We start from the raw sequence: 115,343 nt of genomic DNA, 5'->3' as shown, positions 1-115,343 counted from the left end.
GGCGGAACGTGCCACCCTCGGCGAGTCGCACCTCGCCCGGTACGCCGGTACCGCACGCGGACAAGACGAGAAGGGTCAGGAAATACGCCACGATTCTCAGCTGCGCACGTTTCACCGCGAACCTTTCTCCACCGGGGTTCGGAGATCCGGCTGGCCATTCAGAGATTGCTCGGTTCACCTAGGCGGGTCAAGGGAATTGGCCCGATTGGCCTTCGATGACCTCGCAGTGGGCGGAAGCTGGAGTATCACCCCATGGGCATTCCGAAGATCGGCTCCTAAAGTTGTTCCCCATGGATCGAACCGAGCAGCTGGACACTCTCCGCCGCCTGTTCGATCAATGCCGCGCCGGAAAAGGACGGGTCGCACTGGCGAAAGGCGCGGTGGGACACGGGAAGACTTCGTTACTGCGAGCGTTCGCCCGCCAAGCCGATCACGACGGCGCCCTGGTCCTCCGAGCCGGCTGTTCGGAGTTCGAAACCGATTTCCCTCTCGGTGTCATGAACCAGCTTTTCCCGGAGATCGACCATCGCGAAGCACCTCTCCCGAATCTCTTTCGAGAACTGCTGAGCACGCTGCACACTCTCGCGCGAGAAAGACCGGTGGTGCTCGGGATCGACGACGTCCACTTCGCGGACGCCGTTTCCTTGCGTTGCCTCCTCTATTTGGCGCGGCGAACACGGTCGGCGCGGATATTCATGGTTCTCACCGAGGCGGACCGGACATGCCGAGCACATCCGGAGCTGTTCGCCGAGCTCGGCGAACTCGCCCACCGGCTGAGCCTTCCCTCGCTCGCCGCAGCGGAAGCGTCCGAGTGCTCCGGCGGGAACCCCGCGCTCGTCAAAGCCGTCCGCGCCGACAACGGCGTGCCTGGTGAACACTACCGCGAGACCGTGGCGTTCTGCCTGCGCCGCTGCGAAAACGCCGTGCTGGGCGTCGCTCGCGCGCTCGCCGTACTCGGCCCGGAAGCGTCCGAAACCCGGTTGTCCGCGATGACCGGCGGCGCCGTCCGCCCGGCCCTCGATGTGCTGACGAGGGCGGGTCTGCTCAGCGGCGGGTCCTTCCGGCACCCGGCGATGACACTTGCCGTACTCGAAGACCTGACCCCGGCCGAACGCGAGCGAGCGCATCGGCAAGCCGCCGCGTTGCTCCACGAACAAGGCGTGTCCGCGCTCCCCATCGCGAAACACCTCCTGCGCGCGGGAAGCCCAGTGCCGCCCTGGGCACTCGAGGTCCTCGTCGAAGCCGCCGAACTAGCGCTGTGCGACGACGAAGTGGGCTTGGCCGTCGCCTTCCTGACCTTGGCTCATCAGACGCACCCGGACAGGGTCGACATCCTGGCGAAACTGGCCAGGGCCGAGTGGCAGCTCAACCCTTCCTCCGTGCTACGCCACTTCGAGCCGCTACTCGCCGGTCAGCTCTCCCGCTCCGACGCCCTCGACACCGCGCGGCAACTGCTCTGGCACGGCCGGACGGAGCAGGCGGCCGCGGTGTTCGACCGCGTGCGGGAATCCGGCGGCGAGCTCCACGAAGCCGAACTATGGATGATGACCGGCTACCCGAGACGCAGGAGGGCGCGGCACGATCACCCGCCCATCGCGTTGACCGAAATGCTGACGCTCGGCAACCGCCGGGACGCGGTCGCCGAGGCGGACCGTTTCCTGCGCGAGACCCGGCTCAGCCACGCGACACCGTGGTCAGCCGAACCCGCGCTGTCAGCGCTGCTGACCTTCGTCTACGCCGACGAGGTCGACGCCGCCGAAGCCGAATGCGAACGACTGCAGGCGGAAGCGGCCGAACGCGGCGGCCCCACCTGGCAGGCGGGGTTCAGCGCCGTCCGCGCCGAGATCGCCCTCCGGCGAGGTGACTTCCGTTGCGCCGCCGTACAGGCAGACGCCGCCTTGACGCACTTGTCCTCGAAAGCGTGGGGTGTCGCGGTCGGCTTCCCCCTCGGCAGCCTGATCCTCGCGACCACGAAAAGCGGCGAGTCCGGCAAGGCCGCGGCCCAGCTCGCGCGCCCGATACCCGACGCGCTGCTCCAGACCCGACATGGGCTGCACTACCTCCACGCGCGCGCTCACCACCACCTCGACGGCGAGCGTCATCACGCCGCGCTGGCCGACTTCCTCATGTGCGGGAAACTCATGCGCGACTGGGGCATCGACACGCCCGGCTTCGTGGCGTGGCGGTCCGGCGCGGCGGAGGCCTGGCTCGCCCTCGGCAACCGTGACGACGCCAAGCGGCTGTTGTTCGAACAGATGTCCCGGCCCGGCGTCGACGGGACCAGGGCACGTGCGCAGGCGCTGCGAGTGCTGGCGATGACCGGTAAGGAGAGCAAGCGGCCGCAGCTGCTCAGCGAAGCGGTCGACATCCTGGAGAACTGCGGGGATCGCTACGAGCTCGCCCGGGTGCTCGCCGACCTCGGCCGGGTCCGGCACCACCTCGGGGAGCACAAACGCGCACGGATGACGCTGCGTCGCGCGTGGCATCTGGCGAAGTCGTGCGCGGCGGCCCCGTTGTGCCAGGCGCTCATGCCGGAGCCCACCGCGGTCGACGTCGGCGGACAGACCGACGCGGCCAAGCTCGGTTCACTCAGCGAATCCGAACGGCGGGTCGCCGGGCTGGCGGTGGCCGGCTACACGAACCGCGAAATCGCCAGGAAGCTGTTCGTCACCGACAGCACGGTGGAACAGCACCTCACCCGCGTCTACCGGAAGCTCGACGTCAAGTACCGCCGAGAGCTCCCGGCCGACCTGCACGCCGACATGGCCACATCGGCATAAGGAGGTGTCCGCGGCCGTGCCCGAGGACGAAAAGCTGGTCGACTACCTCAAGTGGGTGACCGCGGACCTGCATCAGGCTCGCCGTCGGCTCGCCGAGGTCGAATCCGCGGCGCGGGAACCGATCGCGATCGTGGCGATGGCCTGCCGTTTCCCCGGCGGGGTGCGCTCTCCGGAAGATCTTTGGGACCAGGTCGCGGGCGGCGTCGACGCGATCTCGGGCTTTCCCACCGACCGAGGCTGGGATCTCGCCGGGCTGTACGACCCGAACCCGGACACTGTCGGCAAGTGCTACACCCGCGAAGGCGGCTTCCTCCATGACGCCTCCGACTTCGACGCGGGGTTCTTCGGGATGAGCCCGCGCGAGGCGACCGCTACCGATCCGCAGCAGCGGCTACTGCTCGAAACCTCTTGGGAGGTGTTCGAACGCGCGGGCATCGCCCCGGATTCGCTGCGGGGCAGCGATACCGGCGTCTTCACCGGAGTCGTGTACCAGAACTACGGGAACCGCAACCGGGTCGCCGACGAGTTCGAGGGCTATCTCGCGGTCGGGAGTTCGGGCAGCGTCGCCTCGGGCCGGATCGCCTACACGTTCGGGCTCGAAGGACCGGCGGTCTCGCTCGACACCGCGTGTTCGTCCTCGCTGGTGGCGATGCATCTCGCGATGCGCGCACTGCGTCAGGGCGAGTGCTCGCTCGCGCTGGCAGGTGGAGTAACCGTGATGCCGCTGCCCGGTGTCTTCGCGGAGTTCTCCCGGCAGCGCGGGTTGGCCCCGGACGGCCGGTGCAAGGCGTTCGACGCCGCCGCCGACGGGACGGCGTGGTCCGAAGGCGTCGGTGTGGTGCTGCTCGAAAAGCTGTCCGTCGCCAAGGAGCTCGGGCATCCGGTGCTGGCGGTGGTGCGGGGCTCGGCGATCAATTCCGACGGTGCCTCGAACGGTCTGACGGCGCCGAACGGTCCGTCACAGCAACGGGTCATCGCCGCCGCGCTCGCCGACGCCGGTCTGTCCACTTCGGACATCGACGCGGTCGAGGCGCACGGCACGGGGACCAGGCTCGGTGACCCGATCGAAGCGCAGGCCCTGCTGGCGACCTACGGGCGGCATCGGCCGTCCGGTTCGCCGCTCTTGCTCGGCTCGTACAAATCCAACATCGGGCATGCCCAGGGCGCCGCCGGGATCGCCGGGGTGATCAAGATGGTGATGGCGATGCGCCACGGCGTCCTGCCGAAGACCCTGCACCTGGAAACGCCGACACCCCAGGTCGACTGGTCGTCAGGTGCGGTGGAGCTGCTGACCGATTCCCTTGCCTGGCCGGATCACCACCGTCCTCGCCGGTGTGCGGTTTCCGCGTTCGGCATGAGCGGCACCAACGCCCACGTTGTTCTCGAATCCGTCGCTGAAGCGGACTTTCGCGACGGAGACGCCACTACGGGCCCGTGGCCGGTGGTGTTGTCGGGGGCGGGCACGGACGGAGTGCGGGCACAGGCCGGGCAGATCGCCCGGTTCGCCGACGCAAATCTGGGCGTGGGGATCGGGGATATCGCGCGATTCTTGGCGAATTCCCGCGCTTCACTGGGAGTTCGGGCCGTGGTGGTGGCCGGGTCGGCCGCGGAACTGCGAGAGCGGCTGGACTCGTGCGAGATCGGAATTGCCGACGTAACCGGCCGGACGGTGTTCGTGTTCCCCGGACAAGGAGCGCAGTGGACGGGAATGGGCCTGGCACTCTGGGAGTCCTCACAGGCTTTCCGGGACTCGATGCTGGCCTGTTCCGAGGAGCTCGAAGGGCTTGTCGAGTGGTCCTTGCGTGACGTCCTCGCGGACGAGGCGGCGCTGACACGGGTCGACGTGGTGCAGCCGGTGTCGTTCGCGGTCATGGTGTCCCTCGCCACCGTATGGCGATCGCTGGGTGTCGAACCGGACGCGGTGGTCGGGCACAGCCAAGGGGAGATCACCGCGGCCCACGTCGCCGGGATCCTGACGTTGCGCGACGCTCTCCGGATCGTCGTACGCCGCTCCGCGATCATCGCCCGCGATCTGGCCGGAAAAGGTGGGATGCTGTCGGTGTCCGCGTCCGAAACGCGGGTTCGTGACCTGCTCACCGACACCGTGTCCGTGGCAGCGGTGAACGGACCGGAATCCGTAGTGGTGTCCGGAGATCCCCGGCACCTCGCCGCGCTGACGGGAACCTGCGAAGAACTCGGAATACGCACCCGCACCATCCCGGTCGACTACGCCTCCCACAGCCCCCGCGTCGACACCATCCGCGACGAACTCCTCGACGCGCTCACCGATATCCGTCCCGGTAAAGGAACCGTACCTTTGTACTCCACAGTGGACGATCGCTGGGCTGACGGATCCACAATGGACAATGAGTACTGGTACCGCAATCTCCGCCATCCAGTTGGCTTTCACGCGTCAATCCACGCGCTCGCCGCCGCCGGGCACCACGCGTTCGTGGAGGTCAGCCCGCATCCGGTTCTCACCACGAGTATCGAAGGCACCGTCGAGGACCTCGGTCCCACCGTCGTCACCGGCACCCTCCGCCGCGACGACGGCGGCTGGGACAGATTCCTGACCTCAGCGGGGCAACTCCACACGAGGGGCATCCCCATCGACTGGAAGCTGGGTCGCGGCCCGCACCTGAACCTCCCCACTTATCCCTTCCAACGCGAACGCTACTGGCTGGAGGAACTCGATCCCCCGAAACGCTTGGGCGACCAGGGCACCATCGATTCCTGGCGTTACCGGATCGACTGGAAACCGGTCACGGAGAACCCACCGCCGCCGTCCGGAACCTGGCTGCTGATCACAGCCGACGGGCGGGGCGATGCGGCTGTCAGCGCCGTGCTCGACGGCATGACCGCCTCCGGCGTCCGGGTCGAACGGCTCACCGTGTCCGAACTGGACCGGCCGCACGACATCGGCCCGGTCGACGGTGTGCTCTCCCTACTCGCAGTGGACGAGGCGACCGGTCTGCTCACCCTGGTCCAGGCGCTCGGCGACGTGAAGGCACCACTGTGGACGGTCACTCGCGGTGCCGTCCAGGTGGACGAACACGACGGGACGATCGATCCCCGGCAAGCGGCGATCTGGGGGCTCGGACGTGTCATCGGGCTCGAACTCCCCAGCCGGTGGGGTGGGCTGATCGACCTCCCCGAGGTCGTCGACGCCGAGGCGGTGAAACGACTTCTTGCCGCACTGAACGGAACCGAAGACCAGCTCGCGGTGCGCGCCGACGGCGTCCGCGCGCGGCGGCTCGTCCGCGCCGAGCCGGATGGCGGCGAGGCCGTCTGGGCGCCCCGCGGCACCGTGCTGGTGACCGGTGGCACCGGTGGCGTCGCGGCACACGTCGTGCGCTGGCTCGCGGCCAACGGGGCCGAGCATCTGGTGCTGACCAGCAGACGCGGGCTGCCCGCCGAGGACACCGCTCGGCTCGCCGACGAACTCGGGGTCGCGGTCACCGTGGTCTCCTGTGACATGGGCGATCGTGCGGCCGTCGCACGCCTGCTGGCCGCGCATCCCCCGGATTCCGTGGTGCACGCGGCGGGTGTCACCACCCTGGCCGCGCTGGAGGAAACCGATACCGCCGGATTCGGCGAGGTCATGGCGGGCAAGGCGATCGGCGCCGCGCATCTGGACGAACTGCTCGGCGACCGGCCGCTGGACGCTTTCATCCTGTTCTCGTCGAACGCGGGTGTCTGGGGCAGCGGGACACAGGGCGCTTATGCCTCGGCGAACGCGTACCTCGACGCGCTCGCCCAGCGTCGCCGCGCCCGGGGCCTCACCGCTACTGCGATCGCCTGGGGTGCGTGGGACGGCGGCGGCATGTCCACGTTCTCCCCGAAGATCCAGGCGGGACTCGCCCAGTCCGGGCTCGTCCACATGCCGCCGGAACTCGCCGTTTCCGCACTGGCGCAGGCCGTCGGCCGTGGCGAGACCTGCGCGATCGTCACCGACTTGCGCTGGGACACCTTCACTCCGCGGTTCACCGCGTTGCGGCCGAGCCCGTTGCTCGACGACCTGCCCGAGGCGCGCCGCGCACTGAGCGAGGGTGAACCGGCGGGCGGCGAACAGGCGACACCGGAGTTCGTCCTCCGGCTGCGGGCCACTCCCGCCGCCGAACGGCCCCGGCTGCTGCTGGATCTGGTCCGCACCCACGTCTCCGCGGTGCTCGGGCACGACACGGCCGGGGCTGTGGCGGCGGACCAGGCCTTCACCACGATCGGATTCGACTCGCTGACCGCCGTGGACCTGCGCAACCGCCTGGTCGCCGCGGTCGGTGCGCGCTTGTCGCGCACGGTGGTCTTCGACCATCCCAATCCGCGGGCACTGGCCGAACACCTGCTCGGCGAACTGGACACCGAGCCGACGGTGCTGACGGATCTGGACACGGTGGCGGCAGCGCTTCCGGCCGCGGCCGAGGAAGGATCGCTGCGCTCCCGCGTCTCCGCCCGGCTACGCGAGGTCCTCGCGCAGTGGCACGCGCTGACCGAAGCCGACCTGGACGGTGACGGCGAAGTCGACCTGGACCTGGCGAGTGACGAGGAGATCTTCCGGCTCGTCGACAGCCGCCTCGGCCCTGTGGAGCACTGACCTACTCGAGGAGCAGACCTGCCATGGCGAACGACGAGAAGCTTCGCGAGTACCTGAAGCGCGTACTCGCCGACAATGAGCGCTACCGCAAGCGGCTGCGTGCGCTCGAGGAAAGCGACCGCGAACCGATCGCGATCGTGGCTCTCGCCTGCCGGTACCCCGGCGACGTCCGGTCGCCCGAGGACCTCTGGGAACTGGTGGCACGCGGCGGCGACGCGATCTCAGGCTTTCCCACGGACCGAGGCTGGGACCTGGACAATCTGTTCGACCCCGATCCGGAGAGCGTCGGAAAGTCTTACGTCAGCGAGGGCGGTTTCCTCCACGACATGACGCTGTTCGACGCGGGGCTCTTCGGGATCAGCCCTCGCGAGGCGCTGGTCATGGATCCTCAGCAGCGGCTGCTGCTGGAGACCTCGTGGGAGGTGTTCGAACGGGCCGGGATCGACCCGACGTCCTTGCGGGGCAGCGATACCGGCGTGTTCACCGGCCTGGTCTACTACGATTTCGCGACCCGGCTCCACCCGGTGCCGGACGAGTTCGAGGGCTACCTCGGCACGGGCATCGCCGCCAGTGTCGCGTCGGGACGAGTGGCGTACACCCTGGGGCTGGAGGGGCCCGCCGTCACCCTCGACACCGGCTGCTCGTCTTCGCTGGTGACGATCCATCTCGCCGCACAGTCCTTGCGCCGTGGCGAGTGTTCGCTGGCGGTGGCGGGCGGGGTGACCGTGATGTCGCTTCCGGGTGCCTTCCCGGAATTCTCCCGCCAGCGCGGGCTGGCCCCCGACGGCCGATGCAAATCCTTCGCGGCGGCTGCCGACGGAACGGCCTGGTCCGAGGGTGTCGGTGTCGTACTGCTCGAGCGGCTGTCGGTCGCGCGGGAGCGGGGGCATCCGGTCCTGGCGGTGGTGCGCGGTTCGGCGGTCAATCAGGACGGCGCGTCCAACGGGCTGACCGCGCCCAACGGTCCTTCCCAGCAGCGAGTGATCAAACAGGCGCTCGCCAACGCCGGACTGTCCACTTCGGACGTGGATGTCGTGGAAGCGCACGGAACCGGCACCACCTTGGGTGATCCGATCGAAGCGCAGGCGGTGCTGGCGACCTACGGCCAGGGACGCGACCGTCCACTGTGGCTCGGCTCGCTGAAGTCCAACCTCGGGCACACCCAGGGTGCGGCAGGCGTCGCGGGCGTCATCAAGACGGTGATGGCGATGCGCCACGGTGTCCTGCCGAAGACCCTGCACGTCGATGCCCCGACCTCGGCGGTCGACTGGTCCTCCGGCGCGGTGGAATTGCTCACCGAGGCCCGTGACTGGCCGGAACCACGGCGTGCGGGTGTCTCCGCTTTCGGCGTTTCCGGCACCAATGCCCATGTGATTCTCGAATCCGCCGAAGAATGCGACAACGAACCCGGGGAAAGCAGCCCGCACGAGCACTGGCCGGTGGTGGTGTCAGGAGCGTGTGCGGATGCGGTGCGGGAGCAGGCCCGGCGGCTGGCGGAGTTCCTGCGGGCGAGGCCCGACGTCAAACTGGCCGATGTCGCCCGGGCCTTGGTGAACACGCGTGCGCTGTTGGACCACCGGGCGGTCGTCGCGGGCGATCGGGAAACGGTGCTGGAACGCTTGGCTTCGTGCGATGTCGGGCAGGCCGACGTGACCGGCCGGACGGTGTTCGTGTTCCCCGGGCAAGGGGCCCAATGGACGGGAATGGGGCTGGCACTTTGGGAGTCGTCAGCGGTCTTCCGGGACTCGATGCTCGCCTGTGCCGCCGTGATCGAAGAACTGGCCGGCTGGTCCTTGCGCGACGCGCTCGCCGACGAGGCGATGCTTGCCCGGGTGGACGTGGTGCAGCCGGCGTCGTTCGCGGTCATGGTGTCGCTCGCCGCCGTCTGGCGATCGCTGGGCGTCAAGCCCGACGCGGTCGTCGGGCACAGTCAGGGTGAGATCGCCGCCGCCCACGTCTCCGGCGCGCTTTCCCTCGAAGACGCGCTCCGTGTCGTCGTGCTGCGGTCCGCGATCATCGCGCGTGATCTCGCCGGACAAGGCGGCATGCTCTCGGTGTCCGCGGCCGAATCCCGGGTTCACACCCTTCTCACGGACGCGACGACGGTCGCGGCGGTGAATGGGCCGGAGTCCGTCGTGGTGTCCGGAGATCCCGACCAACTCGCCGCACTCGCCGAAACCTGCGAAGGACTCGGGATACGCACCCGCACCATCCCGGTCGACTACGCCTCACACAGCCCCTACGTCGACACCATCCGCGACGAACTGCTGTCGGCGTTGGCCGGGCTGACCCCGCGGCCGGGCACCGTGCCGATGTATTCCACAGTGGACGGATGCTGGATCAACGGCGCCACTTTGGACGCTGGCTACTGGTACCGCAACCTGCGCCACCCGGTCGGCTTTCACGCGGCGATCCAAGCCCTGGCTGGCGAGGGCCACCACGCGTTCGTCGAGGTCAGCTCCCATCCGGTCCTGACCACGAGCGTCGACGACACCATCGCGGGCGACACACCCACGGTCGTCGTCGGAACCCTGCGGCGCGACGACGGCGACCGGGACAGGTTCCTCACGTCGGCGGGCGAGCTCCACGTCCGTGGCGTCGCGGTCGACTGGCACCTCGGCCGCGGTCCGCACCTGGATCTCCCCACCTATCCTTTCCAGGGCAAGCGCTACTGGCCTGCCGCCGCCCGTCCGGCCGCCGAGGTGGCGTCCGCGGGGCTGACCGCGACGGGACATCCGCTGGTCACCGCTTCTGTGGGGCTGGCCGACGACGGCGACGTCCTCCTGACCGGATTCGTCTCGACGTCCACTCATCCGTGGCTCGCCGACCACGTCGTCTCGGGGACCGTGCTGTTCCCCGGTACCGGATGGGTCGAGCTGGCCGTCCGCGCGGGGGACGAGATCGGGCTGCCGGTGGTTGAAGAACTGCTGGTCGAGACGCCGCTCGTGATTCCGGACGGAGGAGTCCGGCTGCAAGTGCGGGTCGGCGCCGAGGGTTCGTTCAGCGCCTACTCCCGTGCGGCGGACGGTGCCCCGTGGACTCGACACGTCTCCGGTGTCCTGTCAGATCGAGAACCCCAGATCGTCAAAGAGATCTTCGCCCAATGGCCACCCCCTGGCGCGGAACCAGTGTCGCTGGAGGGTTTCTACGAACGTCAGGCCGAGGCCGGTTACGAACATGGACCGGCTTTCCGCGGCCTGCGGGCTGCTTGGAGGCTCGGCGACGAGATCTTCGCCGAGGTAGCGCTGCCGACGGAGACGCATTCCGACACGTCGGGCTTCGGTATCCATCCCGCGCTTCTCGACGCCGCCCTGCACACGTCGGCCGTCGGCACCCCCGCAGACGGGAACCGGATGCTGCTCCCGTTCTCCTGGAACGGATTCACGCTGCGCGCCTCAGGCGCCACGGCCTTGCGCGTCCGAGCGGTCCGCGATGGGTCCGGCGCCGTGTCCCTGACCATGGCGGACGGCTCCGGGCAGCCCGTCGCCTCGTTGGCCTCGCTCGTGTTCCGCCCCTTCGACAAGCCGGCCGCCGCTTCCGGTTCGTTGTTCGGGCTGGAGTGGGTTCCGGTCGAGCTCGAGGCACCGTCCGATGTGGATCTCGTGGTGTACGAAGCGGGCAGTGGTGATGTGCGGGAAGTCGTGTCGGGTGTTCTCTCACGGATCCAGGAGTTCGTGCGGGAGGAGAGCTCGTCGCGTCTGGTGGTGGTGACGCGGGGTGTGTCGACGCCGGTGGGCTCGGCGGTGTGGGGTCTCGTGCGGTCGGCGCAGGCCGAGGAGCCGGGCCGGATCGTGCTGGTCGACCTGGACGACGACCCGAGGTCTCGCGCGCTTTTGTCACAGGTCGCGAGGGGCGGGGAGCCGCAGATCGCGATCCACGACGGACAGGTCCGCGTGCCCCGCCTGGCACGCGTCGAACCCGCCGGCGAGCTGCCGGTGCCGGATGGGACGGTCCTGATCACCGGAGGCACCGGCACCCTCGGCCGGATCATCGCCCGGCATATGGTCGACACGTACGGGATCCGGCATCTGCTGCTGCTCAGCCGCACAGGCGGCACGACCGATATCCCCGGCGCACGCGTGGTCGCCTGTGACGTCGCGGACCGGGACGCGCTCGCCGCCATCCTGGCCGACATCCCGCCCGAATACCCACTGACCGGAGTCATCCACACCGCCGGTGTCCTCGACGACGGCGTCATCAACGCACTGAACCCGGAACGCCTCGACACCGTGTTCGACCCCAAGATCGACGGCGCCCTCAACCTCCACCACCTCACCCGCCACCTCGACCTCACGATGTTCGTCCTCTTCTCCTCCGGGGCCGGGGTGTTCGGAACTCCCGGCCAGGCGAATTACGCGGCGGCAAATGGGTTCCTCGACGGTCTTGCCCGCCAGCGCCGCGACGATGGGCTCCCCGCGATCTCACTCGCTTGGGGACTCTGGGAACCGGCGACCGGTCTGACCCGGCAACTGTCCGAAACCGACCGCGACCGGATGACAGAGGCAGGCGTCCGACCACTGTCCACAGCGGACGGTCTGGCCCTGTTCGACGCCGCCCTGCGGTCCGGCCACGCGATGGTCATCCCCGCCCACCTATGCATGGCGCCCCAGGAATCGGTCCATCCGCTGATGCGTGGTCTGGTCCGGACGAGCCGCCCCACCGCGAGCGGTGCACACCACGACGGCTCTCTCGCGCGGCGTCTCGCCGAACTTCCCGCGCCGGAAGGACGGCAACTGCTGATAGACCTCGTCCTCGCCGAAGCCTCCGCTGTCCTGGGTTACTCCCCCGGTGAAACCATCGACGCCGGACGGGCGTTCAAGGAGGTCGGGTTCGATTCCTTGACCGCGGTCGAGCTGCGAAACCGCCTGGCCTCCGCCACGGGTGTCCGCCTGCCCGCCACGCTGGTGTTCGATCATCCGAGTCCAGTCGCGCTGGCCGAGTTCCTCGCCGAGCAGATACTGGGCGAACGCCGCGAGTCTCGCACTCCGGTGACCACACGGAATTCCGAGGAGCCGGTGGCGATCGTGGCGATGGGGTGTCGTTTTCCGGGTGGGGTGAGTGGCCCGGAGGATCTCTGGGAGCTGATTTATCGGTGCGGTGACGCGGTCGGAGGGTTCCCATCGGATCGTGGCTGGGACCCTGACGAGGTGGGCCGGTGTTCGGCGCGTGAGGGTGCGTTCTTGGAGGATGTGGCGGGGGTTGATGCCGCGTTCTTCGGGATCAGTCCGCGTGAGGCGGTCGCGATGGATCCCCAGCAGCGGCTGCTGCTGGAAACCTCGTGGGAGGTGTTCGAGCGGGCGGGGATCGATCCGGATTCGTTACGTGGCAGCGATACCGGCGTCTTCACCGGCGTGATGTACACCGACTATCTCAGCAGGGCATCCGACGCTTCCTCTGATGTGGAGGGTTTCCTGAGCACGGGAAACTCCGGCAGCGTGATCTCCGGCCGGGTGGCTTATACGTTCGGTTTCGAGGGGCCGGCGTTGACGGTGGATACGGCGTGTTCGTCGTCGTTGGTGGCGATGCATCTCGCGGCTCAGTCGTTGCGGCGGGGTGAATGCTCGCTGGCACTCGCCGGTGGGGTGACGGTGATGGCGACACCCAGGCTGCTGGTGGACTTCAGCCGCCAGGGCGGGCTCGCATCCGATGGCCGGTGTAAGGCGTTCGCGGGTGCGGCGGACGGGACCGGGTTCAGCGAGGGGGTGGGCCTGGTCCTGCTGGAACGTCTCTCCGACGCCCAACGACTGGGGCATCCGATCCTGGCGGTGGTGCGCGGCTCCGCGGTGAACTCCGACGGCGCCTCCAACGGCCTGACCGCACCCAACGGGCCCGCCCAGCAACGCGTCATCCACGCCGCCCTCGCCGACGCCGGACTGGCTCCCGCCGATATCGACCTGGTCGAAGCACACGGCACCGGCACCCGCCTCGGCGACCCGATCGAAGCCCAAGCCGTCCTCGCGACCTATGGCCAGGACCGGAAGACACCGGTGTGGCTCGGTTCGGTGAAATCCAACATCGGCCACACCCAGGGCGCCGCCGGGATCGCCGGAGTCATCAAAACCGTCCTCGCCATGCGCCACGGTGTCCTCCCGAAAACCCTGCACATCGACACCCCCACCCCCGAGGTCGACTGGACCGCTGGCAAGACTGCCTTGCTCACCGAACACCAGGACTGGCCCGAACCCCGACGTGCGGGTGTGTCCTCGTTCGGGATCTCCGGCACCAACGCCCACCTCATCCTCGAACACCACCCCCAAACATCCACAGTGGACACCAGCACCGGATCCTGGCCGATACTTCTCGGCGCCCGCACCGAAACCGCACTCCATCAGCAGGCAACTCGCCTGGCCAGACACCTGCGGACGCACCCCGAAACACACGTCGCAGACATCGCACACGCCCTGCTGAACCGTGCTCGGCTCACCCACCGCACCGCGATCGTCGCCGCCGACCGCGACGAACTCCTCACCGCACTGGACAACCCCACCACCAGCCCCCACACCAGCGGCAAGACCGCGTTCGTGTTCTCCGGTCAAGGCAGCCAACGCATCGGCATGGGCCGCGAACTTTACGACACCTATCCCGTCTTCCGAGACACCTTCGACACCATCTGCGAGCACTTCGAATACCCCCTGCGGGACATCGTGTTCGGCGACACCGAACTCGCCCTGCTCGAGGAAACCCGCTACACCCAGACAGCGCTGTTCGCCGTGGAGACCGCGCTCTTCCGACTACTGGAATCCTTCGGCCTCCGCCCCGACTACGTTGCCGGGCACTCCGTCGGCGAGATCACCGCCGCACACGTCGCCGGCGCACTGTCCTTGGCGGACGCCTGCACCCTCGTCGCCGCACGAGGCACCCTCATGCAGGACCTTCCACAAGGCGGCGCGATGATCGCCATCGCCACCTCCGAACAGGAAGCACTCGCCGAGCTGGCCCATCACGAGACGGCGGGTCTCGCCGCGGTCAACGGCCCGGCCTCGGTCGTGATCTCCGGAGAGGCCCACGCGGTCCAAGCCATCGCGGACCAGTTCGCCGAACGCGGCTGCCGCACCCGGCGACTACGGGTGAGCCACGCCTTCCACTCACCCCTGATGGAACCCATGCTCGACGAGTTCGCCACCGTGTTGAAAAGCATCTCCTTCAACCGACCGGAAATCCCGCTGGTGTCCACGGTGACCGGTGAGCTCCTGACCGACCACACGGCAGGACACTGGATCCAGCAGATCCCGCGGCCCGTCCGGTTCCATGACGCCATCGAAGCCCTGCGTGCCCTAGGAACGTCCACGTTGATCGAGGTCGGGCCCGATGGTGTCCTGGCCGCCGCGGTCGACGAAACCCTGTGCGTGCCTGTCCTGCGACGCGATCGAGGTGAGGTCCGCGCACTACTGGAAGCACTTGCGGCGGTCTGGAGCCGAGGAACCGACGTGGACTGGACGCCGGCGTTCACGGGCGAGTACCGGCATGTCGACTTGCCGACGTACGCGTTCCAGCACGAACGTTTCTGGCTGGAAACAGCACCAGGCAAACGGAAAGTGGAAGCGGCGGGGCTGACGGGCCTCGACCATCCGTTCCTCGACGTCCTGCTCCCCTTGCCCGACGGCGGAGTGGTGTGCACCGGCCGCGTCTCTCAGCGGGACTCCGGACGGCTGTCCGGTGCGGTGGTACTGGACATGGTGATCCACGCCGGCGACCAGGTCGGCTGCCCGGTGGTGGCCGAACTCGTGCTCGACACCGCACCGGTCGTCGGTGACGGCGTCGCCGTCCAGGTCACCGTCGGCGGGCCGGGCGAAGACGGCCACCGGGAAGTCCGGGTGCATTCCCGCCACGACGACCACGCCCGCTGGCAAGAGCACGCCCGGGCGACACTCACCCCGCCGCGTCCGGAACCCGCCCTAGTCCTTTCCGGCGACCACATCGAGGTCGCTCTCGACGACGATCCCGGCGCCTTCGGCATCCACCCCCGACTGGTCGACGCCGCCCTCGATCACCGGCAACCCATACGCTGGCAGGACGTCACCCTGCACGCCGAGGGCGCTCGTCACCTTCGCGTCCGGCGTACCCCAGCCGGAGGGGTCCTCGCCACCGATCGCGGCGACCGGCCGGTCCTGACCATCGGCTCAGTGCGGTTCGGCGAACTGCCCGCAAGCCAGGCCATGGAAGGTTCCTTGTTCGAAGTGGCCTGGGTGCCCACCGATCTCGACCGGTCCACTTCGGACTTCATCGTCTTCGAGGCGGGCGAAGGCGACGCCTGCACGGTCGTGGCACGCGTGTTGGGCGCTCTCCAGGAGTTCGGGCGTGGCGGCGGAACCGATCGGCTGGTGGTCGTGACCCGTGGTCTGGTCGGCCCCGACGGCGGCGATCCGGTCGGCAACGCTGTTTGGGGGCTGGTGCGCTCGGCGCAGTCCGAGGAACCCGGCCGGATCTTCCTGGCGGACGTTGACGACCAGGCCTATCCGCCCCCGCTCGGCGACGGGCCTCAAGTGGCCGTCCGCGACGGAGTCGCCTATGTACCGAGACTGCGGCGCGTAGGCGCGACGCCAAGCCCACGATGGCCGTCCGACGGTACCGTGGTGATCACCGGTGGTACCGGCGCGCTGGGCACGGCGGTCGCCCGCCATCTGGCGACCGAGCACGGGATCAGGCATCTCCTGCTGCTCAGCAGAAGCGGTGGCACCGTGGACGTGCCCGGCGCTCAGGTGGTCCCCTGCGACGTCGCCGACCGCGCCGCGCTCTCGGCCGTCCTCGACGCGATCCCGGAAGAGCATCCGCTGACCGGAGTCGTGCACGCCGCCGGAGTCCTCGACGACGGCGTCATCGGGGCACTGGACCGGAAGCGCCTCGACACCGTGTTCGCCGCCAAGGTCGACGGCGCGGTCAACCTGCATGAACTCACCCGAGACCGTGATCTCGCGATGTTCGTGCTGTTCTCCTCCGCCGCGGGCGTCATCGGCAGTCCGGGGCAGGCGAACTACGCGGCCGCCAATGGCTTCCTCGACGGGCTGGCGTGGCAACGCCGGGCCGACGGATTGCCCGCGACGTCGCTCGCCTGGGGCCCATGGGACACGGGCATGGCGACGGGCGTGGACCAGCGAGGCCCGCTGCGACCGTTGCGTTCGGCCGACGGCATGGCGTTGTTGGACCTCGCCATGGGCACCGATCTGCCGGCACTCGTGCCGATGCGTTTGCACCTGACCGCCGCCGAAGATACGCCGCCACTGCTGCACGAACTGATTCCCCCGAAGCGGCGGCGCGCGGGTGCCTCCGCCGAGGAAACCTTCGCAGTACGACTGCGACGGCTCCGGGGTGACCAGTGCGCCGAGGCTCTGCTGAACGTGGTGCTCGACGCCACCGCAGCAGTACTCGGACATCGTTCCGCCACCACGATCGACCCGGATATTCCGTTTTGGGACAACGGCTTCACCTCGCTGACCGCGGTCGAGTTCCGCAACCGGATCACCGGCACCACCGGGTTACGGCTCAACGCGGCCGCCGTCTACGAGCAGCCGACACCTCGCATGCTCACGACCCACCTGCTCGACGCACTGAGCACCGAATTCGCCGGCGTGTGAAGGAAACCGCATGTTCGAGGTCGATACCTACCTGCGACGACTCGGCTACAGTGGCCCTCGCGAGGCGACTCTTGCCACCCTGCGCAAGTTGCACCGTGCCCACCTGCTCGCCATCCCTTACGACAACACCCGGTTTCCCGAAGACGGTGGTGCGTTGCCGGACAACCTGGCCGACCTCGACCATGACCTCACCTTCGACAAGATCGTGGTCCGCGGCGCCGGTGGCATCTGTTTCGAGCTGAACCTGCTGTTCCAACGTTTACTGGACGAAATAGGGTTCGAAACCATTCAAGTTTCAGCCGGGGTGCACCAAGGCAGGGGAACGTTCAGCCCAGCCCTGTCCCACAGGTTCACCGTCGTGTCACTCGACGACGTTCGGTGGCTCGCGGACGTGGGTTTTGCAGGCCCTGCCTACCTGCTTCCTCTGGAACTCTCGCCCGCTGTGCAGACCCAATACGGCTGCCAGTTCCGGGTGACCGAGAACGATGGGCTGCACACCGTGCTCCGCCGCAGCAGATCCACGGACTGGCACCCGCTTTACTGCTTCGAACTCGATGCTCGCAAGACTTCCGATTGGGACGGCTTCACGAAGCAATTCGAGCGATACCTGGACGATGCTGTGATCGCGAATACCACAATGCTCTGCCGGGCGGACGAACGCGGTCACCGGGCGCTGGTCGGGAGGCGATATCTGACCGTCGAAGACGGCCAGGAGACGGTCATCACACTGACCGATCCACGCGAGTACCAGCGCGTCGTGTGCGATTTGAGTCATTCCATCGACGGTACGTTTTATGACGCGGCACCGAATACGTGCTGCCCTTGAACGTCGTCGTGTTTCCCAAACCGCTCCCCTAACCCGGTACAGGCATTCAGCATGCACCCGATCCGGAAGAACTGCCAGCCGCCGCGATAGCCGCTATACTGCGCGCAGAGGGCTTTGTCGTTCCTCGGCCTGTCCAGGCTTCCGGCCTGGGCAGGCATATTAAATTTTGAGTCGAAATAAGGCCTGCGGACAATCCGCTTGCGCAGCCCTGTCCGCCACTCCGTCAGGCAGCGGGCGAGTTCCGGCAGGACGTGGGTGTAGGTGTCGGCGGTGATGGCGATACTGGAGTGGCCGAGGAGTTTCCTGGACCTGTTTGAGGTCGGCTCCGGCGGCGAGCATGAGCCGTTCTCGATCGACGCGTCGCCCGCCGCCGCACGCAGGTTCGCCTGGTGTTCCTTCTGCTTGATGAGCACGTCGGTCGTAGCGGCGTCGAGGGCGATCACGCGGCCGCTGGCTTCGCTTTTGGGTTCGCCCATCTCGGCCCGCCAGCCGATCTGGACCAGGGCCGCGGAGATCGCGGCGGCACCGTAGGGTTCGGCAACCGGCGGGCAAGGCGTGGGTAAAGCTGCCCTACAAACCGGCGTTGCCCGGCAATATCCCCCGCCGACGAGCCACCACCGGCGCCATCGAGGACCAGCCCCGGTTCACCGTGTGCACGACTCGGACAATGACGTCGAGAGCGGGCTGCGGGACTCGCCGCCGAACAACCACCTCAGTGCGGCACGACGCAGGGCCGGTGGCCGATGCTGCGGCCGCCGGTGAATTCCGGTCGTTTGAGCCATTGATCTCTGCCCGAACATCCCTTGTTGCCCCAGCCGAAAATAGTCATCGTTCACCATGTCGTTAGCCCGAATGGTGACGCTGTCTCGAAAATGATTACTCAATGGCAGCGAAATCACCGTCCCTTCAGAGCTCGACTATGACGATCAGGTCGGCGACTGCGCCGTGCGGGTGATTCTTTTCCGAACTTGTCGCCGGAACGCTGCGATTGCCGTCCGGTGCAGGGAAGGCATAGCGTTCCTGCCGCATTGGCTTGCCCCAGATGAGGAGTGAAGTGATGAGTTCCGGCGACATCGTCCGCGCGACGGCATTGTCTGGCCGACTCGTGCTGTGGGAAGAGTCCGCCCGGGACGGTGCTCAGGGCAAGACGTTGATGAGCGCAGACTTCCGGGTCGAGCTGGCGCGCGCTCAGGGTGCGGTGTTCGGCGCGGACGGGCCGCGGCATGTGGTATTCGCGGCCGGCTTCCCGGCGGTGTGCCGAGAGGAATTCGAAGCCACACGGCGGGTCGCGTTGGAGACTGCGGGTTCGGTAAGCGCCGCGGCCGTGTGCCGGGCGACGCCGGACGACGTCCTGCAGGCATGCCGGGCGGTGGCGGGCGCACCACATGCCCGCGTCATGGTGGTGGTGCCGTCCTCGGACGTGATGGCGGACGCGATGGTGCACGGCACGGCCGCCGAGACGTTGCGACACGCGGCCGGTTTGGTCCGGCTCGTACGGAATTCAGGTACGGGCGTCATCCCCGACGTGTGTTTCGCCGACGCTCCGCGCGGCGATATCGCTCTGCTCGCGAAGTCGGCGAACGAGCTGACAGCGGCGGGGGCAGGCTTGATCGTGGTCGCCGACACCACCGGTGACCTGCTGTACACCCGTGCCGGTGAGCTGTTCGGACAGCTGCAGGCCAGTGTGGACTCCGAGGTCGTGCTCGTCACTCACCTGCACAACGATCTCGGACTCGGCCTGGCGAATACCATCGAGGCGGTTCGCGCCGGTGTCCGCGGTGTCTCCTCGTCGTGGCTGGGCGTGGCGGAGCGCAGCGGGATGGTCGCGACGGAGCAACTGTTGTTCCTGCTGGCTCAGCGTACGGCAGAGTTGCTGGGCGCGGACGCCGATCTGTGGTATACAACGCCCGATCTTACCCGGATCCCGCGGATCGCTCGACGGGTAGCGGAGGAAACCGGGGTGCCGATCAGCGTGACCACGCCGATCGTCGGCACCGGCGTCGGCACCATTTCGACGGGAACGCCGTTCGTGCGGCCGGAAACGTTCCAGCCGTTCGACCCATCGGTGCTCGGCATCGAGCCGACCGTGCTGCTCACCCACCTCGCCAGCAAGCGGGTACTGCGGGCGGTCGCCACCCGGCTCGGATTCGAGCTGACCCGACAGGAAACGGCTGTCGCGCTCGAGTGGGTGAAGTCGGAGGCGTTCCGGCGCAACCATCCGGTCATCCCCGACGAGGAGTTGGCCGAGTTCATCGGGCTCCGCCGGGCGGCGGTACCCACGTGAGCGACGCGCTGGCTCGAGCCAGGGCAGCCTTGCGCGCGGGTGCCGCGGTCGTCCTACCAAACCCGTACCCACTGACCAGCGTGGTCACGGCGAGGGTTCCCGCAGTGGTCAACGAGGCGAAAGGACGACCAGCGACGCAGTCTGTCGCTCTCTGGCTGACGGACGACGAGCGGTGGACCGAGTTTACCGAGTTGACCGATGTGGACGAGCGAACCCGCTCGCTGATGCATCGGTTGCTGGTGGCGGAGCGGGTGACACTATTGGTCCCGCTGCGCGAGTGTCCAAAGTGGGCGGAATCGGCCACGCGCGACGGCAAGGCGCTGGTGTTCGCTGCCCGCTGGTCCCGGCTTGCACCGGTCCTCACGGGAGTCGGCCGCCTGCACGTGAGCAGCGCGAACCGCACGGGCCACGCCCCGTGCGGTTCGCCCGAGCAGGCGCGCAAGACTTTTCCGGAGAAAGTGCACGTGCTCGACATGGACGACGGCCGCCCGGCCGACGGCCGCAGCGCGACGACGACGCTGGAACTGCGCCATGACGGCTCGGTGAGCCACGTCCGAACAGGAGCACAGGACCGGGCCCATGGTGGGCCGGCCGCCTACCTCACGTACCTGGCTCGCACCTACGGCGTCAGAGGATGTCGATGACCTGCACGGCGAAAAGGGCGGGCGGGTCGCCGGTCTTGAGCAGGAAACCGCGGGCACCACCGTCGAGCGCGGCGGCGATCTGCTCGTCGGCGGAGAAAGTGGTGAGCATGAGCACGCCGGTGCCCGGGACGGCGCGGGTGATTTCGGCGACCGCGGCGAGGCCGTCGAGGACCGGCATGACGATGTCGAGCAACGCGACGTCGGGGCGGTGCGCGACAGCCAGTTCGACGGCCTCACGCCCGTTGGCCGCCTGAGCGACGACCTCGATCTCCGGATCGGCGGCGATTCCGGCGCGGGTCAACGGTTCGTCGTCGGCGAGGTCGTTCAGCGTTGACTCAGACGGGCTGAAAAGGTTGGAATATCAGCTGAGTGCTTGAGTCTCGGTCGCCGGCTTTTCCTGGCTAGCCGCCCACGACGCCAAGAGGGTCAGACCGTCCGCGGTCGCCGTCCCGGCGGGTGCGGTGTAGACGGTCAGGAGCAGGCCGGGTTCGGCGGGCAGCTCCATCGACTCGACGTCCAGGTCGAGCTGGCCCACTACCGGATGGTGCACACGTTTGCGTCCGGACCGATGGAGCCGAACGTCCTGAGATGCCCACCGCTGCCGAAATAGTTCACTGCTTGTTGCCAATTCACCGACCAGGGCGATCAGCTTCTCGTCGTGCGGATCGCGGCCGGCTTCCATGCGTAGCTTCGCGGCCACATCGCGGACGATCCGGTCATAGTCGACAAAGAACGCTTTCGCCGCTTCGGGATCCAGATACACGAACCGCGCGGTGTTCGCCGGTCGTCGCGGGTCGGCCAGCATCGGTGAATACAGCGCGCGGGCAAGGTGATTCATGGCCAGCACGTCATAACGGCCGTTGCAGATCCACGCCGGCGCATCGGTGATGGCGTCGAGCACCTGCTGAAGCGCCGGACGCACGGTCACGGCGGGTCGCCGGCGGCGTGGACCGTCGGGCGCCCTGGACTGCCGCGCAAGGTGGAACAGGTGACCGCGCTCGGCCTCGTCAAGCTGCAAGGCGGAGGCCAACGCGTCGAGCACCCCGTCGGAGGCGCCGGCGAGGCTGCCGCGCTCCATCCGCACGTAGTAGTCGACCGATACCCCTGCCAGCAGAGCTACCTCTTCGCGACGCAGACCTTTGACCCGGCGGTTGCCGCCGTAAGCGGACAGTCCGGCCCGCTCCGGCGTGATCCGGGCGCGACGCGAACTCAGGAACTCCTTGATCTCAGTGCGCAGTTCGATCATGACCACCCCTTCACCGTAGGCGCTGTCCGCAGGCGAAGGGAGGTACTGCTGGTACCCCCTTAAGACTCGACTTGGAGGTACTCACGAGGCTTTGCCGTCTCCCGTCGGCAAAGCCTCGTGCCGATGCCTAGGAGGTACCCGATGCGGTCGTGGCGCTGCCGCCGTCGACCGGGACGATGGCGCCCGTCAGGTAAGACCCGGCCCGGCTAGCAAGGAACACGGCGACACCTGCCATGTCGTCGTCGCGGCCGAGCCGACGCAGAGGGGCCATCCCCGCGAGCGTGTCGCCGATTGCATCGATCGTGGCCGCCATCATCTGCGACGGGAACACTCCTGGGGCTACCGCGTTCACCGTGACGTGCTGTGGGCCCAGTTCCCTGGCAAGCACCCTGGTGAGTTGATGGAGTGCCGCTTTGCTGCTGGCGTACGAGTAGTTGGGCGCCCCAGCGACGTGGATGGCGGCGATACTGCCGATGTTGATGATCCGCGCGGGATCATCGGCGGTGCCCGCCCTGCGCAGTGCCGGCAGCAGCGCCTGCACCAGCCAGAACGGCGACTTGAGGTTGAGGTCGATCACTGAGTCCCAGGCCTCGACGGGGAACGTCTCCAGTGGCTCGCGCCACATCGCTCCGGCGTTGTTGACGAGGATGTCCAGGCGTTCCGAGTCGGCCTTGACCAGATCAGCGAGGCGCTGACACTCGTCGTACCTGGACAGGTCGGCGGGGATTGCTTGAACGTCGCCGAATTCGGAGAGCAGACGCTGTACCTCCGCGCACGCGTCTGCCTTGCGCGAGCTGATAACCACGCGGGCGCCCGCCTGCAGAAGGCCGCGCGCGATCATCATCCCGATGCCCCTGGTTCCGCCAGTGACAAGTGCGTACTTCCCACTCAGATCGAAAAGATCTGAGTGAGTGGTGAACTGGTTGTCCGCCATGGGTCTTCGTCCGTTCTATCGTGGAAGCATGTGCTGACACGGTCGCGCGTCGGGTGCAGTGCGTGTACATGGAATGTTGTCGGCGCTTTCGTTCAGAGCGCCTGGGACGGGTTCTCAGGCAGCCGCCGTGCGCGCTCCCGTGGACCTATTACTTCCTCTGTGTGGCTGAGAGCCGACTCAAACAGGTTGACAGGCGTCCTGGACGTCTGGGAGACCCTGGCGATACAGGTACTGTGAGAGCCCCCCTTGTCTTGTGCGCTGGCTCACGCCGCCACAATCCCCTCCTGAACAAGATGGACGGCTCCGGCCAATCGAGATCGGCCGGACGAAACTCGTCGGATCCCTTCGCAGCACGAAGCCGTCGTCCTGGGCAACACCACGGCCAGATCGTCGAGGAGTTCGCGAACGCCGAGCCGACACCGACCGAGCTATCGACGCCACGGTGGGGCGGATGATTCTGACCAGCGCGGCACCGTTCAGCATGACGATGGCCGTTTGTTCCCTCCCCCTGTCCGCGCCGATCCGTGCCTGCCCATCCAGCCCTCGTGCCCGCCCGCCGTCCGACCGGCGGGGCGAGGCGCGTTATACGTTCCATCCGGGCGCGGGTAAGCAGTACGCGGTAGGTGCGGCGAACCATCGGTCGACGTCGGCGGCTGCCGCGCCGTCGAGGGCGTCGTCGCGGGTCGGCGCAGCGCGGCGAACGCCTGCTCGGCATTCCAGTTCCGTAGCAGCATGATCATGCCCTTGGCCTGCTCGATCACCGGCCGTGTTGCCAGCGCGGTGTTGAGCTTGCCGAGCCGTCGCCTGTTGCCAAAGCCAACAATTCGAACTTGTTGCGTCTTCCGATCTACCCGGAGCTTTCCGAGCGCGAGAAGCAAGCAGTCATCGACGACGTGACCTCCATTTCGAGGTCGCGTACGAAAGGACACAACACACGAGGCCGCACACTCCCGTTCACCTAGGAGTGTGCGGCCTTCGTGGCAACCCGTCATCGCATCCGCCGCAACCGCGTTCGCGATGTCGGGTCGACAGGTACTTCTCAGCGACCGGAGTGGTCGATCACGTTCCCGTTCGAACAATTGTTGACGTTGTTGCCGACCCAATCCCCCAATACCGGCACGACCGCGACCTCTTGCAGGCATACGACCGCCGCGGTGAAGTTCCAGTTGTCGGCGGCATCGACCCCACCATCAAAGACGGTGCCAATGGCTTCGATCGGGCCCGCTACGGGACCGTCGGCCATCGCAGGCGCCGCAGCACACAAGGAGAAACCGAGAGCAATGAACAGAGGCGTGACGAACTTGGCGATCTTACGCATGGATTCCCTTCGAAACTGGCCGATCGTCCTCAAGATATCGGCGGAGCACGCATGAGATGAAGCGCCCTATGCCTTTACCCCTGATCGTGTATCGATGAACTGTCCTACCGCGCCGATTCGGTGGGGCGTCGGCGGCAGCCCGGTTGTCAGCCGGCTTCGATCCGGAACGTGTAGTCGACTACGTCGGCATTGTCGGACCAGACGACGAGGAACATCGGCTTGCCCGGATCCGGGTTGGCGATCGGCAGGCCGTAGCACGCGCCGTGCGGTGTGAACACCCGCGGTCGCTCGCCGTCGGCGGACACTCCGAGAGCCACACCCTCGCAGGGGCTTCCGTCCGTGGGGACGATCTTGCCGTCGCCGACCGAGTCGATCCGGTAGGTGTCCACTCTGCCCGGGACGTCGAGCCTTCCGGCGATCCGGTCGCCGATCTTCGCGGGCAACGCACGATGTTTCAGCGTGACCAGCCGGAAACCGTATGGTCCGTTTGCGCTGGTCACGCTGAGCCGGCAGTTCGCCGGTGCGGGTAGCCGGAACTGGTACACGCCGATGAGCACGTGCGTGACGTTCTCGTCGGGACACAGCACCTGCGCGGAGATCTCCCCAGTCACGTCGACCAGTTCGAAGTCCGTCGCCCCGCCGAGGTCGAGCTGATAACTACCCGGCCGGTTCGTCGCCACCTTGCTCCCGTCGCGCAGCGTGCCGAGCGGCTCGGTCTCCTTGTCGGGCGGGGCGGGCGGTGGCGGTGCAGGGGTGGTGGCGCGCTGAGTGTCGCCGCTGGTGACCGCGAAGACCGGCTGGCCGGTCAAGGCCACGTCAAGGATGCATCCGTCCATCAGCGCCGGATTCCGGACTCCTGCCATCAAGCACGCGCCCCGGGCTTGCTCACGCTGCTCGACGGGCAGGTCGCCGGCTTTTACTTCCTTCTCAGGGAACGCGCGGTCGGTGAACTTCTCGGTGTTCTCCCCTGGCGCGTAGTCGAACAGCGACTCTGCCTGGCTGATCCGCCAGCTGTCGCCGAAGGTCCGGTAGAGTTGGTCGAACGACGGCCGCACGGGCACCGGTTTGCCGTCCCTGGTAGCAAGATCGTTGTCGGCGTTACCGTCGAAGTTCCCGAGCAGCCCCATGACCTGACCCTTGCGACCGTCCACAAGAGACACATACAGCCGCAGGCCCCAACGTCCGAGCGGGTCCAGCCATGCCGACGACCCGTCCGGCCATCGGACGACGTAGCCGTCCTCGGCGAGCATGATCGAGCTGCCCCGCCGGACAAGGGCTCCACCGCCAGGCAATGTGCGTTGACCGCGCGCCGGCGTTGTCGCTTCCCCGTTCACCCGGACGACGACGTCGCCGCCGTTCATGGTGAAGGTGACCTTGTCCGGTCCGACCTTGGTGGCCACGGCCGAGTTGACGCTGACCGTGCGGTCGTTCTCCATCGCCGTCTGGCGGCTCTGGATCTCCAGGTCACCGCCGGCGGAGCGGACAGTGGTGAACTCACCGACCGCCTGGAAGTCATAGTGGTAGTGATCGAGCGTGGCCAGATGCGGGTCTCCGTCCGAGCCACCCCCGCCCGAGGGCGGAGCGACGGCGCCCCCGCCACGATCGGTTCCATCCCATCCTCCTTGCGGGATGCCACCGGGGCCTTGCTCGATCGGGAACGGCCTCGCGACCGAACCAGGTGGCTGGGATCGTCCGGGGAAGCCTTTCTTCGTCTTCTGCCCGGTGCCGGGCGGCTTGGCCGGATAGTTCGGGAGGTTGGGCAGCGTCTGCTCCGGCCTGGGGCCGGGCTTCCCCGGCGGCACGGGGTGATGTGTCCGGTCCGGCGGCGGGACCTTGGCCGGGTCGCTGTCGCAATCACCCAGCGACGGCGGAGCCGGTTTCTTTCCGTAGCCGTTTCGTTCCTTGAGGCCGTGCAACCGGCGATACGAGTTTTCCGCGAGCGTCGCGCGTATCTCGGTCGCCTGGTCACCTTCGGGATGTAACTCGTCCTTCGTGTACGGGCACATCGCCTCACGAGCCTCAAGCCAGTCGTAGTCGAGGCCGTGCCCCATGGACCACGCGTGCACCAGCTCGTGGAACAGCGTCGAGCACGAATCGAAAGGCGCCCCATTGTCGTATTCGCCCACCCACGACCTGTCCCAGCCCACCTCCACCTCGTACGGCACCGGAGGGACGGGCTTGCCCGTCTTGGGATCGACTCCCCAAACGTAGTCGCCGGTGGCAAGGTCGCCCACCCAATACGGCCTGGCGAAACTGTTGCCGTCGTGCGGCACGATGCGTACCGCGGTCGTGGACGGATCGTTCAGCCAGTCCATCACGATCTTGATATCGGGTGCGCTCGACGCGTCGGCGTTGAACACCGACATACACCCCGACACCGCCGCAGCGAAGTCTTGCGCGTCCTGTTTCGACTTCGCGGTAGCCCCCTCGGGCGGCATGGGCACCGGATCCAGCTTCGCCTCGGCCGGCTCGATACCGGCTCCGGTCATACCCGCCACGAGCAGGAGCAGCACAAGCCCCGCCGCCGGACCCCGGCCGCGACCCCTGCGCAGGACCAGAACCAACGCCGCCACCGCCACCAGCACGCCGATCCCGATCGCCACCCACAGCCACGGAAACCCCGGGCCGGGAGAGCCGACCGTGAAGGACGCGGTCGCCACCTTCGTCGTCCCCGCGCACTGAGCCGGATCGAGATCCCCGAACGGCGGGACCCCGTAACGAGCGGAAACGACATACGCGCCGGCTTCGGTCACCGGCCAGCTCGCGACCAGGCCACGACCGGTCGGCAACGCATCGGTGGTGCTGACCGCCACAGCCTCGCCGGGTCCGGCGGACGCGCTGCCCAGCCGGAACGACACGGCCTCGCCCGGCTGGACCGTCTTCATACTGCCCCGGACGTAGTCGACCAGCGGCCGATCGGGATACGCCGCCCCCAGCTGGGGCGCCACCGGCTTGCCGTCGCGCGTCACCGCAGTCAGTTGCACCGAACCCGAAGCGATGGTGGCCACCTGGCAAGGGACGGTGCCCCTGTTGGTCACCGTGGCCGTCAGCACGACCCGTTCCCCCGGCACGTACTCGGCTTGCGCCGTCGCGACGGCCAAGTCGAGACCCGCGTCCTGGGCCTGGACCGGCTGAGCCACCGCGGGCGCGAACACGAACCCGATCGCCGCCAGCAGAACAACACGGACAAGGCGTGCCATCGACGTCCCCCGAGAACCAAAGTGATGTGGATCTTGTCCGACGACCCTGCCGCACTCACATGGCAAGCGGAACGTACGCGATGACGGACGACAGTGCGGAGAAGCCCGCCTCAAAGGGCATAAAGCCGGACTGCGCTTCCGTCAGCCGACCGACGCGGTGGTGCGGTGGCCGAGCGCCCGTAGGGTGTCCGGGTGATCGGCCGGGACCACGCCCGAGTACACCGCCGTCCAGCACGATGGACAGCAGTACTGGCGGAACACCACCGGTGCGTCCACGTAGTCGGCGGCGGTCGCGATGATCTGCGGTCCGGCATCCGTGGCCGGTCCTTCGTGGACCGCGACCGCGGGTTCGCCGTCGGCGGTCCGCAGCCGCTCGCCGCAGTGGCCGCACGCCAGGCCTCCGTCCGCGGGCTCGACCAGGTTGTCGTCGAGGCGCCGGGCGCCGGTCAGGTCCGTTTTGCCAAGCGGGACCGTCGGCAGGCCGGAGCGGATACGGCGGTCCTCGCGCCGCCTCACGCGTTCGGCCGATGTCGCGGCCGGGTCGACGACGCCCTCACTCAGCACGACGCCGTACACCTCGGCGGCCGCTGCCTCGGTGATCTTGTATTCACGGAGGTCGCGGGCGACCGCGTCCGGGGCGCGAGTGAGCGGGTCGCCGTAGCCGCCACCACCCTGCCACGTCATCGCGAACACCTCGCCCTGCGCCAGGTAGCTCGACGCGTAGTTCTGGCAAGGCTCCAAGGTGTCGCTCACCTCGTCCAATGTGGACGGCATCCGGCCCTCGGCGAAGAGCGACGCCACGCGGCTCCGCCGCGCCACGACGTCCAGTCCGCTGTTGCCCGGGTGCCCGCCGGCGAGTCCGGTGTTCTGCGCGACGGCCTTACCTGCCGACGCCAGGACCAGGCCCATCGGGATGCTCGTGCCGTGCGGGGTCATCGCGATCGACGCGCCCAGCCCGCCGCGGTGGCGTCCGGGGCCGCCGGAGTCGGGGACTTCGCGCCGCCACAACGTCAGCACCGGGTAGAGGAACTCTGTCATCTCGACGTCGGGGACGCGACCCATCGGGATGCAGAACAGCCCGCCGGTGTCGATGCCGTCGGCGTCCGGGCGCGCGCCGTAGCCGCCCGCCATCGGCTCCATGATGATGCTGAGGAACGGCGCCGGCACCTCGCCACGCTCGTCGAGCCCGGCGATCACGGCCGTGTCCCAAGTGCCGCAACAGGTCGCCTGGACGTTCTTGCCCAGTTCCAGGTCGCGGTCGAGCATCCGGGACAGGCATTCGGCGACGAGGCTGCCGGTCAGCCACGCCGGGCCGATCGGGCCCCGGCCGACGGCGGCGGGGAACGTCGCGTTGTTGATCGTGCCTTCCTCGGTGACGAGGTCGAAGCAGCGCATCAGGCCGCCGGCCGACCACGGGATATCCCCGGCGAGGATCGGCAGCACAGCCAGCATCACGCCGCCGCGCATGCCCGCGTAGGTGCAGTTGATGACGCCCGCCTGCGGGTCGGTGCCGGTGAAGTCGAACGTCAGATGATCGCCGGTCTTGGTGGTGGTGACCGTGATCTTGTGCAGGTTCCGGTCGCCCTCGTGGGACTGGTCCTGGTAGCCGGTCGCCGACCAGCTGCCGTCCGGCAGCGCGGAAAGCTTGTCCCGCAACCGGTTTTCGGCGTCGGACATCATGCGCTTCATGACGGCCTTGACGGTGTCCGCGCCGTACTGCTCGATCAGCGCGTGCAGGCGTTCGGCGCCGACGTTGTTCGCGCCGATCTTCGCGCGCAGGTCGAGCCCGACGAGCATCGGGACGCGCGAGCGGCGCACCCAGAGGTCGGCGACGTCGCGCTGCAGCTGCCCGCCGCGGACCACCTTCACCGGCGGTGTCGGCAGCGATTCGGAGAAGACGTCTTCGGCCGCGGGAGAGAACGAGCCGAGGCCGACGCCGCCGAGGTCGGGCTGGTGGGCGATGGCGCTGGTCCAGGCGAACAGTTTCCCGTCGTGGAACACCGGCTGGTAGACGATGACGTCGTTCTGGTGCAGCCCGCCGCCGACCCAGGGGTCGTTGCACAGGAACATGTCCCCGGCTTCGATGCCCGGGTTGACGGCGCGGTTGTTCAGCGTCCAGTAGATGGCGAGGTCGACTGCGCCGACGAGCATCGTGTTGTAGAGGCCAACCTGGACCTCCTGGCCGAGTTCGTCGGATATGGCGAAGTCGAAGTCGTTGGCGTCGGTGACGATGGGCGAGCCGGACATGCGCTTGAGCGCCTCGCCCATCTCGTCGGTGACCGACCACAGCCGGTGCCGGACGACCTCGTAGGTCAGCGGGTCGAGGGTGTCGATCTGGTCCCGGGTGACACTGTGGACGTCCAAAGAGGACGGCAGCGAGCGCCGCAGCTCGTCGACGTCGACGGGACGGCTGGAGAACTGCTCCGAGCCCGGAATGGGCATGCTCATGAGGCGCTCCCGGCGGTGACGAGGGTGGCTTCTTCGTTGGCGGACGCGCCCGCGCGGATCAGGAGGTTGCCGAGGTGGTCGACGGCGCCGGTGGTGCCTGCGGGCACCACGACGGTCGTCGTCGGCACTTCGACGATCGCCGGGCCGGTCAGCACATGTCCCCTGCGCAGCTCGCGGTAGTCGTAGACGGCGGTGTCGACGTACCCGAGGGACGCGTTCAGGCACACGGGCCGAGTGCCGGTCCGCGCGGCGGACGGGTCGGGTGAGTCCGCGACAGGGACTTCGGGCAGCGCCGGGCTGAACGGCAGGATGCCGACGCCGCGCACCCGGAACGTGATGGCCTGGATTCCGGCCTCGCGGAAGCCGGCCTCCTTGCCGTAAAGCGAGGCATAACGCTCTTCGAAGCCCGCTGCGGCTTCCTCGATCGCCGCCGTGTCCAAGGGTCCCTGGACGACGGCCGTGGTGACTTCGGCGAGCTGCATCGAGTAGCGCATGTCGATTTCGCGGTACAGCTCGACGTTCTCGAACTTCAGGCCCTGGCGGTCGAGTCCTTCGCGGACTTGCTGTTCCAGCTGGGCGAAGTTGCGTTCGGCGCGCTGCGGGTCGAAGGGCACGTTCATCGGGTCGGACAGTTCAGCCGCCAGGATGATGTCCGACGACGCCAGGCCGAACGCGGAGAACGCCGAAGCGACCGACCCGAGCGGGACGACGACCTCCGTGCACCCGACTTCGGCGGCGTACCCGGCGCAGTGGGCCGGTCCGGCGCCGCCGAAGGCGTAGAGCACGAAGCCGCGTGGGTCGTGTCCGGCTTCAACGACGGTCTTGCGCAGCAGGTCGCCCGTCTGCGCGTTCTGCACGGTGTAGATCGCGGCCGCGGCTTCTTCGACGGTGAGGCCCAGCGGCTTCGCGATGCGCGTGTCGATCGCCTCGCGCGCCAGTTCCAGCGACAACGGCTTGCGGCCGCCGAGCAGGCCGCGCTCGGGCAGGATCCCGAGCACCAGGTTGGCGTCGGTGTTGGTCGGCTCGGCGCCGCCGTTGCCGTAGCAGGCGGGCCCGGGGACGGCCTGGGCGCTGTGCGGCCCGATGCGCAGGTTGCCGCCGGCGTCGAGCCACGCGATCGCGCCGCCGCCGGAGCCGATCGCGTCGACCCGCAGCGTCGGCACGTTGATCGGGTGGTGGTTGATGACGGTCGTGGTGTCGCGCACTGGTTCGCCGTCGACCACCAGCCCGGCGAGGAAGGTCGTGCCGCCGACGTCGGTGGAGATGATGTTGCGGTGGCCGAGCTGGTGGCCCAGGGCGACCGAGCCGACGACGCCGCCGGTGAGGACCGAGCCGACCGTGCTGATGGCCGCGGCCGGCGCTTCACGGGCGGCGACCGCGCCGCCGTTGCTCTGCATCACCAGAAGCGGCCCGGTGAGCCGGTTTTCGCGCAGGGTGTCTTCGAGTGTGGTGAGGTAGTCGCGCAGGCCGGGGCCGATCTGCGTGCTCATGATCGTGGTGGCGTTGCGGGCGAACTCGCGGATGCGCGGGCTCACGTCCGACGACAGCGCGACGAAGACGTCCGGGTCTTCTTCGGCGATCAGTTCCCGGATCCGCTGTTCGTGCACCGGGTTGCGGAACGACCACAGCAGCGAGACGGCGATCGCGCGGACGCCGTCGGCGAGCAGTTCGCGGATCGCGGCGCGGGTTTCGTCCTCGTCGAGCCGGACGACGACGGCGCCGTCGCGGTCGACGCGCTCGGTGACTTCCAGGGCGTGCCGCTTCGGCAGCAGCCCGTGGTCCTTCTTCTGCCCCAGCACGTTCTGCAGCTCCTGTGGCGACCGGCCTAGATAGCGGCCCTCGACGTTCATGATGAAGATCGAGTCGCGGTGCCCCTTGGTGGTGAGGAACCCGACCGCCGGCACGTTGCCGGTCACCAGCGCGTTGAGCGACGACGTCGTCCCGTGGGCGATGTGGTGGGTCTCGGCCAGCATCTCCGGCAGCGCCTTGCCGAGCTGCTCGGCCAACTGCTCGAGCACGTCGAGCACGCCCTGCGAGTAGTCGGGCGGAGTAGACGGGGACTTCGCGGCGAGCACGGTCCCGGCGTCGTCGTCGAGAACGGCGTCGGTGAACGTGCCGCCCACGTCCACGCCGATGACATAGGCCATGACTCACGCTCCTCTACGCGATCTACTAACTTTGGCGTAGACTATTCAACACTTGTGACAAAAGTCAACCTCTTGACGACACTCATTCGATGACGTCAAATAGTCGACGTCTACGTCAAACATGGAGGTCGGGATGCAGCCACGCCGGGTCGCGGTGCTGGGCGGAGGGCCCGGCGGGCTCTACGCCGCGCGACTGCTCAAGCTCGCGTTTCCGTCCTGTGAAGTCGCCGTGCACGAGCAGGGCGAGCCGGATACCACCTTCGGGTTCGGCGTCGGCCTGGCCGCCGGCACTCAGCGCAAGCTGGCCGCGGCCGATCCCGACACCCTGCGCGATCTGGTCGCCGCGGGCTGCCGTCACGACATGACCCTGCGGGTCGGCGGCCGGGTCGCGCGGGTCCGCAACGACCGGCTGATCGGCGTCGCCCGCACCGAACTGCTGGCCATCCTGCAGCGGCACGCGGAAAAGGCCGGGGTGAGCCTGCACTTCGGGGCGCGCGAGTCGGCCGCCGACCTTGACGCCGACCTCGTCGTCGCCGCGGACGGGGTCGGCAGTGCGACGCGCGAACAGGGCTCTTTCGGCGCCAGGATCGGCACCGGGCGGGGCCTGTACCTGTGGTGCGGCGCGGACTTCGCACTGGACGACGCCCTGTTCGAACCGGTGCGCACCGAGCACGGCGTGTTCGTCACGCACGCCTACCCGTACGGCACCGGACGCAGCACGTTCCTCATCGAGACCGACGAGGCCACTTGGCGCCGGGCGGGCTTCGACCGTACTCCCGAAGACACGTCGTCGGACGAAGTTTCCTTACGCTACCTGCAAGACGCCTTCGCCGAGACGCTGCGCGGGCACCGGCTGATCGGGAACCGCACGCGCTGGCTGCGGTTCCGGACCGTCCACTGTGAACAGTGGTCGGCCGGGAACACCGTGTTACTGGGCGATGCGGCGCACACCGCGCACTTCTCCATCGGCTCCGGCACGAAGCTCGCGATGGAGGACGCGATCGGCCTGGTCGAAGCACTTCGAGACACCGGCGACCTCCCGAACGCGTTCGCGCGGTACGAAGCGGACCGCCGCCCTGCCGTCGAACGCCTGCAGGAACTGGCCCGCCGCAGCCGGCTGTGGTGGGAGTCGTTCCCGGCGCGCCTGCACCTGCCGGTCGAGCAGCTGATGGTCGCGTATATGACCCGCGCCGGGAATGTACCCCTGGAGCGCTTCGCCGCCACCAGCCCGGACCTCGTCGCCACCGCGCTGACCCAGTACGCCGGGACGCCGCCACCGCCGGACGGGCTCGTCGACTGGGTACTCGCGCGGCGGCCGGTGCCGCCCGCCGGCCTCGTCACACTCGACGAGGTCGTCGACGACCCGTGGGATGACGTCGGCGACGCGGTCGTGGCCAGGGCCCGGGAAGCCCGTGAGCGCGGGGCGCCGGGGTTCAGGTTCACCGGACCGGGTGACCGTGACGCCCTGCTCACCCGGCTGGACCTCGCCGAGCGCGTCCGGCTCGAAGCCGGAGGGCTCATCCTGGTGGAGGGACCCGCCGCGTTGCGGGACGACCTGGCCGCCGGCTTGGTCAGTGCCCGCACGGACCTGATCGAGGAGACCGCATGAGCTGGGGTGACAAGGTCGTCGCCTACCCGGCCGACGTCGTGCGCGCCTACCGGGACGGCGGCCTGTGGGGCACCCGCACGATCGCCGACCAGCTGCACCTGATCGCTCTGGCCCACCCGGACCGCGACGCCGTCGTCGCGCTCGACGGCCGGGTCACCTTCCGCGAACTGGACGAGCGCACCGACCTGCTGGCCGCCGGCCTGGCCGGCCTCGGTCTCGCGCCCGGCGACCCGGTGCTGTTCCAAGCGACCAACCGGCTCGGCACGGTGCTCGCCTGGTACGGCGCACTCAAGGCGGGCTTGGTACCGGTGTGCACGCTCGCCGCGCACCGCGGGCACGAGATCGGCGAGGTCAGCCGCCGGGTCGGCGCCGTCGCGCACCTGATGGAGACGGGCGGGTTCGACCTCGTCGGCTTCGCGGTCGAGCAGGCCGGAGGACACCCGACCCTGCGGCACGTGCTGGTGCTTGGCGACGATCCGCGCGGCACGTCCGTCGAAACCCTCGGCGCGGACCTCGACCCCTGCGCCGCGCGCAAGACCGTCGAAGAGATCCAGGCCGGGATCGGCCCGGACGACGTCGCCGTGTTCCAGCTGTCCGGCGGCACCACCGGGGTGCCGAAGGTGATCCCGCGGCTGCACGCCGAGTACTGGTACAACGCTTTGGCCTACGCGCGATCCTGGGGCTGGTCGCCGGAAACCCGGGTCGCGCACCTGATCCCGATCGTGCACAACGCGGGGATCGTCTGCGCGCTGCACGGCCCGCACAGCGTCGGCGCCTGCCTGATCCTCGGCACCGCCGACCTGGACGCGGCCCTGCCCCTGCTCGCGCGCGAAGCTCCCACGCACGTCCTGCTGGGACACGGGCACTTCCGGGCCGTCAGCCATCCCGGGTTCGCCGCCGCGGCCGCCGCGCTGACGCAGATCGTGCTGTCGGGCGCCAAGGTTCCGCCCGCGTTGTTCGACGATCTCGAGCGGCGCGGCCTGTGGCCGGCCCAGCTGTTCGGCATGGGGGAAGGCCTGTTCCTCACCACCCGCCCCGGCGCGCCGCGGCTCGCGCGGGCCACCACGGTCGGCACGCCACTATCCGATTGGGACGAAGTCCGCGTCCTGGAACCCGGGACCGAATACGAGGTTCCGGACGGCGAAGCCGGCGAGCTGTGCTGCCGCGGCCCGTACACGCTGCGTGGCTATTTCGACGCCGCGGACCACAACGCGCACGCGTTCACCACCGACCGGTTCTACCGCACCGGCGACCTCGCCTCGGTGCAGGTGATCGACGGCAAGCGGTACGTCGCGATCGAAGGCCGGCTCAAGGACGTCATCAACCGCGGCGGCGAGAAGATCAACGCCGAAGAGGTCGAACTGCTCCTGCTGCGCCACCCGCGCGTCACCGGGGCCGCGGTCGTGGCCATGCCCGATCCGCGGCTCGGTGAACGCTCGTGCGCGTTCGTCACCGGCGGCCCGCTCGACCTGCCCGAAGTCCAGCGCCACTTCGCCGAGCACGGCGTCGCGAAGTTCAAGTGGCCCGAACGCGTCGAAGTCGTCCCCGAGATCCCGCGCACGCTCGTCGGGAAGCTCGACAAGAAGCGCCTGCGGACGGAAATCACCGCCAAGCTCGCCGCCGAACAAGGAGGTACCCCGTGACCCCGCACCGGATCGGGCTCGTCGTCCCCAGCTCGAACGTCACCGTCGAGACGGAGATCCCGGCGCTGCTCGCACGGCACACCGAAGCGTTTTCCTTCCACAGCAGCAGGATGCGCATGCACAAGGTGTCCCCCGAAGAGCTGCGCGCGATGAACGCCCAACGCGAACGCTGCGTCGACGAGCTGGCCGACGCGGGCGTCGACGCGCTGCTCTACGCGTGTCTCGTCGCGGTCATGGCGCAGGGCCCGGGCGAGCACGAGCGCACCGAGAAGGCCGTCATCGGGCAGCTAGCGGCGCGGAACGCGCACCCGGCGGTGCTGTCCAGCGCCGGCGCGCTCGTCGAAGGGCTGCACGCGCTCGGCGCTCGGCGCATCGCGCTGGTCACACCGTACCTGCGGCCGCTGGCCGAGGAGGTCGTCGGCTACCTGCGCGCGGAAGGCTTTGACGTCGTCGACTGGGTCGCCCTGGAAGTCGGGGACAACGCCGAGGTGGGCTGTATCCCCGGCGACCGCGTGCTCGCCGCCGCACGGGGGCTGAACCTGGAAAACGCGGACGCCTTGGTCATTTCCGCGTGTGTGCAGATGCCGTCGCTGGACCTGGTCGAGCCCGCGGAGACGGAGTTCGGGCTACCGGTGCTGTCGGCGGCGACGGCGGGGGCGTACGCGCTGCTGCGGCAGCTGAACCTGGCGCCGTGCCTGCCGGGAGCCGGGCGGCTGCTCGCGGGACCTCTACCATCACCAGGATGAGCGGCAGCACACCGCGGAGCGGGCCCCGCGAGAAGACCACCACAGCGCGGCGGGAGCTGGTGGAGAACGAGCTCTACGAGCACGCCACGCGGCTGTTCGCCGAGCGCGGGTTCGCCGGCACCAGCCTGCAGGACATCGCCGACGCCATGGGCATCACCCGGCCCGCGCTCTACTACTACGTCAAGAGCAAGGAAGAAGTCCTCGCGAGGCTCGTCACCGAGGTCACCAACGGGCCTTTGGAAGAGCTCAGTGAACTGGTCGCGCGCGATCTCGACCCGGTGGCGAAGCTGCGCGGGATCGTGGAGATCATCGTCGGCAGGCGGGCCCGGCAGCCGGAGCGGTTCCGGCTGCTCATCCGCTCGGAGGCCGAGCTGCCCGCCGAGCTGACCGAGGCCTACGACGAAGGCCGACGCGCCGTGCTCAAGACCATCGCCGGCGTCATCGACGACGGCGTCCGTGCGGGGCGGTTCCGACCGGTCGACGGCCGGGTCGCCGCGCTCGGCGTGCTCGGCATGTGCAACTGGGTCGCGTGGTGGTTCCACCCCGGCGGCCGCGACACGGCGGACTCGGTCGTGGAGCAGCTCGCCGACATGGCCCTCGGCGCCCTGCAACGCCCTGACCAGCATGTTCTCGACGGCGAAAGCCCGGCCGCTGCCCTGAAGATGCTGCGTCAGGACCTCGACCACCTCGAGCGAATCCTCGACATCTGAGACGTTCAGCACGCGCGTCAGAATATTGACGCAAGCGTTGACTCCCGCGTACCGTGAACCTCACGAGCCAACGCGGGAGGTATGTCATGACCGAACTGGACCACCGGGTGCGGGGTGTCGACCACGTCGCGTTCCCGACCTTCGACCCCGCCGCCACGGTGCGCTTCTACCGGGACGTCCTCGGGTTCCCGGTCGTGCACTCGATCTGCGCGGCGGGCTGGGGCCCGGAGAACCACCCCGACTTCATCCATTTCTTCTTCGACATCGGCAACGACGACCGGATCGCCTTCTTCTACTACTTCGGCACCACACCGGAGGTCGGCGGCGCGGACGGCGCGAAGGGCGACGTCTACGCACGCTTCGGCGCCGAAGTGCCCGAGTACTTCGTACGGTCCCGGCACCTGGCGATCCATGTCGAGAACGAGGAAGACCTGCTGGAGTACCGCCGCCGGCTCGACGCGAGCGACTGGCCGGTCGAGATGCAGATCCAGCACGAGACCATCGAGTCGATCTACACCCACGACCCGAACGGCTACATGTTCGAGATCACCCGCGCGATGCGCCCGGTGACCCCGCAGGAGGACCTGGACGCGAACCTCACCATCGAAGCGCTGCTCGACGTCGTCGGTGAGCCGGAGCCCACGTTCGGGAAGCTGTTCGCGCGCAAGGCGGAGCTGATCGTGCAGCATGCGGCGGGCTGGGAGCCCGCGCGATGACGACGTGGTACGTCCTCGACGTCCCGGAGAACACCGCCGTGGCGGTGATCGCCGCCGAGGCCCCTTCGGTGACCGTGGGGCGGGTCGGGCCGTACTTCGAGATCAGCGCGACCGGCCCGATCGTGGTCGACCGCCGCGCCACCGGGTGCCGTCACGCAGTCTGGTACTCGTGCGTCGCCGGCGTCGCCCGCGACAGCCGGATCACCCAGCACGACAAGAATGCCCTACGCGTGGAGCCGGTGTGAGCGAACGCCTGGGAGCCGGCCGCTACCTCGCCGCCGTCGATCGGCCCGCCTCGACGGTGACGTCGGTACACGAGCTGACCACCGCGGACGGCGCGACCGTGCGCGGCGTCCTGTCCACCGTGCCGGACGCGCGGACGGTGGTGTCCCTGATGCACCCGCGCCAGGACCTCACACACCACCCGCTGGTTCCCTTGCTGCTGCGGGCGGGGGTCGCGGTGTGGACCCAGCACACGCGCTCGGTCAACAACGACCTGAACCTGGTCCACGAGCAAGCACTGCACGACGTCGCCGCCGGCCAGCTCTTCCTGCGGGACCGGGGATTCGCGTCGATCATCCTCTTGGGACACTCCGGCGGCGGGACGCTGTTCGCCTTCTACCTCGAGCAGGCGGCGCTCCCACCCGGCGACCGGATCGCCGAGACACCCGGCGGCCGGCCCACGAAACTAGCCGACGCGCAGATGCCCCTCGCCGACGGCGTCGTGTTCCTCGCCCCGCACCCGGGCCAGGGCAAGCTCCTGCTGAACTGCATCGACCCGTCGGTCGCCGACGAATCGAACCCGCTCTCCGCGGTACCGGAGCTCGACCTCTACGATCCGGCCAACGGTTTCGCCGAACCACCGCGAAGTTCTTCCTACAGCGATGACTTCCTCGCCAGGTACCGGGCGGCCCAACGGGATCGCGTCGCGCGGATCGACGCGGTCGCGCGGGAACACCTGGCCCGCGCGGCCGAAGCCCGGGCGGCGTTCAAGGCGACTGGCCGGGCCGCGGACCGGCGCCGGTCACTGGCCACGAAGATCATCACAGCGTTCCGCACCGACGCCGACCCCCGCACGGTCGACCTGTCGCTGGACCCGAGCGAGCGGCCGTACGGGTCGTTGTTCGGCAAACGCCCCGACCTGATCAATTACGGCCAGGTCGGCTTCGGTCGGCTGACCACCCCGGAGGCGTGGCTGTCGACGTGGTCAGGACTGAGCTCGAACGCCGACTTCGTGCGGTGCGCACCCGGCGTGACCGCGCCGACCTTGTTCGTGGAGCTGACCGGCGACCAGGCCGCCTTCCCCGCCGACTCGCGGCGCATGATCGACGCCCTCGGCGCGGCCGACCTCACGACCACGAGGGTGCGGGGCCTGCACTTCGGCGGTGCGATCGCCGAGGGGGAACCGACCGGCAACGAACTCGCGGCGGCGGACATCGCGGAGTGGCTGGTTGAACGTTTCGATCTGACACCCGTCGACTGACTCGCTCGCGGGGGCAGCACATCGGCCCGGTGATCAGCGAGATCCTGGACCGGTACCAAAAGTATTCCCCATGGCAGCTCCATGCGACGCTCGATGAAATATTCGTTGGCCGGTCAATTCGCTAATGGCCAATGCTTCGGCACACGGCCCTTACGTCGCGTGCCCGGCGTACGTACCAACACAGGTCGGACCGCAATCAGGGCGATCTGGTCTCGAGTGGTCTGCGGCAGGCACGCCGCGACTGTGGGCCGTTGGCGTCCGGGCGCAGCCGGCACTCGCCTCTCCAGTCCACCACGCTGACGCGTGCGCCGGGCACCTGGCTCGGACAACCAGCCTGAGCACCACATTAACGTTCGTTTCAGATTCGCTAGGTACGAAGTCGGTGTCAGACAAGCGAGGTAACCCGTCGGCAGGAGGCTGTTCATGGCCGTGGATGCAGCGCCGTCAGGGAAAGCGCCGCCCGGGCGATCAAGACTTGGGGGCGTCCACCATGGCTCTGGCGACGGCGTACCCGGTCGCCGCCCGTGGGTCGCGCCCCCACAACGATGCGGGGCCCGCCGCGGTCGGCCCGCGCAGCACGCACGCGGGCGACGAAGGCTCGAGCCAAGCATCTCGCAGACGGATACCACACCACACGAACACCAGGAGAGACTGATATGAAGCCCTTGGGACGCCGCAGCTTCCTGACCGCCGCCACGGCACTCGGCATCGGCGCCGGCATCTCCACGCATGCCGTTGCCTCGGCGGCGAGCGACGACAAAACTCCGGACCAGAACGTGGACAAGACCGCGGAAATTTACCGGCGAGACCGGGACCTGCCCTTCGTCGGCGCCGAGGAGACATTTTCGACTCCCGCGTTGTTGAAGCTGAACTCCATCAACAAGGATCACATAGCATTTCTTGAGGAAATCGGCCTTTCGGATCTAGGCCGACGTCGCATCGGCGATATGGACGCGGGAGGACTCAACGTTCAGATCCTCTCTGCGCATACACCGTCCGTACAAAACGTCCCCGGGCGAAAGGGCATCGAATTTGCCTATCGCCTTAACCGGCAACTTGCAGAAGGGCCAATCGTCAATTATCCGGGTCGCTTCAAGGCTTTCGCCACCCTGCCCCTGCAGAGCCCCAAGGCGGCAGCGGACGAACTGGAACGCTCGGTGCGAAAAGACGGCTTCGTGGGCGCACTGACCAACGGACACATCACGAAGAAGTATCTCGATCATCCCGAGTTCGAGCCCGTGCTGGAACGTGCCGTTGCGCTCGATGTGCCGATCTACCTGCATCCCGGCTATCCAGCTGACGACGTCTTCAAGATCTACTACAGCACCACACGGTCCGAATACACGGAAGAGTTCCAAGACTACATCTTCAGCGGGTCCGGATACGGCTGGCACCAAGAGGTGCTGATCCAATGCGTTCGCATGATCACATACGGGGTCTTCGACAGATTCCCCAAACTGAAAATCATCATCGGCCACATGGGCGAAGGTCTCCCCTTCTACTACAAGCGGATCATCGAAGACATGGGCGAGCCGACAAAGAACTCGCTCAAGAAGCCTATCGAGCAATACTTCCAGGACAACTTCTGGATCACAACCAGCGCATTCCCCCAGACCGAACTGCTCGATCTACTGCTGAAGTTCGTAAGCGTGGATCGAGTGATGTTCGCAACCGACTACCCGTTCGCGGACATAAAGGCGCAGACCGACTGGTTCCGCGGACTCGATTTGCCACGCGAAGACAAGGAAAAGATTGCTTTCCGAAATGCGGAGAAACTATTCAAAATGAAAGTGCCCGTGAAGTGACGCGCGGCGCCGGCGCCAATGCCGATACTCCTGAGATCCCCAGCGCGCCGGCCCGCCGATCATCGACAGTGCGGTCCGAGAGGCTGCCGCAAGCCCTGGGCGACAAGCCATGCGTCGGGGTCGGAGCCGAGGCGTGAGATGTCAGGTCGCCTAGGCGGCTGTCCCGGCCCGTCATGCCGATGTGATGACGGGCCGCAGTGATCGATGTCGCCGACATCCCGACTCCGGCACCCATGCCATGCACGCACCACGAGGCCACGCCGTCCTTCCCGGGTGCCGCCGAGGCACCTGCGGGCGGCAGCGGCTATGCGTCCATGTCAACGGTCAGATGGATCTCCCCGCAGGCGACGTAGTGAGAGGTGGCACGTCGGTCGCCGAGTTCGAGGAGAACGGGATCTTCGGCTTGCTGGCCGAAGGTCTGAAACGGTTGATCATCATCGGCGCGTCGGCCCGTTCGTCGTGTGCGCCGATGTGCCCGGAGGGAGCAGTCACTTGGAAGACGTCGTTGTCACTGGGCGGGCGCCCTGCGGGGAGGACGACGTGGGCGCACACTATGTGGTCCAGTGCTGAGCGGCCGCCGAACACCTTGCGCGCCGCCACGAGCTGCCCGATCCGGGTCAGCCGGTTCCGTGCGGCCCACCGCCGGCCGAGGCGACGACCTGGTCCACTTCCTCGGTCCGACTCAGCTGCCCGGCGATCCCCTTCGCCTTGGCCTGGCGGATATGTCCCGGACGTCTTCTGCCCACCGAGGTGCCTGCCTATCCAGCCTTCGCCGTTCTGCTCCCACCGGATCTGCGGACAACCTTCGCCAAGCGCAATCTGCCCGACCCACACCACCAGCTTGCCCCCGGCAACCTCGATAAGCACCTGGTAACGCGGATAGGACACCCGAACGCTGTATTCCTCATCCAACGCCCGGCCAGCTTCGCCAGCTCCTCCTGGCGATCCTGACCGCAGACGAACAACCGCACCGCGTCAATCTCGTTCCACTCCTTAACCGGACCGCCTTCTTCACCACCTCCAAGTCAGGCACACTGTGATCGGTCGCCACGACGGCGAACACACCCGGCTAATGCTCCAGCCACCGCGCGCCCCCAGCCACATCAGAATCCTCATCGCCCAGCACAACACCGACCCGGGACCCCCACACACCTTCACCGCGCTCCACCGACGCACCAGCCGCAACAGCGTCATCACCGCCCATCAGGTCATCGAGGGCGGCCATCAAAGGCTCGTAACTCACCACGGGCTCCACATCAGACTCAAGCCCCAGCCCTGTGCTCGTTTCCCCGGCCGGAACTCCGGTCCCGGAGTCCACAGTGGACGAGATATGAGTGTTCGGGCCCAACTGGCCGGCCATCAGATCACCAGCACTCACGTCATAGTCCGATACACCCTCCTCCCCCTGCGGAACAGCCGGCTGCTTGACCTGCTCACCGCCGGGCTGAACGCCGGCCGATCCGGAGGCCGGATTCCCACTCGCCGTGAGAGCAGCAGGCAGAAGAGCCCGCAAATTCGTCGCCCTCCGCACCTCGACTGAATTCGGCGCGTGCAGAATGGACGCGCCGACGGACGGTTCCTCGATAATCATTTCGACGAGGTCCAGGTCTACACTCCTGACAAGTACATCGGAAGTTTCAACCTTCACCTCATCAAGGCAAATGGTCATATCGAGTATGTCACCCGCGACCCGCTCCCACGCGGCCAAAACCGACTCACAGCAGCCGTGAGCGAATCCTTCAAACGACTCTCACGCTTCCGCAACAACTCCGGCGAACCTTTGCAGGCCGGAGCCGGAAAAGATACGACAGGGATCATTGAAATTTTCGGCGAGAAGGGCCCGCACAGCCTCACTCTGAAAGCTCCTGGGGCGCACCGTCGCGAGAAGATTCACCCGTCTTGGGAGCGTCGAGGGAGCGATGTCCGTCAGGCTCGTCGGTCGCCACATCCGGCAACGACCCCGTGCCGGCCGGCGGATCCCATGACATGTCCTCACTTCCGCCCACGTAAGAGGGGAAGCCCGCATTGAAACCCATCGCCGCGAAAACCTTGGGATCGACCCTTTCCCCGCCCCGTACCCCGTCCAAGGCGACGCCCCTGAACCACTCCTGGTCCTGCCCCGGGAAAGACGACTCCGCTGACGAGTCGAACGCCTGCGACATGAACAAAGAAGACGGATCCCAGGGAATGCCACTCATCTCCCACGACAGTGGGCCTTGCTCCTGCTGCCCGGCATCCGGCATCTCCACATCCAGCGAGACCGGCTGGACACGGCGTCCGGCAACCTCACTCGCGAGCTCCGCGCCCCCGGCTTGCGCGGGCGCGCCCGGCTCACCCGTCGGCTCCTGCACCGACGCACCGCCACCCGCGACACCATCGAGCTGCGCCAAGGCGCCTTCCGGAACCTCCGACCCTCCCTGCTCAAGATCCCACCGCATCCACTTCGGAAGGGTGCCCATCATCTCCTGGAAGGAGAAATCCTCCATGTGGAACGTCTCCACATCCTCGACATCACCGGTGCTGAAGAAGCTGTCGTCGACGACCCCGCCATGCGGCACGTCATCACTGACAGCGGGATCCGCGAGAACCGCCCGGGAAGAACCGGGAACACCGTCACCACCAGAGAACCGCACCATATCGTCAATCGTCGCGACCGTAGCGAACTCGCTGACCGGCTGCCCCGTGCCCGACGAAGCCTTAGGCTGACCCGTGCCCGACGGAGCCTTACGCGCCTCGGTAACCCAACGTGAGACTGTTGAAGGGGCGAGGAGTCGCTCATCGCCAAGCGTGACAATGGCCTCCGCCGTATAACGCCACCGGCCTCGCTCGTCCTTCTGTGTGGCCATGCTCTCCACCCAAGCCCCCACCCACAAGCCGGCGAGACGCGTCAACTGCCCGTTCTCCCTGACGAAAGAGAGGCCGTCAGGCAGCGTGAGCGTGTTCAGAAACTCAAGCAGTGTTTGAGGTCCGGCCAAATAGGCTGGGTTCGGCCTCCACGGCGCGACGTCCTTCATCGTCGCGACAGTCCGGAGCTCACCACTCGCCTGTATCGGAGGCGCCGAAGTCTCACGGACCTCATCCACCCAAGTCCAGACCATGTAGGGATCGAGCAGTCCCTCACCGCCAAGCGCGACAATTTCGTCCGCGTCGTAACGAAATCCACCTTGCTCATTCTTCTCCACTGCCAGTCCGTTCACCCACGCCCGCAACCATTCATTGGAGGCGCTGCCCAATCTCCTCCCCTCAGACCTGTCGAAGGAAATGCCATCAGGCAGAGTGAGCGTGTCCATGTCCAGATATTCCCGTAGCGTCTTCGGCCCCGAAACGTCGGCCGGGTCCGGGCGCCATCGCGCCACATCCCCCAACCTCGCGACAGTCCGGAGCTCACCACCCGTCGATGCGGACGGTAGCGCAACTCGACGGGCCTCAGTAACCCAACTGGCGACTGTACTAGGAACGAGGAGGCCCTTACCGCCGTGCGCGACAATGTCCTTCCCCTGGTAACGCCACACACCTTGCTCATCCCTCTCACTGGCCATGTTTTTCACCCATGCCCGCAACCACAGGTCGGACGCTCGGCTCAACTTCATATCCCCCCTGATGAAAGAAATACCTTCTGGCAACGGGAGCGTGTTCAAATAGTCACGAAAGGTTTTCGGGGCATTCGGGGCGTCTGGATTCGGCCGCCACCTCATCACACGCAGCGGAACACCGGCCAGCAAAAAGTCAGATTCCTTCTCTAGCTTTCGCGACCGTTCAGCACGCGCAGAACCAGCACCAGCCCGAACCACGCCACCCCCCACACCAGAACCAGCTTCAACCCGCAAACCATCAGGCACCGCGACGCCGAGGTCCGCCGGCCGGAACTCCACGAAATCGAGCGGCGCACGCCAGACCTTTATCGCGATCTCATTGGCAAGTTCCTGGGCACGATCTTCGGACAGGCCTCCGGTGAGGTAGCCCGAGACAACTTCAATCACCGCGCGGGTAAACCCGGCACCTCCCACGCCGTCCAAAACCGGGTTCTCCTCGATCTGCGGTATAGCGATGGCCTGAGACACCAAGTGACGAGCGATCCGATAGTTCTTGGTCCCTTGCTTATGCGCCGCCTCGTAGAGACTCTCCAAGCGCACGGCTTCCTGGCGAACCCAGACCAGCGCTCCCTCACGCGCAGACGGGATCGGCGGCCACCCCAGCGCAGGATCCCACTCGCTTTCCCGCACCACACCGCCGACATCCGACGAACCGTCTGCCTGTGGTACCTCGTCGGGTCGTGGGCCGCCGGGAAGAACAGAAGAACCTTCGGCGATCAGGTTGCGGTCTGACAAACCGTCGGTGTTTCGTTCAACAATCGTCGCTGGGCCACGGTGAGACATCGGTCCGTTGCCTCTCTCGTGAGCAAGCAGTTCCTGCAAGACCTTCTCGAAGTCGGCCTGCATATCGGGCGTAGGCTCGCGCAATCTTTTGGCCACCGCGTGAGCGTGCGTCGCCGCGGCCGCGATCTGATCCTGTGCCTGAGCCATCTCTGTGAAGTTCAGGTACTTGCTCGCCCCATAGGCCCGCACTTCCACCACGGCCAGCGGTATGCCGTCGACCACGTCGAAATCGTCCAGCACGGTCATCCGCTGGAAGCAGCGCCTCATCACGTCCCGGTGGTCCTGCTGGTCCGTGAGTGCCGCTTGCATGTACAGGCGCGTGTCGTCGTTACTGTCTTGGAGCCGCTCCTCCACGTCGATGATGGACTGCGATCTCGCACGAGCGACACGGTCCGGGACCCGGAAATTGACCATGGCCACCACCAGTCGGTAGATCTTTCCCGCGAATAGCCGCAGGAACTCCTGGGACTGGGCGGGCAGAGCTCGACGGAGGTCCTTGGGCTCGTGTCGGATCAGGTCGGCTGCGTGATACTTCACCTCATCCGTGCTGGCCGGCTCTACGAAGATCGCTGCGGCATGAATGTAGGCCGACAACACGTGGGAGCGCACGGCCTGCGCCGACAGGTCCATTACCCCGACAAAGCTCCTCGCAAGGTCCATTCGGTCGGAGATATGGCCGAGAGCACGCCAGCTCAGATACCAGGCCGTGACCTCATCGGCGAATCGCACCGCGTCATCGCGGTGGGCCAGTGTGTGCAAGCCCCAGGCACTGGATGTTCGCGCCTGCAGATACTGCCGGAACAGGTAGCCCGTCTCCGCGGGGACACCCACATTGAAATGGATCGCAGCCGAAGCCCCACCAGCCCCCAATGCCGAGGGGCCGATCGTGGCCGCACGACCCAACTCGGTCACCTCCCAGCCCTTCTCCTGAAGGAGCACGTCCGCCAGCGCGGTGGCCGGCAGGTCACCCAGCGCGCCGGATATCCCGGCCAATGCCTCGCCCACCATCCGGTAAACGGCCCTGCCGTCCTCCAACGAAATGTCGCGCGCCTCGCCGGGCAGGTGTGGCATGACCCATAGGACCAGTTCGGGGAGGCCGAACACTTCCCGAACTACGTCTCCTGCGGACGCTGACAGCGCGCTTTGCTCAGTAGCGTGGAGTCGGCCCTGGTCGTCTCGGTAGAAGTCCTGCGTCTCCAGGATCACCTCAGCGCCCCAGCGCCGTGCCAGTACCTCCGTGGCGTGGAGCTCCACCTCCTCGATGTCCATCGGCTTGTCATATTGCAGGTAACGGGCGACGTGGATCGGGTGCGCCCACTCGGCCTCCACGCTTTGGCCTGCCCCCGGCAAGAGGACACCGCTCTGCTGCCCGGTCAGCCACTGCTGTGCGATCTTCGCCCCTTGCACGGACAACAGATCCCGCCACAACGAGGGACCCAACTGGCCGTGAGCCGCACGCACGTCTTCACGCGTCACGACGATCCGCGGCATCCCCAGCCTGCGAAGCTCACCCTCGACCTCGACCACGAGGTTTGACAGTTCCTCCTCGGTCAACTCAGGTACTGCAGGCGCCAGTCGCCCCGGTCCGCCGATCTCCAGGCCTCCACTGGGGGCAGCTTGTCGAACCCGCCCATAGAACGGGATCTGCCACACCATCCCGCCCCCCAGCGGCTTCGCGAAAACGCCTTCCAACGACGCCGACAACTCGAACCCCTGCACACCCTGCGCCGCGCCCGGCAGGTCCGCGGCTGCTAGCCGCCCAACCCAGCCCGAGTGCCCTCGCAGCACCACCCCCGACGACGCATGCACAAGATCATGACCCCACTTCACCCACCCCACTCCCGGTACCGCGTTCGCCTCTCCCGGCTCTCCCGGTATATCGATCCGGCCCCAGCTGGACACCCGGTAAAGCACCACCCCCGCCCCTTCTCTGTCCAGGACCTCGAACCACTCCTGCGGCCCCGACCGGCCGAGCGGCCCCTCTTCCACCAGCGCCGCCTTGCCACCCGCCGAACGCACCGTCCCTGGAACCGACGACCCCACAGGAACCGGCATCGGCACCCGCAGCGATTCACCCGCACCGGGAGTGTCGACTGAGCGATGTCCGTCAGGCTCGTGGGTCGCCACATCCGGCAACGCCACCATGTCCGCCGTCGAATCCCATGACATGGTCTGACTCTCGCCCACGTAATCGGGGAAGTTCGCATTGAAATCCATCGCCGCGAAACCTTCGGGATCAACCCTTTCCCCGTCCCATGCCCTGTCCGCTCCCTCAGCCGTTTCCGTCTCCTCCTGAACCGCACGCGAACGCTTCCGCGCCCGCTCGGTGTGCTTCCGCCATTCGGCCCGCAGGTCCGGCGGCACGCCACCGGCGACATCATCGAGTTGCTCCGAGGCGCCTTCCTGAACCTCCGCCCCTCCCTGCTCAAGATCCCCCCACTGGATCAACGAAGCCCACTCAGGGTCCAGCACCTCGATGCCGAAATCCTCCATGTTGTACGTCTCCCCGAGCCACTCCTCACCCACAACCTCAGCGCGATGCGGCACGTCACCACTGACATCGGGACCCGCGAGAACCACGGGAGAACCGGGGTCGCCCTTACCACCAGGGGACTGCGCGGGCACAACACGATCACGCACCCCGCGGATCCAAGTCTCGACCGTCGGGCGTTTGAGTAGTCCCTCACCGCCAAGCGCGACAATGTCGTCGAGGTCGTAACGCCAATCCGGTCCGTCCTTCTCCGCAGCCAGTTTCTTCACCCACGCCCGCAGCCATGCCGTGGAGGCGTTGTTCAGGCGCTGCTTACCAGACCTGTCGAAGGAGATGCCGCGGGGCAAGGTGAGCGTATCCACGTGATCCTGCAATGTTTCCGAGCCGAACGGGTCGTCTGGATCCGGCTGCCACCGCATCATATCGTCAATCGTCGCGACCGTACCGAACTCGCTGACTGTCTGCCCCGTGCCCGACGAAGCCTTACGCGCCTCGGTAACCCAATGTGGGACTGTTGAAGGGGAGAGGAGTCGCTCATCGCCAAGGGTGGCAATGGCCTCCACCGTATAACGCCACTGGCCTCGCTTGTCCTTCTGTGTGGCCATGCTCTTCACCCACGCCTTCACCCACTCGAGGGCGAGACGCGTCAAGTGCACGTTCTGCCTGCCGAAGGAAAGGCCGTCAGGCAGCGTGAGCGTGTTCAGAAACTCAAGCAGTGTTTGAGGTCCGGCCAAATAGGCTGGGTTCGGCCTCCACGGCGCGACGTCCTTCATCGTCGCGACAGTCCGGAGCCCACCACTCGCCTGTATCGGAGGTACCGAAGTCTCACGGGCCTCATCCACCCAGCGGTCGACGGCCTTGCGGACGAGGAGGCCCTTACCGCCAAGCGCGACAATGTCGTCCTCGTCGTAACGCCACTCACCTTGCTCATTCTTCTCCATTGCCAGTCCGTTCACCCACGCCCGCAACCATTCATTGGAGGCGCCGCCCAACTTCCTCCCCTTAGACCTCTCGAAGGAAATGCCGTCAGGCAGAGTAAGCGTGTCCATGTCCAGATAGGCCCGTAGCGTCTTCGGCGCCGAACCGGCCGGGTCCGGGCGCCATCGCACCACATCCCCCAACCTCACGACAGTCCGGAGCTCACCCCCCGTCGATGCGGACGGTTGCGCAACTCGGCGAGCCTCAGTAACCCAACAGCTGACTGTACTAGGAACGAGGAGGCCCTCACCGCCAAGCTCGACAATGTCCGGCGCCTGGTAACGCCACCAACCTTGCTCATCCCTCTCACTGGCCATGTTTTTCACCCATGCCCGCAACCACAGGTCGGACGCTCGCCCCAACTGCTTATCAGCCCTGGCAAAAGAAACATCTTCAGGCAGCGGGAGCGTGTTCAAATAATCACTAAAGAATTTCAGGGCATTCGGGTCGTCTGGATTCGGCCGCCACCTCATCACATGCAGCGGAACACCGGCCAACACAAAGTCAGATTCCACCTCCAGCTCTCGCGGCCGTTCATCAAGCCCCTCAGGCAGCCGCGCCGTCGGATGGCGTGCATAACCACGCCCGATCAGCACATCCACATCCGCCACCGACACCCTGGACGTGTCCGGTTCACCCGCCGGCTCCGGCATCGACACAGCGCCACCGGCGGCATCCACGAGTTGGCCCCAGGCGCCTTCCTGAACCTCCGCCCCTCCCTGCTCAAGATCCCCCCACTGGATCAACGAAGCCCACTCAGGGTCCAGCACCTCGAGGTCGTAATCCTCCATGTTGTACATCTCGCCGAGCCACTCCTCACCCACAATCTCAGCGCTTCCCGAATCCACCAACTCGGTGCTGAAGAAGCCGTCGTCGACGTCCCCGCCATGCGGGACGTCATTACTGACAGCGGGATCCGCGAGAACCGCCCGGGAAGAACCGGGAACACCGTCACCACCAGAGAACCGCACCATATCGTCAATCGTCGCGACCGTACCGAACTCGCTGACCGGCTGCCCCGTGCCCGACGAAGCCTTAGGCTGACCCGTGCCCGACGGAGCCTTACGCGCCTCGGTAACCCAACGTGAGACTGTTGAAGGGGCGAGGAGTCGCTCATCGCCAAGCGTGACAATGGCCTCCGCCGTATAACGCCACCGGCCTCGCTCGTCCTTCTGTGTGGCCATGCTCTCCACCCAAGCCCCCACCCACAAGCCGGCGAGACGCGTCAACTGCCCGTTCTCCCTGACGAAAGAGAGGCCGTCAGGCAGCGTGAGCGTGTTCAGAAACTCAAGCAGTGTTTGAGGTCCGGCCAAATAGGCTGGGTTCGGCCTCCACGGCGCGACGTCCTTCATCGTCGCGACAGTCCGGAGCCCACCACTCGCCTGTATCGGAGGTACCGAAGTCTCACGGACCTCATCCACCCAGCGGTCGACGGCCTTGCGGACGAGGAGGCCCTTACCGCCAAGCGCGACAATGTCGTCCTCGTCGTAACGCCACTCACCTTGCTCATTCTTCTCCATTGCCAGTCCGTTCACCCACGCCCGCAACCATTCATTGGAGGCGCTGCCCAATCTCCTCCCCTCAGACCTGTCGAAGGAAATGCCATCAGGCAGATGCAGCTCAAGCGTGTCCAGATAGGCCCGTAGCGTCTTCGGCCCCGAACCGGCCGGGTCCGGGCGCCATCGCACCACATCCCCCAACCTCACGACAGTCCGGAGCTCACCCCCCGTCGATGCGGACGGTTGCGCAACTCGGCGAGCCTCAGTAACCCAACGGCTGACTGTACTAGGAACGAGGAGGCCCTTACCGCCGTGCGCGACAATGTCCTTCGCCTGGTAACGCCACACACCTTGCTCATCCCTCTCACTGGCCATGTTTTTCACCCATGCCCGCAACCACAGGTCGGACGCTCGGCCCAACTGCTTATCGGCTCTGATAAAAGAAACATCTTCAGGCAACGGGAGCGTGTTCAAATAGTCACGAAAGGTTTTCGGGGCATTCGGGGCGTCTGGATTCGGCCGCCACCTCATCACACGCAGCGGAACACCGGCCAGCAAAAAGTCAGATTCCTCCCGCGTCAACGGTTTTTCACTCGATGAAGGCGCTCCGCCCAACGCCCCCGACTCCCGAGGCCACATCAACTCCCCCACCAACCCACGCGCCAAACGCTCAGCAGCCAACACTCCCTGCCGAGCGTTCTCATGCCGGTACAGCTCCCACGCGACCAAGGCAACAGCCGCCCGATACCGCGATAGATGAGCACGATCAACCCACGACGACGACTCCACAAACGACCGAGGCGGCTGATTCCGCCGATTCACGATCTTCCGAGCACGCTCGAAAACCCGGTCCGAATCAGTCAGCCCTGCCAGCCAAAGCCCATGCCGCGCCCGCGCCAACGCCTTCCGCCGCGCCGGCAACGGATCCGCTGGATCAGAGAACGCCTCCGGACCGAACAACCCCGCCACCGGCCGCTGCCCGTCCACCCGCAACTGCGCCACACCCAGCGATGCATCCCCCGCCGGCCGCTCGATCGCCCACACCCGCACCCGGCGCAGGATCTCATCCACCGAAATCCCGACCGCACCCGGCGGATACTCGCCCAACCGCGCTCGAACCACCGACTCCACGAGCGCCGACAACGAACCCGTCGGATCCGGCATCCCCGACGACACGAAAACACCACCCTGCAGCAACGGCTCCTTGCCCCGCTGCGCGACCAGAGCGTCGACAAAGCCCTGGACCATCAGCGCAACCACCCGGCGATCGCCGGCGCCCAACCCGCCCGAACCGTCCAGATGCCCCTCCCACGTCACCCGGGCCCGCCCGAGCGCGTTCAAGTCGGCTCCTTCCAGCGCGAGGCCTTCACTCGTCGGCAAATCCGGATACACTGCCCCGCCACCCGATCCCGACGCCTGCGGGCCGACGCCACCACGACGGAGTCTCGCGCCGCTTGGCATAGCGGGCTTTTCCTGCCTCCGCGTTCTCAACGTGCTCAGGTTCAGGCGTTCGACGATCGCTTCCGCCAGTGGCCGTACCGCCTGTGCCGGGTTGTCGAGGCTGCCGGTGAGGGTGTGCAAGGCCGAGGCGACCAGATCGACCGCGTAGTCGTGGTAGTCGAGGCGAACGTGGGCCCCGGGCGCTGTCGCCCGTTCAGGCAAGGGGTCCTCGAGGAACCCGCCCACCAGGTCACGGGCCTGCTGGAAAACGCTGTCGTCGCGGTCCACCCTCGTCAGGACGGCGCGCGCCACCCGAAGCTCGGCACCCAACCGCGCCCCATCCACGCCCGCGTCCTTGACACTCGCCACGATGTTCTCCACCCAGGCCCGGCCCCACCCGTCAGGAACCGAATCCGCCCCCACCTCCGCCAGCACCCTGTCCCGCAACGTCCGCGACCCCGTCCCATCCACCGCCGGCCGCCACCCGGTCACCTCCGCCGGAACAACACCAGCAACGACCTGCTCACCACGCTCACCGGCAGACTCAGCCGGCACCGCACCGGAAACGTCCCGGTCCTGCCGGGGCAAGGTCCGCGACGTCCCGAGATTCACCGAAAGGTCCTCAGCCAGCTTGTGCGCGCGCTCCTTGGGCAACCCTTCGGCCAGATAACGAGCGACGATCACCTTGACCGCATTGTTCAGCCGGACAGCGTCTTCTTGCTCAGGCTTCGGCTTCTCGATCCACACCGGCACCCGATGATAAAGCGACACGATCCCCACGGCCTCCTTCATGAAATCCTCAGCCGGCCGCCCCTTACCCCGGTCAGACAACCCACCCCCATCCTCCACCCACTTCACCGCACCCACACGATCCTTCGGAATCGGCGGCCACCCCAACACCACCCCCCCGACACGAACCACCCCACCACCCACACCAGAACCAGCTTCACGCCGCAAACCACCAGGCAGTACGGCACCGACGTCCGCCGGCCGGAACCCCACGACATCGAGCGGCGCAAGCCGGACCTTCCTCGTGATTTCATCGGTAAGTTCCTGGGCACGTTCTTCGGACATGCCTCCGGTGAGGTAGCCCGAGACAACGTCGATCACCGCTCGGGTAAACCCGACACCTCCCACGCTGTCCAAAACCGGGTTTTCCTCGATCTCCGGGATATCGACGGCATCGGACACCAAGCGACTGGCGATCTGGTAGTTTTCGGTCCCTTGCTTATGCTCCGCCCCATAAATCCTTTCCAAGCGCTCGGCTTCCTGGCGAACCCAGTCCAGCGCCCCCTCACGCGTAGACGGGATCAGCGGCCAGCCCAGCGACGTACCCAGCGCTTTCGCAAGCCCCTTCGACAGCTCCCGAGCCCCATCGACAGAAAGACCCCTGTCCAGATAACCCTCAACGACTGTTTTCGCCTCCGCGATCAGGTCGCGGCCCAGCGAACCGGTGAATGAATCCGGAATCGTCGCCTGGCTACGGTGATACCGCGAAACCAGCTCCTCGGCTTTCTCGGCAAACGGGTTGAGGTGACGATCAGGACTTGCGTCTCGTTCGTATTGGGCCAGCTGACTTTCGAGATACAACCACCTGGGTGCAGATGCCCAGCTCTGCGGAAGTGGTTGCCAATCCGGTTCTGTCAGCGGCTCGGAAGTCCGTGGTTCACCACCCAGCACACCCAATTGACGAGGCAAGCCTACCTTGATACTGAAATCCCTCGCGCGATAGAAAGCCCTTCTTAAGATATGGGCAAAAAAGACACCCCTGCGCGACTCGGAGGCTATTGACCAGGCAACCCAGGCAATCAGGGCGACATATCGCTTCCGGTGCAGATTATGCAGCGGCGGGACCTCGCCGTCGAACGTTCGCGGCTCCTGATTGAAGATATTCACCAGACGGTGAGCCCACCTGAATATCGTTGGCCACCCGAATTCCGTCCCCCCACGCATCCATTGCGCCAAATCCGCACGCACGGTTTTCAGAAGATCATCCGATCTGCGGTCGAATAGTGGCATATTGGGTCCCACTGGCCCGTACAATCCGCCTGGGCGCCGCTGCCCGTCCACGTGCACCTGCACCATGCCGGCCTTGGTGTCGTCCGCGGACACTTCAACGGGCTCGATATGTATCCGGTTCCACAATTCCTCGGCCGACAGCCAGGTACCTCCCAGCTGGTATTCCGCGAGCTTGGTCAGCGCTTCCCGAATTATCAGTTCGCGCATGAGCTCCGGGCTCAGCCTGTGTTCCCCTTGTGCGATGAACAGTCTTGCTCGAACTCTCGGCAAAGACTCGTTCGCGGACGACACGGCAGCGGCATTGACGAATCCGTCCACCATTCGCTCGACTTGGAGCTGGTCGAACAATAGCAGTGTGCCGTACGCGGTCAGTTTCCCGACCCACTTCTCCCGGGCGACCGTCCGGAGTTGATCCACAAGCCAGGCGTCGACCGCGCCGCCGGAAAATTCCTCCACCTTGAGGGAGTCGTACATCCATTCGTCGTGTGTGCGTCTGAGGTCGCTGATGTTGTCAAGCCACGCCCGTACCCACCGCGGGATGGGCACGGGGTCGAGCTCCAGCTGTCTCGCGATCATCTCGAACAAGGCCAGTGGCATCTGCCCAAGACGGGGGACTTTTTCAAGAAGCGACTCGATCTCCGCGTTGGTTCCCCCGCCCCAGCCTGCCGCGAGCCGCCTCGATATCCCGCGCAGGATCAAGAACTCACGCAAATTCCGCGGACCCGTCCCATCCTCCGCCGGCCGGAACTTCACCACGTCGAGCGGCGCACGCCAGAACTTCATCGCGATCTCATCGGAAAGTTCCTGGGCACGATCTTCGGACAAGCCTCCCGTGAGGTAGCCCGAAACAACTTCAATCACCGCGCTGGTCAAACCCACGCCCCCCACATGATCCAAAGCCGGGTTTTCCCTCATCTCCGGGACACCGAGACTCTCGAACACCAAGCGACGGGCGATCCGATAGTTCTCTGCCCCCTTGTTCACCGCCCCGTAGAGCCCCCGGAAGCGCGCGACTTCCTCACGGACCCAATCCAGCACCTCCCCACGCGCAGACGGGATCGGCGTCAAGCCCAGCGTCGGAAGCCCGGTCCAATCCTCATAATCCTCGGCCGTCACCGCGAACACGTTCGGCATCACCACACCACCGGGCGCGTCCGTTTCCGCCGATGGCCCTTGAAGGGACCCAGGCGCGACACGCCGCATAGAGTTTTCCCACGCCACCTGCCAAGCCGGCGTCACACCACCCAGCGCGGTAAAGGTCTCCTGAAAACCCGACAAGTCGAGAAACTCAGACAAACCATCGCGATCTGCATTCACCGACGCAGCACCAGCACGGGAGGATTCACCTACCTTCCGGGGCTCGTCGGGTCGTGCGCCGCCGGGAAGAACAGGCGATACCTGCCGGGCGGCCCACTGGATTCCGGATGTTCCCCTGAGTTCCTCGGACGGCGTGCCGGCGTTCTGCCCGGATCGGCCATTCGCCTGTTCCGTCAGGTATACGCCGACCTGGCCGGTGATGAACGCTTGACCGAAGGCTTCACGCAGGTCGCCAACGAGCTGGCCGAGCCAGGTGTGCCGGCTGTCTAGCGCTTGTGTGCCAAGGTCGGTGTACACGGCACGGAAGTCGGCGAGGAGATCTTCTCTCAACCGATTCGCCACTGGCTCCGGCACCACTACGCCGGAGTGGTCGGCACGCCACGCATCGGCCGGTTCCGCTGTGGCGTCGTCGCCAGGACGGCCGACGGAAGTGCCCGGGCTGCCGGTTCGTGGGCCCAGGTGGAGTGGCCGGGACAATCCCAGCAGCGGCGGGGCCTTGGCGGATGCCTTCAGCACATACGTGCCCGGTTTCGGGTTCCCGCTCCGATCTACCTCGATCCATCCCCCGCCGTTGTCTGCCAGCTTCAGCTGCGGTTTACCGTCGACGTACTCGATTCCCCCCACCCCGGTCGCCGGACCGCCAGCCACCCCCAGCCACACCTGTTCCTCCGGATAGAAAACCGTGCCCCTGAAGGAGCTCGCCAGCCCTGCGGCGAGCTCCGCCAGACCTTCCTGATAGCAGAGGAAGAACCGCACCGCGTCCCGTTTGTTCCAACCGGCGGCATCGAGAGCCTTCGTCACGGTCTCCAGGTCCGGCACGGTATGACTCGTGACCACCACACCGAACACACCCGGCTCATGCCGCAACCACCGCGCCGCCTGCCCCACCTGCGAACCCAGATCACCCAACACCATCCCGGCCTTGATCACACCCACGCCAGCACTCACACCAGCACTCACCGGAACCAACCAACCCGACCCCGGCCCAGCCCTCTCGCCGAGCACGTCACTAAGAGGACCCTCCGGACGACGCATACCCACCCAATCGGACAGCTGGCGCGCAAGCTCGTCGGCTGATGTCGGCATGAAACCACGGTTGTGGAGCTTCGCGGCGACTATCGTGACCGCGGACTTGTACCGGGCACGGTGCCGGGCACGCAGGTCTCGCATCAACGGATTCTGACCGGTGTACTTCACAGGCTCGCAGTTGTACCGAGCCACCAGCCCGCCAGCCTCGACGTAGACCGCGTCATCAGAACGTACCCCGGTCAGCTGCCTCGACGCCTCCTGTAACGTGATGTACTTATAAGAGGAGTCTTTGTTGGCGTCGTCGTAAACGCCAAGGCCATCAAGGTCGCCCGGAAGCTGCTGACCATCCACGTGCAAGTGCACGAGATCGATCCGCGGGTCACCAGTCGGCACCGCACGGGTCCGGATGTCCGTCCGGGCCAGCAGATCCTTCACCGACACCGACACCGGGACCGACGACGCCCGCTTGCGATGCTCTCTCAGCAGAAGTTGTACGTCCGTCTTTATCAGCTGGCGCAGTGGGTCCCGCGAAAAGACCCCCTCCATGGCCGACCAGGCGGTGAGTTGGGACTGCGCCATCGACTTCACCAGCGATCGCTGCGTGCCGCCGACCCTGCCGGGAGTTCGCTCCGCGACATAGCGCACCGCCAACAGGCGCGGCAACGCCCCAGGCTCAGCCTGTACCGCGGCATCGACGAACCCCCGCAGCATCGACCAGACAGTTTCACGGGCGGAAATCCCCACTTCACGGGAACCGTTCAGTCGGAATGTCCAGTCCGTCCGGGCATTCGACCTCAAGCGCATTACCACCCATGGGTCGACCCACCTACCAGACATCGCCGCCACTCCAAACGCCGAATAGCGGTATCTACCGGTCGGAGCAAGTTCGTCCACAATGGACTTGAGCCATTCCTTGATCCATGGATGGAAATGTTCGATGGACAGGGGATCCAGCTCCTGCTGGATCACTTCCAGCCGGACCATCTCCAGCAATTCCGGCGGAAGCTTCTGCCCCAAAGGTGTTTCTGCCAGAAGGCGCTCGACGTCCTCATCCAGCAGGCCTGCCTCGCGATCGCTGAGACTAATCCGCTCCGCGATCCCGCGCCGCGATATGAACTCCCGCATGAACTCCGGCAAAGTCTGCGGCCCAATGGGCTGCCCGTTAGCGTTCGTCGCGGGCCGCCACCCCACCAGCTCGGCGCGGCCCGGCGGAGCGGGAGGCAGCGGCTTGGCGGAACCCTTGTCGGCGTGCGCCGCGCCGGTGGTCGAGGACTCGCCTACTTCAGGAACGGTGTCGATACGGGCTCCGCCGGGCAGGGGGACCGGGTTCCCGGGCATTCCCCGGCTGGTACCGAGTTTCACCGCGAGTTCCGCGGACAGCTTCTGCGCGTCGGGTTCGGACCAGCCGTTGGCCAGGTACCGCGCGATGAGGTCTTTCACCGCGCTGTTCAACCGGACGGCTTCCACGTCCTCCAGATCCGGTTGTTCGACCCATACCGGTACTCGATGAGACAGGGACACGATCTTCGTGGCCTGCACGATGAAGGGCTCGAAGTCCTTGGCCGGGCTCTTGCCGAACCGCCCTTGAGAAAGTCCCCCGTCGTCGTACACCCAGGCACGGGCTTCCTCACGATCCGACGGAATCAACGGCCACTCCCGCACAGCCCCACCCGGGGCGGCGTCCGCGGGCCTGGCAGGCATCTCGTCGTCGAAGATGTCGCGCAAACCGGAGGCGGCCTGGTCGAGCCAGGACCGCCAGTCCTGCTTCCCGGCACTGGCCGGAGCCGTGTACGCGGCCTGGAAACCAGCCATGAACGCGTCATTCAACCCGATGACCTTCTCCGCCGGCACCACCGTGTCGGGGTGGCCGTCACGCCACGTGTCGAGTTGATCGGTGAAGGCGCGCCGCGCGGTGTAGAGCGCGTCGGCCAGTTCCCGTGTGGCGTCGGTGTCCAGGGAGGCAGGGCGTTCCGGTGCGGCGGAAGGCTCTTCCGGGGGACGGGTTCCCGGTTCGCCGCCCAGGGTGGCTGCGGGCCTGGCGGGGATCTCGTGATCGAAGATGTCGTGCAAACCGGAGGCGGCCTGGTCGAGCCAGGACCGCCAGCCCTGTTGCCCGGCACTGGCCGGATCCAGGTACTCGGCCCGGAAAGCGGCCATGAACGCGTCATTCAGCCGGATGCCCACGGCCGCCGGCACGATGACACCGCGGTGGGCGGCACGCCAGTCGTCGAGTTCCTTGATGAAGGCCGCTTGCGCTGTGTCGAGCACATCGGCCGGGACCTCGGCAGCGTCCTGCTCCTCGTCGAACAGGGAGTCACGACGTTCCAGCGCGGCCGGGGGGCGGGTTTCGGGTTCGTCGCCGAGGTTGCGCACGTGTGCGCCGGGGTCGGTGGGCGGGGCGTTGGGCCAGGCGCCGGTGACGTCGATGGTGGGATGCTCGGTCTCAAGGTGGGGATCGGTACGTGTCCCGGGGGTCTCCGGGGTCTGTGGGGTGACGGACTCGTCCTCGACGTCACTACGAGGGGCAGCCGGCGGGGCGTCGGTGTTGTCGCGGGGGGTGTCCTGGTATTGGATGACGTCCGCGGTGATCTCGGGGTCCAATGAGTGCTCAAGGTCGTCGCCGGGGTAGCGGTAGGTGTGCACCTCGCCGTCGTAGCCGCTGCGGCCGCTGCGGGTGAAGGTCTGTGTCCGGACGTCCGGATCCTTGTCCCACCCCGTCCGGAGGATCAGTTTGTGTTCCAGGGCGGGGGTGGGGTCCATCCCCCGCCCGCCCTGCTTGTTCATGAGCAGCACGTCGCCGCCCGCCTTGAGCTCATCGATGATCCGGTCGCGTTCCGCCTCGAATTTGTTGCCCTGCGCGACCTGCCATTCCGAGTTGAGGGCATGGTGCTTGACGCCCAGTTTAGTGAGCATCTCCGACAGCATCGCCACCTGCTTGTTCTTCAGGAGCACGATCAGCTGCGGCTCATCCTTTCGTGCCGCTATGTCCTCGGCGTACATCTGCAACATGCCCTCCTCGGTGAGGGCCCACTTGGTCTTGAAGTACTCCACACGATCTTTGTAATAGCGCGGTATTTCCTTGACCACCGCCGACAGACCCGCCATGGCGAACTCGAGACCGTGACCTTTCGCCGTGCCTGAGGCCCCCACTTTGTGCACGATCTCCTTCCTCGCCAGCAACTCCTGGAAGGTCACGCTCGAGCTGCTCTTGGTGTCAGCCCGCACCCGCAGGCCGAGCGAGTGCTCGATCGCCTGCGCCAGCCCGTTGTTCCACCGGCTTTCGGAGTTGGTCTCCGGATCGAACATCACCTCGTGGTTTTTCGGATCGACGATCAGGATCCCATCCTCTGTCTTGTTGAGCACGTAATGCTCACCCTTGAGGTAAGTCCACTCGGCGAGCGCGGCGTTGTTCAGCCGATGGACCTCGACCTCGGTCAGCGGCCGGTCCAGCAACAGCTCCAGCTTGTCCCGGCCCTGCTCGGTGAGCCGCGCACTCCCGCCCTGCTGCCCCTCCACCCGCCCGAAATCAGCGGCCCCCAGCCAGCCGCTGCCGAGAGTGTTCTTCAGCAGATCGTGCGCGTCCTTGACCAGCTCGGCCACCTCCGGCGACGCCGCATCCCGCGCACCCTTACTCATGATGTATTGCTTGTTCCTATCGCGAGCGCCTTCGTCGACCTCGTCGGCAGCCACTCCCATCCGGAATTCCTTATCAAGGCTTTCCTGCCCCGGGAACTTTCCTTCGTGCTTCAGGTTGTAAAAGGCGGCCTGTCCTTCCGAGCCGTAGAAGATCGTGTGCTTCCCTTTCCGCAGTTCCGTGACCGGCTTGTCCGAGTTCACCCGGTGCACATCCACCCCCAGGTACTCCAGCACCTTTTTATAGAGAGGCATTTCCTTCTGCACCAGCGCTTCGCGCGACGTGGTCACCATGAACGCGTCCAGGGCCGCCATCGCGTTGGCCACCGCCGAGTGAATGAGGAACAACCAGGATTTACCCTCCCCCGCCGCCATCTGGTTGTTGTGTCCCTCGTTGAACGCGTGCGCCGCCGAGACCTGCGTCCAGCGCGCTGTGACCCCCTCCTCCCGAAACATGGACTCGAGCACCGCCGCGAACGAATCCGCCTCGTCCCGGCGCTGATACAACTCCGCCAGCGCCGCGGCATCCAGCTCGGTCAGCCGCCGATGCTCAGGAATCAGCGGGGAAGATCGCTCCACATAGTCATTGAGATACCAGGCCGCGTCATCCGCCTTGTTCGCACTCGCCAGCCACTGCTCGAGCACCGCGGCACCGACCGGTTGCTCGACCCAGCCGGATTTCCCGTCCGGCACGAACGTCACAGGCTGCGGCAGCCGCTTGCCCTTCGCGTCCGTCAGCTGCCTGTAGGCCACCACCGTCTCCACCCCGCCATGGCTGTCGACGACCCTCTCGCTCTTCGTCGGCAACATCACCTGTGTCCCGTCCGCGCGAGTCACCGGACCGACCGCGACCGCCTCGGCCTTGGTCATCTTCGTCGCCTGCACCTCACCCGCCGCAGTACGCGGCGCCGACCACGCCCCATCCCACGCACGACGCTCGACACTCAACCCCTCCTCCACCACCTGCCACCGCAGATCAGGCCCGACCAGGTCGTAAACCTCGTTCTTCAGCACCACATACCGCACCTCACCACCGAGATCGAACAACGCCCGCGCACCCTCCGGCACCACCACCGGCCCCCCGGCGGCCGGCACCGTCCCCTCACCGTCCGCCCGGTACCACCCGTTCCTGTCCCGCGACCACGACGTCCCCAGAGCGGTGAACCGCTTCGGCCACAACACCGTCCCCGGCGGACCCGCGACCACCCCCGGCCGTCCCGGATCCGCGGGCGGCGGCATCTCCCGGGCGTCACCCGCGGTGTCCCGGATCGTGTCCTCGATCGCCGCGAGATCCTCCGCGTCCAGACGGATACTCCGCCCCTCCGCCGCACCACCCAGACTCACCGGCTCCGCCGATTTCCCCTCGACCCCGATGAACCGCAACAGTTTCCCCACCGCCGCGTCGACGTCCCCGGCCCGCCACGACAGCTGCCCACCCCCCGCCTTCGTGCCCACCTCCACCGGAACCCGCCGCATCCCGTCCCGCTCCCAGCCCGGACGAGGCGGCGCCTCCGACACCCACGCGTCGAGCACCACATGCAACTGATCCCCGCCCGGAAGCCGGTACCGGCCATTGATCTCAGCCAGCTTCTTCTCGATGGCGCGCACGAAGGCACTGCGCGCGTTCCCGTCCACCCCACCCTTCTTCGACACCAGCTCCACCGGCACCGACAACTCCCGCACCCACTGCCCCGCTACCTCACTGCGCCTCACGTCGAACCGCAGCGGCGAGATCCCGTCCTTGCCCCCGGTCGAGACTTCCCGCCGCTCACCCCAGTGCCGCGTCGCCGGAACCGAGTCCCGCACGGCATCCCAGGCCGCGGTGGTGACGAACTCAGCCACCGGACCGGCCGTGTGTCCGTCCTCAAAGGACCGCGCCGCGTGGTCGGGGCGGGTCGTTCCGAGCTGCGCCGCCAGCACAGCCGCGGGATCGACACCCGAATCCGCCCGCGACTTGTCCTCCCCGGTCCTGCCAACCGGCTGCCTCTCCGGCGTTCCCACCACGGCAGGCGGCTCACCGGAAGGCCTCAGGCCACGTTGTGCCGCAACCGATTCCGTTGCGGGGCGGGCGTTCTCCCCCGGCGGCCGGGCAGGCTGCGGTACGTCACCCTTCGACGGCTGGGCGGCGGGCGCCGCTTCCGTCCGCGCGGGCCGCTCTCCGCCCTGCTGGGCCTCGCGCACCGGCTGCTGTGCGGGCGAACCGTCCTGACGAGCGCCCGGCGCCGGTCGGGCGGCGTCCTGCGAACCCGGCGCGTTCGCGGCGGAATCCGCGCGACCAGCCTGATTCGCCGCAGGCGGACCGGACACGGGCACCGGCCGCTTGTCCTCGACCACGACGGGCTGCCGCGCACCGTCCTCACCGTTCTCCGGAACCGGACGCTCCGCCTCGGGCTGGTCCTTGACCCGTCCGGCTTCCTCAGGCTTCGGCGCAGGTGCGGCACTGTCGGCCTTCGGTGTGCCCGGCGCTGCCGGGGAATCGGCCTTCGGCGCGGATACGGTGCCGTCGGTTTTCGAAGTAGCGGGCTGAGTCGTGCCTTCGGCAGGGCCGGTGTCGCCGGTCTTCGGCGCTCCTGGCTGCGCCGGACCACCGGCGGTGGCCGCGGCCGGCTGATTCGCCGCGGGCTGCCCCGTCGCCGGAGGACGCCCGTTCTCGCTCGCACCCGGCTGGGCAGGCGTGCCGGTACCCGGATGCCCCGGACCACCAGTCGTACCCGCGACCGGCTGACCCGCAGCGGGCTGCGCGGCAACCGGCCCCCGGCCGTTCTCCCCCGCACCCGGCGAAGCCACCGTCCCGGTACCCGGATGTGCCGGACCCGCAGCCGGCTGGCCCGGCGTGCCAGAACCAGTGTGCGCCGAACCCGCAGCGGCGGGCGGCTGCCCACCAGAACTCGCGGCCGCACGCGCCTCACCGCCGGTGTGAACCTGACCATTGCCCGTACCCGCGGATCCCGTGACCGGACCACCGGTCGTACCCGCGGCCGGCTGGGCCGGCGAACCCGAACCCGCATGCGCCGAACCCGGCTCACCACGGGTACTCGCAGCCGCACGCGGCTCACCACCGGTGTGCACCTGGCCATTACCCGTGACCGGACCACCTGTGCTCGTCGGCACCGAACCAGCGGAGGACGACTGTCCCGAGGGCACCTCGCCGGAGGTGTGGCCGGTCGCGGGAGCGGTGACGGTGGAGGGCTGGCTGGTGAACAGGTGCCCCACCGGTTTACCGCTGCTACCGCTGATCGGCTGCGCGACAACGGGCTGCCCCTCGGGCGCTGCCTGTGTCTCTGAACCCCGCGCCGCTGGGGCCTGGCTCTGCGGGCTGCGCGCGTCGGCCCCGGCTTCTGTCTCAGCCAACGGCTTGATACTCAGCGCCGGTCGCTTGGAATCGCCCTCCGCCTTTTCACCGGAATCGCCGCTCTTCTTGTCGGTATACGACGGCGCCTTTTCCTCCTCCACATAGGACACATAGGACGGTGGCCGCTCCGACGACACCGAACCCCCGTCACCGGACCCGCCCGGCTTCTCCACACCACCCGTCGACGGCATGTGAAGATCGGCCACATCGATCTTCATGTCCTCCCCGCCACCGGACCCGCCCGGCCGATGAGGACGACCGAAACTCGACAACGCCCCTAGGAACCCACCCCAGAACGCTTCCGGATTGTCCAACACCTCGTTGACGACCTTGTTAGACCAAAACATCGTCAGCACCAGCGAGCCCGCGAACGACAGCTCCGCCCCGATCACCATTCCCCGCGGGATCTTCTTCCCCAGGTCCCGCGCCGCCGTCTGCGCCGAATGCACGATGACACGGGCCCCGCCCATCACCCCCCCCGCCGCGGCGCCCCCGATCGCACCCCCGACCGTGGCCTTCCACACCGATTCCTTGTCCAGCTCATCTCGCTGCCCCTTACGCATCTGCACCCGCTGCGTGGTGTAATCCACCACCGTCAGCAGGGCCGCACCGATCCCCGCGGACACCCCGACATCGATCGCCCCCCGCTGGACGAACGGCGCGATCCGCACCATCGCCTGCTTCACACCCTCGAACGTCATCTTCTGCAGCCCCAACGTCGACAGCTTCAGCAGCAACTGCTGAATCACCATCCGCAACGTCAACGCCGTCGTGGCCATCACGATCGGAGCCATCCACGAATAAATCAGAGTAGCCAGCAGGTAAATAATCTGGATGAGCGCCAACGCAGCCGCCACCCACAACAGAACCTGCGCTTTCTCCACATCCGCCGCGGCAGTCCTCAAAGTCTTCGACAGACTCTTCGCATACCCGATAAGCTCATGCAAAGCCTTCACCGCAGACCCGGTCAAATACTCGGCCATCGCCTGCGCGTACTCGCCGTCCATCGACCGGTCCAGGTCAGCCGCCCGCGCCCGCACATCCCGCGCGAAATCCTCCGCCACCGGAACGAAATCCCACCACGCCTGCGACATCGCCCGCATACTCCGGACGTTGCCCTCAGGCCACTCCATCCCCGCCAAGGCCTTCAAAAAACCCTGCAGCTCCTTGGGCGGCTTCACCGGCCCATCACCAGACTCGAGCACCGCCCACCTCCCTCGCTACAGAGTCAGATCACCCTACGAAACAAAACCATCGATCGAGAATCTACTTACCGGACTCGTTCTTCTTCTCCCGAATCGCCTCTCCGAGCCGATGGTCGAACGATTTCGCGTTGTCCTCGTCCAGATCACGGAAATCATTCACCGTGTCCTTGACCCCGTCGGACATCTCGCCCACACCTGTCGACAAATCATTCACCCCCTTCTGCACATCTTCCACACTGGGAACATAACCTTTGGCGATCATCTGGCCCGCCTTGTCATGACCCCAGCAGCCGTCGAACCGTTCCAGAACACGATTCAAGTTGTCCATCGCAGCCGAGAACTCGGCGTTGTCGGACTTCAACCTGCCCAGCATGTCCTGCATGCCCGCAGGATCCAGGCGAAACTCGTCAGCCATTGTCCTACCTTTCCTTGAACGATGTCCCGGGTCGAACAGCTTCCGGCGAACCGGTCACGAAGCCAGCGTGAACGTCCGGCCCGCCGGGGCCGACACCTCCTCGTGCCACTCCTGAAGAGAACTTCGTCATGCGGTTCATCAGGTCGCGTTCCTCGATCACCCGCAGCGCACCACGGCGCCTCCGTTCGAGCGCCCGGTCGAGTTTCGCCAGCACCGCCAGGTCCTGGTCATCCAGCTCACCCGGGGCCGAAACCTCTTCGCCGGGCGCAAGTTCCCGGAACAACGCGGCCAGCCGAGGCGCGGTCAGCTCGACCTCCGGCTCGTCACCGATGACTTCGGCCTCCCGCAGGGCCAAGGCCTTGAAACGCGCACCGGCGAAGAACACGACCTCGTTCACCGGCTGCCCGATCAGCAGCTCCGACGTCCGCCGGGCCGACGCGGGCCAGATCAGGACATCGAGATCCGCCTCCGCCAGGGTCACATCGAGATCCATGCTCCCGACAAGAAACCCGGGCTCGGTCAGGATCGAGCCCGGCTCGATCGCCCGCTCGAGCCCCAACGCGTCCTTGCCCTGCCGGAGCACCGGCCGCCGGTGCGTCGGCAACCGCCGCAGCCCCGAGGCGAGACAGTGGACCTGCCCGTCGATCTCCCCGGCGGCTCCGCCCCGCACAGCGGTGTTCAGATCGTCGAAACCGCCACGGCCACGACCCAGATACAAACAAATCGCGACATAGTCGGCCTTCACCGCCGCCTCGGCCTGACCGCGCATCGACGGCCACGTCGCCAAAGCGGTGTTCACCGAGGCAAGCGCCTCGCCATACTCATCACCGGCAGCCGCGGCGAACCGAGCCTGCTCGGCCGCCGTACTCGCCCGATCGACGACGACGAGCGCGCCCGTGCCGCTGATGGTGGTGTCTTCGAGGGACAACGAGCCACGGCCGTTGAGGCAGATGCCGTTGCCCTGCGCCTTGTCGACCGCGCAGGCACGCATCAGGATCTTGCCTTCGCCGGAGGCGAAGACCGCGGGGTTGTCCTTGTCGGTCGACACGACCGAAATGCCGGAGAGAACGCGGCCGAACCGGTGGCCACCGAAACCGCCACACCGGAACCACTCAGGACGGTCACCGTGCCGGTGCCCTATTCGGCCGTGATGGTCACCGGTCTGGACAACACGAGATTTTCGCTGTATCGACCGGGCGCGACCACGATCAAGGCACCCTCGGGCGCACCGGCCACCGCGTCACCGATGTGCCGGTAACCATGCCCAGGCGTCTGGGTGACCATGATGACGTTCTGGCCCACGTTCCGGCTTCCTTTCACGTCCATCGTTCGTCCCGGGCTTGAGCACACCCGCACAGACTCGACGAAATCTTCATCGGCTCCTGGGCCGATGATCGTGCACGCGGGCGACAAGGTGGGCACACTGGAGACCTTCGGGCAACAAGTCGGACCGAATCGCCGCCGCCTGCCCCGGCGGCGGGCACCATACGTGCACAACACTACGACTTCTGCTCACCCGTCGCGCGCGAACCGGGGAATTACGTCCACGTAAATTGCCCTCGATGGACAACAAAGAGTATGAGTGACCGAACACATACTTCGCCTGCTCAACGAACACAGTCACTACCGGTAATTCTTTGGTCGCCACGCTGGACCTGTGCGGAGTTCCACAGGATCACCACCGAAGGAGTCCGGTCATGCAATCCTTTCGTAAAGCATGTGCCCCACGAACTCGGACCCCGGCCCGCGCCTCCACACGAACCGCGATCGACTACTCAAGATCTCATGACCCGCCGGTGCTCGAATCATCCAGAACAGACATCGGACCCGCTGATAGGAGCGAAGCCAGTACTCACGAATTCTCGGAGCCTACAGCCGTGGGTGCCCGGAATGCGCTACCAGCCGCGCCCGCGATGGCCGGGACCGGGGACTGCGACAACACCCACCGCCACCGCGATGACCGCGATCAACTACGCATGCGGGCAACGCGGACTGCCGTACGTCTGGGGTGGCGACGGCCCACGGAACGACGACAGCGGATCGACTGCTCGGGCCTGACCAAGGCCGCCTACGACTCGGCCGGAATCTCGCTTACCCTACCTCGGGCTCTGCCTCGGCGGCGGGAAATGCACCCCCAAACGCCGCGGATGAACGAAGTCCGGCGGTGTCAGCGAGTGTCCGTGGCCGCGGTACTCGCCCGCGTGGTCTGCTCCGCTTCTGCGGAGGCACCGGCCATCTCGGCCTGAAGCCAGCGGGCCAGCGCCCCGGGAGTCGCGTGATCGAAGACGAGCGAAAGTGGCAACGGCAGACCTGTCGCAGCGCGCAAGCGTTCGCACAGTTCGATCCCGAGCAGGGAATCGACGCCAAGGTCGCGGAAGTTCCGGCTCGGGTGGACGGTACGCGAGTCCTCGTACCCGAGCACCGCCCGCACGTGTTCGCGAACCAGGTCGAGAGCGTTGTGATCCCGTCTCTTCCGCGCCCTGCGAGTCTGGCGCGCTCGGGCTTTGTCGGTGCTCGCCGGCAGCCAGTACCGCTCACCCTGGAACGGGTACGTGGGCAGATCGTAGTAGCGCCGAGGCGCGTCGCCGAGCACCGGGCCCCAAGTGACGGGGCATCCGCGCACATATGCCTCGGCGACACCGGCCAGCACGTCCGGCATGCCGCCGTCGCCGCGACGGAGGGTGCCACGAACCCACACCGCGTCATCTTCCACTGATTCCAGGATTCCCTCGATGATCTCTGTGAGGACGGGGTGCGCACTGACCTCGATGAATCCCCGGTGCCCGGCGGCGTGGGCCGCCCGCACCGCCTCGTCGAACCTGACCGGCTCGCCCAGGTTGCGGTGCCAGTACGTCGCGCCGAGCCGATCGGTATCGACCGCCCGTCCGTCCAAAGCCGAGTAGAAGACCGTGCCGGTCCGAAAGGGCCGGACGTGGGCGAGCCCGGCCAGCGCCTTTCCGCGCAGCGCCACGACGGCGATCGCGTCCTCGAGAGTCAGCGCCCCCGAGACGTGCGCGGCAGCGATCTCGCCTTCGGCCTGACCGATCACCGCTTTCGGCGTCACACCGAAGGACCGCCACAGCTCGGCGAGCGAGACCATGACCGCGAACAGCACGGGTTGGACGACGTCGGCCTGCTCCGGCAAGGGGCCGTCCCGCAGCACCGCGGTCAGCGACCAGTCGACGTGAGAGGCCAAAACGCGTTCACACGCCTCGATCTTGTCCCGGAAGACCGGCGAGGTCCGCAACAACTCGGCGGCCATGCCCTCCCACGATGTCCCCTGCCCAGGAAAGAGGAACACGGGGTCATCCCGGCCGTCGAGAGCGGTCCCCCGGATGACGTTCTTCGCCGGTCGCCCCTGCGCGAGCGCCCCAAGCCCGTCGCGAAAGCCGGCGTGGTCGTTCGCGACGATCACCGCGCGCTCTCGCAGAACGGCACGATCGTGCGCGAGCGAGCACGCCACCGCGTCGGGAGCGGCCTCGGGGCGGTTGTCGGCGAAAGTCGCCATCCTGCCCGCCAGTGCCCGTAAGCCCTTGTCGTCGTTCGCCGACAGAAGCCACGGCAGGGTGCGGGCCGATGCGGGATCAGCCACGGGATGTTCTTCGACCGTGCCCTGTTCCAGGATCACGTGCGCGTTGGTGCCGCTCATCCCGAACGAAGAGACCGCGGCCAGCCGGGGCCGGTCCGGGGACGGCCAACGCTGCCCTTCGGTGAGCAGCCGCATCGTACGGTCCGACCAGTCCACACCGTCACAGGGTTCGTCGACGTGGAGTGTGGCGGGCATCGTGGCGTGCCGCATCGCCATGATCACCTTGATCACTCCCGCGACCCCCGACGCCGCCTGAGCGTGGCCGATGTTGGACTTCACCGACCCGACCCGCACCGGCCTGCCCACGCGCCGGTTCCGCCCGTAGGTGGCGGCGAGCGCGCGTGCCTCGGCAAGGTCACCGACGCGGGTACCGGTGCCATGCGCCTCGACCAGGTCGACGTCGGCCGCGTCCAGCCTCGCCGCCGAGAGCACGCGATCGATCAGCCGCGTCTGTGCCTCGGTGCTCGGGGACAGCAAGCCGTTGCTAGCGCCGTCCTGGTTGACCGCGGAGGCGCGGACCACCGCCAGAATCCGCTGCCCGTCCCGCACCGCGTCCGGCCAACGCCGCAGAACGAGGACTCCCGCGCCCTCGGCCCACGCCGTCCCGTCGGCCGCGGAGGAGAAGGCCTTGCAGCGCCCGTCCGCTGCGAGCGCCCGCTTCTTGGCGAACTCGACGAACATCCCCGGGGTGCTCAGCACCGCGACGCCACCGGCCAACGCGGTCGAGCACTCCCCCGCTCGTAATGCCTGGCAGGCCAGGTGGAGGGCCACCAACGACGAGGATTGGGCGGTGTCGACGGTGATCGCGGGCCCGGATGTGCCGTAGAAGTAGGCGAGCCTGCCCGAGGCGACGGCCACCGAGGAGCCGGTCAGCAGATGCCCGTCGCCTTCCCCCGCGGCCTCGTGCATCCGAGGTCCGTAGTCCTGTGCCGTCGCACCGATGAACATCCCGCAGTCGGCGCCGCGCAGGCTCGACGCGGCGACGCCGGCGTGTTCCAACGCCTCCCAGCTCGTTTCCAGCAACAGCCGCTGCTGCGGGTCCATGGCGCGGGCTTCCCGCGGACTGATCCCGAAGAAGGCGGCGTCGAACCGGTCGGCGTCATCGACGAAACCGCCTCTACCTGGACGATCGAGACGCCAGCCCCGGTCCGCCGGGAATCCGGTGAGGACGTCGGCGCCACTCCGTACGACATTCCAGAGGTCCTCGGCCGATCTGACTCCGCCGGGATAACGGCATCCAATGCCGATGATGGCGATCAGGTCACGGTCCTGCGTCTGGTTCACACCTACACGATGAAGTCGTGAGTGCCGATCTTGACTGTATTGTTGCCCATTTTCCTTTGTGTCTTGTCCAAGAGGTCAGGATGCCGGCACTTCGGAATCGGACTTGGTCACCTGGCTCCTCGAAGTCGCGCTGCGAACACTTGAACGTAAGCAAGACGCGCTGCCGCCGCAAGCGCAGGCTCACGAGGTCCACATCGGACGTCCACGCCGACGTCCGATGTGGACAAACCAGAACACCTGGTGAACGAGAAGGATCGCCCTTCCGAGGGACTGGTCTTGCCGCCTCGGCGGCGCCGTCATCACGATGTGACGTGCGACAGCCCCGCCGGGGCGCGTGACAGGAGGTCCGCCGATGCGCTCCACGGCAGGTGAACTGTGGTTTTTCCTGGATATCAGCACCGGCGACGCCGACCACGCGGGCACCGCCGGTGAGGTCCGTCTACGGCTGTGCGACGCGGAAGGTGTGTGCTCAGTAGAGCAGGTGCTCGGCCAGGCCAATCACGATCATTTCGAGCGAGGCCGCACTGAACGGCACTTCGTTCGCGTCCCACCCGAGTTCGCCGCACCGGACCACATCCGGCTGCGACTGACCTCCGGTGGACGCTGGCTGCTGCACAGCGTGCGGGTGATCACCCCGGACGACCGCAGCAGCTACACCAGCGGCCCCCGTGACGTGTGGCTGACCAGCGACACCGGCGATGACGGAAACGAGGCCACCGTCCGCCTCATGCTCGACACCCAGCACGCCGGCGCCCCCACACCGCCACGGCACGCGCGTGCCTGACAACCCCGAACCGAGAGCCGTCGTCCCGCCGGCCCCGGAGCGACCTGGCCTGGCTGGTACCGGTGGTCCGGGCCCACGCGATGGCGCACTCAGTGGTGAGTGTGCTGCCCTCGTCGAGCTGAACGAACCCGAGAGTGTCCAGTAGTTCCACAGGCTGACCGCGATCTCCAGTCCCGCCCTGGCCTGGCCGGGCTCGCTCAGGCTGAACTCCAGCGCGGTCCGCGGGTTGGCGGACTCACGACGGAATTGGGCGAACCGCCCCGGTGGGAAGGCGGCCATTGGTGTTCTCCTTCGTCGCGCGCCGAAATGTCGCCCACCTCGTCCCACGCAGCGTGACAAGATGGCTACTTGGTCCACGATCCGAGGAGGGTGCCGGTGTCTCGACGGGCGGTTTTGGGGCGGGTGGCCCTGTGGGCGGTGCTGGCGATGGGTCTCGCGGTCATGTGGGGCCGCTACGGAGCCGCGACGGCGACGACCTTGCTGACCATAATCTCGGGCGGCGCGGCTTTGGCGCAGCTCGTGACCGCTCTGCGCTGGCGATCCGCGCAGGACGAGTCGAGCACGTCGGAGCAACTGGACCGGGCCGCCGAAGCGCTGGCGTGGGAGGTGCGCACCCAGTGGGAAGCCGAAGCAGGCCGCAGGCTCCTCGACGAGGCGGATGGCCTGTCGCTGCGCTGGGAAACGAAAAGCGGCTCAGCGACCGGTGATCTGGCGGAGCTCGTCAGCTCGTACGCCGATGCCCCTCGACGGCTCGTGGTGATCGGAGAACCCGGTTCGGGCAAGACCGGCCTGAACGTGCTGTTGACGCTGGAGTTGCTGCGTCGCCCCTCACCGCCGCGGACTCCGGTGTTGTTGCAGATCTCGTCCTGGAATCCGTCGGAGGACTTCCACGCCTGGCTCATCCGCAGCGTTCTCGAGTTCTATCCGTTCCTCGGCAACGAGGCGCGATTCGGTGCCACCGCTGTCCGGGATCTCCTCGCGCAGCACCGGATCCTGCCGGTGCTGGACGGGCTCGACGAGATGGCCGAGGATCGCCGGGCGGTGGCGTTGCGGGCCATCGGGCTCGATCGCCGCAGCGGCGAACCACTGGTTTTGACGAGCCGCACCGCCGAGTTCGAAGAAACCGGGATCGTCCGCGACGCCTTGGTGGTGAAGCTGTTGCCGCTGACGGCGGACACCGCGGCGGAGTACTTCTCGACGTCGCTCCGAGTGCGAGACTCGATCGTTGGGATCCGGTCCTGGCCCGGCTCACCGAGGAGGACGGCGGACCGGTCGCCGAGGCACTGCGCACCCCGCTGATGCTCTATCTCGCGCGCTCGGCCTACGCGGATCCCGGCACCACTCCGGCGGAATTGCTGGACCTTCCCGACGCCCGGCGAGTCGAAGAACATCTGCTTGACGCCTTCGCCGTGCAGGTGTTCGCCTACCGGCCTCCGTCCCCTCTCGCCAGTACGACCCGTCCGTCCCGGCGGTGGGATCCGGCGAAGGCCGAGCGTTGGCTCGCCGCTCTCGCCCGGATGACCGAAGGCGACATCGCTTGGTGGCGGTTGTACCGCACGGTCCCGAAGGCGGTGTTCATCGGCACCGGCATGCTCATCGGCGGATCGGCGTGCACCTTGCTGGGCTGGCTGATGTTCGGTTTGTTCGGCCGCCCCGTCTTCGGTGCTCTGCTCGGTCTCGCGGTCGGCCTCACCGGCGGTCTCGCGCTCGGCTTCGTCCCGACCGAGGCACCGCGCCGGTTCGTACCGCGTGTGCTGCGCCGCAGCGAGCTCACCAGAGACCTGGGATTCGGCCTGATCGGCGCCGTGGTCGGCGGACTGGTGGTGGGCATCCTCTACGGCGGAGGCTTCGGCATCGCGATCGGCCTGGTCTTCGGCGTCGCGTTCGGTGTGGTCCGCAGATTCACCGAACCGACCGAGCCACGCGAGGCGGTCACCCCCGCCAGCGTGATGCGAAGCGACCGATTCGCCGTCCTGTACGCCGCCGGTCTCGGCGGGCTGGTCGGTGCTCTGGTCGGCGCGTTCATGGGCGGGGTGGTCGGCGCGGCCACCCGCGGACTGGGGATCAGGATCGACAATCCGGTCCTGGTCGGTCTGCTGGGTGCGGCGGTCGGCGCGCTACTCGGCGCGTTCGGCCTGGCGTTGATCGTTCAGTCCACCAGCGCGTCGGGACGCTCCACCACCACGCGGGCCTGGCTGGCGTTGCGGGGCGTCACACCGCTGCGGCTCATGACGTTCCTGGACGACGCGCGCCGTCTGGGTGTGCTGCGCCAGGTCGGTCCGTACTACCAGTTCCGGCACGCGCTGCTCCGTGACCGGCTGGCGCGGCGACACTGATCACCACAGGAGTGCCCAGCAGCCAATACGTCCGGCGCCCGGGTGGTTGCAGGCCGTACCGCGCCTGGGGGAACCGCACCCGGGCAGGCGCCCCCGGCCTCAACGTATGCTGGAACTCCAGGTCGCCGAGCCGCCGGTACACGCGTTCCCAACAGGCCACCGGATAGACGAAGTCCAGCCGGACCCGGGCGTCATCGTCGAAGCGCCGCAGCAATTCCCGCACGTCTTCGGGCTTCGTGAGGTCGCAGACCTGTCTGTCCACGGCGAGGCGCATCACCTCGAACAGGCCCTCCCGCAACGACTCCGACCGCTCGGCCAGCCATACCGGCTCGAACGCGTACTGGCGTCGTTCGCCCGCGACCAGCACCATCGCCCGTAATGTCGTGTACACCGCGAGCACGACGCCCCCCACCGTGAACGACTCGCGAAAGGCACCGACGACCACGAATTGGCCCAATGCCACCAGCGCGACCGCCACGGTCGCGAGCCAGAGGGTCACTCGATGCGCCCGCGCGAACGCCGGCTCCCGAAGCATCGTCAGCCCCCGCGAAAGAGCGACACTCCCCCAGCTGGGCGGTGGCAGCGGAATCGGAAGATCGGGGCGGAGCAGGTCCGGTTCGAACGGCGCGCCAGTCGTCACCATTCCCACCGTCCTCGACCGTCAACCGCTGATCAATCCCTGCGACGCCGCTGCCCTGCCTTTTGTATCAGGTTATCGCCCGGCCGCATCAGCACGCCGAAGGGCGTGGACGCGGGCGGTCGCCCGACCCCAAATCCTGGCCAGTGCAATCGAAGAAAGGCTATCCACAGAATGGCGTACAGCACTGCGGAAAAGGGTCGAATCCGCCCATAATGCTCGACGAGCGGCCGTTTCATCACCCGAAATCGCCGACAGATATCACTCAATGTCACCTCGCCGCGGACAGCGGCGGTCTCGATCCCCGCCTGCCGGTCGAGCACCACGTCCTGGTAGTCGTCGAGCAGTTGCAGAACTCCACCGATCTCGCGGATCAGCGTCACTTCACCGTCGCTCATCGCCGGCCGCATCAACGCGAACAGCACGACGACCGCAGCCCCTCCCTTGGCCTTGGTGAGCTCCATCAAGGTCACCGCCGAGATCTCCGGATCGCGCTGAATACGAGATCGCGTCTGATACTCATGCACGGCTGTCAACGCGGTGAAGATCGGATCGTCCCGGCCACGATCGAGACGCCGTTCCACCTCACGATAGAGTTCGCCCAAGAGCCGCTCCACGTCGTTCCGCGGCGCAAACGAACCGCCTTCGAAGAGTGCGGACAATCTTCCGGCGAGATCCTCGGATCCGTACTCGTCGAACAGGTCGTCGTACAAGCGCGCGACCGCGCCTCCGAGCACCGCCAGATCCGCCCTGAACGGCACCCCGGCCACCGCCGCATAGCCCTCGATCAGAAAACTGATCTTGGTGCCCGCCGCGCAAAGCGACCGGTCGACGTGCTCACGCAGGCCAGGGTCGTTCAGCGCCGAATCGACGATCGGGGCAACCACGTCCCCGTACACCGCGACATACTCGGCCGCACGACGACAGACCCTTTTCACCGGCCCCGCCAGCCCCACCGACCTGCCCAGCGCGCCGAGATCCCGCCAGAATCCTCCACCCATCCACTGATATTCAGGTGATCAGCGGAACAAAGTCGAGACCCATGGCGGTACATGTCCCCATCCCCATGCACGATGGGCCGGCCGAGCGGACATCCCTTCGCCAGGCACCGGACCACGAACGCCGTCACCTTCTTCTGCGTTACCAGTGAAGATCGAAGAACCACCTCACGAGCTGTTCGGACTCCTCGCCACTGGCGCCGATTCTCCTCAGCGGCGACATCACCGACCGGCGGCCTGGACCTACTCCCAGGTGTGGAAGCCGCGACCGGTCTTGCGGCCCAGCTCCCCCGCCGTCACCTTGTCGCGCAGGAGCTTCGGCGGCGCGAACCGCTCGCCCAGCGTCTTGTGCAGGTACTCGGCGATCGCCAGCCGCACGTCCAAGCCGACCAGGTCCGTCGAGCGCAGCGGGCCCATCGGGTGCCGGTAGCCCAGCTCCATCGCGCTGTCGATGGCCTCCGCGTCCGCGACGCCCTCTTCGAGCATCCGGATCGCCTCCAGGCCCAGCAGCACGCCGAGCCGGCTGGTGGCGAAGCCGGGCGAGTCGCGCACGACGACATCGGTCTTGCCCAGGCCCCGTACCCACTCACTCACCCGGTGCACCACCCCGTCCGCGGTGGCGGGCGCGTGGACCACCTCGACCAGCTTCGCCGCCGGGACCGGGTTGAAGAAATGCATTCCCACGAACCGGGCAGGGAGGCGCAACGCCGCACCGAGTTCGGCGATCGACAGCGAGCTGGTGTTGCTCGCCAGTACCGCGCGGTCATCGACTACGGCTTCGACCTTCGTCAGGACGTCGATCTTGAGGTCGGCGCGCTCGGGTACAGCCTCGACGACGAGGTCCGCATTCGCGGGGAGTTGCTCGATGTCGTCGACGACGACCAACCGGTCGAGCACGACGGCGGGGTCGATGGTGAGCTTCCCGAGCCTGGCGGCCTTGGCCAGCCCGTCGGCCAGTCGCGCACGTGCCGCGTCGGCGGCATCGGCGCCGCTCTCGACGACCGCCACGCGAGCGCCGCGAGCGGCGAAGACCTGGGCGATACCGGCGCCCATCCGGCCACCGCCGATCACCCCGACCGTGCTGGGGACCTGCCGTGGCGTGTTCACGGTTTGTTCCGTTCCAGGAACCGGGTCATCCGGCCCCGTTCGTCGTCGGATTCGAACAGCACGGCCTGGGCCAAGTCGTCTTCCGGGTTGCCGAGCGCGTAGCCGTCGACCGCGGCGTTGATCGCATTACGCGCGGTCGGGCGATTCAAGGTGACGACGACCCCGTCGTCGCGTTTCTCGACCAGCAGCGTGTTCATACGCGCTCCACCAGCAGGGCGACGCCTTGGCCGACTCCGACGCATAGGGTCGCGAGGCCGCGGCGGCCCGCTTCGCGCTCGAGGCGCCCCAGCAGCGTGACCATCAACCGAGCGCCAGAACAGCCCAGCGGGTGACCGAGGGCGATCGCACCGCCGTCGGAATTGACCTTGGCCTCGTCCAGCTTCAGTCGGCGCATCACGGCGAGGCTCTGTGCGGCGAATGCCTCGTTCAGCTCGACCGCGTCGATGTCGTCGACCGTCAACCCAGTGCGGCCGAGCAGCTTCTCCGTCGCCGGGACCGGTCCCAGCCCCATCACGTGCGGGGCGACGCCCGCATTCGCACCGGCGATGACCCGGGCCCGCGGCGTGAGGCCGTGCCTGCGAACCGCGCCTTCACTCGCGAGGACCAGCGCGGCGGCGCCGTCGGACAGCGGCGACGAGGAGCCGGCGGTGACGATCCCGTCCTTGCGGAACACCGTCCGCAGCTTGCCGAGTTTCTCCAGGGTCGTGCCGCGGCGCGGGCCTTCGTCCACTGTGAACTCGCCGTCCTTCACCGGGACGGGCACGATCTCAGGCTCGAACCGGCCTGCGTCGATCGCGGCGAGCGCCCGCTGATGGCTGCGCAGCGCGAACTCGTCACACTCCTGACGAGTCAGACCATCCAGAAGCGCGACCTCTTCGGCGGTCTCCCCCATCGACAACGCCACCTTGCGCACGTCGGGACCAGCATCCGGCGCTACGGCGTCGTCGTGTGCAGCGAATTCCGGGTTGGTGAAGCGCCAGCCCAGCGACGTGTCGGACACCTCGCCCGGCCGCGCCCACGGCGTCCCCGGCTTGGCCATCACCCAGGGCGAGCGGGTCATCGACTCGACCCCGCCGGCGACCACGACGTCGGCTTCCCCGGCCCGGATCGCCTGCGCCGCGGACGCGACCGCGGTCAATCCGCTGGCACACAAACGGTTCACGGTGTAACCGGGCACCTCGTCGGGCAGTCCCGCCAGCAACACAGCCATGCGCGCGACGTTGCGGTTGTCCTCGCCTGCCTGGTTCGCCGCGCCGAGGATCACCTCGTCGACCGACTCCCCGGCGACGCCCGCCCGCGCGAGGGCGTGCCGCACGACCAGACCGGCGAGATCGTCGGGCCGGACTCCGGCCAATGCTCCCCCGTACCGGCCCTGCGCCGTTCGGACTCCGTCGACCACGAACACCTCGGACATGGCTCTCCTCTTGACATCCGAACAGGTCCCGCTTTTACTGAGGCCATCATTATTTACCGTCCATTCGGTCAGTAAGCAAGGCGGTGGAGCTTCGCGTCACACCTCGAAATCGCAGACTCGGCCCGGACCTTGATCGAAGCCGACGTCGTGTCGTCGACGTCGGGTATTCGCATCGACCGGGCACGCGGCGGGGATGTTTTGGCGCGCATGACGGCGCATTGGCGGGTTCGGCGAGCGGCCTGGGGAACGGTCCTGGAACAATCCCGGACCACGCCCCCCAGGCCGACTCGGCCGAGGACCGCTCGGGCCTCAGTCGCAGACCGTCAGAGGGTTACACATTTCTGTGGTTGAGGGTTGCTGTTCGACGGCGCGTACCAATTCTCATTCGGCGGCGTCACCCCATCCGGTCCGTCGGAGGCGAGAGCCCAGTAGAGCAGCGGGTACGCGGGAGAATAGACCCGTCCCCCGATCCGCATCATCAGCCGGACACGCATCCCGGCGACGCGGTTGACTTTGGCCGTCCAGACGTTGGTGAAGTACGTCTTACCGGAGGACTGCGTGCCGCGGTCGATGTGATTGTGGCCGTCCCAGTTGGTCCGCCCGGTAGTGAGCCGCGCGCCGTCGGAGCACCGCTGGAGCGATACTTGCACATACCCGTACATCGCCATGTTCGCACGGCCGATCAGGCTGGACTTCGCCCACATCTTGACCCCGTCGCTGTAAAGGCAGGAGTGCAGCAATACCGCGTTGGTGGGATCGAAAGGCCACTTCGGCGGCCCGATCGGCTGGGGATCCGCATTCCGCCCGACGTTGCTGACCCAGCACTGCGTGGACTGAATCCCTATCGCGCTGTCCGCTTCCGCCGATGCGACGGACGGCCCGGCGACGACCAGTGCCGCCAACGCCGTTGCCATGCTCAAAACCTTGAATAGCCTCATGTCCGCCCCTTCAGTGTGTACTCGAGTTCCCGTCATGCGTGATCGACCTTGCCGCCGATCGGGTGCCGGTGTCGGCAACCCTGAACAAATCCGAACACCGGCGCTAAGATCGGCCGGGGAGGAACAAATGGGGGAACGGCCGCGTCCGGATGGCCTACGGGCCGCCGACGATCTCAGTGCGAGTCTGCGCGCGTTACGCGAGTGGGCGGGCAGCCCGCCCTATCGGGATATCCGATCGGCGATCGTACGTGCGCGGGCCGCCCGAGGAATTCCCGAAAGTCCCGGGCTCGGGACGGTGCACGGGTACTTCAAACCGGGGCATCGCAGACTGGATGCCGAGCTTGTCGTCGATATCGTCCGGGCACTCGGCGTCGACCAGACGGGGGCGGTCGAATGGCGGCATGCGTGCGCGGTGATCGCCGGGCGGATGAGCGCGGCATCCATTGTCGAAGTCGCTACCCGGCTTCCCCTTGATTCGCCCGATTTCGTCGGCCGGGACATCGAACTCAGCCGGCTGACGACTGCGGCGGCAGGCGGATACCGGGTGATCACCGGCATGCCCGGCGCGGGTAAGACCCAGCTCGCCCTCAGAGCAGGCCACGTGCTGCTGCGGCAAGGGCGATACACGGCGTTACAACTGGTCGTCGACCTCCGCGGTTACACCACCGGGGCACAGCCTGCGGATCCGGCGGCTGTGCTCGACGCGTTCCTGCGGGTGCTCGGCGTGCCGGGCGCACAGGTCCAGCGGCTGGACCTCGCAGGCCGGGCCAAGGCGTTCCGCCGGCTCATCGCGGGCAAAGACGCGTTGCTGCTGCTGGACAATGCCCTCGACGAAGAGCAGATAGCGCCGTTGTTACCGGAGAACGAGTCCTGTCTCACGCTGATCACCAGCCGACGCCGATTCCGTGGCCTGCCCACAGTACCGCTGCATGTCTTCACCAGGACCGAGGCGATGCAGCACCTTGAGCGAGTGCTCGGGAGAAGCCGCGTCCATGCCGAGCCCGCGGCAGCCACCGACATCGCCGAGCTGTGCGGGCGTCTCCCCCTGGACCTCGCCCTCACCGCCGCCCATCTCCGGCGCAAGGCGAACTGGTCGCTCGCCGACCACGTCGCCCGGCTGCGCTCCTTCGAGCGGGACGAAGGCGTCCGGCCCGCGTTCACCGCGTCGAAGGACAACCTGCCCGCCGCGCTGCAACGGATCTTCCGGCTGCTCTCCCTGCATCCAGGCGCGGACTTCACCTCGGCCGACGCGGCGGCGCTCGCGGACATCGACGCCGACGTCGCGGCCGACGCGCTCAACGAACTGAGCCTCGAGCACCTGCTCGAATGCAGGACGCCAGGGCGATACCACTTTCACGACCTGTTCCGGATCTACGCGGCCAGGCTCACCCGGGACGAGGACTCCGAGACCGAACGCCGAGAAAGTCTCACCAGGCTGGCCGGCCACTACCTCCGGGTTGCCCGCTCCGCGACAGCTTTGAGCTACCCGCACGATGACACCGACCGGCCGCGGCTTCCCGTACCGCCGGCATTCGACGACCCCACCAAAGCCAGAACCTGGCTGAACACCGAACTGCCGAACCTCCTGGCCCTGCTCCCCCATGACCTACCCGGCTATGCCCAGGCCCTGAGCACCACGCTCAACCACCACTTGCACACCCAGTCTCGCAACACCGAAGCGGCGAACCTGCACTCCCGCGCGCTCGAACTCGCCGTCGAAGCAGGCGATCCCCAAGGCGAAATTCACGCACTGAACGCCTACGCGACCGCGGTAGGGCAGCTCGGTCACTACGACGAAGCCTTCTCCCTCTTCGCCCGCGCGATCGACGGCGCCCGAACAGGAAAACACCACTCCGCCGAAGCAAGCGGCTGGTACGGCGTGGGTGAAATTCACCGTGCCCAAAGCGCATACGCGAAAGCGGAAGCCGGCTATGAGAAAGCACTCACCCTTGCCCGCGACACGGGCCGTCGCCCCCTCGAGGTGAGCATCTTGATCGGGCTCGCGGACAGCCACCTCATGCAGGGCCATCACGACAAAGCGGAGACCGGCTTCACCGACGCGCTCAAGCACGCCGCCGACCGTGGCCACTCCGCGGCCACGGTCGAAGCGTGGTACGGACTCGGCCTGCTCAGCCAACTCCGTGGCGAGTTCGAAACCGCTCGTGAGCGATACCGGCAAGTCGTCGACATCGCAGGCAAAGCCGGCCACACAGCCGGGCAGCTCAAAGGCCTGCGCGGACTCGGCCACAGCCATCTGATGCTCGGCCACCACGAGCACGCGGCCGAACACTACGAGCACGCGTTGTCGCTCGCGCGAGCCACCGACAACCAGGCGGCCGAAGCCAGCCTGTTGAGCCACCTCGGCGGCCTTCAACGACGCCAAGCGCAATACCGGAAAGCGGAGGTCTCGTACCAGCAGGCAATGGCCATCGCCCAGGCCGTCGGCGACCGCAACATCCACTTCGAGGCACTCTATGGCCTCGGCCGCACCGCCCACTCCACCGGTGACCCCCACCAAGCGGCCCTTCACCACCGAACAGCGCTGAACATCGCCCGCGAACTGCACCAGCCCACCGACGAAGTCCGCGCCCTCGACGGCCTGGCACACGCCCACCACGCACTCGACCACCCCGAGTTGGCGCGCCAACATTGGACGCAAGCCCTGCAACACCTCGACCACCTCGACTGCACGGCCGCCGAAGAAGTGACCGCATCCACCATCCGCGACAACCTTCGACGCATCTCGGCCAACAGCTGAGCGGCCATTCACCTACATCGTCGCGTTTGGGTGGGGTCGTCCGCGGTCAATCTCGTAAACCACCAGCACTCCTGCCACTCCGGGTTGCGGTCAAGCCGGAGTGGCAGCGGGCCGGCTCCCGACGCCGTCATTCGACGCTGGGTACGCCGAAGCGAACCGCCACGGCCTCGGAGGAGACTCACGTGCCAAGAGTGTTCTGGTCAGAACTGATGGCGATCGGGCGGGATGCCATGTCAGGTGAACACCGGACACACGAGGGTGACCGGGCCGTTTAACGCCGTTTCGTAAACGGACTGGAGGTCTCGGTCAACCTACCCGAAGTCATATCCGCCGGGGCCGACTCATTCCGGATAAGGCAAGCTATTTCGAACCTGTTGTCCCGCACCGTCAAATGCAGCAAAGATCTCCACTACCCGCGACGACGTGTGGACAGGCGTCCACGACAAGGGGTTCCGGGATCGGCGCCGGTCCAGTCTGGGCCGTGCGGGAGCGACCTCACGACGCGACGGCCTGCGGCGCCCGTGCGCGATCGCGCCGAGCATCGAAACGCTGATCACCGTCCGGCTGGTCCAGGGCGTGGCGGGGGCGATGATGCTGCCGCAGGGCCTCGGCATCCTGCGCGACAACCTGGCTCCCCGCGATCTCACCAAGGCCCTGGCGATCTTCGGGCCAGTGCTGGGACTCGGCGGTGTCCTGGGCCCGGTACTGGGTGGCGCGCTGGTCGACTGGAACCTGTTCGGTCTCGGCTGGCGCCTGGTGTTCCTGGTCAACGTCCCGGTCGGTCTCGCGGCATTGGTGTTCGCCTGGCGGCTGGTGCCCCGCGGCGTCGGCGTCCGGAAACTGCGCGTGGACGTCGTCGGAGCCGTGTTCGTCGCCGCCGCGTCAGCGCTGCTGGTCCTTCCACTCAACGAGGGACAGGCCGCCGGATGGCCGTTGTGGACGTGGCTTTCGCTGTCCGCCGCCGCGCTCGGCTACGTCGGATTCGCGCTGTGGCAGCGCCGGGTCGTGCGCCTGGACCCGAGGACGAGTACGCGCGGCTGGCCTCCCAGGTCGGTGGCACCTACGTCCACCTCGGCGCGGGCGAGGTCCGGCTGAACCCGTTCGACCTGCCCGTGCACACCGACGCACACGGACGGCGCACCGCACCGCAGGACGCCCTGAAGCGGCGCGCTCTGTTCCTTCACACCGTCCTGGCCGTGCTCTTCGGCACGGAGATCACCGCCGCTGAACGTGCCGTCCTCGACACCGCGATCACCGCCACCTACGCCGGCGCGGGCATCACCGGCGACGTCCGCACCTGGACCCGCCCTGCTCCGCTGCTTCGCGACCTGCGCGACATCCTCGCCACCACCGGCGACCACGGCGACACGGTGGCCGCCGATCTGGCGGCTGGTCGTGGTCGACGAGGCATGGCTGCTCATGCAGCTACCCGACGGCGCACGCTTCCTGTTCCGCATGGCCAAAGCCGCCCGCAAACACTGGTGCGGACTCACCGTGGCCACCCAGGACACCGCCGACGTGCTCGGCAGCGACCTGGGCAAAGCCATCGTGGCCAACGCGGCCACCCAAGTGCTGCTGCGCCAAGCGCCACAGGCCATCGACGAGATCGCCGAGACCTTCGACCTCTCCGCCGGAGAACCGTCACGCACGTCGGCATCGCCATCTCGCCCACCGCCATGATCAACGCTCCAGACTTCGGCCTGCCCGTCCGGATCGATCCTCCGGGCCGCAACCTCGTAGGTGTCACACGCCCAACACCGGCACCAATCCCATAGAGCCGCGGGCGGGAATCGGCCGAACCCTATGAATCCGAGCGGCCGACGACACCCTCCCAGTTTGGTGGCGTAGAGCCCGTAATGGCCAGAGGAATCAGGCCGGCGGCGAGGAATCCGAGAGTGGTGAGGAGAAAAGCGGCCTGGTAGGCGCCCAAGGTCGGAATGACGTGCAGGGTGTGGCTGCTGACGAGGATGGCTCCCATGACGGCGCTGGCTGTCGCTGAGCCTATGGTGCGGAAGACGACGTTCATACTGTTGGCGATTCCGGTCTGGTCGGCTGGTACTGCCATGTTGATGCAGGTGGGCATGGCGCTGAAGGCCAGGCCTGTGCCGAGACCGATGAAGGCGCTGGCCAGATAGATGGCGATGCTGTAGTCGTGACCCGTGATCACGAGCAGCATGGCGACGGCGCTCACCACACCGCCCATGATCAGGCACCGGCGCGGTCCGATCTTCAGGCCGAGTGGGGCGGCGGCCAGGTTGCCCAAGGAGCTGGGCAACAGCATCAGACCGGCACCCAGCACACTGGCGGAGAAGCCGAATCCGGCCTCTCGGGGTGTCTGGACGAACTCGCTTACCATGATCAAAGAGCCATACATGCCAAATCCGGTCAGGGTTGCGGCGATACCGGTAAGGGCGACCGTGCGCCGGGTGAGCATGGTCAGGTCGACCAAGGGGTGGCGCACGCGGCGCTCGACGGTAATCCACGCTCCCAGGCCAATGGCGGTGAGGAGCATCAGCCCGAGGATGCGGGTATCGCTCCAGCCCCAGGTGTTGCCCTTGCTGATCGCGGTCAGCAGTGCACACAGCCAGCTGACCAGCGTGAGGGCACCAAGGAGGTCGACGCCGCGGACGTGGCCGGCCACGCGGTCCGTCGGAACGACCCTTGCCACTGCGAGGAGTGCCGCCAGGCTGAGGGCGAACAGCAGCCAGAAGATCGCCTGATACCCCCACCCGGTCATGAGCACACTGCCGGCCAGAACGCCAAGCCCGCTACCGACGCCCATGCTCGTGCTGATCAAGGCCATGCCCCGGGCGGGCTGAGGGAGGTGAGTGCGGATGATGCCCACCGCCAGCGGGAATACCCCGGCGGTCGCCCCCTGCAGGACGCGGGCAAGCACGAGCAGGGCGAAGGAATGTGTCAGCGCCGCCAATAGGGATCCGGCCACAGGCCCCAGCAGCGCCAGCAGCAGGAGACGCTTGTGCCCGTAGAGGTCACCGAGGCGCCCGAGCAGGGGTGTGAGTACTGCCGATGCCACAAGGTTGGCGATCATCAGCCAGTTGATGTCGGCCGCTGAAACCCCGAAGTCCCGGGCCAGAGACGGCAGCAGTGGCAGGAGTGAGGTCTGCGAGATCGGTAGGACGATCATCGCGGTCAGCAGCGCCACGAGCATGAGCCACGTCTGGCGCTGCTGTCGGGGTGCGGTCATGTCATCGCGTACAACCGCACCGTCGCCGGTAGCTGGACTACCATGCTGGGGCGCGCTGGGGGAAGTGGAACTCATCGCCGGATCAGGTGATCGAGGCATCGCGGGTGGCGGCCTCGCTGAGCGGGATGAGCGCGGACCGGGTGAAGATCATCACCAGGGTGCCGTCAGGCTTGAGTCCCCTGGACTCGAAGGTCACGATCCCGGCTTCGGGGCGCGATTTCGACCGCCGCTTGGCCACCACGGTCGTCTCGGCATACAAGGTGTCGCCGACGAAGACCGGGTTGGGCAAGCGAATGCTTTCCCAGCCGAGGTTGGCGATCGCCTTGGCGCTGGTGCCGTTGGTGCACATCCCCCCGACGATGGACAGCGTCACCAGACTCGAAACCAAGGGTTTACCGAACTCGGTGTGGCGGGCGTATTCGTGGTCGATGTGCAGGGGATGATTGTTGAGCGAGATCAGGGACTGCCACACGTTGTCGGTCTCGGTGATCGTCCGGCCCGGCCGGTGTTCGATGATGTCCCCGACGTCGAACTGCTCGTAGAACAAGCCCTTGTTTTCGCGGTAGCGCCCGCCACCCAGATCTTCAAAGAACGGTACGGATTTCACATCATCCCCTGGAGTTCGAGAATCGCCTGGGCCCTCTTGAGGAACGGCGGCCCCACCATCAACCCATCCACGGTATGGATGCCCTTCGAGGAGGCGTCGAATTTCTTCACCACCTGCTGAGCCCACGTGACCGCTTCTGCCGTGGGGCTGTAGATCTCATTGATGATCGGCACTTGCCGTGGGTGAACGGCGACTTTGCCGGTGTAGCCCATGTCCACCGACCGGCGTGCCTCGGTGCGCAACAGTCCGACGTCGTCGAGATCGAACGTGGGAGCGTCCATGACCTGGATCCCGGCGGCACGGGCGGCCATGACCACCTGTGACCTTGCAAAGAGCACGCTCTCCCACGCCAGGGATGCGCCGATCTCAGCGGCGTAATCGGCCAGGCCGAACACCAGCCCACTCAGTCGCGGACTCGAGGAGACGATTGCCCTCGCGTTGGCCACCCCGTTGGACGTCTCGATCACCGCCCACACCGTCGAGGCGCGGCCTGCGGCAGTGAGGATCCGATCGGCCAACTCGATTTGCTCAGCAGTCTCGGCTTTGGGAATGTGGATGACCACCGGCTCGATCTCTGCGTCACAGACCGCCAGCAGATCTTCCAGTCCGTCCCGGGTCATGAGGCTGTTGATCCTTACCCCCAAGACCTCAGGCAGATCCTCGCTGGTCAGCTGAAGGTATGCCCGCCGAGCCCGTGCCTTTTCGTTGGTCGGGACCGCGTCTTCGAGGTCGATGAGGTTGACGTCGGCTCCACTGGCCCGGCCCTTGCGGAATCGGTCCACACGCAGCGCGGAGGTGACCAACAGACTCCGGCACAACGGAGCATCGAGTAACGAAGTGTCAGACATGGGGCACCACGTCCTTGTCGAGAAGGTCGCACAACCGCTCCAGGTCCGGCCGGCCCACGTCAGCCCGGATCATGACTCGCAGTCCTTCCTTGCCCCGGGCGGTGGTCGGGAAATACACCGGCGCGACGTAGAAACCTTCGTCCAGCAGTGTGTTGGACAGGCCGACGGAAAGAGCCGGGTCTCCCACCACCAGCATGCGAACCGGCATCTGACTGCCGGCCTGGGCGGTGGGAACGCGTTGGTCGAAGTAGGCGAGGTTCTCCCGCAGCTTCCCTTGGAGCACGGCCAGCTCAGGGCCTTCATGGATGCCGATACAGGCCCGGATACTGCCGAGGTTGGCTGTGCTCATCGTCTGCGACCAGCACATGGGGCCGGCCATCGTGTTGACGATGCGCCCGATGTCCTGGCGACCGGTCATAACGATCCCGCCGGTGCACCCGAAGCCTTTGACCAGCGAGCCGGTAATGAGGGTCAGCGGATTGAGTTCACCCACGCGTGAGCGCACGAAGCCCTCGCCCTTGGTGCCCATGACCGACATGGCGTGAGAGTCATCCAGCCACAGGAACAGCCCATAGCGGTCCTGCAACTCGAGAAGGGCATCCATGTCGGCCATGCCGCCGGTGGAATACGCTCCATCGGCGATGTACGCCACCCGCGGATGCTTCTTGCACAGGTCTTCGAGGTAGTTCATGTCGTTGTGCGGGCTGATGAGCACTGGCGCCTCATCGGCACAGACCGGCTTCATCAGGTCCATGCAGAAGTGGGCCCGCTTGTCGAAGACGGTGACTCTCGGTTTGCCGTCGATCAGCGCCCCCGAGGTGACCAGTGGTAGCAGCGCCGCCGTGGCCACAGAACAGGAGATCGCCACGAAGCACTGAGCGTCGAACAACGTCGAGAACCGCTCCTGGACGTCATACATCAGCGACGACTGAATGCGCGTCGGTGCGATGCCAAGCTCAATGATCTGTTCCTCGCGCAGAGCATCGATCGCACCCTGAATCACCGCCGGATGGCGATTGAGACCCAGGTAGGAATACGAGCTCATATTAATGAACTGGCGACCACTTGACCGCTCTACGAGCGACCCATCGGGGCTGCTTGTGGCGTGCAGAGCGATCAGACCGGCGTCTTCAGCCGCCGTCCAGTTCGGCAGGCTGTAGGCCATCATCTTCTCGGTGTTGCGGTACAAGCGGGGGCCGTAGGTTTTCGCCTCACTCATCGCACTTTGTCCTTTCTGACAAGAATCTCCGGCAGCCATCCGTCTGAAATGACTTCCTTCGCCGGCCTCGGCCGCGCACCGGGCTCATGTGCCACACGCCAGCCTGCGGTATCGAGTCTCGTGACATGGTCAAGCCCGTGAGAACGTTCGGTTGATCGTCCGCAAGAGGCAAGGTCGTCGTGAGGCTGCCGGTCTCGATGAACCGAGCCCAAAGCCAGGTCGTACACCTGTCAATGGCCATTCGTTCCTTCCTTTAGAGACTCTTCGCCGCGAATCTGGAATGGCGGGGAGATCTCCGGGCCGACAGCGCACACAGCTGGATAGCTTTCACGCGAACGCTCGGTAAGCGTGGCATGGATCATCCGAAAGACCCGCGCCAGCAGGGATGTGACGCTAGTCATGTTGACCTGTTTCAAATGGTGGATCTGCGCGCTGTCTTAATCTTGCGCGCTGCTCACTTGCGAGATAATCCCTGGCAAGGTGCATGCGTTCGACAAAGACGTGGTCGCGAAGATAAAATTCGTCGCATGTTCCCGGGCGGGTGGCTCGGTGCGTAGATCATACGAATGTCGCAACGTCACAGTTCCTGAACAGGCAGACAACTATGCACCTTCGAGAGGATGGATGGCCGGCGACCCCGTTGCCGAGGTGACCTTCCCGCCCCTGGCACGACTCCAGTCGCACCTCGAGGGCGGCAGGTGCTGATCGTTCTGGGGCTTGCTGCAGCGGTGGGGCGCCGGCCTGACCGCGGGGGCGACCGAGCGGCGCATGGCGGTGCGACTCTCCCAGCAACGGCTGCGGCTGCTGAACACGTCCACCGACACCGCAACGCGGGCCGGGCAGGGCAACGCCGACCCTGAGACCGACTCGAGGGCGTCGGAACTGCCGTCGGTGCGGCGGCTTGCCGCGGCCGGTGTCCTTGCCCTGCCCGGACAGTCCGCGCCCACACCACCGGAGATGGACGGCCCCGCTGGGAAGTTGGGGGGCGCAGAGGAAGGGGTGTCGACGTACCGGTGCTGCGACAAGCACCTCCCCTGCCCCTTCTTCTCTAGCCGGTCCCCGGAGAGGAAGACGGAAAGGAAGCCGGAGAGGTAGTAGGACAAGCTTGTAGGGTCTCACGCCTGATGTCGTAATCTCCCGAGCAATGTCGTGCGGATGCCGTAAACGACATGGCGACGAGATTCGTTCTTACTCACGTCGATGTTCGGCCGTTTGTGTGGTGTCGGCGGCATGTCGGCGCGGCGTGACGCATGCACCGCTGCCGGCGGTGGACTGTGGCTACCTGTAGCCCATCGGCCCCAAGTACGAGCAAGCCTCCACGTCCGGTCCGTTAAATCGTAGCGGGCAATGCGGTACTGCGATGAGACGATGAGCTTGCTCACCTCCGCAGGGCGCACAGCGAAACGTCATCGTCTTCGGTGGTCCAGAGGCATTGGCATGAAGTGTGAGCACGCGCAGTTCTTGCCAGGCTTCCACAACGACAGGCCCGTCGGTGGACGCGCGAAAATCACGACGTCGACATATAGGTCGGTTGCCAGCCGATTTGTAGGCGCAACACGCCGGTTCTGGCTGATCGCCTGGTACCGCTTACCCGGATGGCCGGCGCAGACGGGGAGCACAAAGGTGCAGATGTCCTGACTCGTTGGACCGACCTGGGCCCGGGGACTTGAAGACGTCAACTGGGAATTGTCATGCTGCACCGCGATTTGCTGTCCGATCATGGAGGCCAGGCGAGTGACAACAGGCCGCGAAAGAACCTGGGCAAATGTTGCCATTGATCGTTCGCTGACAACATACCGAGACGTTGCTACGAGGCATCTTAAGCTTGCGAGCAGGACCATTTCAGGGACAGGCGAGCCCGCTGGGCATCAGATCGATCTCGTGGGTTCGCTGTTGGGAGCGTGGGCGGATGAGCCGGTGGAGCGGTTCGACGGGTATCACTCGTTTGCCGCGAACGATGGCTCGCCGGTGGAGTTGTCGTGCGCGATGGCCCGGTCAGGAGCGGAAGTGCGGCTGCTGTTCGAGCCCCTGGACACCCGGCAGGCCCATGAGGCAGGGCATCGCTTCGTGGAGCGATTGAACAAGATCCTGGGCATCGACGTAAGCCGGTTCCACCTCGTCGCGGATCTCTTCCCTGGGTCGCCGTCAGCCGGTTCGTTCTCGATGCTGTGCTCTGCGGCGTTGAGGGTTGGCGGAACTCCGCTGTTCAAGGTGTATGTGAACCCTGCCGTCGGCGAGCCGCGGCCACACCAGGTCATCGGGGAGGCGATGAGCCGTCTGGGACTGTCCGCGCAATGGGCGTTCGTCGCAGAGCATCTGAGGGATGGACTTGGCTCGCTGGAGCAGGAGATCGCGTTGTTCGCGCTGGATCTCGGTGACTCGCCCGAGGCCAGGGTGAAGATCTATCTTCGGCACAGCGGCTGCGGGGCGGAGCAGGTCGAGCGGGTCGCGCGGCTGGCGCAGGACCATCAGCCGGATCTGTTCGCCAAAATCCTCGATCGTCTCTACGGCGCGCCCGTCGACCGCTTGGTGAAGGCTCCGATGACGTGCCTGTCGTTCCTCGGAAACCATCGGGAGCCTGCTTCGGTCACGTTGTACTGTCCGCTAGACCCGAACATCAGCGACGACGCCGAAGCCAGCACGCGAGTCGTGGATCTGCTGGAAATGTCGGGCATCGCACCAGAGCCGTTCGGCGCGCTCGCGACCGCGATCTCCGGCGCCGACCTGGCCGGCGGACGCAGGCTCAGCTGGGTGAGTTACAAACAACCCGCGGATCCCGTGGTGACCGTCTATGCCGGCCTGGACGGCTCGGCGCGGGCCTCGTGATGGGCAGCATTTCCGCCGATGACCACCCGAACGCGGAGATGGTCGTCCTGCTCGACGAACAGCTGTCCGAGAAAGGCGTGGCGCCCAAGGCGAGCGTGCACACCGCGGACACGCCGCTGCATCTGGCGTTCTCCTGCTATGTCTTCGCGTCTGATGGCCGGGTGCTGCTGACCCGCAGGGCACTCGGCAAGAAGACCTGGCCGGGTGTGTGGACCAACTCGTTCTGCGGTCACCCGGGCCCCGGCGAGCCGATGGCGGATGCCGTCACACGACGGGGACGACAGGAGCTCGGCCTCACCGTCACCGAGCCGCGCGCGGTGATCCCGGACTTCCGGTACCGGGCCGTCGACGCGAGCGGGATCGTGGAAAACGAGTTCTGCCCGGTGTGGACCGCCGTCGTGGATTCAGACCCGCGTCCAGAGCCCGGCGAGGTTTGCGAATGGCGCTGGGCGGAATGGGCGGACCTGGTAGCCGCAGTCGGCCGCCTGCCGTATCTGTTCAGCCCATGGGCCCAGCTGCAAGTCCCCCGGCTGCACGCTGCCAGATCGGGGCCGGAACCCCGATGACGCCATCGACGGTTCCCGCCTACCCGATGGCCCGGGCGTGTCCGTTCGATCCTCCGGCCGAGTTGGGGCACCTTCAACGGGCTGCGCCGGTGTCGCGGGTGCGGCTGTGGGACGGCAGTACGCCCTGGCTGATCACCCGGTACGAGGACGTGCGGACGGTACTCGCGGATCGGCGGGCCAGCGCGAACCCGGACCTGCCCGGCTACCCGCACGTGAGTGCCGGCGGTGCCGCGCAGCAGCGGCGGGTGCGAACCTTCCTGGACATGGACGATCCGGAGCACTTGGTCTACCGGCGGCTTCTGGCGGCGGACTTCACGGTCCGCCGCAGCGAAGGCAGGCGAGCCCATATCCAGCAGGTCGTGGACGACCTGATCACGACAATGCTGGCCGGTCCGGACCCGGCCGATCTCGTCACCGCGGTGGCGCTTCCCTTGTCGGTCCGGGTGATCTGCTCGCTGCTGGGAGTCCCCTATGCCGACCGCGAGTTCTTCCAGCGGGCCAGCAACACGGTCGTTTCCAGTCGTGCGTCCGAACAGCGCGTGCTGTCGGCGACCGAGGAGTTGCTCGACTACCTCGCCACCCTGATCGACCGCAAGGCCGAAGAGCCGCGCGACGACCTGCTGAGCAGGCTGGCCGTGGACGAGCTGGGCGCCGGACGGATGACCCGGGAGCAGCTCGCCTCGATCGCCCACGTGCTGCTCGTCGCCGGACACGAGACCAGCGCGAACATGATCGCCGTGGGGATGGCGCTGCTGCTGGCGAACCCCGGTCACGCCGACGCCGTCCGCACCGCCGACGGCCCCGCCACGCTGGCGAACGCGGTCGAGGAGTTGCTGCGTTTCCTCAGCATTGTCCAGTCCGGGCGTCGCCGCGTCGCCCTTGCCGACATGGAGATCGGCGGGACGCTCATCCGCGCGGGTGAGGGCATGGTCGTGGCGACCGACGTCGCCAACCGGGACGAAACCGCGTTCCCAGACCCGGCCACCTTCGACATCGGCCGCCGCGCGCGGCACCATCTCGCGTTCGGTCACGGCACCCACCTGTGCATCGGGCAGGCGCTGGCCCGTGTGGAGTTGCAAGTCGCCTTCGGCACACTCGTCCGCCGCATCCCCACACTGGCGCTCGACTGCCCGGTGGATGAACTGACCTTCAAGCACGCGTCTGTGGTCTATGGCGTCGGAGAGCTTCCCGTCACCTGGCATCGTCCGCGAAACGGTGCCGCACCCGCATCGACCGCAACCAAGGAGATCATCCATGCCCGGACCGGCGACTGACGCGAGCACAGGGCCGGCCACGCTGTCAGACATCCTGATGGCAGCCGTGGACGACCACCCGCACAACGTGATTCGCTACGCGGACCGTGCGGGCCACACCGACCAGACCTACGCGGACCTCCTCGACACAGCACGCCGATTCCTCACCGGACTACGAGGACACGGCCTCGAACCAGGTGACAAAGTCATCCTGCTACTGGACCGGCCGCAGGAAGTCGTCCCGCTGTTCTGGGCCTGCGTACTCGGCGGGTTCGTCCCGTGCGTACTCACGCTCCCTGCGGACCGAGGGCGTTGGCCAGAACACCTCGCCCACGCGCACGGGCTGTTGGAGCCGCCGCTGCTGGTGACGAACGGTACCAAGGCCGCTGATCTTCCCCCCGTCCCCGGCCTCGTGACCGCCTACCTCGACGACCTCGCCGCAGACGAGCCCGCTCGGGACGTCCACCACGCAACGGGCGACGATCTCGCGCTGCTGGTGCTGACCTCCGGCTCGACCGGCGCCGCCAAAGCAGTAATGCTGACACACGCGAACCTCAACGCGTCCATGGCAGCCAAGAACGGCCACCACAACCTGACCTCCGCGGATGTCAGCCTCAACTGGATCACCTTCGACCACGTAGCCGCGCTCCTGGAATGCCACCTCCTGCCGCTGTTCGCCGGGGCGTCCCAGGTCCACGCCGAACCCGCGACGATCCTCGATGACCCGGTCGAGTTTCTCCGGCTGATCTCCCGGCACCGGGTCACCATGACCTTCACGCCCAACTTCCTGCTCGCACTGATCACCAAGGCCATCACGGACGCCCCGATCACTGACGACCTCGACCTGTCCCAGCTGCGGCACATAGTCAGCGGCGGCGAGGCGATCGTCCGCGCCACCGCCGCAGCGTTCCTCGACCTTCTCGAACCCCACGGCCTCCACCGCGGCGCGCTGTGGCCCGCCTTCGGGATGACCGAGACCTGTGCGGGCTGCACCTACTCCCACGACTTCCCCCGGCATGACCACGGTCAGGAGTTCGCCAACCTCGGAACCGCCGTCGACGGCCTGCGCATCCGTGTCGTCGACGACACGGAGCGGCCCGTGGCGGCGGGACAGGTCGGGCACGTGCAGTTCGCCGGTCCGATGATCACCCCCGGCTACTACCGCAACCAGGACGCCACCGCGGCAGCGTTCACCGCCGACGGCTGGTTACGCAGCGGCGACCTCGGCACACTCGACGACGGCCGCGTCACCCTGGCAGGCCGGAGCAAAGACAGCATCATCGTCAACGGCGTGAACTACTACAGCCACGAGCTGGAAACCGCGCTAGGGCGGCTCGACGGCGTGCTGAGCGGATCGGTGGCCGCCGTGCCCATCCGGCCCGCCGGGGCGGACACCGAGCAACTCGCGGTGTTCTTCGCGACCGACGTCGAGGACGCCGATGAGGACGCCCTGCACCGGCTGATCATCACCGTGCGCAACGGCGCAATCCTGCACTGGGGATTCCGCCCCGCCCTTGTCCTTCCCATCGCCGAGGCCGATATTCCCCGCTCCAGCCTCGGCAAAATCCAACGCGCGCAGTTGCGCCGACGGCTGGACAGCGGCGGCTTCCAGGCGCGCAAATCCGTCATCGACCAGCTGGTCCAACGCCAGTTCGGTGGGTTCAGCGAACCCTCCGGCGCGACCGAGACCGCTCTTGCGGAGATCTACGGCGAACTGTTCGGCCTGCCGTTCGGTGAGGTCAGCGCTACCGCCGGGTTCTTCGACATCGGCGGCACCTCGCTGGACATCATCCGCTTCAAGCTGGCACTGGAACGCCGGCTCGGCATCCCGAACGTGCCCGCCACCTGGCTGTTCACCGAACCCACCGTCCGGGGACTAGCCAAACTGATCGACTCCGGCGGCCCGGCGCGGACCGACGAGTATGACCCACTGGTCACGCTGCAGCGAACCGGGGACAAGACTCCGCTGTTCTGCGTCCATCCCGGCACCGGCGAGGTCATGCTCTACGTCAGTCTCGCCAAATACTTCACCAACGAGCGGCCCTTCCACGCCCTACGCGCCCGCGGCTTTAACCCAGGAGAGAGCTTCTTCGCCACCTGGGATGAGATGATCGACTGCTACGTCACAGCGATCCAGGCCGAACAACCACACGGTCCCTACGCGGTCGCCGGCTACTCATACGGCGGCGCGGTCGCCTTCGAAATCGCCAAACGTCTCGAGGCAAAGGGCGAGCACGTCGGCTTCGTCTGCGTCATCAGCCAAATCCCACACATCGGCACGCTGATGCGGGGCAACTACCTGGAACAGGCCACCAGCCTCGCCGCCTACCTCGGCCTGATCACCGCCGAGCAGAAACTGGAACTGCGGGAGAACCTCGCCGACATGGACCGCGACAAACAAGACGCGGGCATCATCGCCGCCGCCTCGAAAACCCGCCTTGCCGAACTCGACCTCGACTCGGACAGTTTCGCGAACTGGGCCGCGCTGGTGTACCGGCTCATCGAACTGGAACGCGACTACCGACCGACCGGCTCGGTCGAAACCCTGACCGTCCTGCTCGAAACGACCCCGGACCACGTCAAAGAGCCACCGATGTGGAGCCCCGACGATGTACGTGCCTGGGACCCGCACTCCCGCAACGCAGCACGATATCTCGACGTGACCGGTGAACACGACATCCTCCTCGGCCCGCGCTACATCGAAACCGTCCAAGCCACCCTCCGGACAGAACTAGACCGCGCACTACCGACAGGCTAGAAGAACCAACCACACCCGCGAGCGCTTGCCTGCCGCGCTCTCGGCAGCTCGGCCGAAGAAATGCCACACAATGAGACCAATCGCCATGTCATCGGGGTGAGACAACCCCGAAAAGCTCAGGTCGCACAACACCAACATGTTACGCGCGATGAGACCCTACGTTGGCAGTCACGCTCCGCGTCGCAGGCCACAGCCTGGCGTTGATGTCGCGTATCCGTCAGGGTTTGTGCGGGTTGCGCACGGAGCCTGCCAGTGCACCCTCATCGGCAGTCACGCCAACGGTATCCGCCCTATCGGCAGGTGATGTTCCGATACCGAAGAAAGAATTCCTCCAGCTATCCATACGCTGCAACCTCTGCCTTGGAAATCTGCTTGCCCTCGGCTGGGAAGCGTGGAGCGCGGGCCCGGATTCGGCCCCATTCGGCGAGGTCTTCGTCTACCGGTGGCCGGATCATGCGGATGTACCTGGAACTGTTCTACCAGCGATTCGACAGGCCTCGCCTCGTGCGCGAACCCTTTGAATGAGCCATGCCATAGAGCACGAGAGCGGGCGTCGTACGCGACGACGGCCTCACTGAACCCCAGCGACGGCCCGGAAAATATCACGAGGAACTACGAGCATGAGCAAGAAAAGTGCGAATTCTTTGTCCACCGCTTGATGGGTTAGGCGTCCTGTTCGATGCGTTCGAAGATGTCGATGTCGGTGGCCTGCTGCCAATCGGGCAGGTCGTCCCAGTCCGCAACGTAAGACGGTTTCGGGTCAGGGAAATGCTTGAAGATCTGCCCGATCCAGCACAGGGCGACGAAACGGCCCTTCTGCTCCGGCGTGAGCTTGGCTGTGGCACCGTTGGTGGCCGTGATGAAGGCGAGAACCTGGTCGTAGACGGCTGTAGCGGCGTCGCGTTCCCAGTCCGGTGTCTCGTCCCAGGGCGTGATGTAGCCGGGTTTCGGTTCGCCGGGATAGTGCTTGGTGACTCCGGCGATCCAGGCTTCGCGGAACACGCGGCCACGGTCGTTGGGCATGGGTTTCCTCCATTTAGGCGACGTGGCCGCGGACGAGGTCAGTGATCTCGGCGTCGAGTCGCTGGATGTTCTTGTCGGCAAGCAGGTCGCGTAGGAGCACCGTCACCGACAGGAATGGGCATTCCGCCAGCCCCTCAGTCGATGAGCGTGAGGGGCTCGGGGCTGAACCGGTCCGCGAGCAGGTCGTCGAGCAGGGAAGGCAGGGTGGCGGGCAGGAGCTTGTCGCGGCACTGCCGCAGTTCGTCCGCCGCCCACCAGCGACGCTCGATCAGACCGGCCTTTTCGTTCTCGGTGGGTTTGAGCGCGACCTGCGGCGCAGTAGTGGGTGTGTGTCCGAGGAAGACGTGCTCGATGCGGTGATGGTCGCGGTCTTTGTAGCGGAAGCGGGATTCGCGGACCCACAGCTTGCGGCCGAGGGTCGTGAGCGTGATCCCGGTTTCCTCGGCGAGCTCACGGCGGGCGGCGGCATCGAGGTCCTCGCCCTCGTCCAGGCCTCCGCCGGGCAGTTCCCACCAGTGGTGTGCGGGGTCAGTGGGGTCGAGGGCGTGGATGAGCAGCATGCGGTCGTCGGGGTCGAGCAGGAGGACGCGGGCACCGATTCGTGGTGTGCTGGTGGAGGCAGGCATCCTGTGGCAGGTCCTCGTGGTCGGCTGGCGGGCATGTGGATCCGGCAGCCGGCGACGACGAGCGGTAGGGCCGAGTGAGTTAGAACAGAGTCGGCTCCGGCTCGGCGTGTGTGGCCGCCGCAGCGGGATCCGACGTTAGCAGCGATGTGGTCGCGGTCATCGACACCCGTACGGCGAGTCCCGAATGGTCGGTGAGCCGGGTCCCGTCGGTCCCCGCTTCCCTGGTCTCGTGGACGTACTCGCACGCGGTGAGCCGCTGTGCCACGGCGGGGGAGCCGTGAGCGTGGTCATAGCGGTATCCCAGATCGGCTCGGCGTGCCCAACTGTGCTCGACGGCGTCGGCGTGCAGGTGCCGAAACAGGTCCACCAGGCCGTGTCGCTCGGTCAGGCCGGTGTAGAAGGAGTACTCGAACGGTGCGAACTGGCCGCGATGCGGGGGGATGTGGGTGGGTTCGAGCCACCAACTCAGGACAGTAGTGGTGAGCCACGAGGGCGTCGGGACCTCGATGCGGGCGTTGCATGATCCTGTGCTCCGGGCTGCGTCCGACACGGTCCGGAACGACTCGGCCGAACGGTACCGGCGAGCCCTTCCCAACCTTGCCGAAAACACGGCCACCCCAGGCGGCGGCCTGACCTCGTCGAGAGGGAATACATTCCCGGTTGAATACCCACACTTCACCAGTTATTGACCCGTATGGCAAATATGTCGCCGAGGGCACCCTGAACCGTCCCCGCTTTCCTGCCGGTGGCTTACTGACCAGTGATCATCTGACCGATGGTTCGGTGTCAGCGTAGTGGGCTGCCTCTGTGGACGCTTCCTCAAGACTGACCCCCTGGCGATTCTTGGGTCCGAGTACTCGTCGCAACACGACCCTTGGTAGAAGTGGGTGTGCTGATGGCGAGGTGTGGCAGGAAACGGCGACTGGAGATCGAGACTCAGTACTGGCAACTGATCTTGTCCGGAATCGGGAGGGTGGAGGCTTGTCAGACCGTCGGGATCGGCCGCAAGACCGGCTACCGATGGCGAGCGGAGAACGGCGACTCGACTGGCGAACGCCGCTCGAGGTCTTCCAAGGCGCGATGGGATCTTAAAAGATCGACACCATTGCGACGATCGCTCGAAACCGCCTCCAGTGATACGCAGGTGATCAGCGGAACAAAGTCGAGACCCATGGCGGTACTTGTCCGTTCGAGTGACCACGCTCGTGATCCAGCACGACGGTCTTGCCCGCCGCGTGGATTCATCAGAAACTGCCGCTTCCGTAGTTGCTCGAGGGACCGCCGTGGTACTTCGACCACATCGGTGGATCACTCGGGTCGTGGGGAAGCGGGATGATCACTTCGCCCGTGAGCCGTGCCCATCCCCATGCCACGGTCTCGTATTTCTCTTTCAACGCGCGAGCGGTCTCCCGCGCCCAATACACGCCGGTGTAGCGATGTTCGGCCCGTTCCGCGGTCAGCGCGGCATGGACCTCCTGCACGGTGTGCTTACTTCCGCCTCCGGCGTCCAGGCTCCTCAGATAGATCCAGAAGCTGCGGCGCCCGCCTGGATGCTTGCGGATCTCGTAGGCCCACACCGGACCGGACACGTCGGCGATGGCGTCCGCACGCTTCTTCCTGGCCTGCTCATCTTCTCGCCGTTTGCGCTCCTTCTCCCGCATGGCGTACTCCTCCAGGTACGCGGGAAGATCATCCATGCTCTGCTGGTGGTCCGCGAGAGCAGCGGCGAAGTCCGACCGCAGCCGCGCGCTTGCCGCGTCATATCCCTTACGCAGCAACCAGTTCCGCCGCGCGTACTTGATCCGCCACCACAGGCCACCCCGAAACGGCGCCCGCCGGTGAAGGCTGACGGCTTCCTCACGTTCCTGCAGGGCGTGGATCTCCGCCAGCAGTCGGCGCGTCGCCGAGCACCAGCGATCCCGGTCCTCCCGACCGGCTCTGACGAGTCTGTCCGAAGTGGAGTACGACGAACGGGAGACCTCGGCGCACAGCACCCTGTTGTGCTTACTCAGTTCGGCCCCGACCACGTTGACCGTCCAGCCGCCCAGCAGGCTCCCGAGTTCGGTGACATAGAAGTCGAATTCCATTGTTTCTCCTTAACAGCACATTGACCACCATCAGTCCTCTCCGCGCAACCAGAACGCATCCTCGTCGGCGAACTCGGGCGAGGCGACGATACGTTCGACGAAGTCCACGGCCGGGTGCCCGCGAAGTTCGGAGACCGTGGCGCCCACGACGTCGAGTGCCTGCAGGTCGGCCGCCAGTCGCGCGTACTCGGCCGGGCCGACGTAGAACACCACGCCGTGCCGGCCCTCGCGCCAGGATGTGGTCTGTGACCGGATGGTGCGGCCGGCCAATTCGATGTTCGGCGTCACCGTGTAGTCGGCGAACATGGCGGCTTCCTGCCGAGCCTGTCGCTCGGTGGTGATCTCATCGAGGTCGGCCGGCCATCGAGCGCGATCGTGGACCGGCTGACCGATGTCGGGAACGAATGACACTGTCACCATTCTATTGAGCAGAACGTCCCAGATGCCCTCGTAGAGCGCGGCTTGAGGGCCATCCACCTCCCAGCGCCGAGAACGCGCTTCCACCGGGTAGTCCGCTTTGGGAGTCACCTGCACGGTGCCACCTTCCTCCTGCTCGTCACCGCGATCAGGGCCGCGGATGGGCGCGCATCGAACGCACCCGCCGCTCAAGTTCCTGGAGGTCACCGAAGTGCCGGCGTTGCCAGCCGACCGTCCTGTTCCCCTGGCGTCCGGACGTGGCCTTGCGGTAGCGGTCGAACCAGTCGTCGGCTCCGGTGAGATGCTCCCGCATGACGTCCGGCGGAACGCCACGCTCGCTGAGCCAGAGCAGTTCTTGCAGCCGGTTGTGGTATTCCAGCACCGCGTTCTGATCGATCGTCAATACTCCGCTCTGGTTGAACGCTCGCTTGTAGCCCTTCGGTGAGTTCCGTGTCGGTGTGACGATCTCGCTCGGCGGTGGGCCATCAGGAAAGCGATTCGTGTCGAAGAGCTGGTCGATGTGTCCGAGTTCGTGCTCCAGGTCCAGATAACGCATTCCTGGTCGAAGTCTGAACTCGAGGTCGGTCCTGATCGTTTCCCCGGCCAAACCGACGAAGCGGCGGATCGCCACCGAAGGGTCGCTCTCGACCGCGACGATCTTGAAGCCCATCGCCTCCACCTTTGCCGTCTCGGCCGCGAAGTCAGGGTGTTCCTCCATCCGCACCGTGCCATGGGCGATCGACTCCGGTGTCGGATCAATGCCGATCTTGGCGCCGGTGCCGACCTTCCCGTTGGTCCCGCCTCGGGCATAACTGAACGCGGCGTGGCCGGCGGCGACAGCGAGAGCGGCGGCCACCGCGACGGCAGAACCGACCGCCGGGTAGATACCGCCGCAGCCGTCGTCTCCCGTGGAGCCAAGGGTGTTGACCAGGCCACCCGTGCACCGGGCGACCGCTGTCGCGGGGGTGAGCAACAGCACGGCGAGCACGATGGTGACGACGTGCCCGACCCTCCGGAGCGTTTGACGCATCAGCGGCCCCCTCCTGTGCGGATTTCGTCGTCGGTCTTGAACTCCTGGATCTGCCGCCGTAGCCGGGTGAAGTCCACCTCCGCCCCGTCGGGGTCCTGACGTGCCTGGTGCCAGTGACACATGCCCAGGTCGAGTTGGGCTTGGTACAGGCGGGACAGCCGGCGATAGGCAAGCGGCCCACCACGCAGGAAGGCGTCGACGAGGGTTCGGAACCTGCGTGCGGGATTGAGCAGCACCGGCAGTTCGGCGACGGTGACCGCGTCGTGCCCACTGTTCGCCTCGTGCCGGAGTTCGATGGCGAGCGCGGTGCTCTGGTAGCGCAGGCCACGGCGCAGCAGCACCAGATACATCACCAGGAGCGGGCTGAGCAGCAGGAGAACCAGGAATGGCAACACGACCATGGCGAACACCGGCTCGCTGACCCGGAACATCAACGGCAGCAACGAGATCAGGCTGTTGTACAGATAGTGGCCGCAGATCGCGCTCAGCAGGCCGCAACCGATCACGACGAGCCTTGTCCCCGGGTTCCGCGTCTGCCGGGCGGCGCCGATCGCCGCACCGACCAGCGCCGAGAAGGCCACATGCATCAGCATGATCCCGACCACCTGCCGCAGCCAGTGCTGATAGACGGCCCCGCCCGTGCCCGGGGCGGACATGTACAACATGGATTCGAGGAAGTTGAACCCCAGGCCGACACTGGCACCGACGACGAGACCGGACACCAGGTCGGTGACCCACCGCCGCGCCACGACGGCGATCAGCAGCACGCCGACGCCCTTGGCCAATTCCTCGAAGACGGGCACTTTGACGCCGTCGATGATCGCGACGAACCGGTTGAAGCCCAGCAATTGATCGCTCAAGGAATTGTACAGGACCGGCAGCGCCATTCCGTATCCGACGGCCACCGCCGCACCCCAGCCGAATCCGGCGATCAGGAGCCGGAAAGGCATCCGCCGATGGCGTTGCATCCGGTGCACGGCCCAGAGCGCGATCGCCGTCGTGGGCAGCGAAAGCAGCGCCGCGGACACCAAGTCCGCCCCGCTCTCGGCCCTCGCGTGGATCATCTTGATCAGAAGCGCGATCGGCGGCAGAGCGCACGCGAGTGCGATCCACAGCTGACTGTTCCTGTCCCGTCGCCGCAGTCGCTCACCGTCGGCGGCACGGCTGGGGTGGAGCCGGTCGCCGCCCAGGATCAGGCACGCCAGCAGCAGGGCACTGAGTCCGGCGTTCATGTTCGCGGTGACCATCTCCGACACCTGGTACTCCGGCCGGACGAACTGCACGGCCGCCACCATCAGATGGAAGGCGGAGAGCGTGGCCAGCGCCGCCGCCATGACCACCAGGGCACGCGTCACCGGTGCGTCAGGGGAGGCGAGCCGGCGATGACGGACCGCTCGATACAGAATGAAGAGCATCAGGAGCCGGATAACCACCAGGAACCCGGCGGTGAACGACCGGGACCGCGTACTCGCCGCGGCTCCGAAGCTCTCGGAGAACGCGCCGGCCTGAATCTCCAAGGCCGGCTTGGTCAGGAAGAGCAGAAACGGCACCAGCGCGAGGACGCCGCCGATCACCGCGCAGATCACCAAGATCCGCCGGTGTGGATCAGGTTCGTATCCCGCAGTCCGGCCGGTGCCCCTGCCTCCGGAAGCACGGATGAGTACCCGGGTCACGACGGACGTACCCCTTCCGGTGACCGGGACCGCCGATCTCTCCCCCGCTGAACGCGGCCGACGAAGGGCCGCGCGTCGTGCACGACCCCGAGCACGCGCGCGCCCACGGCGACCAGCAACGAGGCACCACCGACCCACGCGGAAAGGGTTCCGTCCGACACCGCGCCCGCAGGCTGGGTCGCGACCGCACCGTCGGGGTCGTAGACGACGTCCAGCCGGGTACCCTCACCAGCGGCACGGTATGACAGAGACACGTTCTCCTCGCGTTCTTCCGAGCAGGCGAGGCGATGGTCGTAGTACGTGTCGGTGGTCGTGCTCCAGTGCTCCCCGTCATAGGTCCGGATCGGCACGCGACGGGTCTGGATGTCGAGCACCGTGCAGGACGTGCGGACGCCGCGTTCGGACAACGCCGCGTCGTTCACCCCCTCCCACGCCGCGAAAGCGGCGATCACCGTGGCCGCCGCACCCGCCATGACCCATCCCAAAGGCGCGGCGAGGAGAATGGACGTCAGCCAGAGCAACAAGCCGACGCCGAGCAGGACCCCGCCCAGCACGCGCGACGAGTGCGCGCACAGCCAGGCCCCGGCCAGCGACGACGCGACCACGAGCACCGGCTGGACCACGGCGATGACCGACTGCGGCACCGGTCCACCGGGGTGAAGCCTCATGCGTTCGTCTCCGTCCTGGCCGCTCCGTGCGTCGGCCTTGGACTACTACGGTGGGTGATCAGTCCTGTACGTATCTCGCGCTAATCTTGAATCCGCAGGTAGAGAGGGAGGTGTTGTGGAGGTCGAGTTCGCCGTCCTCGGCGACGTTCGTGTTCGGCTCGACGGACAGGATCTGGACATCGGGCACGCGCGTCAGCGGTCCGTCCTCGCCGTCCTGCTCGCCGAGGCAGGCCACAAGGTGACCGCCGCCCAGCTGGAAGACAGGGTGTGGGGCGAGCGAGCCCCTCGCCAAGCTCGGAACGCCCTCTACAGCTACCTCTTCCGGCTCAGGACCGCCCTGCGGGACGTCGCTGGGTTCGACATCGCCCACCGAAATGGCGGATACGTGCTGGAGGTCGACGTCGAAACCGTCGACCTGCACCTCTTCAGGCGTCTGCTCGGGCAGGCTCACGAAGCCGCCGAAGGCCGGCGGGCGCTGGCCCTGTTCGACCGCGCGCTGCGGCTCTGGCGGGGTGCGCCGTTCGACGAGCTGGACAGCCCCTGGCTGGCGGCGATGCGCGACCAGCTGCAGAAAGAGCGGTACACCGCCCAGGTCGAGCGCCACGACGTCGCACTGAACCTCGGGATGCACGCCGAACTACTGGCCGAGCTGACCACCGCGACAGCGGCGAACCCGTTCGACGAGCGACTCGCCGGTCAGCATCTGCTCGCCCTGTACCGATGCGGGCGCCGGGTGGAGGCGTTGACGCGGTACCGCACGTTCCGCGCCCGGCTCGTGGCGGAGATCGGCGTCGAGCCCGGCGATCAGCTGCGACGTCTGCATCAGCGGATGCTCGCCTCGCAGGTGCCGCCTCCGCCCGCCGCCCAGCGGGCGGAGCAGAACCAGGAGCCGGTGCCACGGCAGTTACCGGCGGCGTCACCGTGGTTCGTCGCCCGCACCCGTGAACTCGGTCTGCTCGACAAGGCGCGAAATGACGCCGCCGGCGTCGTTCTGGTGACGGGTACCGGAGGGTCGGGAAAGACGTCCTTGGCGCTGCACTGGGCGCATCGCGAGGCCCGGCGGTTCCCCGGCGGGCAGCTGTACGTGAACCTCCGTGGGTTCGATCGAGTGGGCAAGCCGTTGTCCCCGGCCGATGTACTGCACGGTTTCCTGGAGGCGCTGGGCGTGCCGGCAGAGCACGTCCCGGCAGGCCCGGACGCGCGGGCCGCGCTGTATCGCAGTCTGCTGGCCCGCCGGCGAGCACTGGTGGTACTGGACAACGCCTACGACGCCGACCAGGTCCGGCCCCTTCTTCCCGGTGGGGCGGATTGCCTCACGGTGATCACCAGTCGTGAGCGGGCCACCGATCTGATCACCCATGAGGGAGCCGTGCCCGTCCGCCTGACCGTGCTCGAGGAGATCGAGGCCGTCTCGCTTCTCGTCAGGCGGCTGGGACCCGACCGGGTGACCGCCGAACCCGACGCGGTCGCGCGACTTCTCGCGCACTCCGCCCGGCTCCCGCTGGCCCTGGCCGTCGTGGCGGGTCGCGCGGTGGCCAACCCCGCCTTCCCGCTGAGCGCACTGGCCGATGAACTGCGCGACGAGCGAGCGCGGCTGGACGCGTTGGACGCGGAAGGCACCACATCGAGCGTGCGAGCGGTGTTCTCCTGGTCGTACCGCACGCTGAGCCCCGAGGCTGCCCGGCTGTTCCGGCTGCTGAGCCTGCACCCCGGCCCCGACGCGAGCCGGTTCGCCGCGGCCGCGCTGGCCGGGATCGACATGTCCCGCACCCGCACCCTGCTGAACGAACTGATACGGACACACCTCGTCGACGAGCACCGCCCCGGCCGCTTCCGCTCACACGACCTGCTCCGCGTCTACGCGGCCGAACTGGCCGAGCTGGAGGACACCGACGAGGAACGGAGAACCGCACTGCACCGATGCCTCGACTTCTACCTCCACACCGGATTCGCCGCCGAACGGCACCTCGCACCGCACTGGCCACCGATCGTGCTCGCCACCGCACAGGACCACGTCCCACATCCGCCCGTCAACGACTACCACCAGGCCATGCAATGGCTCACCACGGAGCACGACACCCTGCTCGCCGCGACGGCGGCAGCCGTCCGCGCAGGCCTCGACGTGCACGCCTGGCAGCTGCCCTGGGTGCACAGCACCTACCTGAGCAGGCGAGGTCATCTGGCGCACCGCGCCGAGTCCCAGCGCACGGCACTGGCGGCCGCCGACCGCCTCGATGACGACTTCGCCCGAGCCACCAGCCGCCAGCTACTCGGCAGGGCCGAAATCCTGCTGGGCGATCAAGACCAAGCCCTGAAGAACCTGCGGCACGCGCTCGACCTCTACACCCGCCTCGGGGACACCATGGGTATGGCCATCACCCATTTCTCCCTCAGCTCGGCCTACGACCTGCGGCAGTGCCACACCCGGGCTCTGCCGCACGCCCACCACGCTCTCCAGCTGTGCCGTGAAGCGGGTGACCACGCATGGGAAGCATTCACGCTCACCGCGATCGGCTGGTATCACGGCAAAGCAGGCCACCACGCCCAGTCCCTCGCCCGCTGCAGCGAGGCCAAACCCTTACTGGACCGCATCGGAGACCGAGACGGCCGGGCCCACAACCTCCACTGCCTCGCACGCGCACACCACAATCTCGGCCAGTACACCGAAGCCGCGCAGGGCTACCGCGACTCCCTCGCCCTGTTCCAAGAACTAGGCAGTCCCTATCTGGAAGCGACAACTCTCGACCACCTTGGCGACGTGCTACAAGCCGCAGGCGACCACCCCGGAGCCTGCGACGCATGGACCCGAGCACTCGAAATCCTTGAACCACTGGCACACCCCGACACCGTCGAGATCGAATCCAAACTCCTCGACACGAGCGCGCGCCGATAGCCGGCGGTGCTGCCGGCATGGCTCGCCGGGGTACCACTGGCCAAGGACCGGCTACGCGAGCACCGTATCCCGTGCACCGCGGGCATGACGGTCCGAGACCTGGCGGCGGCCGCGCACGGCTCGGCCGATCGATCCACAGTGGACGGACTGCTGCTCTTGACGTCCTCTGTGGACGTCGCGCCGTGGTCGGGCGTGGGCACCGAGTTCACCGGCCGTTCGCGTCGTCGGCCGCCTGGAACAAGCGAAGACCCTTCGCTGGAGCCCGATCCGCTGCCGCTCGAAATTCGTCGAATCGAGCCTCGAAGGCCGTTGTGAAGCGGTTTTCGCCTGAAGCCGTGGCCATGACGACGACACCGAACGGGTCACCACACGAAACGGCGGGCGTTGTCGCGGCACGGGGTTCGAGCCCGCCGCTGGAGGCGCCGGCCTGGTGCGCCGAGCGTTAACTGAATCGTGACAGCAGGAGACGCCGGGGGTAAAGGAGGCAGCGGAAGCTTGCGGTATGAAGGAATCGAAGGTGCGACCGGGGACCGCCGCGGGTGCGAAAACCTCGATGGGGCGCGAGCTGATCGAACTCGCGGCGCTGTTCATCGCGGCGGGTGTGGCCCACCTGTTCGTCAGCACGTTGTCGCTCAATCGCGCCGGACCGGTCGTGCTGTTCGGGCTCGGGTTGCTCCTGATCGCCACCTCCGCGTTGCGGCGATGGTGGAGTCACCGTCCGCGAGAGAAGGTGAGTCTCGGCGCGACGGACGAACACGAAGCGGGGACGGGCGTGGCGTGGCGGATCCGCGTCACGGTCCGTGACGTGCCAGGTGCCTTGGCCGGGGTGACGGCCGCGTTGGCGGCGCACCGGTACGACATCGTGTCGATGCAGGTCTTAGCGGTGCAGGACGGCGTGGTCGACGAGTTCCTCCTGCGTGCACCGGCCGGTGCGACGGCCGCGGACATCGCCGCGGTGACCGTATTGGGTGGAGGCCGGGACGTGCGGGTCGCGGCGGCCGACGTCCACGAGTTCGTCGACCTGCCCACCCGGCTGCTGACGATCGCGGCCCAGTCCGCCGGTAGGCGAGACGGGGCCGCGCGGTTGCTGCGGGTCGTGCTGGGTGATTGCGTCATCACCTGGCAGGACACTAACCAAAAACAACGGGAGCGCGCGGCCGACGGGAACGTCGAGGGCACTTCGATGCGGCTGATCGCTCCCGAAGGCGGGCTGATGGTGGTCACGCGTCCGCTGCTGCCCTTCACCCCGGTGGAGTTCGCTCGCGCCAAGGCCGTCCTCGACCTCGAGCGCCGGCTGGCCCCATGCCGATCACCACAACGACCATGAACTCGCCGGACGGAACCCGTCGCGTCGAGAGGCGTATGGCGGGTTCGGCGTGTCGCGACCGATTCAACTCGCAGGCGCAGCAACGACTGCCCGGCTTCAGTCGTCTTTCCACGGCGCCCCCGGCGGGCGGCCAGGATCGCCGTCGCAACGGTGATGGTTGCCGTGGCGAACTGCATGATCTGGGTCGCGACTGTCAAGATCGTGGCCATCCCCACTCCCGTGTCCGGTCCTGCTCGGTTCTACGGGCCACAGTTCCCCAGCACTCGGCCGCACAGCTCGTTTGTCAAACAAGTCATCGGGGTCAACGGGCGTTGGCGCAGGTCAGGCCGGACGATTCGGCGACGACATCAACAGGGTGTCAAACGTCTGAGAGTGGTTCAATGGGCTTGTGAGCGGCCTGCTGGCGGACTTCCTCGGCGACTTGAAGAAGGTGCGGGAGCAGGCATTCGGCACCCTGGCGGCGTTCGCCGAAGAGTTGAACGACCATCCCTTGCGAAAGGGGAAGCGCTCCAACCTTCCCGGCTCAGCCAGATAGGCAACGGCAGCAGGGTCACGAGACCGCCGGACCTCGACCTGGTCATCGCGTGGGTGGAGGTCTGCGCGACGCATGCTCGGCGCACCGGCCGCCCCCTGAAAACATCCGCGGACACGGCGTACTGGCGGCAGCGACCTCGGGAACTGTTGTACGAGTTCGAGCGCACACCCTCACCGGAAGACGGTTCCCCTCAACCGATCGGGCGATGGAGCTGGCGGCGCCTTGGCGTGCACCAGCCCATCGTCGTCGATTCCGTGGAGGCTCTACCGGAGCTGCCGCCCTACGTCGAACGAGACCACGACCGGCACTTGCGCGGGCTGATGAGCGACCTGGCGACCAGCACGTTGGTGGTGCTGACGGGGGAATCGTCCTCGGGCAAGACGCGTACCGCGATGGAGGCGGTGCGGGTATGCCTGCCGGACTGGCCCGTCCACAAGCCGCGTGGTCTGCCCCAGCTGAGCGTCCTGACACCCCGGTCCCCCGCGGTCGTCTGGCTCAGCGGCGATGTCGCAGGACTCGGTGAGATCACCGGACAGCACCACAGCCGCGGAGGTTCTCCCGACGTAGTCGACCAGCGCCCGTTCGTACGGCGCGGCACGGCGTTCATCCTCGACCAGGACCGCACCCCTGGCGCAGTGGGTGCAGTCGGCGCAGTGGCGGTTATACCGTGTCCTTCCGGTGTCCGCGCGGCGTTTAACGGCTGGTTGCTTCATTTCCCGGGATCCCACATCGCCTGGCAAGCAGCGGCCACCTGGTGACACTTTCCTGCCCTCGTCTTCTCGTAGCCCGAATTAGGTGACCTCGATCACGACGCGCATCCGCCGCTCGGTGTCGCCGCCACGTTCGTCGTCCCGCTGGTTGGACAACGATAAGAGGAACTGGCAAAGAGTTAGCCGGGGCACGCCATGCACTTTCTCACCATCGAATTCTGCCACAAACGCGCCGTATTCATGGCATTCAAAGCGCCAACCCACGGCCACGGTCGAACGATTTCACTTTTTAGACAAGCGACTCCATGTCACGCTTGTTCTGCCGACTTCACACTCGAATTCGCTTTCCACACAGGGCCCCCTTTCGGCAAGCGCACCTTGCCGAGGGTCGGAGAATCGCACAGGCACCCTTACCGGGCGGATATCTCAAGTGAGTGTAGCTGTTGAACGGATAGTCCCATAGTTCGGGCCTGACATCGAGACCAGGGCGGAATACATCGCTATCGCTCACCACACCTCCTCGCCGCTGATTCCACGCCGATTCGCGAGCCGGCAAGCGGAGCCAAATGAATCGGCATCCCTGCCGGGATCCAGTAGGCCATGAGCAGAAAGAGTGGGTTAGCGAGAGAGTCTCAGCGATACCATGCACGTTCCACGACGGGAAGCGTTGACGAGGCATCCGAGAGAGGCGTGGATCATGTGGGAAGACGCTCCACAGCGCTCGGTTCGATAGATCTGACACTGTTCGGTTGGTCGCCAGAAAGCTCTACGATCTGCGACGGGAGATCCCTGGCCATCGAGAAGCGCTTTCCGCAGACTGAGTCGGCGCCGGGACGGGCTGTACGCAGCAACTCAGGCCATCGTGTGCCCACACCCCGGCCCTGCGCGAGATAGGCCTCCGTCATGGCATCCACCTCATTTCTGACAAAAGCGTACAATCGTTCAGGTACTGTCGAGTTGAAGGCGTCCGGATTGTAGAACTCGACAGAGTCGCAGATCACCGCGCCGGCGTTGGAAACCACGTCTGGGACCCAAGTGACCTGCCTGCGCGTGAGGCAAGGCTCCACTTCAGGGCTGGCGAACGGGGCGTTCGCGGCGCTGACGAGGACACTCGCACGCAATTCTTCGGCGATGCGAGCGTCGACCACTCCCGATGACGAGCACAAGACGACCGCGTCGACCGACAGCTCCCACCATTTCGCGGTGTGTGGCAACGCGGTACACCAATCGACCGCGGCCTTCGGGTCGGAGTCGTAGGTGTACACCGTGCCCCCCGCGGAGACCAGAAAGCGAGCGACAGCCGCACCCACTTTTCCTATTCCGTGTACCAGGAACGTCGATCCTACGAGCTTTTGCCCGAGTGCCCGCGCGGTACTGGCGAAGACCCCATGAGCAGTCGCCAGGCTCGGGTCGACGGCACTGCCCATGGCCGACAGAATGTACTTGGAACGTTTGTACAGTGTTTCCATATCGGCCGCGGACGTGTTCAAGTCGCAGCCCGTGTAAAGTCGGCCGCACCGTTCGTTGAGCACATCCGCGACGGCGTCGAGCAGTCGTTGGCGATCAACCGTGTGCGGATCGGCTCGCGCGACGATCTTGGCGCCGGAAAAGCCGGTGCCGTACAGCGCGTGCTTCACCGTCATCCGTTCAGCGAGAAGCCGAGCGTCGTCGTGGGCCTGCTCGTCATCGCTGTAGAAGCGGATCCGAAGCCCGCCATTCGCCGGTCCCGCAGTGAGGTCGCCCGCTTCGACCGTGTGAAGGGTCACGTCGTCGTCGAGTCGAATGACCTGCGCCTGATAGTCGGCCTGGGAGTACACAGGCCGCGACGACTGGCGAGGAATGCCGGCGCGCATCAGACGCCCGCCTCGGCGCGGACGAGCCGCCACTGTTCGCGCTTCAGCCGAGCGCCCGAGATGTCGTGGGTAGTCGTACCGTCGACCGCGAGATCGACACAGATCGAGCCGAGGAGGGGTGCGATCTTGAAGACCCATCCGGTGGCACAGACGACGACATCGTCCGCGGCCGGGACGACGTCGGGAAGGAAGTCGAGCAGCAGTTGCCGGGAGAGCGTCTGTGGCTGCGCCGGATCGGTGAACAGGCTGCACACACACGTCGTCGGATCCACCGGCGCTGGGTCTAGGCCCGGCATGTGCTGTGCGACCCACTCGCTGAGACGTGTCACAGTCGCAGGATCCGGACGCGTACGGGAGATCGCTCCGTCAGCCATCACCCGGCTCGGGTAGTTCGCGCCGATCCGCATATGCCCGCCGCGTTCCCAGGGCAGTTCGGGGAAGCCGTAGTAAAGCCCCGGGTCGTCGTGGGCAGACTGCTGAAAGTCGATCCACGTCGGGAGCGGCTCGGAACCAGCACCGCCGGGTCTGACGGCAAAGCATGCGGACACCATCTCCCATACCGTTGTCCGCAGCTCGATACCGAGTACGCGGAGGAGGCTGTTGGTCTCCGGCCCTGCCGCGATGATCAGCTTGCGCCCGTCGATCAGTTCGCCTGCTTCAGTGGTTATCCGCACTCCATCACCGTGGGCAGCGATGTCTCGTACCGCCGTGCCGCTACGCATCTCGACTCCGGCGGTGACACCGGCCCGGTACAACGCTTTCAGCGTCGCTTTCACGTTGGTCGCGGCCCCGTCGGGCTGGAAGAAGCCCGTCCAGCTCTCAGGTATTCCCGTGAATCCGTACTGCTCGGTGATCTCCCCGGCGGTCAGCCGGTCAAAGGGAATTCCGAGGTCGGCCATTGTTCTGAGCACATTGTCGATCTGCCCTTCCGCTCCCGGCGCGGCCGGGTCCCCGAACCAAAGGCAGCCGACCTGGTGGTTGAGCTTCTCGCCGCCTTGTTCCTCCAGTTCTCGCCACAGCGGCATTGCTTCCTGGACGAGCCGGGAAATCGTCGGATCGTCGTACTGCAAGCGGAACTGCCGCGAGAGCCCGCTGGACGCGGTCTCGTCGTGAAAGAACGAGCGTCGTTCGAGCAGCACTGTCCGCTGCCCCCGTCGCGCGGCCGCGTAAGCCGCGGCGAGCCCTACCACTCCTCCGCCGATCACGATGACATCGATCAAGGTCTGCTCAGTCATGGTCCACCTCGGAATCACTTCGGACGAGCTGTGACGCTCTCTTCGACTCGAGTAGCCGGCGACGCAATGCGTCTTCGGGAGCCACCCCGACGACCGTCCCGATGCGGACGACGGTGAGAAGCAACTCCCCCAGCAGGTGCTCCTTCAGCTCAGGCTCACCGCCAGGCGCTGCTTCGACAGCATCGACGGCAGCTCGAAGAGCGGCGGATGCCGAGGTGAAGTCCGGCCGATCCGCGGCCCGTTCGAGGGTTCGCTGTGCCAGGAGGAGCGCCGGGAGCGCTCGCGGTACGCCGTCGAGCGGACGCCTCTCACGCCCGCTCTCGGCCTGTTCTTGCCGTTTTATCGACTCCCAGTTGGCGAGGACTTCCTCGACGCCGTCGACGGCCACACCACCGAAGACGTGCGGATGTCGCCTGGTCATCTTGCCGATCAGCGCACGGCACACGTCGCCGAGGTCGAAGGCGCCTTGCCTGGCTCGCAGCGCGGCATGGAAGAGGATCTGGAAGAGCAGGTCTCCGAGTTCGTCGCAGTGCCCGTCGACGTCGTCCTGGTCAACCGCATCGAGAACCTCGTACGTTTCCTCGAGAAGGTAGGGAAGCACGCTGGTGAGGCTTTGTTCCCGGTTCCAGGGGCAGCCTTCCAGAGGATCCAGCAAGCGGTCCATCAGCTGTGCGACGTCCGCGAACGCCTCCGCCGGAAGACCGGACTCAGGCTCGATCAGACCGGCGACCTGATCCACCTGGGAACGAAGGGCCTCGAGCGTCCCGTTGTTGTCGACGCGCAGCCGCACAGTGGCGAACGCGGCCAACTCCTTGTCGAACGGGTCTTCGTCGGCACTCGGGAAACCCTCGGCTCCGATACGCGCGCGCCGAACGTGAGGGTCGGCGTCGACCTCGACGAACACCGCTCCCAGATCGACCAGGCGGTGGAGATCCGCCGAACATCGTGGCCCGACCACGATGAGTGGGCGTGGATGACGCAGGGCGCGATCGATGAGCCAATCCGGGTCGGCCGCGAGCAACTGCTCCGCCAGCGCCGCCAGGCCGGGCCTCGCAGCAGCCTTGGCGTCGTACTCGTCCAGGGCGTTCGCCGTCATCCCGTGGCGACGCTCGTAGTCGCGGAGAAGCGGCTCGGAGATCAAAGCGATCGTATGCTCGGGAAAGCGTTCCGCGAGCATGCCCGCGACCGTGTCCTTACCCGCGCCTGCCAAGCCGATCACCGCGATGACCTCGGCACTGGTGCCGCGGTTCATCGAGCCGCCTCCGCGAGGTACTTGCTTCCGGGACTGACGAGCCGAATCCCCTGGCGGCAAAGCGGGCAATCATCAGGCGAGAACGCGGGCATGTCTTTGCGCGTCAGCGCTACAAGCGGCACCCCGTCTTCCCACGCGAACGGGGCCCCACGGCGCACCACCAAGGCGGCGACAGCGGCCGGGGCGGCTCCGGCCGAGGCGAGAAGATCGAGAACCTCGACGACCGTTCCAGCCGTGGTGATCACGTTCTCCACGACCAGGACTCGTTGCCCCGGTTTCAGCTTCTGCCCCCGTCGAAGCCGCTGCCGGCCCTCGACGCGTTCGGAGTACAGGAATGGCACCGCTGCCTGACGAGCGAGTTCGAAGCCGAATACCACCGCGCCCGCGGCCGGCGCCACGACGACGTCGAAGCCGGTGACGCCGATCGTGCCGAGTTGCCGCAGGAGAGCCGAACACGCCGCGGTACATGCGCCAGGATGCTGGTGCACTTCCGCTGTCTGGTTGTAGAAGGGGCTGTGCAATCCGCTCGTGAGTTGGAAATGTCCTTCGTGGACCGTGAATCCGATGTCCTGCGGATACTCGCTGTCCACGTGTCAAGCCTTCCCGTGCAGGAGCTGCTGGGCGCGACACAACGCTTCGACCGGGTCGGCGGCGTCGATGATCGGGCGCCCGGCCACCAGAAGTGAGGAGCTCGACAACCGCGGCTCGTCGAAGGTGGCGATCCGTTGCGGCGAATGGTCGTCCGCCTGGTCCGACGCGAAGCGGACCCCAGGGGTCACAACGAAGAAGTCCGGCCCGAACTCGGCACGGACCAGTGGCCCTTCCTCAGGGGAGCAGACGACCCCGTCCAGCCCATTGGCTCGCGCGCGCTCCGCGAGGCGCAGGACGGCTTCCTCGATCTTCTCCGGACTGCCGAAGTAGTCGGCCAGGTAGCGCTCTTGATGACTCACGAGCATGGTGATCGCGATGACCAGCGGCCGATTCCCGTCCGCGGTCTCGTGGGCGGCTTCGACGGCGCGGGACATGGCTTCGTCGCCGGCGAGGGCGTGCACGTCGAAGACATACGGTCGCAGCCGGGCGGCTTGCCGGGCCGACGACTCGACGGTCTGGGGAATGTCGTGGAATTTGAGATCGAGGAAGATCCGCGCACCATCATCGGCCATTTCACGCACAATGCCCGGCCCAGCCGCCATCAGCAGCGGCGGTCCTACCTTGAAGTAGTCGGTGTGCGGCCTGAGCACACGGTACAGGTCGCGAACGCGCTGCCCGTCGGGCACGTCCAGGGCGACGCAGACTTCAGGCCCAGATCCTCGGTCAAAGGTATCGTCGGTCATGGCCGTGCTCCTGTCGGAATCGAGTTTCGACGAGACTTGTCGCGCCGCTGTGCCGATTCTCGGCAGGCCGCAACGAACTGAGCGAACAACGGATGCGGAGCGGTCGGGCGACTTCTATATTCAGGATGAAACTGACAACTCACGAAGTGCGGATGATCGGTGATCTCCATCATCTCGACCAGTTCGCCATCAGGCGATCTTCCGCTGAACACCATCCCATGCTGGGAGAAGACTTCTCGATAATAATTGTTGAACTCATACCTATGCCGATGCCGTTCGGCGATGCGCGGCTGTCGATAGGCATCGAAGGCGCGTGTTCCCGGCAACAGGTCGCACTGATAGGAGCCGAGCCGCATGGATGCTCCCAGATCCGGTAATTCGCGCTGGCCGGGCATGAGATCGATCACCGGGTGCGGAGTGTCCGGATCGAACTCGGTCGAATTGGCTTCGGCGAATCCCGTGACGTTACGGGCGAACTCGATCGCAGCGACCTGTAGCCCAAGGCAAATACCGAGGAAAGGGATTCTTTCCGTTCTGAGCCACCCGGCGCAGCTGATCTTGCCTTCGATACCGCGGGGGCCGAACCCTCCGGGGATCACCACGCCGTCCACGTCCGTCAGCATCGCGGCAGGGCCTTCCGCCTCGACGGCCTCCGAGTCGACATGTCGCACTCGCACGCGGACTCCGCACGCGATCCCGCCGTGTATGAGCGCCTCGTTGAGGCTCTTGTACGAGTCGGACAGATCAACGTACTTGCCGACCATCGCGATGACGACTTCGTCGCGCGCGGAGGAGAGCCGCTGGACGGTCTCCCGCCACAGCCCTAGATCGCTTCGCCCAAGCCCGATGCCGAACCGCGCGCCCAGCAGCCCGTCGAGACCTTGGGCCTGGAGAACCAGCGGCAACTCATAGAGGATCTTCACGTCCGGCGAGCTGAGGACGGCCTCGACCGGCACACCGCAGAACCTGGCGAGTTTGTGACGGAGTCGTTCGTCGAGCGGTTCTTCGGCGCGGGCGACGAGGATGTCCGGTGTGATGCCGGCCCGCCTGAGTTCTTGTACCGAGTGCTGCGCCGGCTTTGTCTTGAGCTCACCGGGGCCGGTGAAGAACGGCACCGCCGCCACGTGCACGACGACTGATCTCCCGATTTCCAATTCGGTTCTGAGCTGGGAGATCGCTTCGAGGAACGGAACCGGCTCGAGGTCACCCACTGTGCCGCCGACCTCGATGATGGCGACATCGAAGCCCGCTCCACAGGCGAGAATGCGAGACTTGATCTCGTCGGTGACGTGCGGGATGACCTGGATCGTCGCGCCAAGATAGTCGCCACGACGCTCTTTGCGCAGAACCGACCCGTAGACCTGGCCGCCGCTGAGGTCGTTGTGCCGCGCCATCGTCGCCGATGTGAATCTTTCGTAGTGCCCGAGGTCCAGGTCTCCCTCCGTGCCGTCCTCGGTGACGAAGACCTCACCGTGCTCCAGGGGATTCATCGTCCCGGCGTCAGCGTTCAGGTATACGTCGAGCTTCTGGAACGTCACCTTGAGCCGTTGGCCTTCCAGCAAGGTCCCGATGGACGCCGCCACCAGCCCTTTGCCTGTCGACGAAGCGACGCCGCCGGTGACGAAGACGAACTTGGGCTTGTGCTCGCTGTTTCCATCGGGAGCGGGCATGCCGTCTTCGAGAAGTTCGCGTTCGGACATTGACTGTCCCTCGATCGCGGTCAGATCCGACATCCTGCCTCCCAAGCACTCGCCAACGCGGCGGCGAGATCGCCTGGACTGGCGCAGTCCCCGACGCGGTGGACAGGTTTCCCCGACGTACGCGCCGGTCGCGTGAACCATTCGTTCTTCTCTGCCCCGACCGCCACTACGACCGCGTTCGCCGCCGGTCCGGCGGGATTGCCGTCGGCAAAACGCGGAGTGCCATCTGCGGCGACGGTGTGGATCTCGGTATTCAGCACCGTGTGGACACCAAGGCGCGTGAGCGCGTCCGTCAGCCACTGACGGTGGTTCGATTCGGCACTGCGTGCCAGCTGGGACTCGCGCTCATAAACAGTGACGGCGTGGCCGAGCTGCGCAAGATGCCAAGCGGTCTCGCTACCCGTGACTCCTCCACCGATCACCGCCACCCGCGCGCCGGAGTCAAGCGTCCCGGTAACCGCTTCTTCTGCCGTCATGACAACGGCGTCGTCGTCGGCGGGCAGTCGACGAGGGTGTGAGCCCGCCGCCAGTACGATCTCCTCGGCGTCGAGAGCCAAGAGATCTTTCGAACTCAGCCGGGTGCCGAGCTTGATCACCACCGGCAGGGATTCGAGCGCGCCCTTCTGATACTCGAGAAATCGAGCCAGATCATGTTTGAACGACGGCCGCGCGGCCGCGACGAGGCCGCCCCCGAGTTCATGGCGCGCCTCGAACAACGTCACATGGTGGCCGCGGACCGCGAGCAGGCGCGCCGCCTCCATGCCGGCCGGGCCACCTCCCACCACGGCCACGGACTTCTTTCGCGCGGCCGGCTTGGCGGTGCTTCTCGTGGCGATCTCCGGTCGAACGTCGCATGTCACCGGTTCGCCATCGATTCCGCGCCGCAGACATCCGTTGTTACAGCGGATGCAAGGCCGTATCGACTGAGGGTGTCCGGATGCGACTTTCGCGACCCACTGTGGATCCGCGTGCAACTGACGAGCCATCGAAACCAGGTCCGCGGCACCGGAGCTGAGGATCGCGTCGAGATGCTCGGGATCGGAGAGCCCGCCGGAGGCGATCACCGGCACTCGCACGTCACGTTTCACTCGTGCGGCCAGTTCGACGAGGTTCCCGCGCTCTCCGTAAGTCGGTGTACTTCTCAGATGCCTGGATTCGTACGTGCCCGCCGAGACGTGGATCGCTTGTACGCCGACGGAGGTCAGCGCGACGGCCAGGCTGGCCGCGTCTTCCGGCCCGAGCCCACCTTCGCGCAAGTCCGAGCCGTTGATCCTCGCGATCAGTGGCAGCCCGTCTTCGGTACCTGCTCGCACGGACGCCACGACCTCGAGCGAGAATCGCATCCGGGCGGCGAACGATCCTCCGTACTCATCCGATCGCTGATTGCGGTCGGGCGC

67 protein-coding genes and 6 pseudogenes (2 of these 73 only partly in view) are annotated in these 115,343 nt (G+C 66.7%); 30 read left to right on the top strand and 43 right to left on the bottom strand.

The window, feature by feature from the left end:
- Nucleotides 1-115, bottom strand: partial view of an ABC transporter substrate-binding protein gene (locus tag SD37_RS10830; protein ID WP_052674982.1) — the 5' end (the start) only. Its footprint begins 1,463 nt before the window's first position; the window shows 115 of its 1,578 coding nt (coding positions 1-115); its start codon is at nucleotides 113-115; its stop codon lies beyond the left edge, outside the window.
- A gap of 100 nt (nucleotides 116-215) precedes the next feature.
- On the opposite strand from SD37_RS10830, the pseudogene SD37_RS44275 reads away from it, so the two are divergent.
- The 5 genes and pseudogenes from SD37_RS44275 to SD37_RS10810 form a co-directional block, all read left to right on the top strand.
- Nucleotides 216-638 (top strand): annotated as a pseudogene (locus tag SD37_RS44275) (AAA family ATPase); the annotation flags it as partial.
- 57 nt (nucleotides 639-695) lie between these two features.
- A complete protein-coding gene (locus SD37_RS10825; protein WP_236725332.1) occupies nucleotides 696-2,780 on the top strand; it encodes a helix-turn-helix domain-containing protein in 2,085 nt (694 codons plus the stop codon).
- 16 nt (nucleotides 2,781-2,796) lie between these two features.
- A pseudogene (locus tag SD37_RS10820) lies at nucleotides 2,797-7,371 on the top strand (type I polyketide synthase); the annotation flags it as partial.
- 23 nt (nucleotides 7,372-7,394) lie between these two features.
- A pseudogene (locus SD37_RS10815) lies at nucleotides 7,395-16,943 on the top strand (SDR family NAD(P)-dependent oxidoreductase); the annotation flags it as partial.
- 10 nt (nucleotides 16,944-16,953) lie between these two features.
- The gene (locus tag SD37_RS10810) at nucleotides 16,954-17,769 is read left to right on the top strand and encodes an arylamine N-acetyltransferase family protein (RefSeq protein WP_044851940.1); all 816 of its coding nucleotides are present in this window, start codon (nucleotides 16,954-16,956) and stop codon (nucleotides 17,767-17,769) included.
- Here the strand turns inward: SD37_RS10810 and SD37_RS43680 are convergent.
- Nucleotides 17,736-18,245 carry a site-specific integrase gene (locus tag SD37_RS43680; RefSeq protein ID WP_236725331.1) on the bottom strand — a complete coding sequence of 170 codons (510 nt, stop codon included), beginning with the start codon at nucleotides 18,243-18,245 and terminating at the stop codon, nucleotides 17,736-17,738. The genes SD37_RS10810 and SD37_RS43680 overlap by 34 nt on opposite strands.
- 581 nt (nucleotides 18,246-18,826) lie before the next feature.
- On the opposite strand from SD37_RS43680, the gene SD37_RS10800 reads away from it, so the two are divergent.
- Together SD37_RS10800 and SD37_RS10795 are read left to right on the top strand one after the other, a co-directional pair.
- Nucleotides 18,827-20,053 carry a 2-isopropylmalate synthase gene (locus tag SD37_RS10800; RefSeq protein WP_044851938.1) on the top strand — a complete coding sequence of 409 codons (1,227 nt, stop codon included), beginning with the start codon at nucleotides 18,827-18,829 and terminating at the stop codon, nucleotides 20,051-20,053.
- 104 nt (nucleotides 20,054-20,157) lie between these two features.
- Nucleotides 20,158-20,697 (top strand): Sua5/YciO/YrdC/YwlC family protein, encoded by a 540-nt coding sequence (locus SD37_RS10795; RefSeq protein WP_052674980.1) that lies wholly within the window; start codon nucleotides 20,158-20,160, stop codon nucleotides 20,695-20,697.
- Between the two features lie 7 nt (nucleotides 20,698-20,704).
- Here the strand turns inward: SD37_RS10795 and SD37_RS10790 are convergent.
- The 8 genes and pseudogenes from SD37_RS10790 to SD37_RS10760 form a co-directional block, all read right to left on the bottom strand.
- Nucleotides 20,705-21,025: pseudogene (locus SD37_RS10790) on the bottom strand (response regulator); the annotation flags it as partial.
- Between the two features lie 33 nt (nucleotides 21,026-21,058).
- Nucleotides 21,059-21,949: a helix-turn-helix transcriptional regulator gene (locus SD37_RS10785; RefSeq protein WP_044851936.1), complete on the bottom strand. Its 891-nt coding sequence runs from the start codon at nucleotides 21,947-21,949 to the stop codon at nucleotides 21,059-21,061.
- 121 nt (nucleotides 21,950-22,070) lie between these two features.
- Entirely contained in the window at nucleotides 22,071-22,877 is an 807-nt protein-coding gene (locus tag SD37_RS10780; RefSeq protein ID WP_044851935.1) for an SDR family oxidoreductase, read from the bottom strand.
- A gap of 476 nt (nucleotides 22,878-23,353) precedes the next feature.
- Nucleotides 23,354-23,869, bottom strand: coding sequence for an ANTAR domain-containing protein (locus tag SD37_RS44095; protein ID WP_083254935.1), 516 nt, complete (start codon nucleotides 23,867-23,869; stop codon nucleotides 23,354-23,356).
- Nucleotides 23,870-23,916: 47 nt separating this feature from the next.
- On the bottom strand, nucleotides 23,917-24,195 hold the full coding sequence (locus SD37_RS10775; RefSeq protein ID WP_044851934.1) for a hypothetical protein: 279 nt from the start codon (nucleotides 24,193-24,195) through the stop codon (nucleotides 23,917-23,919).
- A 146-nt stretch (nucleotides 24,196-24,341) separates the two neighbouring features.
- Nucleotides 24,342-27,395, bottom strand: coding sequence for a VWD domain-containing protein (locus SD37_RS10770; protein ID WP_044851933.1), 3,054 nt, complete (start codon nucleotides 27,393-27,395; stop codon nucleotides 24,342-24,344).
- 141 nt (nucleotides 27,396-27,536) lie between these two features.
- Complete coding sequence (locus tag SD37_RS10765) at nucleotides 27,537-29,843, bottom strand: hydantoinase B/oxoprolinase family protein (RefSeq protein ID WP_044851932.1); 2,307 nt, start codon at nucleotides 29,841-29,843, stop codon at nucleotides 27,537-27,539.
- The gene (locus SD37_RS10760; RefSeq protein WP_044851931.1) at nucleotides 29,840-31,990 is read right to left on the bottom strand and encodes a hydantoinase/oxoprolinase family protein; all 2,151 of its coding nucleotides are present in this window, start codon (nucleotides 31,988-31,990) and stop codon (nucleotides 29,840-29,842) included. Before SD37_RS10760 ends, SD37_RS10765 begins: the two co-directional genes overlap by 4 nt.
- A gap of 133 nt (nucleotides 31,991-32,123) precedes the next feature.
- On the opposite strand from SD37_RS10760, the gene SD37_RS10755 reads away from it, so the two are divergent.
- From SD37_RS10755 to SD37_RS10720, 8 genes are all read left to right on the top strand, one after another.
- A complete protein-coding gene (locus SD37_RS10755; RefSeq protein ID WP_052674984.1) occupies nucleotides 32,124-33,599 on the top strand; it encodes an FAD-dependent monooxygenase in 1,476 nt (491 codons plus the stop codon).
- Complete coding sequence (locus tag SD37_RS10750) at nucleotides 33,596-35,242, top strand: AMP-binding protein (protein ID WP_044851929.1); 1,647 nt, start codon at nucleotides 33,596-33,598, stop codon at nucleotides 35,240-35,242. The genes SD37_RS10755 and SD37_RS10750 overlap by 4 nt, the downstream gene beginning before the upstream one ends.
- Nucleotides 35,239-35,988: a maleate cis-trans isomerase family protein gene (locus tag SD37_RS10745; RefSeq protein ID WP_044851928.1), complete on the top strand. Its 750-nt coding sequence runs from the start codon at nucleotides 35,239-35,241 to the stop codon at nucleotides 35,986-35,988. Before SD37_RS10750 ends, SD37_RS10745 begins: the two co-directional genes overlap by 4 nt.
- Entirely contained in the window at nucleotides 35,985-36,698 is a 714-nt protein-coding gene (locus SD37_RS10740; RefSeq protein WP_044851927.1) for a TetR/AcrR family transcriptional regulator, read from the top strand. Before SD37_RS10745 ends, SD37_RS10740 begins: the two co-directional genes overlap by 4 nt.
- A gap of 86 nt (nucleotides 36,699-36,784) precedes the next feature.
- Nucleotides 36,785-37,414, top strand: a complete 630-nt coding sequence (locus SD37_RS10735; RefSeq protein ID WP_044851926.1) for a VOC family protein — start codon at nucleotides 36,785-36,787, stop codon at nucleotides 37,412-37,414.
- The gene (locus tag SD37_RS10730; protein WP_044851925.1) at nucleotides 37,411-37,659 is read left to right on the top strand and encodes a hypothetical protein; all 249 of its coding nucleotides are present in this window, start codon (nucleotides 37,411-37,413) and stop codon (nucleotides 37,657-37,659) included. Before SD37_RS10735 ends, SD37_RS10730 begins: the two co-directional genes overlap by 4 nt.
- On the top strand, nucleotides 37,656-38,897 hold the full coding sequence (locus SD37_RS10725) for an alpha/beta hydrolase (RefSeq protein ID WP_044851924.1): 1,242 nt from the start codon (nucleotides 37,656-37,658) through the stop codon (nucleotides 38,895-38,897). Before SD37_RS10730 ends, SD37_RS10725 begins: the two co-directional genes overlap by 4 nt.
- 656 nt (nucleotides 38,898-39,553) lie before the next feature.
- On the top strand, nucleotides 39,554-40,702 hold the full coding sequence (locus tag SD37_RS10720; RefSeq protein WP_052674979.1) for an amidohydrolase family protein: 1,149 nt from the start codon (nucleotides 39,554-39,556) through the stop codon (nucleotides 40,700-40,702).
- A 617-nt stretch (nucleotides 40,703-41,319) separates the two neighbouring features.
- Here the strand turns inward: SD37_RS10720 and SD37_RS44090 are convergent.
- From SD37_RS44090 to SD37_RS10690, 7 genes and pseudogenes are all read right to left on the bottom strand, one after another.
- On the bottom strand, nucleotides 41,320-41,448 hold the full coding sequence (locus SD37_RS44090; protein ID WP_256376576.1) for a hypothetical protein: 129 nt from the start codon (nucleotides 41,446-41,448) through the stop codon (nucleotides 41,320-41,322).
- A gap of 323 nt (nucleotides 41,449-41,771) precedes the next feature.
- Nucleotides 41,772-42,371 carry a hypothetical protein gene (locus tag SD37_RS10715; RefSeq protein ID WP_145926594.1) on the bottom strand — a complete coding sequence of 200 codons (600 nt, stop codon included), beginning with the start codon at nucleotides 42,369-42,371 and terminating at the stop codon, nucleotides 41,772-41,774.
- Between the two features lie 181 nt (nucleotides 42,372-42,552).
- The gene (locus SD37_RS10710; protein WP_065912791.1) at nucleotides 42,553-64,041 is read right to left on the bottom strand and encodes a WXG100-like domain-containing protein; all 21,489 of its coding nucleotides are present in this window, start codon (nucleotides 64,039-64,041) and stop codon (nucleotides 42,553-42,555) included.
- Between the two features lie 61 nt (nucleotides 64,042-64,102).
- Nucleotides 64,103-64,456: a WXG100 family type VII secretion target gene (locus SD37_RS10705; RefSeq protein ID WP_044851067.1), complete on the bottom strand. Its 354-nt coding sequence runs from the start codon at nucleotides 64,454-64,456 to the stop codon at nucleotides 64,103-64,105.
- Between the two features lie 4 nt (nucleotides 64,457-64,460).
- The gene (locus tag SD37_RS43460) at nucleotides 64,461-65,504 is read right to left on the bottom strand and encodes a hypothetical protein (protein WP_044851066.1); all 1,044 of its coding nucleotides are present in this window, start codon (nucleotides 65,502-65,504) and stop codon (nucleotides 64,461-64,463) included.
- Nucleotides 65,505-65,593: 89 nt separating this feature from the next.
- Nucleotides 65,594-65,758, bottom strand: a complete 165-nt coding sequence (locus tag SD37_RS43455; RefSeq protein ID WP_167369595.1) for a hypothetical protein — start codon at nucleotides 65,756-65,758, stop codon at nucleotides 65,594-65,596.
- An 865-nt stretch (nucleotides 65,759-66,623) separates the two neighbouring features.
- Nucleotides 66,624-69,302, bottom strand: a pseudogene (locus SD37_RS10690) (type I polyketide synthase); the annotation flags it as partial.
- 379 nt (nucleotides 69,303-69,681) lie between these two features.
- Between SD37_RS10690 and SD37_RS10685 the strand changes: the two are divergent.
- The 3 genes from SD37_RS10685 to SD37_RS43060 all read left to right on the top strand — a co-directional run bounded on the left by SD37_RS10685 (nucleotide 69,682) and on the right by SD37_RS43060 (nucleotide 72,449).
- On the top strand, nucleotides 69,682-70,113 hold the full coding sequence (locus SD37_RS10685) for a PLAT/LH2 domain-containing protein (protein WP_044851064.1): 432 nt from the start codon (nucleotides 69,682-69,684) through the stop codon (nucleotides 70,111-70,113).
- Nucleotides 70,114-70,488: 375 nt separating this feature from the next.
- The gene (locus tag SD37_RS10680; protein WP_145926593.1) at nucleotides 70,489-71,412 is read left to right on the top strand and encodes an NACHT domain-containing protein; all 924 of its coding nucleotides are present in this window, start codon (nucleotides 70,489-70,491) and stop codon (nucleotides 71,410-71,412) included.
- Nucleotides 71,412-72,449, top strand: a complete 1,038-nt coding sequence (locus tag SD37_RS43060; protein ID WP_044851062.1) for a hypothetical protein — start codon at nucleotides 71,412-71,414, stop codon at nucleotides 72,447-72,449. Before SD37_RS10680 ends, SD37_RS43060 begins: the two co-directional genes overlap by 1 nt.
- Here SD37_RS43060 and SD37_RS42565 read toward each other — a convergent pair.
- From SD37_RS42565 to SD37_RS10645, 6 genes are all read right to left on the bottom strand, one after another.
- A complete protein-coding gene (locus tag SD37_RS42565) occupies nucleotides 72,340-73,092 on the bottom strand; it encodes a hypothetical protein (protein ID WP_145926592.1) in 753 nt (250 codons plus the stop codon). The genes SD37_RS43060 and SD37_RS42565 overlap by 110 nt on opposite strands.
- Before the next feature lie 29 nt (nucleotides 73,093-73,121).
- Nucleotides 73,122-74,087: a class 1 isoprenoid biosynthesis enzyme gene (locus SD37_RS10665; protein ID WP_145926591.1), complete on the bottom strand. Its 966-nt coding sequence runs from the start codon at nucleotides 74,085-74,087 to the stop codon at nucleotides 73,122-73,124.
- Between the two features lie 240 nt (nucleotides 74,088-74,327).
- Nucleotides 74,328-75,191 (bottom strand): 3-hydroxyacyl-CoA dehydrogenase family protein, encoded by an 864-nt coding sequence (locus tag SD37_RS10660; RefSeq protein WP_145926590.1) that lies wholly within the window; start codon nucleotides 75,189-75,191, stop codon nucleotides 74,328-74,330.
- Nucleotides 75,188-75,388, bottom strand: coding sequence for a hypothetical protein (locus SD37_RS43450; protein ID WP_044851058.1), 201 nt, complete (start codon nucleotides 75,386-75,388; stop codon nucleotides 75,188-75,190). The genes SD37_RS10660 and SD37_RS43450 overlap by 4 nt, the downstream gene beginning before the upstream one ends.
- Nucleotides 75,385-76,605: a thiolase family protein gene (locus SD37_RS10650; protein ID WP_044851057.1), complete on the bottom strand. Its 1,221-nt coding sequence runs from the start codon at nucleotides 76,603-76,605 to the stop codon at nucleotides 75,385-75,387. Before SD37_RS10650 ends, SD37_RS43450 begins: the two co-directional genes overlap by 4 nt.
- A gap of 323 nt (nucleotides 76,606-76,928) precedes the next feature.
- Complete coding sequence (locus SD37_RS10645) at nucleotides 76,929-77,543, bottom strand: hypothetical protein (RefSeq protein ID WP_145926589.1); 615 nt, start codon at nucleotides 77,541-77,543, stop codon at nucleotides 76,929-76,931.
- Nucleotides 77,544-77,670: 127 nt separating this feature from the next.
- Between SD37_RS10645 and SD37_RS10640 the strand changes: the two genes are divergently transcribed.
- From SD37_RS10640 to SD37_RS41900, 3 genes and pseudogenes are all read left to right on the top strand, one after another.
- On the top strand, nucleotides 77,671-80,301 hold the full coding sequence (locus SD37_RS10640) for a tetratricopeptide repeat protein (protein ID WP_167369630.1): 2,631 nt from the start codon (nucleotides 77,671-77,673) through the stop codon (nucleotides 80,299-80,301).
- A gap of 423 nt (nucleotides 80,302-80,724) precedes the next feature.
- Nucleotides 80,725-81,396: an MFS transporter gene (locus SD37_RS10635; protein ID WP_044851055.1), complete on the top strand. Its 672-nt coding sequence runs from the start codon at nucleotides 80,725-80,727 to the stop codon at nucleotides 81,394-81,396.
- A pseudogene (locus tag SD37_RS41900) lies at nucleotides 81,318-81,939 on the top strand (TraG/VirB4 family ATPase); the annotation flags it as partial. The gene SD37_RS10635 and the pseudogene SD37_RS41900, both read left to right, overlap by 79 nt.
- A gap of 163 nt (nucleotides 81,940-82,102) precedes the next feature.
- Here the strand turns inward: SD37_RS41900 and SD37_RS10625 are convergent.
- The 4 genes from SD37_RS10625 to SD37_RS10610 form a co-directional block, all read right to left on the bottom strand.
- Nucleotides 82,103-83,470: an MFS transporter gene (locus tag SD37_RS10625; RefSeq protein ID WP_167369629.1), complete on the bottom strand. Its 1,368-nt coding sequence runs from the start codon at nucleotides 83,468-83,470 to the stop codon at nucleotides 82,103-82,105.
- Between the two features lie 118 nt (nucleotides 83,471-83,588).
- Nucleotides 83,589-84,113, bottom strand: coding sequence for a MaoC family dehydratase (locus SD37_RS10620; RefSeq protein WP_044851052.1), 525 nt, complete (start codon nucleotides 84,111-84,113; stop codon nucleotides 83,589-83,591).
- Nucleotides 84,110-84,916 (bottom strand): HpcH/HpaI aldolase/citrate lyase family protein, encoded by an 807-nt coding sequence (locus SD37_RS10615; RefSeq protein WP_167369628.1) that lies wholly within the window; start codon nucleotides 84,914-84,916, stop codon nucleotides 84,110-84,112. The genes SD37_RS10620 and SD37_RS10615 overlap by 4 nt, the downstream gene beginning before the upstream one ends.
- 37 nt (nucleotides 84,917-84,953) lie before the next feature.
- Nucleotides 84,954-86,180: an aminotransferase class I/II-fold pyridoxal phosphate-dependent enzyme gene (locus tag SD37_RS10610; protein ID WP_044851050.1), complete on the bottom strand. Its 1,227-nt coding sequence runs from the start codon at nucleotides 86,178-86,180 to the stop codon at nucleotides 84,954-84,956.
- A 1,881-nt stretch (nucleotides 86,181-88,061) separates the two neighbouring features.
- On the opposite strand from SD37_RS10610, the gene SD37_RS10600 reads away from it, so the two are divergent.
- The 4 genes from SD37_RS10600 to SD37_RS10585 all read left to right on the top strand — a co-directional run bounded on the left by SD37_RS10600 (nucleotide 88,062) and on the right by SD37_RS10585 (nucleotide 93,583).
- Entirely contained in the window at nucleotides 88,062-89,006 is a 945-nt protein-coding gene (locus SD37_RS10600) for a tryptophan dimethylallyltransferase family protein (RefSeq protein WP_044851048.1), read from the top strand.
- A complete protein-coding gene (idi, locus tag SD37_RS43665; RefSeq protein WP_044851047.1) occupies nucleotides 89,006-89,572 on the top strand; it encodes an isopentenyl-diphosphate Delta-isomerase in 567 nt (188 codons plus the stop codon). The genes SD37_RS10600 and idi overlap by 1 nt, the downstream gene beginning before the upstream one ends.
- 89 nt (nucleotides 89,573-89,661) lie before the next feature.
- The gene (locus tag SD37_RS43660) at nucleotides 89,662-90,846 is read left to right on the top strand and encodes a cytochrome P450 (RefSeq protein ID WP_063774568.1); all 1,185 of its coding nucleotides are present in this window, start codon (nucleotides 89,662-89,664) and stop codon (nucleotides 90,844-90,846) included.
- Nucleotides 90,847-90,883: 37 nt separating this feature from the next.
- Nucleotides 90,884-93,583 (top strand): non-ribosomal peptide synthetase, encoded by a 2,700-nt coding sequence (locus tag SD37_RS10585; protein WP_236725330.1) that lies wholly within the window; start codon nucleotides 90,884-90,886, stop codon nucleotides 93,581-93,583.
- A gap of 663 nt (nucleotides 93,584-94,246) precedes the next feature.
- Here the strand turns inward: SD37_RS10585 and SD37_RS10580 are convergent.
- From SD37_RS10580 to SD37_RS10545, 8 genes are all read right to left on the bottom strand, one after another.
- Nucleotides 94,247-94,606, bottom strand: a complete 360-nt coding sequence (locus SD37_RS10580; RefSeq protein WP_044851045.1) for a hypothetical protein — start codon at nucleotides 94,604-94,606, stop codon at nucleotides 94,247-94,249.
- 134 nt (nucleotides 94,607-94,740) lie between these two features.
- Nucleotides 94,741-95,232, bottom strand: a complete 492-nt coding sequence (locus tag SD37_RS10575) for an NUDIX hydrolase (protein ID WP_044851044.1) — start codon at nucleotides 95,230-95,232, stop codon at nucleotides 94,741-94,743.
- 79 nt (nucleotides 95,233-95,311) lie between these two features.
- Nucleotides 95,312-95,782 (bottom strand): exonuclease/endonuclease/phosphatase family protein, encoded by a 471-nt coding sequence (locus tag SD37_RS10570; RefSeq protein WP_236725329.1) that lies wholly within the window; start codon nucleotides 95,780-95,782, stop codon nucleotides 95,312-95,314.
- Nucleotides 95,783-96,476: 694 nt separating this feature from the next.
- Complete coding sequence (locus SD37_RS10565; RefSeq protein WP_044851043.1) at nucleotides 96,477-97,319, bottom strand: hypothetical protein; 843 nt, start codon at nucleotides 97,317-97,319, stop codon at nucleotides 96,477-96,479.
- Nucleotides 97,320-97,349: 30 nt separating this feature from the next.
- Nucleotides 97,350-97,853 carry a hypothetical protein gene (locus tag SD37_RS10560; RefSeq protein ID WP_145926587.1) on the bottom strand — a complete coding sequence of 168 codons (504 nt, stop codon included), beginning with the start codon at nucleotides 97,851-97,853 and terminating at the stop codon, nucleotides 97,350-97,352.
- Between the two features lie 31 nt (nucleotides 97,854-97,884).
- Nucleotides 97,885-98,766 (bottom strand): hypothetical protein, encoded by an 882-nt coding sequence (locus SD37_RS10555; RefSeq protein WP_044851041.1) that lies wholly within the window; start codon nucleotides 98,764-98,766, stop codon nucleotides 97,885-97,887.
- Nucleotides 98,766-100,439, bottom strand: a complete 1,674-nt coding sequence (locus SD37_RS10550) for a PrsW family intramembrane metalloprotease (RefSeq protein ID WP_145926586.1) — start codon at nucleotides 100,437-100,439, stop codon at nucleotides 98,766-98,768. The genes SD37_RS10555 and SD37_RS10550 overlap by 1 nt, the downstream gene beginning before the upstream one ends.
- Nucleotides 100,436-101,107, bottom strand: coding sequence for a hypothetical protein (locus SD37_RS10545; protein WP_145926585.1), 672 nt, complete (start codon nucleotides 101,105-101,107; stop codon nucleotides 100,436-100,438). Before SD37_RS10545 ends, SD37_RS10550 begins: the two co-directional genes overlap by 4 nt.
- 115 nt (nucleotides 101,108-101,222) lie before the next feature.
- On the opposite strand from SD37_RS10545, the gene SD37_RS10540 reads away from it, so the two are divergent.
- From SD37_RS10540 to SD37_RS10530, 5 genes are all read left to right on the top strand, one after another.
- Nucleotides 101,223-104,000, top strand: coding sequence for an AfsR/SARP family transcriptional regulator (locus SD37_RS10540; protein WP_044851038.1), 2,778 nt, complete (start codon nucleotides 101,223-101,225; stop codon nucleotides 103,998-104,000).
- A gap of 6 nt (nucleotides 104,001-104,006) precedes the next feature.
- The gene (locus tag SD37_RS42550) at nucleotides 104,007-104,315 is read left to right on the top strand and encodes a hypothetical protein (protein WP_145926584.1); all 309 of its coding nucleotides are present in this window, start codon (nucleotides 104,007-104,009) and stop codon (nucleotides 104,313-104,315) included.
- Between the two features lie 187 nt (nucleotides 104,316-104,502).
- A complete protein-coding gene (locus SD37_RS10535; protein WP_044851037.1) occupies nucleotides 104,503-105,327 on the top strand; it encodes an ACT domain-containing protein in 825 nt (274 codons plus the stop codon).
- 388 nt (nucleotides 105,328-105,715) lie between these two features.
- Nucleotides 105,716-105,862: a hypothetical protein gene (locus tag SD37_RS43055; RefSeq protein WP_167369627.1), complete on the top strand. Its 147-nt coding sequence runs from the start codon at nucleotides 105,716-105,718 to the stop codon at nucleotides 105,860-105,862.
- Nucleotides 105,863-106,089: 227 nt separating this feature from the next.
- Entirely contained in the window at nucleotides 106,090-106,620 is a 531-nt protein-coding gene (locus tag SD37_RS10530; protein WP_044851036.1) for a hypothetical protein, read from the top strand.
- Between the two features lie 33 nt (nucleotides 106,621-106,653).
- Here SD37_RS10530 and SD37_RS10525 read toward each other — a convergent pair whose 3' ends face one another.
- The 8 genes from SD37_RS10525 to SD37_RS10490 form a co-directional block, all read right to left on the bottom strand.
- Nucleotides 106,654-106,842, bottom strand: coding sequence for an oxidoreductase (locus tag SD37_RS10525; protein WP_065912787.1), 189 nt, complete (start codon nucleotides 106,840-106,842; stop codon nucleotides 106,654-106,656).
- A 425-nt stretch (nucleotides 106,843-107,267) separates the two neighbouring features.
- The gene (locus tag SD37_RS10520; RefSeq protein ID WP_052674898.1) at nucleotides 107,268-108,425 is read right to left on the bottom strand and encodes a Glu/Leu/Phe/Val dehydrogenase dimerization domain-containing protein; all 1,158 of its coding nucleotides are present in this window, start codon (nucleotides 108,423-108,425) and stop codon (nucleotides 107,268-107,270) included.
- Nucleotides 108,425-109,660, bottom strand: coding sequence for an FAD-dependent oxidoreductase (locus SD37_RS10515; RefSeq protein WP_065912786.1), 1,236 nt, complete (start codon nucleotides 109,658-109,660; stop codon nucleotides 108,425-108,427). Before SD37_RS10515 ends, SD37_RS10520 begins: the two co-directional genes overlap by 1 nt.
- Nucleotides 109,653-110,837 carry a MazG family protein gene (locus SD37_RS10510; RefSeq protein ID WP_236725328.1) on the bottom strand — a complete coding sequence of 395 codons (1,185 nt, stop codon included), beginning with the start codon at nucleotides 110,835-110,837 and terminating at the stop codon, nucleotides 109,653-109,655. Before SD37_RS10510 ends, SD37_RS10515 begins: the two co-directional genes overlap by 8 nt.
- 71 nt (nucleotides 110,838-110,908) lie before the next feature.
- Nucleotides 110,909-111,502, bottom strand: a complete 594-nt coding sequence (gene pyrE / locus SD37_RS10505) for an orotate phosphoribosyltransferase (RefSeq protein WP_044851034.1) — start codon at nucleotides 111,500-111,502, stop codon at nucleotides 110,909-110,911.
- A 3-nt stretch (nucleotides 111,503-111,505) separates the two neighbouring features.
- The gene (gene pyrF / locus SD37_RS10500) at nucleotides 111,506-112,246 is read right to left on the bottom strand and encodes an orotidine-5'-phosphate decarboxylase (protein ID WP_044851033.1); all 741 of its coding nucleotides are present in this window, start codon (nucleotides 112,244-112,246) and stop codon (nucleotides 111,506-111,508) included.
- Nucleotides 112,243-113,979 carry a CTP synthase gene (locus SD37_RS10495; RefSeq protein WP_237671649.1) on the bottom strand — a complete coding sequence of 579 codons (1,737 nt, stop codon included), beginning with the start codon at nucleotides 113,977-113,979 and terminating at the stop codon, nucleotides 112,243-112,245. The genes pyrF and SD37_RS10495 overlap by 4 nt, the downstream gene beginning before the upstream one ends.
- Nucleotides 113,967-115,343, bottom strand: partial view of an NAD(P)/FAD-dependent oxidoreductase gene (locus SD37_RS10490; RefSeq protein WP_083254930.1) — the 3' portion only. Its footprint extends 576 nt past the window's final position; 1,377 of the gene's 1,953 nt are visible here — the last part of the coding sequence; its start codon lies off the right edge, out of view; the stop codon is at nucleotides 113,967-113,969. The genes SD37_RS10495 and SD37_RS10490 overlap by 13 nt, the downstream gene beginning before the upstream one ends.

The organism is Amycolatopsis orientalis (assembly GCF_000943515.2).
GTDB classification, from domain to species: domain Bacteria; phylum Actinomycetota; class Actinomycetes; order Mycobacteriales; family Pseudonocardiaceae; genus Amycolatopsis; species Amycolatopsis orientalis.
Note: the sequence above shows the minus strand (reverse complement) of the source record. Positions and strands in the feature narration are given on the sequence as shown.

Bases quoted from the DNA above. Each gene is read 5' to 3' on its own strand.
- SD37_RS10825 (WP_236725332.1), top strand. From the start codon at position 696: ATGGTTCTCACCGAGGCGGACCGGACATGCCGAGCACATCCGGAGCTG.
- SD37_RS10810 (WP_044851940.1), top strand. From the start codon at position 16,954: ATGTTCGAGGTCGATACCTACCTGCGACGACTCGGCTACAGTGGCCCT.
- SD37_RS43680 (WP_236725331.1), bottom strand. From the start codon at position 18,245: ATGGGCGAACCCAAAAGCGAAGCCAGCGGCCGCGTGATCGCCCTCGAC.
- SD37_RS10800 (WP_044851938.1), top strand. From the start codon at position 18,827: ATGAGTTCCGGCGACATCGTCCGCGCGACGGCATTGTCTGGCCGACTC.
- SD37_RS10780 (WP_044851935.1), bottom strand. From the start codon at position 22,877: ATGGCGGACAACCAGTTCACCACTCACTCAGATCTTTTCGATCTGAGT.
- SD37_RS44095 (WP_083254935.1), bottom strand. From the start codon at position 23,869: ATGACGGGTTGCCACGAAGGCCGCACACTCCTAGGTGAACGGGAGTGT.
- SD37_RS10775 (WP_044851934.1), bottom strand. From the start codon at position 24,195: ATGCGTAAGATCGCCAAGTTCGTCACGCCTCTGTTCATTGCTCTCGGT.
- SD37_RS10770 (WP_044851933.1), bottom strand. From the start codon at position 27,395: ATGGCACGCCTTGTCCGTGTTGTTCTGCTGGCGGCGATCGGGTTCGTG.
- SD37_RS10765 (WP_044851932.1), bottom strand. From the start codon at position 29,843: ATGAGCATGCCCATTCCGGGCTCGGAGCAGTTCTCCAGCCGTCCCGTC.
- SD37_RS10760 (WP_044851931.1), bottom strand. From the start codon at position 31,990: ATGGCCTATGTCATCGGCGTGGACGTGGGCGGCACGTTCACCGACGCC.
- SD37_RS10755 (WP_052674984.1), top strand. From the start codon at position 32,124: ATGCAGCCACGCCGGGTCGCGGTGCTGGGCGGAGGGCCCGGCGGGCTC.
- SD37_RS10750 (WP_044851929.1), top strand. From the start codon at position 33,596: ATGAGCTGGGGTGACAAGGTCGTCGCCTACCCGGCCGACGTCGTGCGC.
- SD37_RS10740 (WP_044851927.1), top strand. From the start codon at position 35,985: ATGAGCGGCAGCACACCGCGGAGCGGGCCCCGCGAGAAGACCACCACA.
- SD37_RS10735 (WP_044851926.1), top strand. From the start codon at position 36,785: ATGACCGAACTGGACCACCGGGTGCGGGGTGTCGACCACGTCGCGTTC.
- SD37_RS10730 (WP_044851925.1), top strand. From the start codon at position 37,411: ATGACGACGTGGTACGTCCTCGACGTCCCGGAGAACACCGCCGTGGCG.
- SD37_RS10720 (WP_052674979.1), top strand. From the start codon at position 39,554: ATGAAGCCCTTGGGACGCCGCAGCTTCCTGACCGCCGCCACGGCACTC.
- SD37_RS10715 (WP_145926594.1), bottom strand. From the start codon at position 42,371: ATGACCATTTGCCTTGATGAGGTGAAGGTTGAAACTTCCGATGTACTT.
- SD37_RS10705 (WP_044851067.1), bottom strand. From the start codon at position 64,456: ATGGCTGACGAGTTTCGCCTGGATCCTGCGGGCATGCAGGACATGCTG.
- SD37_RS10685 (WP_044851064.1), top strand. From the start codon at position 69,682: ATGCGCTCCACGGCAGGTGAACTGTGGTTTTTCCTGGATATCAGCACC.
- SD37_RS43060 (WP_044851062.1), top strand. From the start codon at position 71,412: ATGCTCTATCTCGCGCGCTCGGCCTACGCGGATCCCGGCACCACTCCG.
- SD37_RS42565 (WP_145926592.1), bottom strand. From the start codon at position 73,092: ATGGTGACGACTGGCGCGCCGTTCGAACCGGACCTGCTCCGCCCCGAT.
- SD37_RS10665 (WP_145926591.1), bottom strand. From the start codon at position 74,087: ATGGGTGGAGGATTCTGGCGGGATCTCGGCGCGCTGGGCAGGTCGGTG.
- SD37_RS43450 (WP_044851058.1), bottom strand. From the start codon at position 75,388: ATGAACACGCTGCTGGTCGAGAAACGCGACGACGGGGTCGTCGTCACC.
- SD37_RS10650 (WP_044851057.1), bottom strand. From the start codon at position 76,605: ATGTCCGAGGTGTTCGTGGTCGACGGAGTCCGAACGGCGCAGGGCCGG.
- SD37_RS10645 (WP_145926589.1), bottom strand. From the start codon at position 77,543: ATGAGGCTATTCAAGGTTTTGAGCATGGCAACGGCGTTGGCGGCACTG.
- SD37_RS10640 (WP_167369630.1), top strand. From the start codon at position 77,671: ATGGGGGAACGGCCGCGTCCGGATGGCCTACGGGCCGCCGACGATCTC.
- SD37_RS10625 (WP_167369629.1), bottom strand. From the start codon at position 83,470: ATGCTCGTGGCGCTGCTGACCGCGATGATCGTCCTACCGATCTCGCAG.
- SD37_RS10610 (WP_044851050.1), bottom strand. From the start codon at position 86,180: ATGAGTGAGGCGAAAACCTACGGCCCCCGCTTGTACCGCAACACCGAG.
- idi (WP_044851047.1), top strand. From the start codon at position 89,006: ATGGGCAGCATTTCCGCCGATGACCACCCGAACGCGGAGATGGTCGTC.
- SD37_RS10585 (WP_236725330.1), top strand. From the start codon at position 90,884: ATGGCAGCCGTGGACGACCACCCGCACAACGTGATTCGCTACGCGGAC.
- SD37_RS10580 (WP_044851045.1), bottom strand. From the start codon at position 94,606: ATGCCCAACGACCGTGGCCGCGTGTTCCGCGAAGCCTGGATCGCCGGA.
- SD37_RS10575 (WP_044851044.1), bottom strand. From the start codon at position 95,232: ATGCCTGCCTCCACCAGCACACCACGAATCGGTGCCCGCGTCCTCCTG.
- SD37_RS10565 (WP_044851043.1), bottom strand. From the start codon at position 97,319: ATGGAATTCGACTTCTATGTCACCGAACTCGGGAGCCTGCTGGGCGGC.
- SD37_RS10555 (WP_044851041.1), bottom strand. From the start codon at position 98,766: ATGCGTCAAACGCTCCGGAGGGTCGGGCACGTCGTCACCATCGTGCTC.
- SD37_RS10545 (WP_145926585.1), bottom strand. From the start codon at position 101,107: ATGAGGCTTCACCCCGGTGGACCGGTGCCGCAGTCGGTCATCGCCGTG.
- SD37_RS10535 (WP_044851037.1), top strand. From the start codon at position 104,503: ATGAAGGAATCGAAGGTGCGACCGGGGACCGCCGCGGGTGCGAAAACC.
- SD37_RS10520 (WP_052674898.1), bottom strand. From the start codon at position 108,425: ATGCGCGCCGGCATTCCTCGCCAGTCGTCGCGGCCTGTGTACTCCCAG.
- SD37_RS10515 (WP_065912786.1), bottom strand. From the start codon at position 109,660: ATGACTGAGCAGACCTTGATCGATGTCATCGTGATCGGCGGAGGAGTG.
- SD37_RS10510 (WP_236725328.1), bottom strand. From the start codon at position 110,837: ATGCTCGCGGAACGCTTTCCCGAGCATACGATCGCTTTGATCTCCGAG.
- pyrF (WP_044851033.1), bottom strand. From the start codon at position 112,246: ATGACCGACGATACCTTTGACCGAGGATCTGGGCCTGAAGTCTGCGTC.
- SD37_RS10495 (WP_237671649.1), bottom strand. From the start codon at position 113,979: ATGTCGGATCTGACCGCGATCGAGGGACAGTCAATGTCCGAACGCGAA.